We start from the raw sequence: 83,506 nt of genomic DNA, 5'->3' as shown, positions 1-83,506 counted from the left end.
TGTTAGGTTTACTCTTCTTGTGCCATCAATATTTGCCGCCATAATTTGCGGTGGATAACCTTTTGTATCCCACAGACCAACAAACTTAACAACATTAAAAAGTATTCTTTCGTTCGATAGCCATTGCGGACGAACTATACGTCGGTATTCTCCGTAATCAAAACCTGAAATAACCTTGTTTGATTTTCGGTTTATAATAGCCAGTTTGATTTCTGTGTCTTCTCGATAAGTAACGGCTAAATGTTTTCCATCTGGAGAAATGACTATTTCATTAAACTTATCGTGTTTAATAAGCTCTAATGAGTTTACTTTTGCCAAAGCTCCTGACGAAATTATAAAAAGAGCAATATAGATTAATTGAACTAAACCTTTCATTATATTTCCTTAAAAAAAAAGCCAGCAAATGACTTGCTGGCTTTATATATTTAGAAGTAATTATTAGAAGCTATATTTGAAGCTTGCGTAATAAGTACGACCTTGGATGCTGTATAAGCTAGAGTCAAAATCAGTGTCAGCTAAATCAGCAAAACGCGGCTCTTCGTTAGTTAAGTTACGAGCACCCACTGCTAATGTAAGTGCATCTGTAACATTATAACGGTAGTTTACATCAATATCTGTGTAAGAACTGATGTTATAACGCTTACCTGCACGTGCTTCATCACGACCAACATACTCACGCTTTTCTGCGTCATAAATATACTCTTCAAGCTGACTTGGGATGTACTTTAGCGTAACGTTTACACTATGGTCTTCATAGTCCCAACCTAGGTTAAGGTTTGCACGGTACTGAGGTAATCCGTCTAGACCGATAGCATCTAGTAAGAACTCATCACCTGTTGCTGCATCAGTCTCAAGCGTTTCGTAAGAAACAGTGTAAGACACCTGTAGGTTTTGACGGAAAGTACCGAATGCAGTTTCTTGATTCGCATTGATATTTAAGTCGATGTACTGTGCACGCATTTCACCTTCATTGATGTAAGAAGCAGTGAAGCGCTCAGGGATATCACCGACCACTTCTACACCAGTACCTGGCTTAAATGCAATACCATCCTCGTACTTGCTCCAGATATTCGCAGCACTTTCGTATGCAATCATATCTTCAAGTTCGATTAAGTTATAATCAAGTGTGAAGTTAATGCTGTCAGTCAGGTTACCAACGATACCAATGTTGAACTGGTCTGTCTTTTCTGGGTCAAGCTTGTCGTTACCAACAGTGTTTGTTTCGAACTGACCCCAACCAAGACCTGTCACATATACCCAAGGGAAGCCTTGTGAACGAGTGTATAAATCAGAGAATGTCGGTGCACGGAAACCTTTACCCCATGAACCACGTAATAGATAGTCATCATTCAGCGAATATGTCACACCGATTTGAGGTGATAAGTTACCGCCAAAGTCACTGTAGTCGTCATAACGAGCAGCTAGTGTAACGTCTAAACCATCAATCACTGGGAATAAGAATTCAGTCGCAACACTAGTTACTTGACGGTCACCGTTCGCTTCACCGCCAGCACTACCAATTACTGCTGAAGCATTACTTAGTGAATCAGCTTGCTTTCTGTAAGATGATTCAACACGTTCAAAGTAGAAGTAAGCACCGATATCACCGCCTTCTAATGAACCTAAAGAATCAATAGAGAAACCAGCATTATAAGCTGTATAATCTGTCTTGTTCCAAGTTGTGATTGTGTGTGCCATTAGCGCGATTGAACGCTCATCAGTTAGCGTACCTTCAGCAGCAAACTGCTCAGCAAACACCTGGTTAATGTAACCAGTACCGATTTCATTGATGCTCGCAACATTTCTGTGAACACCTACATCCCACTGACCCCAATCTTCGTAGCCAGTCAAGTAAGCATTAACGTCAAAGTTATTACCTAACGTTCTTGAGTCACGCGGACCGTTATCTGTGAAACGCCATGAAGCACGTGATGAAAGAATTGTTGAGCCTTCTGGTAAATCAATGTTATCAGCTGCTAGATCTGTGCCTGAAACATTAAAAGAACCCGCAGCTGGCGCGAAGCGACCATTTGAAGTGAAACGAGTTGCTAAGACATTTAGGTTGAAACTTAAATCATCAGTGATGTTATAAACACCACGAGCATAGATTGAAGAGTTTGTTAGATCCGTCGTTTCAGCCATAATATTGCTGTAGTTATAACCACACATTGTGCCAGGTTGCGAACCACCACGAGTTTGGATACCTACAAAATTATTGCTTGTATCACATTGGCTTTCGATACCACGCCATTCGATTCTGTCTCTAACACCGTCACCATCATCATCGATGAAATAACGAATGTTTCGACCTGACGGGCTGATACCTGTGTTATCTTCCCAAGTTTCACCAACGATCGACCTAGTGTAGTCACGGTCACGGCTATAAATAACTTCACGGTCTGAATGCTCAGCACTCATTACAAAGTTACCTTTATCAAAAGCTAGACCTAAAACGATTTGAGCAGAGTTTTCATCACCACCTTCTAGAGTAGGACGACCTGCTGATCCAGAGATTTGAACACCTTCAAAGTCTTTTTTAAGAATAACGTTGATTACACCACCGATTGCATCTGAACCGTAAACCGCTGATGCACCACTTGACATGATATCAATGCGCTCTACAGCTGCCATTGGTAAAGCATTAAGGTTTGCAGAACCACCACCAGCAGCTGGTGATGGTGCAACACGCTTACCGTTGATAAGTACTAGAGTACGATCAGCACCTAGGCCACGTAATGAGGCTGAAGCAACACCTTGTGTACCACCACCTTGACCTGAAGATTCAGCACTTGAACCGAACGAGTTAAACGTTGAGTCTCTTAATACGTCAGCAACTGATACTTCACCTGTTATTTCTAAATCTTCTGCAGTAATAACTGTGATTGGAGCAACACCTTCCATATCAACACGTTTGATACGAGAACCTGTAACTTCAATACGCTCTACTTTTTCCGCACTTTCTTCATCTGCAGCAAAAGTATTAGCTGAAAATGCAGCTGTAGAAGCTGCACCAAAAGCAATCGCTAAGCGAACTGCTTTTGAAACTTTAGTATTTAACATTTTATCTCCCTGGGACCACTTGTTAGTAGCTTTTATAATTTTTTGAGGGTTATCCCTCTTATAGGAAATTGCAACACATGCAATAAACTAGTTGCATACTAAACAACAGATAATATTCATGTCAATTAAAAATGTGACCAATTTGCAACACTAAATACACATTTTTGTACCAATTATAGGTTTTTGGCACTCAAAAAGCCTTTCAGTTGCTAAAAGTGAAACAAAGAAAAACCTATAGATGCACAAACAAAAATAACAGGTACATTTGATTTACATCAAAACAAATCAATAACATGCATTATTAATAATACGCTAACATTAAAATAATTTTTGTTGCTTACTAGCGAGTATTGGTTCGTTGAAATTGAATAGAAACATTTTAAGAATGGGCATAATTTGTTTTTGAATGTAATGCTCGTAATCAACTTGCTGAACGTCATGACAACTCAATACTGCAGTAGGGCCTGATTTAGAAATGTAATATTTAATAATCGTGCCTTTATTAAAGGTAATGTCAGCTGAATTTGGTAGAGTTTTCGCGGCTCTGACATGAGGAGGGATATTTTTAACATATTGCTCAAGTGGCTTACCTAAGCGTTTTTTGTAAATGAGTAAATGGTCATTTTTGCCACTAAGGATCTGTTCGATATATTTTTGGGCGACAGATTCTAAATCTCCTTCTGAGAATAACGTTTCAACTAACTCCTTTTGGAATGATTTTGCTATGTCAGTCCAATCACTTCTGACTGTTTCCATACCTTTAAATACCAGTTCAGAGTGACCATCCTTTTCTACTCTGCCCACGTAACGTTTTTTTGAACCGGTTTCTTGCCCACGGATAGTCGGCATAAAAAATGGGCTGTAATGCGTTTCGAATTCAATTTCTAAATGACTTTGAATGCCAAAACGTTCTTCGCATTCTAAAGACCAAGTTTGGTTGATTTTTCTTTGTAGCGCTTTGCCTATTTCATGACTTTGTTCACCAGTTAGCTCTTCGGGTAAGGCAACAAAAGTAGAATCAGTATCACCGTAGATAACTTCATATCCCCAACTTTCAAGCCATTTACGCGTTGTTTGCATAATTTGATGCCCACGCAAGGTAATGGAACTTGATAACCTTGGATCATAAAAACGACACCCTTTCGAGCCTAATACACCATATAAACTATTCATAATAATTTTGATAGCTTGCGACAACATGGCATCACCCTGCTCTTTGGCGTTTTGTCTTTTCTCTGACAATTGCTCTACCAATTTAGGCAAATGATGTGTTGATGTAGAAAAATACCCGCCATTGAAGCCTTCTAATGCATTCTCTTGGTTTTCTAAACCTTTAATAAGTCCTAGAGGATCTATAAAAAAAGTCCGAATGATGGATGGATATAGGCTTTTAAAATCGAGTACGAGTACATTTTTATAAAGGCCGGGTTTTGACTCCATGACATAACCGCCAGGGCTCTCAAAAGACACTCCATGCTCGGCTAAATTTGGCGCGATATAGCCACTTCGATGTAATAAAGGTAAGTATAAATTAATGAAAGCAGCCACTGAGCCGCCCATTTTTTCGAGCTCCAAACCTGTCATTTGCGTTCGGACAATGGCAAATTCTAGCAAGTTTAGCTTCTTGAAAATCGACAAGACAAGCATACAATCTTGCAAGTTATAGGCTGCTAAAGCGAGTTTATCTTCATTAAATTGCCTGATAATTTCAGACAAGCGGTTATCTTGTTGGATAAGTTTTTGCTCTCCTAAGATCTCGCTCGCCACATTAGCAAGGCTAAAACTCGGGAAGTGATATGTGGCATTTTTCATGGTATCAATGCCATCAATGACCACTCGGCCCGAAATCAAAACTCGAACATAGTTGCCTTTGTAAATATCTATCGAGGCATTATCACGCCCTAAACAAAGGTCGAGACCCAGTGCTTCTGCTCGCTCTGCTAAAACCACAAAATCAAACTCAATCACATTCCAGCCTACAATCACATCAGGATCTATGGCCTTCACTTGCTGCATTAAAACTTGTAGCAGTTCAATTTCGTCTTCAACCCAAATAATACTTTGCTCTGTTTGCTGAGGTGCCCCAATCATGATGACACTTTTATAGTGCTCGCTGAAAAGACCAACCGAAAAAAGTACCCCTTGTCCATCACACTCAATATCAAGTGACAGCATAGAAAGGTTTGGCTTGTAGTCTGGGTTTTCTTTTAACTTTGCATCCGTGATCTCGGTATAACCATTACGTTGCTTCACTTTTCCACTTACCCAAACACCGCCCTTTATGAACCGTTCCATTAAATAACGATCGCAATGACGAATATCATCTTCATACAAACGCATATGCTGAGAAAAGTACTGCTTTGCTTGAAATAGATGCTGATTAGAAGAAAAATAACAGGCTGCAACGGGCTCACCGTCGAAGTGCTTTAGTGAAAGTAGTTTTATGTCACATTGAAGTCCATGTTCATTGATTAGGCTTTTAGCTTGCGCTAAATCTGACTGGCGAATGAAAAAAACAGATTGCTGATCGGGTATAATTACCTTGGCTGGACCTTGTGGTGTCATAAGCCAATAACAAAGACACAACTTCCCCTGCTGATTAAATTGCTGGCGTGATAGTATAAAGCCTTCGTATACAGCTTGTGCCAAGATAAAACCCCATCTAAAATATCAAACACTGTAATTATATACATACCGTACTTTTTAGGCGACCTTCATGCTTTCAGATGCATTAAAAAAAACAATTCGAACAACACACACCAGCATTGCTGAAAGCTTAGACGGTTATAGACCAAGAAAAAGCCAAAACTATTTAGTCGCAGAAATCGCTAAAGTATTAGCTGGCGAATACCATAGATCACAAAAAATCTGTGTAATAGAAGCCGGAACTGGTACAGGTAAGTCTCTCGCCTACTGTTTAGGTGCCCTGCCCTTAGCATTAGCTAAAAAGAAGAAACTCGTCATCTCTACTGCAACTGTGGCCTTACAAGAGCAACTCATTGAAAAAGAATTACCTTTTTTTAAAGAGCACTCAGGGCTCGATTTTAAGTTCGATTTGGTCAAAGGCAGGCATAGATATATCTGTGTGCACAAATTAAATTCGGCACTAGACGAAGACATGATGCAAATGTCACTCGTACCTACATTGAGCTCGCCGCTATCTGAGCAAGAGAAAAGCTGCTTAGTTGCACTTCAAAATGCCTATCAGAACAAACAATGGCAAGGTGATAGAGATAGTTGGGCCGACACCATTCCCGATCGAGTATGGAACTTAATTGCATGCGATAAACATGCATGTCAAAGACAGATGAAGTCTCATCATTTATGTCCCTTTCATTTAGCACGACAAAAAATGGCGCAAATGGATGTGCTTGTTATTAACCATGCTCTATTACTTGCTGACTTAGAGCTTGGTGGCGGCAAAATCTTACCTGAGCCCGATGAGACCTTTTACGTCATTGATGAAGCGCACCATTTGCCTCACATCACTCGAGACTTTTCTTCCGCAGCGGCAACCATTAAAGGCACATTAGAATGGATTGAAAAACTTTTAAAGTTCAGCCAGAAGATGGCCAATGCCATTGTGTCTCAAAAAGCCATTGGCCAAAACTTTAAACTCAATGACGCTGCGAATGATGCGGCTAAAGATTTAAGGTCGGTCAGAGACCTACTAGATCAAGCTGATTTTAATTATAACGATGATGACACTTATCGATTCGAACACGGTATTGTGCCTGAGCAATTAACCATTAAAGCCAAAGACATCAGCGATGCAACACTCGATGCCTTAAGAGCGCTAAATAAAATGCATGATGCACTTACTTTAGATGTCAGTGATGGTGACGTGACTGCATTCTTAGCCGATCCACTTTTAGCCGAAAGTGGGCAGTACATCAACCGTCTTGAGCAATTACAAAAACTGTGGTTCAGCTACGCCAGTAAAGGTGACACTATTCCGCATGCTCGCTGGATAAAGCGACTTGAATATAAAAACCATCACGACCATTTGCTCTGCGACTGCCCTATTGAAGTGGGTTACTACTTAAAAGATAAACTTTGGCGCGAATGTGCAGGTGCAGTTTTATGTTCAGCCACGCTCAGTGCACTCGGTACATTTGACCATTTCGCAAAAGAAAGTGGGTTAAAAGGTGAAGAAGGCGTGCAATATATTAAAGCTAATTCACCGTTTGATTATCCCAAACAAGCGACACTACATATACCGACCACAGATAAAGAGCCTACTGATAAAGCATTCAGTGACTTTTTAGCCGATGCTTTGCCTAAGTATTTAGACAGAACTAAGGGTAATTTGGTGTTATTTGCCTCATATTGGCAGATGGAACATGTCGCGAAAAAAATGCGCCTGAAAAACTGGCAGATCCTAGTGCAAGGTGAATTTTCTCGTGATGCCCTACTGAAAAAACACAAATCTCGCATTGACTCTGGCCATGGCAGTATTTTATTTGGTACGCAAAGTTTGTCTGAAGGACTCGACTTACCTGGTGCTTATTTAGAAAATTTAGTCATAACTAAGATCCCTTTTGCTGTACCTACTTCCCCAATAGAAGAGGCACAAGCTGAGTTTGTTACAAGTAAAGGTGGTAATCCATTTTTATCAATCACTGTACCCGATGCCGCAAAGAAATTAGTACAAAGCTGTGGTAGACTGCTGAGAAAAGAAACCGATCAAGGAAAAATCACGCTCCTTGATAGGCGTTTGGTCAGTAAACGGTATGGTAAAGCCATGCTAGATACCCTCCCGCCATTTAAAAGACAAATAGATTATTAATGTTTGAATTTGCGCTCGACCCCATGACTTGGGGCTTATTGTGTTTGGTCGCTCTTATAGCAGGCTTTATTGATGCGGTAGCTGGCGGTGGTGGCATGTTAACTGTGCCAGCTCTTCTTACAGCAGGCTTACCACCGCACATGACGTTAGGTACCAATAAACTTGCTGCAAGCTTTGGCTCAATAACAGCTAGCATCACCTATTATAAAAAGAACTTATTTAATCCTAAGTTTTGGGCTGGCTCTATTCTAGCCACCGCAATAGGCGCACTACTCGGCACCTTATTGGTTGATCATCTTAGTATCGAGTTTTTAAACAAGTTACTGCCCGTTATCATCATTGCTGTAGCTTGCTACAGCCTATTTGGCAAATTTAGCACTGAGACCAGTCATCATTTACCGACCAAGACGTTACAACTAAAAATAAAACAGTGGTCACAAGGGTTAAGTTTAGGCTTTTTTGATGGTTTAGCAGGCCCCGGTACAGGCACTTTTTGGACTGCATCAAATAGCCTACTCTACAAAATGAGTTTATTGTTGAATTGCGGACTCGCCCGCTCAATGAACTTTGTATCTAATTTTATTTCGTTGATCACCTTTGTTGCCTTAGGTCATGTTAACTTTTTACTTGGCATTACCATGGGGCTATTCTTAATGGTAGGTGCGTGGATAGGCGCACACTCAGCAATCAAGTTCGGAAATAAACTAATAAAGCCCTTGTTTAACAGTGTCGTTATCGTGCTCGCTGGCAAGCTTATTTATGAGGCTTATTTTATATGAGTCAGGCCATTGTCAAATTACAGCAGCAAATTGAGCAACTTGCTCAGCATGCCCACCAATTTGATAAAGCAAAGTGGTTTGATAAAAACCGCTACATTCAAGCACAGCCGAGCTTATTTGCACACAGCGTGTTTGCAACAAAAAGCTTAAAACTTTGCGACTATGTAGATGAGATCAAAGAAGCATTTGCAAGGTTGCCGAGCCCTGAAAAACGCCATGCCTATGCATTTGCCCTCGAAAAATTAAGCACTCAAATAGAAGCTGTCATAAAGGTATTAAAATCGACGCCTGTTTGGGCCAAGGAAAATAAGTTTACTAAGCCTAAGAAAGCGAAAGTCTATAAGAAAGCAGTTAAGAAAATCATGCAAAGCTCTCATGAGCTGTACCAAGAGCTATCAAAAAACCACGAATTTGAGCGTCGTTTACAAGAGATGATCGATATTCGTAAACAACAGTTGTCATCGGCAAGTACTGCTGAAGCAAGTAAAATCAATCAAGAAATATTGGCACTGCATGCCCGACTTGGCCGATGTAGAAAAGCCATTTCCGCCACTGAAGATAAAATTCAACAAGTCGAAAAACAACAAAACCGCTAATGATTTTCTATCACCCTCTATACAGTGCCCTACAACTGCCTGAGAGGCACCGCTTTCCAATAAAGAAATACCAGAAACTTAAAAATACAATTCATGCAATGGGGTTTTCCGACCGAGTCTTTGAACCAAAGCCTGCTAGCTTAGCACAGGTCAAACTTTGCCATGATACTGATTATGTCGACGCATTTGTGAATGGCTTTTTATCTGAGAAAGCAATCAAAAAAATGGGCTTTCCATGGTCAACGGAGCTGGTTGAAAGAACTTTGCTTTCTGTTGGTGCAAGTATTGAAGCTTCAGAATACGCATTAAAACAAGGGCTTGGGTTAAACTTAGGAGGAGGCTACCATCATGCACAATTCGATCATGGTGCTGGCTTTTGTATTTTTAACGATCATGCCATAACCGCGCAACATCTGATCCAGCAAGACCTTGTTGAGCGCGTTGTGATCCTCGATTGCGATGTGCACCAAGGTGATGGCACTGCTGACATTTTACATGGCAACGACAACATCATTACCTGCTCTTTACACTGCGCTCAGAATTTCCCCCGAGCAAAAGCGCACTCAGATCTTGATTTCGAGCTCGAAAAAGGTTGTACAGACGAACAATACTTGCAAACACTAGAGCAAGCTTTAGATTTAATTAAGCGTGTCTATCGACCTGATATTATCATTTATAACGCCGGTGCTGATATATACCATAAAGATGAACTCGGTTTACTAGAAATCAGTTTAGAAGGTGTCTTAAAGCGGGATAAAAAAGTGATTTCATATTGTAAAAACAACGAAATCCCTTTATCGATTGGTCTTGGCGGTGGCTATCAACGTAATGAAGAACAATTGGTTGAAGTACACAAACAACTTTTACTCGCTGTGTTCGAAAACTATTGATTTTTGTTATAAACTCAAAAAGTAAAAAACATTAGGAAGGTGACATGAAACTACATGATGATGTGCACAATTATTATGAGAAAATCATGCTAGATCGCATCTTTGCGCGTAACCTACAAGATAAATATAATGATGATGTAATGGCTGACTTTTGCTGTACTGTACTTAATCAACTACCTGCAAGGTATATTCGCTTTGATGTAGACATGGCTTTTTATTTACCACAACACGAACGTATACAGATGGAACAGAAAGTTGATATTGCAATTAATGTTGCTATGACACAAGTGGCTAAAAGAGATTCAATGATCAGTGAGTAACTTTCAGAAATGAGTAGTAGTTTAGAAAATGCACCAACCCATGTGAAATTAGCAGTCGACTTAATAATGTTATTAGAACAGCATGACTTACCAGCCGAAGACGTAATTGCTGCACTAGAGATTGTAAAATCAGACTTTCAAAATAAATTAAACGATGAAGCTAGCTCAAACTAGCTTCATCTCACTTTACAAGGTGTTAGGCTATTTTTAAGGCTTCTGATTTCAGTTCTAATAGCCCGAGCTTATATTGTGCATAAAACTGACTATCGGCTTCTGATTGCTCTGGGCAAGTAAAATAGCAAATGTCATCTCTAAAAGGCTTAGTTTGCAGGTGTTTTCCATCTTCCCAATATAATACTGCATGTTTCACCAAGTCACCCATATAAGTGTGATCCCACTCATAATGACAAAAGCCATGGTGCGAAGACAAATAAGGCTCATACTTGTCTACTAAAGTGATATCAAGCAAACCATTTTTATAGGCAGCGAATACTTTCGCATCATATTCTGCTGTTTTTTTGTTTACAAAATAGGCAATATCTCTGCGAGGAGGTAATGCTTGTGGTAAACCAAACTTTTCACTCACACCCGAACATTCAACGACAATCCAAGAGACAAAATGTGCACCTATTTGATGGTCCCATTTCAATGCAACAAACATAATCATTCCTTATACAAATTTTGCCGTGATTGTATTTCTATCATAGAAATTTAAAAGCCTGAAAAGCCGAACGCTTGTTTCAAATCAAAAATTCTTAAGCAAATTTCATGAATAAGTTTTTTCAAAACGTTACAAGATATTACCAAACCTACGGTTTAACTGACTTCTAGGGAGATTCAACGAAATTAGGATTTTTATCTTTGCTAAATTATCCACATCTGCGCCACAATGTTATTGCTGATTACTTTTGGTGCCTTTGGACATTACCATAAACTTAACCCGTTCCTCTTTAAAGAACCCTGCTGCGGTCCTTGTCATTCTTACTTTAATCATTCTATTTGGCATCATCAGTATTTTTAAGTTACCCATTCAGCTTACTCCTGAAATTGAACAACCTCAGATCACAACTTTTTCTGGTTGGCGCCAAGCAGCCCCAGAAGAAATTGAATCCATGTTCATCGAGCCTCTAGAAAATGCCGTGAATCATACACCAGGCGCGCTTGAGGTAAATACCAATATTAACCAAGGTGGCGGTGCTATAAATCTGACTTTTGCGGTTGGCGCTGATATGCAACAAGCCATGCTTGATGTACTGACTAGTTTAAACCAAGCCCCCTCTTCCTTTAAATGCGATGGACCCTGTGGTTACTGCCGGAGGAAACGGTGGTCCCGGCTCAGGTGGTCCAACAGCAGCAAGTCTATTAGTTGTGCTTTTAAGCTTTGACTCTGAGCAACTTGAAATGGCGCAATATCAAAAGCAAATTGAAGACATTATTGAACCTAGGCTTGCGCGGATCTCTGGAATTTCTCGTGTCAATATGAACAGTGAGCGCCCTCGAGAGCTGCGTGTAATATACGACCCGCAAAAAGCAGCGGCATTTGGCATCAGTCTTGCGCAAATTCGTCGTACATTATCGACTGCCAATGATAGCTCTGGAGGCTTAGCTGATGCAGGGCGTCTACAATACACTGTAAGATTCACCGGGAAATACAATGTCGATAACTTAGCTAAACTACGAGTGGGCTATGTGGGTGAACGTCCCATTTATTTAGGCGATATCGCCAGTGTCGAAGATACAGTCACTGATCGCCGCTCTATGACATTAAAAAATGGTAAACCAGCTTATTACATCACGATTTCAAGAGCAAATGACGCCAATACTGTTGCTGTATTAGACGAAATAAATCACGCCATTAAAGAATTAAATGAAGGCGCTTTAAAAGAAGCTGGCCTTGCCATTGAACTAAGCTTCGATTCGTCGGTGCATATCAGAAATGCATTACAGCTGGTACAAGGTAATTTAGGCTTAGGGGTATTACTGGCTGTTTTTTAGAGGACTAAAACCCACTTTGATCATCGCAGCAACCATCCCTGTTTCACTGGTGGTTGCATTTTTAGCGCTTAACCTATTTGAGCGAAGTTTAAATGTTGTGTCATTAGCAGGTCTGGCATTTGCCGTGGGCTTAGTGCTTGATGCCGCAATTATCGTGCAAGAAAACATAGCTAGACTCACTGCTTCGGGCATGACTGCGAGCAAAGCAACTTTGAAAGGGGCCACGCACGTTGGAGGTGCTTTGTTTGCTGCCACTGCAACCAGTGTCGCTATATTTTTACCTATTATGTTTATGGCTGGTATTGAGGGTCAGCTATTTTCAGATCTCGCTTTAACCTTATCTATCGCTGTTATCTCGTCACTTATCTGTGCTATGACACTTATTCCTGTCGCAAATAGGCTTTGGCCTGATACAAAAATTAAACCAGATCCATATCAGGCCTATTGGCATAAAGTCACTCATTTCGTTGTTAAGTTAACCAATAGCAGGGTTAAACAACTTAGTTGGATAATTTCTTTATTAGGTGGCTCTATATTTATTACCTATGCTTTATTACCTCAAACAGATTTTATGCCTCGTTCCCCTACCGACGGTTTCTTTTATACCTTGCTGACACCTTCGGGTGGAAATATCTAATTTATGGAAGCCGAAATTGCATCACGAGTTAAAAAGCGTGTAATGCCATATTATGAAGGAGAAAATTGGCTGAAATTGAGCTGAAAGTCATTGAAGACCAATTAAAACGAGCGTTACTAAAAGCGCCATTTAGCGGTGTAGTGAGCGAAAGATATGAACGTGCTGGTAGCGAAATAAACCGTGCTCAGCCGCTTGTCAGTTTAATTGACATAAACAACCTTGAAGTGCGTTTGTATGTACCGGTTAAATATTTAAAATACTTAAGTCTAGGCAATGAATTACACTTAAGCGCTGGTCAACTAGATGACCCACAACAGGCACTTGCAACTGTAACCGCTGTGATCCCAGCAACTGATCCAAGAGCGCAATCCTTTGAAGTTAGTACAGACCTTTTAGAAAATGACGCACAAAACTGGGCTTCCGGGCAATTAGTCGATGTCGTGGCACCTTTTACTTCTAATACTGAGGAACTAATAGTTAATAGAGACGCTCTAATACTTACGCAACAAGGTGTGCATATCGTGAAAATTAAAGAGGATAATACCGCAGAGCATACAGCAGTCATTGTTGGTAAAGGCCAAGGCGAGCAAGTTGCAATTAAAGTAAAAGACAAAGGCGCCTTAAAAGTAGGTGACAGAATTGCGATAAGGGGTGCTGAAACCCTTACTCAAGGTCAAGAAGTAGAAATCCAACCTGCATTATAGAAACGTTTACTAGCCCGATGAGCAAGCCGCTAAGTCTTTTCTTAGCGCGCTTGTCTCATTTTTTAAGCTTTATCCAACTGAAAGAGCCATTTAAAATGACTCGTTCAAAAGGTTAGACAGTCAGCTAAATCAAACATCGTCCTCAATGTTATCTTTACCTTTTGTGCGTTCGATACTATCAAGCTTGTGGTGTATTGCCGATTTGATGAGCATATAACCACTAATTGGTGCTGTTAATAGTAAGAAAATCGAAATCAAGATCTCTTTAACGCTGATCCCCGCTTCAGATTGACTAAAAAACACTATTGCTGCTGTTAGTAAACAAGCCATACCTAGTGTTGTTGCTTTTGTCGGACCATGAAGACGCATGAAGAAGTCTGGCATTTTCACAAGGCCAATTGACCCCACCAATACGAATGAGCCGCCAATCAAAAGTAATATAGAAATAATCCACTCAGCCATCGTCCACCTACTCTATTATATCGCCACGTAGTAAAAACTTACATACAGCAACAGTACTTACAAAACCTAACATTGCTATTAACAGCGCTGCCTCAAAGTAAAGCTCAGTGCCCATGCTCAGACCATATAAAATAATCAGAGCAATACTATTAATGTACATGGTATCTAAAGCCAAGATTCGATCTGGCACTGACGGACCTTTCACTAATCGCCACAGATTTAATAGTAACGAAACGCCAATCATCGCAAATACAATTAGGATAACTGTCTCTAACATTCAAAGATCTCCTTTAAAGGTGCTTCGTAACGTTGTTTTATCGTGTTAATCAACTCTTGCTCATCTTTTAGGTTAAGCACATGAATGAGTAAATAACGCTGCTCAGGCTCTTCACCTTCTTTTAATGTCTCTTTCCAAGGGTAAACCTCAGCACTAACCGTACCTGGCGTCAGTGATACTGTGCTGGCTAGAATCGTAATCGGCATGGCCTGGTCAAGATCCAGAGGCACCTTAACAAAACCTGGGTTAAGCTTCTTCGTCGGCCCTAATATCAAAAGCGCGACTTGAATATTTGCTGTAATGATATCGTACAACACTAAAAATAGGTGTTTTAATGCCAGCCCGGGATGTAAGATCAGTGGCTGTTTCGTCCTAAATGGATTAGTCGCCAATGGGATCACTATCGCTAAAATTGAACCTAAGATCAGATGCCCAGGCGAAACACTGTTATTGAGTAACAGCCAAACACTAAATAGTAATAAACTTCTAAATGGCGTTGGTAGCCACTTAAATCTTGCTTCTGTACGCATTATTTCGCCTCCCCAAGTACCACAGAGATATTCGCTGAGAAGTCATGTAGTTGTTTTGCGGCTTCAATGGCATACTCAGACATATTACCAGCAAAGATAACCATCAATGGTGAGCCAAGTAATACAATTAACAGCGCAGATATCTGATATTTATGTGCCTTGACTGGCTCTGCATTGTCTTGCCCTTTGTTTTGGTGATGCCAAAACACTGTACTGCCGGCTTTTGAAATACCGACTAATAAAGCCAAGCTAGCTAATAAATAAAGCCCCCAGAATATAGCACCATATTCACTCTCGAATGTCGCTCTTAGTAGCCAAACTTTGCCAATAAAACCTGAAAGCGGCGGCATACCAATAACAGTAATTGCAGCGATAGCAAACGCCCCGCCAAGTAATATAGGTTGGGTGACAGGTCGGCCAATAGTGATGCGATCAGCGACTTTACCACGTTGAATCCCTATCATATCGGCAAGTAAGAATAATGCAGCCGTAACAAGTGTCGAATGAACTAGATAGAAAATAGCTGCAGCACTGGCTTCTTCTGTTTGCACAGCAACGAGCGCAACCAACGTACCCACAGATACTATCACTAAGTTAGCCACAAGTTTACGCATGTCTTTACTCGCCAAAACTCCAATGGCGCCCATCATAATAGTTGCCAAGGCTAACCACCACAGCCAACTCTGGGCCATATGGCTTAACTCTCCAGCTTCGTCACCAAAAATCAGTGTGTACACTCGCATCATCGAGTAAACACCCACCTTAGTCATAATTGCAAACAGCGCTGCAACGACCGGCATGGCGGTCGCATATGTGTTAGGCAACCATAAATGAAGCGGTAAAAGCGCGCCTTTAAGAGCAAATACAACAAGTAATAACAAGCCACCAATCTTTGCAAGGTAAACATCATCACCCTGTAAGTCTGTGAGCTTGTTTGCCATATCAGCCATGTTTAATGTGCCAAGTACACCATATAAAATACCTAGCGCAATTAAGAAAATGGCAGAGCCCACCAAGTTCATTATCACGTATTGTAACGCTGCTCGAGTATTATGCTTATCGCCGCCATGCATTAAAAGAGAATAAGATGCAATCAGTAAAACTTCAAAGAAAACAAATAGGTTGAATGCATCGCCCGTTAAGAATGCGCCATTTACACCCAACACTAAGAAATGCAATAAAGGATGATAAAAGCTGCCCTTCTCATCATCGCCTGCACACGCATACAATGCACAAGTAAGTCCAAGCAAAGAAGTAAGAGAAACCAGTAAAGTCGAAAGCGGATCAGCAAACAACACAATACCGAACGGTGCCTGCCAATCACCTATCGCATAAGTTGTGCTGCCCATTTCTTTTACTTGTAACAGCAGCAGCACCGATGCAAGCAAGGTGATAAAACTGAGTGCCACTGAAGAAAAGCGACGGATCTGCTTATTCTTACCACAAGGTGGCATTAATAAAATAACCCCTGCCAACATAGGAAGTAATATAGGCAGAGAAGTTAAATGTTGGATCATGCTTTGCCCTTGTTATTATTAGCCGGAACTTGACCATTAACATGGTCATTACCTAAATCTGCACGGCCTCTGATTGCTAAAATCACCACAAATGCGGTCATCGCGAAGCCAATTACAATCGCAGTTAACACTAAAGCTTGTGGTAAAGGATCTGCGTAATCTGAACTATATCCAAGTACAGCGGCTTTATTTAACGTTAAACGACCTGATGCGAATAAAAATAAATTCACCGCGTAAGACAGCATAGTTAGGCCTAATACCACAGGAAAAGTTCTTGAGCGCAAAATCAAGAACACGCCACATGCGACCAAAAGGCCCACGCAAGATGCATATAATATTTCCATTAGATGTTTACCTCTTCTTTCGGTGCATTGGCAGTTAATTTACCTAGACTTGCTAAAATCATCAGAGTTGCACCAACAACAGTGATATATACCCCGAGATCAAATACGAGGGCACTGGCAAGCTCAATCTGGCCAATCACAGGAAGGTCAAAGTAATCAAACCATGTTTTCAAGAACGGACGGTCAAATAACCAACTGCCTACACCTGTTGCAAGAGCAATTGCGATACCCGATGCAATAATTTTACGGTAGTTGATGGTTAAACGCTCTGCTATCCAGTTCGAGCCATGCGCAATGTACTGCAGAATAAAGGCAATCGCAGTGATAAGACCTGCAATGAAGCCGCCACCTGGTAAGTTATGGCCGCGAAGGAAAATATAAAAAGACACTAACAGCGCGAGAGGTAGTAGACTCTGTGAGATACTTGCAAGCAACAACGGATAGCGCTCTTTCGCCCAAGGGCGCCCTTCACTGTCAGAGCCTGGCATAAACAGAGGTAAGTTTACCAATAGCTTATAGATACCCAAAGCTGCAATACCGAGTACACAAATCTCACCTAGCGTGTCAAAACCACGAAAATCAACCAATATCACGTTAACCACGTTAGTACCACCACCGCCTGTTTTCGCGTTCGCTAAGAAGAAATCAGAAATACTGGTCAGTGGACGAGTGATAAGCGCATAACAAATACTACCAACGACGATACCAATTGTAGAGGCAATGCCTAAATCACGTAAAACACGCACGGAACTTGAAGCTTTAGGAGACTTTTGCGGTAAGAAAAATAGCGCCAGCATAAGTAAAATAATAGTCACTACTTCTACTGTTAGTTGAGTTAATGCTAAATCAGGGGCTGAAAAGCGTGTAAAGGCAATAGATACCATTAAGCCTACAACTGACAGCATAAGTAGAGAAATCATGCGCTGGCGATGCCAAATCACTGTCGCGATTGCAGCTATCATTAACAAACCTGCGCCAATACCATTGTGAACATCTACCGGTGTCAGAGGGTTGTCACCCGCCAATTGCGCCATCTCGAATAACGGCCAACCTGCTGCTAGTAAAACAATCACAAACATCAGCATTAAATAACGTTGTAAAGAGCCATTTTCAACGGCGGCAATTTTATTTTGGCTCCATTTAACTAATTTAGACACTGAGCCATCAAACATCTTTTTACCTGTCATTGGTGGTAGTGATGCTTGGAATTGGAATAAATACTTGCGCTGAGTATAAATTAAAATACCACCGGCAACGGCCAGCGCACTCATAAGCAATGGTAAATTAAAACCGTGCCAAAGAGAGATTTTATACTCAGGCACTTGCCCTGCAAGCACGGCATCTGCAGCCGTATAAATAATGTCATGAACAATGAAATTCGGGAACATTCCCACAATCAAACATAGGGCTACAAGTATCTCGATTGGAATACGCATGTATCTTGGTGCTTCATGTGGCTCTTTTGGTAAATCAATTGGATCGCCGTTGAAGAAAACATCATGGATAAATCGTGCTGAATAAGCCACTGAGAAAGCAGCAGCAATGGTTGCAAGCACAGGTACCAACCAAGACATTGAACCTAATAGCTGTTGATGCAGGGTTTCAGCAAAGAACATCTCTTTTGATAAGAAACCATTCAGTAACGGTACACCCGCCATAGACGCGGCAGCAACCATAGCGAGTGTTGCAGTATAAGGCATATATCGCCACATACCATTGAGCTTACGCATGTCTCGCGTACCCGACTCATGATCGATAATACCAGCTGCCATGAATAATGACGCTTTAAAAGTCGCATGGTTAATGATGTGGAAAATTGCCGCGACAGTTGCAAGCTCAGTATCCAAACCAAACAATAAGGTAATCAAACCTAAGTGGCTGATTGTAGAGTAAGCTAGCAGGCCTTTTAGGTCATGTTTGAACAGCGCAACATAAGCTGCAAATAGCAAAGTCGCTAAGCCGGTAAGACCCACTAAAATAAACCATAACTCTGTGCCCGCAAGCGCTGGGTAAAAACGTGCAAGTAAGAAAATACCTGCTTTTACCATGGTTGCACTATGTAAGTAAGCACTTACAGGCGTTGGTGCAGCCATCGCATGTGGCAACCAGAAATGGAATGGAAATTGTGCAGATTTGGTAAATGCACCTAATAAAACTAATACTAGCGTTGCTTCATATAAGTCGTGGGCTTGAATAAGCTCACGGCTTGCTAGGATGACATCGATATCATAGCTGCCAACAATATGGCCCAGCATTAACAAACCGGCAAGCAAAGCAAGACCACCACCACCAGTGATCGTTAGCGCCATACGCGCACCTTTACGTGCTTCTGACTTATCCCACCAATAGCTAATCAATAAGAATGAGCTAATACTGGTAAGCTCCCAAAATAACCATAACTGAAGCACGTTATTCGCCGTTACAATACCTAACATCGCCGTCATAAATAGCATCAGGTAAGCGAATAATTTCGGCATAGAATCTTTTTCACTCAGGTAATAACGGGCATAGAAGATAACCAACATGCCAATGCCTAAGATCATAAAAATAAATAACAGTGAGAGCCCGTCAAGTCGGAATGATAACTCTAGACCAAGTGCAGGCACCCAATTGATGCTTTCACGCAGTACTTCACCCGCAAAAACATCTGCCGCAGAGTTAATGACCAGTATTAAGGCAATAGCAGGCATTACGAGTGTTAAAGCGGTAGTTTGGTTACGCGTTAACTTGCCTGTTAAAGATGAAATAATACTGCCAAAGAAGGATAGCAAAGGTATCCAAAGCAAAGTCATATAATTAACCTTTTTTATTGTGCTGTCACAGAGATAAACAGTGCAACTAAACACTGATAGCCATGGATAGTTATGCATCTAATTGTGCATTTTCTCCATGCAAAACTGTTACAATTTATACTTTATTAGTGTTTGAGTTGTCTATAGTTTTAGGTTCTAGCCGGTTAAATTCTAGACGAAATTAACAAACAATTCAGATTAAATTATAAAATTAGATATAAGCAGACAGCTTAGTTAATATTAGTTTGTGTATTATTTGCCAGCTTTTGCTGCTCAATTAGCCAATCTTGTTGTACTTTTTTTTGCCAAAGCTGTCTATATTGTTCCGAAAGTGGCAGTTCTTGAAATTGCATCTTGCTCCATTTGAGCGCAGGTTTAAAAGCGTCAAGCTTACCATTTTGACAGGTCTTTGATTTTACCCAGCCTTGAGGCGCACTTTCAGCTGAACCAACAAACAAATTTGGCGCTTTTAATCCTTTTGAATTACACAACCAGTGCGCTTTTTGGCCATAGATGGCATATTCATCCTCAAAGCCACTAAAGTGCATTAATTCATGAACTAGAACGTCGTAATCACTTGTCAGAGTGAGCGTCATCTGTGTCCCTCTTACATTCGCAAGCCCACTTGTTGTCATGACAATTAAGAAGTCTGATTTAGGCAAATCTCGCATAACGTCACAAGTTGCAAACCCCTTAAATCCCTCTTCGCACATAAGTGCATTGCCGACATAATAAACCTCACTCAAACAAAAGCTATTTTGCTCTGGCTCTGGCTTTAGCAAGTACTTGTTTCGCAGAGCATTTAAATGTTGATATGCAGAAAAGCGATCGGCTAATAACAATACATTATTTTTACACTCTGTATTAAAAGCGACTTGTTCAGGTAACAATGCGATAGATAGCCCGTCTAATTGGGTCCCATTCAATTTATCAGGTGCGATGCCTTGCTGAACACCTAATACTGTCTCTAATCGCTCTGTTGGCTTTAGGTGCTTTGACAACCTCGTTAACTCTTCCCAGCGCTGCTTTAAAACGAGTAGATCAATCAATTCATTCAATCTTGTTTCGGGAATGTTGGTTGGCAAAGCCTGCCAGAGCAATCTTGTTTTATGAAACTCGCCCTCTCGAACCAAATGGAATAGCCAAGCTAAATTCACTTCAGGCTCATCTAAGAGGCGAAGTTTTTCTAGGGTAGTGATGGGTAAGTCGAATGGGTTTATATCGACAAAGTAATACGCTTGAGGAAAGCGCTCTAAAAAATGAGATTGTAAAAGTTTATCCGCAAGCATTGGGTGATCAACGCTGCTGTTAATCACCACAAGAAAGAAGCAAGACCAAAAATACTTAGCCAGCTTTAACACCGGCAAAAAGCTCTAGTTCCAATCGAGCATATTTATGCTCGACAAATTCAAATACATTTGTCGCTAGCGCAAGTTTAAAGAAGTCGACCGCCACAGCCTCTTTGCCTCTTGCTTGATATAGCTTTGCTAAGTAAAAATATGCTTCACAGAGTCGCTCAGCATATTGCTGCTGCCCTGCTACACCCTCTGTGATCTGGGCTAAAAACTGAGTTTCGCTTAGCTGACCCAAGTAAAGCTGTACAAGCTGAGTAGACCATTCATCTGGGTTAAGTGCTTGGCTATTTGCTTTCAGTTGTTCATAAGCGGTATTGGCATCTACTTTTGCTTGCGCTAAATATACCCACATAACACGATAAGCATCAGCTGGAGAGCGTGCTAAAAATACTTCTAAATCTTGGCTAGAAAGCTCTGCTCTACCACCATAATAAAGGGCTATACCACGATTAAGATAAGCGTATTGATGGTCTTCATCTAGTTCTAAAACTGCATCAAACATTTCATACGCCTTGCCGAAATCTTGCGCAAGTGTATGGTGGATGCCTAAAAAATTATATACAGAAGCTAGATCAGGCTTTAGCTGCACAGAACGATTAAAGTCAATACGCGCCAAGGTTGATAAACCAACGCTGTCATAGAGTCGACCTCTTCTCAGAAACAATTCTGCTTTTTGGTCATTATTAATTTCAGGAGAGAGCAACAGCTCCGAATAACGAGCAATTTCAATTTCATTTCTATAATTTGGCGCTAATGGGACACCTAAAGGTACATTAGCCACCGACTTAGCCGTTTGTTTCTCTGAGGTTGTTTGACAACCCGCTAAGGTCATCGCAACCACTGATGCGAGTAGAAATGATTTTAACTTCATTGGCTTCCTTTATGTGATATCAGCAAACTTGAACCGTCTTTATATGCTGACACTCGTAATAGCGATAAGTGCCATTAAAACATAAAAAAAGGGGCCTAACAGCCCCTTTTCATTGTTACATGAGAGAAAACAGATTATTCAGCTGGCTTTTCTTGCTCAGCGTCTGCTTTTTTCTCAACCGCTTCTTTGATGCTCAGACGAACACGGCCCTGACGGTCAACTTCAAGTACTTTAACTTTAACTTCTTGACCTACAGTTAGGTGATCAGACACGTTATTTACACGCTCTTCACTGATCTGAGAAATGTGTACTAGACCATCTTTACCCGGTAGTACGTTTACGAATGCACCAAAGTCAACGATACGTACAACTTTACCTGTGTAAAGCGTGCCAACTTCAAGCTCAGCCGTTAACGCTTCTACACGTGCAATTGCGTCTTTCGCACTTTGACCATCTGTAGCAGCAATCTTAACTGTACCGTCATCTTCGATTTCGATCGTTGTGCCAGTTTCTTCAGTAAGCTGACGAATTGTTGCACCACCTTTACCGATAACGTCTGCAATCTTCTTCGGTGGAATATTCATTGTGTAGATACGCGGTGCAAATTCAGACAGTTCTTCTGAAGGTGCAGCAATAGCTTGGTCCATCACACCAAGGATGTGTAAACGTGCCGCTTTTGCTTGCTTAAGTGCGATCTGCATGATTTCTTTTGTGATACCTTCAATCTTGATATCCATTTGAAGTGCAGTAACACCCGCGTTAGTACCTGCTACTTTAAAGTCCATATCACCTAAGTGATCTTCATCACCTAAGATGTCAGAAAGAACAACAAAGTCGTCGCCTTCTTTAACTAGACCCATTGCGATACCCGCAACAGAAGCTTTAACTGGTACACCCGCGTTCATAAGCGCTAGTGACGTACCACATACAGAAGCCATTGAAGATGAACCATTTGATTCAGTGATTTCTGATACGACACGGATTGAGTATGGGAATTCTTCAAGTGTAGGAAGAACTGCAGCTACACCACGCTTAGCTAGGTTACCATGGCCGATTTCACGACGCTTAGGCGAACCTACAAAACCAGTTTCACCTACACAGAATGGAGGGAAGTTGTAGTGCAGCATGAAGTGGTGCTTTTGAGTACCTGTTAGGTCATCAATTAGCTGTGAATCACGCTCAGTACCTAAAGTTGCAGTTACTAACGCCTGAGTTTCACCACGTGTGAAGATAGCAGAACCGTGCGTACGAGGTAGAACACCCGTCATTACGTCTAGTGCACGAACCATGTCTGGTTCACGACCATCGATACGCTTTTCACCCGCGATGATACGACCACGTACTGTCTTCTTCTCTAAAGAACCAAACAGCTTACCAACTTCTTGCTCATCTAAAGACTCATCTTCAGCAAGCTCTGCAGTTAGCTTTTCAACAACTTCTGCTTTAGCAGCAGAAAGCGCTTCTTTACGAGCCACTTTGTCAGTGATCAGGTAAGCAGCGCCAATTTTCTCTTCTGCGATTGCAGCGATTTTATCAGCAAGTGTTACGTTCTTTTCTGGTGCTGTCCAATCCCAAGCTGGTTTGCCAGCTTCTGCCTTGAACTCTTCAACAGCTTTGATAATAGCTTGTGCTTGTTCATGACCATAAACAACTGCACCTAACATTTCTTCTTCTGTCAGTACTTCAGCTTCTGATTCAACCATTAATACTGCGTTTTCAGTACCGGCTACAACTAGGTCTAGCTTGCTTGACTCAAGCTCAGTCAGCGTTGGGTTAAGTACGTATTGACCGTCAGTGAAACCTACACGAACTGCACCTAGTGGACCGTTGAATGGGATACCAGAAATAGCAAGTGCTGCTGATGTACCAATCATCGCAACCATATCAGGCTGGATGTCAGGGTTTACAGATACAACGGTTGCAATAACTTGTACTTCGTTTACGAAACCGTCTGGGAAAAGTGGACGAATTGGGCGGTCAATTAGACGAGCGATCAATGTTTCACCGTCGTTTGGACGACCTTCACGCTTTAAGAAACCACCTGGGATACGACCAGCAGCGTACATACGCTCTTGGTAGTTTACTGTTAGAGGGAAGAAGTCTTGACCTGGTGCCGCATCACGCTTACCAACAACCGTTACTAAAACTGAAGTGTCGCCAATGCTAGCTAGAACTGCACCGTCAGCTTGACGTGCAATTGCACCTGTTTCTAGGGTCACTGTATGTTGACCTAGTTGAAATTCTTTAATAATTGCTTGCACAATATTTTCCTTATTTAAAACAAAATAAAACGCCAACAATCACCAATTACAGTCTTAAACAGACTCAATAAGTCTGCTTAAGTACTACAATTGGCTAACGCGTCGGCGTTCACTCGGCAAAATTGCCAAGTGCGAGTAATTATACTTGTAGAATACCCACAAAAAAAGGGGCGATTAGGCCCCTTTTTTATCATTGGCTAAAAAGCCAACATAAACAAAAAGATTAGCGACGTAGGCCAAGCTCTTTGATTAGTGCAGAATAACGCTCAACACTCTTACCTTTTAGGTAGTCTAGAAGGTTACGACGTTGGCTAACTTTACGTAGAAGACCACGACGTGAGTGGAAATCATGCTTATGATTAGCGAAGTGACCTTGTAGCTTGTTGATGTCAGCAGTTAGAAGTGCAACTTGTACTTCTGGTGAACCAGTGTCGCCTTCTGCACGTGCGAATTTTGCTACGATTTCTGCTTTTTCTTGGTTGCTTAGTGACATAATAACTCCAAAATAAATTTAAATTGTGCTTTAGCCGATCACTAATTCAGCCAAAGCGGGAAGCGGCGCGTAGTTTATCAACATTCACACCTAAACTCTAGTATTTAATCTTGTTGACTTGAAAGTGCACGTTTTGCTTTAAGTAAGCCTTGATCATTACGCTCACCCACACCGGCAAATTGTCCATTGGCAACAACTTTAATTGGACCGTCTGGCAACTCACCACAACTTACCGTTTGACCGTGGCCAAATGCAATGCCTTGCGCTTCATCAATTTCAATACAAGGTAAATCAACGAGTGCGGTATCCATGGGTAACAGCAATTCGTCAAGATACGTACTTGCAGGTAAATCTTCTGCTTTCGCCTGATTAAGCTTTTCTTCAAGTTGCTCTAGTGACAGCATTTTATCACTTGGATAATGCCCCACTTTCGAACGATGAAGCATAATCACATGTGCACCACAGCCAAGCTTTTCACCTAAGTCGTCAACAATCGTGCGAATATAAGTGCCTTTCGACACATGCGCTGTCATTTGAATTTCTTCATTTTCCGCGTCATATTCGTCAAGTGTTAAACTGAACACATTGATCTTGCGACATTTTCGTGGCACTTCAATACCTTGTCTTGCATAAAAATACAAAGGCTTGCCTTCGTATTTCAGCGCTGAGTACATCGAAGGGTACTGATCTGATTCACCTAAAAAGCTAGCTACTTGCTCTTCAAGCATTTCTTGCGTCACTGCAACTGGACGTGTTTCGACTACTTCACCGTCAGAGTCTGAGGTGGTGGTACGCTCGCCGAGCTTAGCTCTAACAACGTACGTTTTATCAGTATCAAGTAAAAACTGGCTGAACTTAGTCGCTTCACCAAAACAAATTGGTAGCATACCTGTTGCAAGTGGGTCTAGTGCCCCTGTGTGACCTGCTTTTTGCGCAAAGTAAATTCCTTTAGCGCGCTGTAATGCTTTATTTGAAGAAATGCCTTCTGGCTTATGAAGAAGTAAAATGCCATCAACCGGGCGACCTTTAGATCGTCTCGCCATGCTAATTACTCTTCGCTTTCTTCCTCTGGGCCGCGCTTTGCATTGTCTTCACGGATCACAGAGTCAACTAAGTTAGAAATACGCATACCTTCAAGAAGAGATGTATCAACCACAAATCTCAACTCAGGCATAATGCGAGCGCGAATACGTTTACCTAAAATAGAACGAATATAACCCGTTGCATCATTCAGTATTTGTACGCTCTGTTTGGTTTTATCTTCATCACTGGTATTTAACACAGTCACGAAGATTTTCGCGTATGAAAGGTCTCTTGAAACTTCAACGGCAGACACCGTCACAAAACCTAAACGCGGATCTTTAATTTCTCTTTGTAAGATCACAGCGATTTCTTTTTGAATTTGCTGTGCAACTCTGTCAGTACGAGAAAATTCTCTCATCATCACCTACTTGTAACTTAAACCATTGATTTTACTTATGGTTTTATTCATATCTCTAATAGACGAATGGGGGCATATAAATGCCCCCATTTTTGTAATTCAGTATAGCAGTTGATTAAAGGCTACGCTGGATCTCTACAACCTCGAATACTTCGATTTGGTCGCCTACACGTACATCGTTGTAATTCTTAACACCGATACCACATTCCATACCGTTACGAACTTCATTTACGTCATCTTTGAAGCGACGTAGTGATTCAAGCTCACCTTCATAGATAACAACGTTATCACGAAGTACGCGGATTGGATTGTTACGTTTAACAACACCTTCAGTAACCATACAACCGGCAATTGCGCCAATCTTTGGTGACTTAAACACATCACGAACTTCAGCAAGACCAATGATTTCTTGCTTGAATTCAGGTGCAAGCATACCAGACATTGCTTGTTTAACTTCGTCGATTAAGTGGTAGATTACACTGTAATAACGTAAGTCTAGGCTTTCAGCTTCAATCACTTTACGAGCAGAAGCATCAGCACGTACGTTGAAGCCTACAACAATCGCGTTAGATGCTGCAGCAAGTGTTGCATCAGTTTCAGTGATACCACCAACACCTGTACCAACAATCTTCACTTTAACTTCATCTGTTGATAGTTTCACTAGTGCATCAGAAATTGCTTCAACTGAACCTTGAACGTCCGCTTTAAGTACCACATTAACTTCAGACACATCGCCTTCAGTCATGTTAGAGAACATATTCTCAAGCTTCGCTTTCTGCTGACGGGCAAGTTTAACATCACGGAACTTACCTTGACGATAAAGTGCTACTTCACGGGCTTTACGCTCATCTTTAACAACAGTCGCTTCATCACCTGCAGCTGGCACACCAGAAAGACCCAGAATCTCCACAGGAATTGAAGGGCCAGCTTGCTTGATGTCTTTACCATCTTCATCTTTCATTGCACGAACACGGCCGTACTCAAGACCACAAAGTACAATATCACCTTGCTTAAGCGTGCCTGACTGAACGAGAACAGAAGCAACAGGACCACGGCCTTTATCTAGACGAGACTCAATGACAACACCTGACGCCATACCGTCATGAACTGCTGTAAGTTCAAGAATTTCAGCCTGCATAAGAACAGCTTCAAGTAATTCATCAACACCTTGACCTGTTTTCGCTGAGATGTGAACGAACTGTACGTCACCGCCCCAGTCTTCAGGAATTACATCGTGCTGAGAAAGTTCGTTCTTAACACGATCTGGGTCAGCTGTTTCTTTATCGATTTTGTTTACAGCAACAATAAGTGGTACTTCAGCTGCTTTCGCGTGCTGTACCGCTTCGATTGTTTGTGGCATTACACCATCATCAGCTGCAACAACTAGGATTACAATATCAGTTGCTTTCGCACCACGAGCACGCATTGAAGTAAACGCTGCGTGACCTGGAGTATCTAGGAAAGTAACCATGCCGTTGTCAGTTTCAACGTGGTAAGCACCGATATGCTGGGTAATACCACCCGCTTCACCCGATACCACGTTCTTAGAACGAATGTAATCAAGTGTTGACGTTTTACCGTGGTCAACGTGACCCATAACCGTTACAACTGGCGCACGTGATTGTAGTTCAGCAGAACCTTCACAACGGTCATTTAACACTTTTTCTTCTAGCTCGTTCTCTTTAACAAGAACAACCTTGTGACCCATTTCTTCAGCAACAACTTGTGCTGTTTCTTGATCAAGTACTTGGTTAATAGTAACCATTTCACCCATCTTCATCATGGTTTTAACGACTTCAACGCCCTTAACCGCCATGCGAGATGCAAGCTCTGCAACTGTAATTGTTTCACTGATGCGAACTTCTTGTTTTACGTCTGCAACTGGCTTTTGGAAACCATGTTGTAAAGAAGTAGGTGCCTTCAGCTTGCCCTTACGGCCTCTTGCTGGTGCTTCAGCTTTTGCTGGACCTTTCTTCTTTTTCTTACGACGTGCACTCTTTTCTTCACGCGCATCTGACTCATCTTCTGCTTCACGAGCATAGGTTGATGTAGTCATGTGATGATCTGCTGTTTCTTCGCGCTTCTTGCGCTCTTCTTCTTCCTTTTTCCAGCGCGCTTCGTTTTCTTCAGCTAAACGACGTGCTTCTTCTGCTTGACGTTTTGCTTCTTCTTCAGCTTTTTTCAATGCTGCTTCTTCTGCTTCTTTCTGCAATCTTTCAGCCTCTAGACGATCTTTCTCTTGCTGTTCTGTATCCACTTGCTTGCTCTGCTGTTCTTTGGCTTTACGTTCAGCATCAGCTTTACGCTTTGCCTCTTCTTTAGCTTTGCGCTCTGCTTCCTCTTTTGCTTTACGCTCTGCTTCTTCTTTCGCCTTTTGTTCAGCTTCTTGCTGAGCTTTCAACTCAGCTTCTTTACGAGCAGCTTCCTCTTGCGCTAAACGCTCTTGCTCTTTTTGCTGTTCAACGGCGCTCTTCTTGACATAAGTGCGCTTTTTACGAACTTCAACTTGTACAGATTTCTCTTTACCTGTTGAACCTTTGACGCTTAAAGTGCTTTTGCTTTTACGCTGTAATGTCATACGCTCTGGGCCTTCAGCACCTTTACCACCGTGCTGCTTGCTCAAATGATCAAGTAATTGTGCTTTTTCAGCTTCAGTGACCATATCACCATTGCTTTTGCTGATCCCAGCATCACTTAATTGCTGCAACAGTTTATCAACAGATGTATCAATAGTTTCGGCCAGTTTTTCAATACTTACTTCTGCCATAGTGTGTGTTACCTCCGTTAATAAATTTTATGCGTCTTCACCAAACCAACAGATATTACGAGCAGCCATGATAAGTTCACCCGCTTGTTCTTCTGAAAGTTCAGTAATCTCTACTAATTCGTCAATACCTTGCTCTGCTAAATCTTCAAGTGTCACAACGCCTTTACTTGCCATTACAAATGCAAGGTGACGCTCTAACCCCTCTAGAGCAAGTAAGTCTTCAGCTGGCTCTGCGCCTTCAAGACTTTCTTCAGTTTTCAGAGCACTTGTTGTTAGTGCATCTTTCGCACGATTGCGTAGCTCTTCAACCGTGTCTTCATCAAGACCATCGATTTCTAAGAACTCAGCCGCGGGCACGTAAGCAACTTCTTCAAGTGAAGAGAAACCTTCGTTAATAAGTAAAGTTGCAAAGTCATCATCGATGTCTAAGTTTTCAGTAAATAAGTTGATCAGTTTATCAGATTCAGCCGCGTTCTTCGCTTCCATATCTTCTACTGTCATCACGTTTAGTTCCCAGCCCGTTAACTGACTAGCTAGACGGATGTTTTGACCGTTACGACCAATCGCTTGCGCAAGGTTATCTGCTTCTACTGCGATATCCATTGAACGTGAATCTTCATCCATTACAATTGATGCTACTTCCGCAGGTGCCATTGCATTGATAACAAACTGAGCAGGGTTATCATCGTAAAGCACGATATCAACACGCTCTCCACCAAGCTCTGTCGAAACAGCTTGCACACGCGCACCACGCATACCAACACATGCACCTACAGGGTCAATACGCTTATCATTTGACTTAACCGCAATCTTAGCACGTGAACCTGGGTCACGAGCTGCACCGCGAAGTTCAATCATTTCCTCGCCAATTTCAGGCACTTCAATGCGGAATAATTCCATTAGCATCTCAGGCTTAGAACGCGTTACAAATAATTGCGCACCACGTGCTTCTGGTTTAACTTCGTATAATAAGCCACGAACACGGTCACCCGGGCGGAAGCTTTCGCGAGGTAACATATCTTCGCGATAAATTACAGCTTCTGCGTTGTTACCTAAATCAATGACAATTGCATCGCGTGTTGCTTTCTTAACTACACCAGTAACAAGCTCACCTTGCTGATCTTTATAAGCTTCAACAACCAGCGCACGCTCTGCTTCACGTACTTTTTGTACGATTACTTGCTTCGCCATTTGCGTAGTAATACGATCAAATTTGATTGACTCAATTTGTTCTTCGACAAAATCACCTAGTCCAATGCTATCGTCATCATAACTTGCAGCTTCTAAAGTGATCTCAGAAAATGGGTTTTCTAATGAGCCATCTTCTTGTGGGTTTACAACCATCCAACGACGGAAAGTATCGTATTCACCCGTTTTACGGTCAATTGAAACACGAACGTCAATTTCACCTTCATGCTTTTTCTTTGTTGCCGTTGCTAATGCAAATTCTAACGCCTCAAAGATTTTTTCTCTAGGAACCGCTTTTTCATTTGAAACGGCTTCTGCTACTAAAAGTATTTCTTTTGCCATAATAATGCCTCGCTTGCCCTTGTCCTTCGCTCTAATTATTAAAATTTTGCGATGATGTTGGCACGTTCAATATTGCTAAGCATGATCATATGATCTTGCCCATCGATTTGGAGAGTGATCATGTCACCAGATACAGCAACTAAATCACCTTTAAAATTTCTTCTTCCATCTTGAGGAAGCTTGGTACGAACTCTTAATTCTTCACCTTGTGCTTGCTCATAATGAGCAGGCTTGAATAATGGTCTATCAACACCTGGTGAAGACACTTCAAGGTCGTATTCATTTGTAATCGGATCTTCAACGTCTAAAATCGCACTCACTTGGCGACTCACATCAGCACAGTTATCAACCGTGATGCCATTCTCATGTTCGATGTAAACACGTAGAGTTGAGTGTCTACCGGCTTGCACAAACTCTAGACCCAAAAGTTCGAATCCCAATGCTTCAACAGCAGGCTCTAGCATAGCTGTTAATTCTAGCTCGATTTTTGACACAAATATCCTCCATACAAACAAAAAAAGGGCAAAATGCCCAGAGTAATCATGTATCTTTAGCAAGCTTTAGATACAACAACGCCCCGGACCAAGCGGGGCGTCACACTAAATACAAAACTGTGCGGCCTGAGGCCTTGCTTGGTCACGATAGCGCTAAATACGAACGCTATAAACGCAAAACGCGCATTACAATGAATGCGCGCTACCAGAGTAAGAAAACATAACTATGTCATCTAAAATTGGTTGCGGGAGCCGGATTTGAACCGACGACCTTCGGGTTATGAGCCCGACGAGCTACCAGGCTGCTCCATCCCGCGCCAACGTGCAGCACTACTACTGCAAAAACAGGCTGTATTATAGGGAGTGTTCCATAAATAAGCAACCATAAAGCAAATAAATACGCCCTGATTTCTTTATTTATGAGTAAAAAACAGAAACTCCTGAATTTTTAACTCAAAAATTTTAAAGCACTCTATACTTTTTATTAAGCGCTTTGACGAGGCTATACCATCAATTTAAGTGGTATATATTAATGCAAATGGACGTGCCTAATGTTTATGAGGCACTCATTATGAGTTTATCCCCTTACCAATTTAAGTTGTTAACCACTTCGAGTGAAGATATCTGCAATGATTTTGAGCATTTCTTCACTTACTTTAATTTATTAGTTAAAAAGAAACTGCCCACTTTTATTCCTTGCTCGAATATTTTTGATCATAAACAATACATTTGCTCTCTTACTGAACATTTAACTTCTCAGCAGAGCATTTGGCTTTATATAGAGAAAAACCGAGATTATTTAAGCCGGCTTTTTCAAGACAGAGACCAAGTAAACCTGTTTAGAGAAGCATTCATGATGGCATTAAGCACAACTCTTAAATCTAAGTTTACACTCGCAGTGCACAAAGCTTGGCAAAGTATATTGTTTGTCTTTACTAATATGGTACAAACGCAAATCCATGGTTACAGTAATGTGATATCTATGCTGCAATATCGAAATAAGCATAGTATGACGTCTCAATTGAATGGAAAATTGCGTTCAGATCCGTAAACTGTAAGAAATTCGCTTATTAGGAACATAAATGAAAAAAGCATTATTTTTTGCAGGTATTTTTACCATATCTTTGACTGCCTGTGATGTTTTCGACAGTTCGAAAGCACGGATTGAACAGCAATACTTATCCGAAAATCAAGAATTAAAGGCTGCAATTGAAGCTATTCGAGAGCAAGGTTTACAAGCTGTTGCTGCATCAGCTGAAAAAGGCAGTGTCGCAGCCTGTGTTGCAACCAGCTTAGATGCTGATCCTATGGGTGCTTTGGTAGAAGTTGAGGGTGCGTTACAAGATAGTGCTGACTTAGCTGGGTTAGTCGATACAATCAATAACTTAACCGAACAAGAGCTTAGTTTAGAAACTATCGGTCAACTCCTTCAGCATGGAGCTGAAACCGTTGATTACCTTAAAACTTTACTCGGTGAATATGAGTTATCAGAATTACAAACTCAATTAACAAATTTACTTGAACAAGGCCAAAATAAAACGCAGGATGTCGGTCAGCATTTACGTGAACTGATTGAGCAATGCAAATAATTCCATTTTTAAAGCTTTTTTAATGCTTTAACTTTCCTCTATTGGGTACCCAAATTTTAAGGAAGACTGTTTGTCTTCCTTAAAATATTCTCCAACGACGCTTTTTAGACTTAATCTTATGTACCCAGTTCACTTCGATGGTGGTGACAGCCAAGGTATCTCTTTTTTGCTTAGAGATTAACTCATAGCTAATACTTTCTGTTGAGCCAAAATTCAGTGTATACATGAAAGTTTTAGTATTTGCCCAACACTGAAGGATTTTCTTCGTGCCACTTTCTCTTAAACAGTAGTCACCAATATCAGGTGCTGTGACAGCAAACTTCACATCGGTATAGCAGGTTCGCCCTTCATTCAACGCCACGCACTTGCTAGGCATGACGTTTAAGATCTCGGTTGGTCCTTCATCTTTTGTTTGTGCATAACTTATAGAAGTCACAAGCAACGAACAAAATGAGATCATCTTAAAATACATACTTCACTCCTGCAAAAAAGACACGAGCGTGCCTGGAGTGAACAATTGGGCTTTCTACAATATGAGATGAATAAATAAAACCAGATGCACCAGCACTAAAGACCCAATTTTCAGCTATTGGGTAATCTGCTTGTAGCTGTAAATAAAATGACGAGGTATTACTTACTACATATTCAGGCCTGAAAGCAGTCGCTTCATCTGCATCAATGCCATAATAATAATCAATAAAAGCAGATGAATAATAGTTTGCACCTATATTTAACCAAACATCCCAGTTTCGTAGCTCGAAGTTGCGAGTCGTATCAAAATGAAATAACCAGCCATCACTGTCTCCAAATACATCAAATACTAACTCTGTGACGGTTTGAAATTCTCCGTGATTGAAGTAGTAAGCAAACCCAAGAGAAAGATCATGCTCTCTCTCTTTGATACCTGCGAGTTCAGGAACTTGGTCTTCATTTTCATAATAGCCATTTTCATTAAACGGCTGCTGGTAGCTACCTAGAATGGCATCAATACCCCAACCTTCTTCAGTGACTAATTGGTATCCCAGATCTGAACCACCATAGAAGTCACCTGAGTGGGTGTTCAAATAAAAGTTTTTATATTCGATTTTTGCATCAATCAATAAGCCAGGCGCACTAAAATGAGACTTGGCCCCTACGAGTTGCGTCATGGTTGAATCGACCCAAAACGTGCCTAAGCTGAATTGCCATAGCAATTCGTCTTTTTCAAGATGTTCATCTGCGTGGCTTAAAGTAGAAAAGAAGCAAAAACAACATAGCAACAGAGTTGTTATTTTTTTCATTGTTTTTATTAAAGCTGTGTTTATTGTCATTCTTCCTTGCATGATAACGTAAGCTTGTGGTGTCCAACAATATGAAAATGATGTACTTACAATTTTACTCACTTTCCCAAATCATGAACAGCACTCAGCCAAAAAGAGTTGTAAACAAATGCAACAAGGCGCAACGACTATTTACAGTTAAAGTAATCTTTTAAAATAGCATAGTAAATTTGTTTCACCTGAATTAAATCAGCTATTGCAATACGCTCATTAACTTGATGTATGGTTGCGTTAGCTACTCCACACTCGATGACTTGAGTATGGCTATTTGAAAAAAAACGGCCATCCGATGTACCTCCGGCAGTGGTCAGTTTAGGGTATTGACCACAGGTGTCATAAATCGCCCGCTCGACTAAGGCTAAAAAGCAATTATTTTGTTTATGTCCAGTGTAATAAGACTCACAAGGCCTTTCCCACTCACACTGTATATATGCTTGGTTTTCAACTAATGCCTGTTCAACCTGCTTTATAATTGCCTTGCTATTATAATTATGACTATAACGGACATTAAAAGTAATCTCACAGTTGTCCGGAATAATATTGTCTACACTATTATTAACCTGTAGTCCAGTTATCTGTAACCCCGTTTTAGAACCACACTCATCCAACTTCCAAACAATGTTGGTCAGACTATTAATTATATTGCCACTAATGTGTGCCGCATTTACACTGTTTTCAGGGTATGCAACATGCCCAGCTTTTCCTTTTATGCGAATACGACCTGATAGCGCACCTCTGCGACCATTTTTTATGGTATCTCCAGCAATTATATCTGCGGTCGGTTCACCGACTAGACACGCATCCAGTACTATGTTGTTGTTCGACAGATATGCAGCGATTTCTTTACTACCATATTCAGCTTCCCCTTCTTCGTCGGAGGTAATTAACCAATACAAGCTGCCTACTTGAGGTGATGTTTGATTGAGCATTTTTTTGGTCGCGGATAGCATAGCTGCGATACCGCCTTTCATATCAGCAACGCCTCTTCCATAAATACAATCTTCCAATATTTCGCCTGAAAATGGACAAACCTTCCACCCATCAGAATTTGCAGGCACTACATCGACATGACCAATGAAGCCTAAGCTCGGCCCAGGACCAAATTGTTTTGCGGCAATTAAATTTTTAACGCCATTGACTTCCAAAACCTTTATGTCAAACCCAAGTTGACTCAGTTGTTCAGAAAGCCAACTTAAAGTACCTGCATCATCGGGGGTGATTGACTTAGCTCTGACCAAGGTTTGAAGAAAATCTATGACTTCAAGGTCCGTTTTGTTTTCAATAGCTGCACTAATCATAACGTTCGTTTATACACAAAATATTGAATGTTATTTAAACGTTTCAGTATTGCATTCGTGTGTCACTTTACTTGCAATTTTAAGTCTTTGGCGCATGTAAAAATTAATTTTGATACCCAAAAATTAATCTAAATCAAAGTTTCAAAAATTTCTGAAATAACCTGAAATAAAATTTGATCTAGAACAGTTTTCGTTTTCTAGACTGGCCTATAGTGGCTTCAAGAAAAAAATTACATACCTTGCAAAGGCATCAGGAGATGAAAATGAAAAAACTTGGCGCAGCTCTACTTACTACTCTTCTAGTAGCCGCCCCTTTAGCACAAGCTAAATTAAGCGTTAATGTTGGTCTTATTAATGTGAACCCTAGCAACACAGCTTCAGCTATTGATCAAAATAAAGCACTTGGATTAGTAGCAGATTCAAATACACAGCTGGGTATTACTTTCGATTATAAATACACTGATAACATTGTATTTGAATTAGTTGCAGCGACCCCATTTTCTCATACAGTAAATGGTGCAGGTGGTCTTGCTGGTGCTGAAATCGCTAAGGTTAAACACCTACCACCTACATTTTTAGCTCAGTATCACTTTTTTGATTCAACAGCAAAATTTCGCCCATTTGTTGGTGCAGGCCTAAACTATACGGCTTTCTTCAGTGAAGACCCAAGCGCAGCGCTTAAAGCAACACTGAAAACTGATGATGTAAAAGTTGAGCTTGATAACTCTTTCGGCATCGCACTTCAAGCTGGATTCAATTATGACATTGATGAAAAGTGGGGTGTCCATGGTATGGTATCAAAAATTGATATCAACACTGACGCAACAGTATATGCAAATGGTGCAAAAGCACTAACATCAGATGTTGAGCTTGACCCTGTCGTAGCTATGCTAGGTGTTAAGTACAAATTCTAAGTAAAAAAAACAGTTACTTTCTCGATCCCTAAGGCCACAATCAGTGGCCTTTTTTGTTATTGCTTTTCTTCGCCTCTAACATCGCTTTCCAATGTTCTATTTCTTCAGATAATACAGGAGCTGGACCCGAGTAATTTGCTGCCGCAAGCATATCTTCAACAGAGACAATACCTTGTTTACTTTTAAACACCCCCCTTACATAAGCTATCGCATGCAGGCCTCTCGCCGTTGTAAATTTTTGCTCTATGTAAAAATATTTATGGTCCCATCCGACTAACTGAGTGCTGACTTTAAATGATTCAAGCGGTTTAATATCTCGGATATAAGTAATGGCCGTTGCATTAACAATTGGAAACCATCGACGCTTCATCACGACCTTAAATAGGCCAATCTCTTCTGTCATCCAAGTTCGAGCTAAGTCCATAAAGGCAAGATATCGCGAATTGGTCAAGTGCATATTAATATCGCAGTCACTAGGCATTACTTTAAAATCTATGTCGCTAACATCCAGTAAGCCTTTGTATTCATTGTTTCTTTTAATCTTTAAAAGTAGCAGTATCAGCCTAAAATACAGGTTCATTTATGGTCCAACCAGTAAGTAAAAAATAAAGTTTAACATAAGCTTAGTTACTCACAATAAATTGTTGCTAAGCCGTATTTGCTCCACTAATCTTAAAAGATAACTATTCTCACAAGAAACTTAATATGAAATTATATCCTTTTGTGCTTACCTGCTTGCTCTTTTCTTCCTGTGTTTTTGCCAACTTTGATTTCGAGGGAAAAGGAAAAATCACTTACCCAACAGGCGTAGACAAAACCTTTGCATTTGGCTTTGCTTGGGATGAACAAAAGGAAACATTTCGAATAGGTGAAAAGACCTATAACATGTCCAGTTTGCCTGAGTCATATTCTATTGCCTTAACACTCAGTAAAGACGATGAAAAAGTATGGGTTCAAGAATTCAATACTGGTTTTATTTACAGTTTTGAATGGCAACTCGGTGAGCAAACAATAACATTAAAGAAAAAAAAATTTAATGTACCAGTGAAAGGTAACTATGTACTCTCTCTTAATAAAGTTGATTATTTTTTGGTTAAAAATAACGTCAGTATTCAGATTAAGTTTAACGAAAGAGGAATTGATAACATCAAAATAGATGGCGTGACAAAAGATATGGGCGCAAAAAAGTAGTCCCATATCTTAATGACTTAGCTGAATGACGCTAAACTTTTACGGTCTTTCTGTTTATGCCGTACTCTCTTAATTTATTTGCCACTGCGGTATGGCTTAAGCCCAGCCTTTTTGCAAGTTGTCTAGAGCTAGGATACGCTGGATAAAGCTTTCTCAATAAGGTAGCTTCAAATCGTTTAACCGCATGCTCTAAAGTGCCTTCAAAATCAGATTCCAAATATCCAAGTTCATGGGTGAATGTTGGTAATTGCATATGCTCAACACGAAGCTCTTTGTCATCCAGTAAAGAAACTGCGCGATACACTGCATTTTCAAGTTGTCTCACATTACCAGGCCAAGGGTATTGCTCTAAAAAGACTAAACAATCTGGCTCGAGCGTTGGTGCAGGCTGACCATTTTGCTGTGCGTACTTTTGAATAAAGTGCTCTGTGAGAGGACCAATATCAGCCTTTCTATCTCGAAGCGGTGCGATATCTAAAGTCAGTACATTAATACGGTAGTACAAGTCCTCTCTGAAAGATCCTTCTTGAACCATCGCTGGTAGGTCTTTCTGAGTCGCCGCAATGATCCTGACATTGACTTTGACTTCATTTTCATCGCCTACTTTTCTGAACGTGCCATCTTGCAAGAAACGAAGCAGTTTTGTCTGCAACTGGGTCGACATTTCGCCAACTTCATCTAAAAAGACAGTGCCGCCATCGGCTTGCTCTAATACGCCTCGTTTTGGTGCAGCATTCTCCTCAAAGCCTGCGTACCCAAATAACTCTGACTCTGCAACATCATCAGGTAAAGAAGCACATGACAGAGCGATGAAGGGTTTAATTGAACGATTTGATGCGTAGTGACATGCCCTAGCCAACAACTCTTTACCTGTGCCTGTCTCGCCCGTAATTAAGATTGGCGCATCTAGTTGGGACATTTTACGCGCTTCACGCACTACACGGCGCATCGCTGTGCTATTACTATGAATCGTAGCAAAACTTTCTTGTCCGTAACGCCTAAACGCACTGACTTGCTGGCCTAAACGGCTTTGCGATTTAATATTAATTACCGCGCCGGCAAGGATATCGCCATCTGGTTTTTGCGGCACAGTGATCGGTAAGATGTCAGCAATATAATCTTCACCACCCACTTCAACACGCGTGGTTTGCCCTAATACTTCTTTACCTTCTAGCCAACGTGTGAAGTTAAATCCTTTTAGAAGGTTATTAATATTCTCACCCAGCACATCGTCTAAGCTCAAACTGAGATCTTTACAAGCTGCGTCATTACAATGACGAACCCACCCTTTTGCATCGATGGATATCACACCATCAGGGAGCGCACTAAGCAAAGTATTGAGCTCATTATGCTCTCTCTCAGAAGGTAAGAAAGCAGTAGTACGCACATCTTCAACACCATCAATTAAGCGAATCTCAGGCATTATTTTCTGAAATTGTTCAAACTCGATAGGTGGGAAGCTGACATACATTTTGCAATTGACCGAATCGACCTCAATGCCCTTAAGGTCAACCTGATAATTTACCAATATATTCAAAACTTCTTGTGCAATTCCTATCCGATCGGCACACAGGATTTCAAGACGCATTCGTTCCTCAAACAGGGCTATACATGACACGGCGAAATGATACTCTAAGAATAGTCGTCAGACTAGAAAAATGTAAACATTATTGAACGTTTCACTATACTTATTCTTAATGTAAGCTATTTTAATAAATTGCTAAGTACACATATTAAATACAAATTTAACAATTGCATAAAGCTAAACAAATATTTTATAATACTAACGTCTGATATATGTGAGTTTTAAATGTCATTAACTAGCTACCCAAAAAAATTTGTAAACCTCTTTATAGCTTATTCGCTACTCATATTCATATCGGCGTGTTCAGTTGAAGACCCATATGAGACGGGCCCTTCTGAGCAACAGCAAGAAGAATCAGATGAACGTGATAAAGTCGTTGAAACTGTTATACCTTTCTCTTTAAAGGTAACAGATTCATCAGACACAACTATCACTAACTTAGATGTGAAAGTTGCAGGAAACTTATACCAAACGAATGCTCAAGGCATAGTACATCTAGATACACTAACTCTAGGTAATTACCCTGTTGAGATCATCCATCCCGATTATCATATTCTCTTGTCAACCATCAATATTTCTGAAGCTAACGACAGCGAAGTAATTGTTCTATCTAAAAAAACAGAAAATGAGATCAGTTTGATTTTCGCCGGTGACACTATGTTTGGCCGCCGCTTTATGGATCCAAATATCACAACCATGAATAACTCGGTGCCCGATTTACCAGATGCCTTAATTAATAAATCAAATGCATCAACCGCTGCAATTGAAATCACTCAACATGTAAAGCCACTCTTTCTAAATCAAGATTTTGCTTCTGTAAATTTAGAATCCCCAGTGCTCAATCAGCCAGTAAGTGTTCATCCAACAAAAGAGTTTTCTTTTTTCTCTCTACCTGAAACGTTAGAGGGTTTAAAGTCAATTGGCATCGACTATGTCGCGCTGGGTAACAACCACGTTTACGATTACCAATTAGATGGGCTAAATGACTCTCTAAAGTTTGTATCAGAGGCTGGGCTTCTTCACAGTGGTGCGGGTCTAAATAAAGTTGCCGCTTATGCCCCAGTATTTGAAAATGTTAAGGGAACGACCCTAGGTCTAGTGTCTGCCACTTCAATTAGAGGTGGTGATCACGCGGTGACCTATGTCGCAGACGAAGAAAAAGGTGGTGCAGCTGATTTATCTGATTCAAAGTCCTTAGCTGAAGCATTGCAGTTAAGCAAAGAAAATAGTGATTTCACCGTTATACAATTACACGGTGGTGATGAGTATTCTTATGCCCAAACAGACTATATTGAGAATCGCTATAACCTGATTTCTAAGCTCGAATCAAAGCCTGACTTAATGGTGACCCACCACCCTCACGTTGCGCAAGGCTTTGACGTCTTTAATAATGTACCAACTGTATTAGGACTTGGTAATTTTGTGTTTGATCAAAACCGATTAGAAACAGTTTTAGGCCTTGCTGTTGAAGTTCGAGTTAACAAAAACACTACCCCTAAAGTGAGCTCAGCAAGGGCCTACCCTATCTATATCGAAGAATATAAACCTCGCCTAATCTCTGGTGATCTAAGTAATTACTTAATAAAACGTGTTGCTGAATTCTCAAGTAATGTCTCAGTGATCCCTAGGCAAGGATATGCTGACGTTTTATTCTCTCAACAAATTGCCCCGACGCTATTAAATCAAGAAGTTATCGAACTTGAACCTGGTGAACATATTATAGATTTGCGCCAGCTGGCACCTAGCCATAGCTTTTTGAGCCAAATAACAACTGATGTTAAGGTCACTTCACTGATATTGGGCAGAGATTTATTAGTATTTGGTGATTTCGAAGACTGGGATAATGACGATACTCAGTTTGAAATAAATCACTGGGATCATTCTGATGAAGATATAATGCCATGTCTGACAGGTGCATACCGAGGCAATCAAGGATTATGCTTAACGAGAGACCAATTTGATAACTTTTCCCTAAGGGTACCGTTTAAGCAAACGGTGAGGGCTTTTCCACTCACTCCTGCGGATGACGTTAGTAAAGTCTTTCATAAACATACACTTTATGGGTATGCTAAAGGCATCAATGCAGGCAAATTAGAATTAGATTTAAGTATCTTAACTTCTGAGGACTCACTTATTTTCTCAGAGCAAACTTTACCGGTATTAGAAGGTGGGGAGTTTGATTGGCAGCCATTTAACATAGACTTCGAGTTACCAGATGACAGAAATGTATTGGGCCCGGAGAATTTACCGCCTAGAGGGATCCGTTTCGCGTTTATTCATTCACCTCCCCAAAATGGCAATGCTGAACTACAATTAGATGATATTGCTTTAATTTCTTGGCAGGATTCTATTGAATTAACGGATCGGTCGTGGCGTACTACTCATTTACATGGAAAATCATTTTTAAAAGTATCAACTGACAAGGCTGTTCGATTAAATTTAACCTTTAGTCAATTCTGATTGACCTTTAAGGAACGCTTGGTGTCGATAAAACAACAATTTTTCTTTGTACAAAGGCATAAAACATTTTGGCTGATCATTAGTTTGATTGGCTTTACCCTGTTGGCAGAACTAACTGGTTCACTGCAGCGCTTTAATGCACCTATTTTTAAATACTTTAGCCAAATTCAATCAGAAAAACACAGTGATGTTGTTGTCATTGAAGCTGATGCACTTATTTTTGAACATGACCAACTCGTCTATTCCTTACTTGCGCACAATCCAAAAGCAATTATTGTTGTTTCAGACTCGAAATTAACACATATACAAGATGAAAGGGTCTTTTACCCTCGTCCAGATAATAACTTGTGCCTTGCAGACCTAAAAGCATGGCTTGGTTATACGATTCAAATCAATCACCAAACACATAACCAATGTACCAGCCTATGGGCTGAGCTATTTCCAGAGCGTCGCCTAGATCATTCACCATTACTCAGCTTTGCACTAGATTTACATGCTCTGCCAAAATTTAATAGCAAACGAGTGCAAAGTGAAGACTTACTAGCTGGGCAAATCACCGATAAATTAGTGTTAATATCACAAACGAATCACAGTTTTGGTTTACCAATTCGGGCACCAAAACTCTCCGCTGAAGTAAACCCAATTTACCTTCATGCTTTTGTTGCCCATAACCTCATTGAAGGGTCGTTTATTTCACTTATCAGTAGCAAGCTATCTCTGACTATTCAGTTAGTCAGCATCATTTTACTGCTCGTTCTTTATCAAAAAATTGCCTTTAATATAGGTATTGTGGTTGCATCTATCCTTTCCGTAACCTGGCTAACCCTTTGTTATTTTGTTATGACAGGTATGCATATATTTTTACCTGCAGCCGAAGGTGTGATACTTAACTTTATCACCTTGTTTTGGGTATTTTTATCAGCAAAGTGGGTCGAAGAAGACAATCTAAAACGACTGATGAATAATATCAGACAAAAAATGTCTGGCCGTTATCTACCCAAATCTTTCACAGATCAAAGCACACCTTGGGACTCTATTATTCAATTGATTAACCAACAGTTGGCTTTAGATAAAAGTATCCTACTTGCTCGCCTAGAGGGAGATCACCGTTTATATGAAATAAGAGCCATTAACTGCCATCTTTCAGATATTCATGAGATGCGCAGGGACTATGAACGAGCGCCCTACTCAGATGCAATCAAGGCATTTGGTACCGTCAAAATTACGCGTCCCTTCTTTAAAGCACTGGAAGAAAGCGAATCACAGTACATAGTGCCTCTTATGTATGCTGGTGATATTCGTGGGTTCTGGGCGATGACCATTACTCCAGATGAGCGTTTTAACGAAGCTGCGTTTATTAAAAATGTCAATCGATTCGCCAATCAAGTGGGGGAGCTTTTGTTCCACTATCGTGTTTTCGAAACGCAAGGCAAAGCCGAAAGCAATGCGATTGCTCGTTTACTCACCTTAAATTTAGCCAAACCTCTGAGTCAGCAAATAAAGCACTCTATTAACGAGATGGAACAAAAACTGATAACCTTAGAGCATGTGTTTAATCAGATCCGTTCTGCGTCGGTGCTATTCAACTTATTCGGTCAAGTGGTGCAAACTAATCATGCGCTTGAACAGCTTGCAAAACAGCATCACCTGCCTATTTTCGAGATGACAGCACTCGATTTGCTATGTCAGGTCAGTGAGTTAGATCATGAAAATGCCAAAGGAAAACTGCGCTATTTAACTTTGCACAAAGGCGAAATTTATCTCCCAGTCAAATTGGCTGAACAGCAGTTTGTATTAAACGTACGTACCATTGAATCATCGGATGAAAAAAGTAGTGCAGGAGAGCCCTTTGAAGTAGGGGGGATTTTATTTGAGTTCATTAATCTCTCTGAACTGATGAGCCAAATGCCCCAAAATGAAGAACAAGCTGGTTTGCTGTCAGAAAACAGTGAAAAGCAAAAAAATAACACTGAGTCTGAGGCATCTAATTAATGGATTGGATGCTGAGTATTTTTCCGACAGGTAGTGGCTTAGGCCAATCGGTTATCACCACTGTTTGGGTAGGTATAGCTGTTGTCTGTTTCTTAAACCTTCGCTTTGGTTTCCCTTTAACAGGTCTGGTTGTGCCTGGCTACCTTGTGCCATTACTCATTGTTAGCCCTACTTCTGCCGCTGTTATCATAATTGAAGCGTTCGTCGTGTACTTCGTTATGCGAGTTACTGCCAAGACTATAATGGAGCGCTTCGGTTATGCTGAGATGTTTGGTCGAGACCGATTCTTTGCCATCATCTTGATCAGTATTCTAGTACGCGTGGTTATGGACACGTTATTTTGGCCTAGTGTCGCCAATGTACTAGGCAGTTGGGACATCACATTTGACTACTCGACACAACTGTATAGCTTAGGGTTAGTCATCATTGCCCTCACAGCGAACGTTATGTGGAACGGCGGTTTTCGATATGGAACTAAAGTTACTTTGATACAGCTTATCGTCACTTATGTCTTAGTGAGATATGCGTTAATGCCATTGACAAATTTCAGCATCGCCAATCTAGCCATTATGTATGAAGACGTGGCGGCCTCGATAATCGCTGCCCCAAAAGCTTATATTATTTTAGTAATTACGGCATTTATCGCTTCTCGAGCCAATTTAAAATACGGCTGGGAGTTTAACGGTATCATGCTACCTGCGTTACTGGCATTGCAACTTATGCAGCCGAGTAAGCTGTTGACCTCTTTTATTGAAACCGCCGTGATCTTGATCATCGGGACTTTACTTCTTCAATATACGCGCCTGAAAAACGCCAACTTTGAAGGCGCCCGTTTATTGCTATTTTTCTTTAATATTGGCTTTGCCTATAAACTCGCGCTTAACTATTTTATTACCAATTATTATCCGGCATTAAAGGTGACAGATACATTTGCCTTCGGGTATATGTTATCCACTCTATTGGCGTTAAAAATCTATCAAAAAAATGCCCTTGGATTAATCATTAGGGCAACGTTTCAAACCTCTGTTGTTGGAGGGTTTGTCGCTATTTTCATCGGCTTTGTAATCATGTTTGTTCCCTCTTTATTCATTGGCAACCAAATAAAGTCTTTACAAAGTTACGCTGAAATACAAGACCTCAGCCAACAGCTCAGTGAGTACAAAAGCTACTTGTATACCGACCAAAAAAACAAAGTAGAGATCAGTCAGTATCAGCAGACCCAAAATTTGCAAACCTTTAGAGCGGCCATCAGTATTCTAAACCGTGATAGACGCAATTTAGACAACATTAACAAAGCCTCTGAGTTGTTACTAAAGCTAGACTTTTCATTGCGTCTAGATGGAGAGTATATTTATATTCAAGATGCTAGAAAATATGCCATTAGAGGACTATTTGTCTTATCCAAACAAACCAACACAGGCTTATTGCTCTCTGTTCCTCACCCTTCTACAGAACGCCTAGCTACAGACTCCTCTGCACTGCTTATGGCACTCCTAAGAGCTGATGCACTGGCCTTAGGCACTCAAACAACCCCTACTTTTAGTGCCGATAATACCAGCCAACAAAGTAATTATTATTGGGCCTTTATTAATGCGCTTGAAACCGAAGACATAGTACAATTACGCTCTGTAAACGCACGTACTGCAGCCTTGTTAGAAACTGGCCCATATGGTGCAACAGGGCAATTTTGGATCTTCAATCGTATTCCAGCAGCGGTAAACCAATCTCTTCTCACCGAGCTATTAGGGTTTACGCAAAGCAATTTTGGCTTATTAAACAATCGAAGCCTACCAAACCCAAACTTTGAAGGAAGATTAATTGAAACCTTTATAGATACTTCTGCTTACACCTCGCTATTATCTAAAGTTGCTTTGAGCGACCAATTGTACCAGTCTCCAATTGCGCAAATTGAAACCAGTTTGGAAGAGGAAATAAGCGCTTTTATACCAAAGATCACAGCCAAAGGTAGCCAGCTATTTCAAAGTTTATCTGACAATGAAGCGGCACTTTGGGAATATGAAATTCTTCGTCCGTTATACACTTTATCTGACCAGCTTGCTGGGCAAGAAATAACAACGGATGTGCTTAACCAGCTGAATAAAATAAACAATATTTCTCGTATGGTTGGGTATCAATTAAGTTTACTCAATACCACAAACGGTCGATATATTCAGGTTTCACCTTTAAATGACTTACAGTATTATCAATTGGGTCAAGGTCTCTATTTCATTCATTTAGATCCTACTAATACGCTTAATATCCAAGTACCTCGTCCGTTGTATGAAAGTAATACCATACAGTTTGCAAGTCAGCTGTATCAAAAGAGTAATGCAAAACTCTTGTTAATCGCAGGAGCGCACCCTTTTGCCAGCGAAGAAGCGAATGTTATGGCCGCTGCTAATGTAAAAACCTTATTTAATATTGTGCATCAAAGTGCATTACGTCACTACCAGCAATCCGGCGTTTTAAACTTGCAAATACGTAGCCACAGTGCGCCATCACACATTCGCCCAAGTGCTTTAGCTTTTCAGTACACTGAGCCTCACCCGAGTCATAAGTTAAGTCTGAGTAAAGTACGTGAATCACTTAAAGAGCTAGGAGTTGAGCACCAAATTGTTTTAGGCCAAGCCGCAACAAGAGGACTCGAATTAGGTACCTCTCCTCAAACCGGATACCAGATATTTTCGCCTGCGAGTGAGCTCGCCACACTATGGCTTGCTTCCGATTTTAAGCAACACTTTTCAATATCGAACGAAGCACTGTTGCAACGACTATTAGCGGTATCGCAGCACCCAACTTTGAAATACACTAATATCGCAGCTCTATCTCCTAGTGACTGGCAAACAATTGAGACAACTCAATTAAAAGCCTTTAAGGATATTACCGAGTATTATGCGCTCTCTCAGCATTTGCCTTTTATTAAATCTCTATGTCAGCAACAAAATGCGTGTACCCTGCAGGCCACACAACTTTCTATGCCAAACGAACTCGCCTTATTGATCAAGCAAAATAATAAAATTGCACTTATTTACTTGCCTAAGAGGAATAAAGTCGTCGATTTGCAAAGGTTTACTCAAATGATGACAGGAGGACTTAATGTATTTAATTAAGTACCTGCTGACTTTACTTTTTAGGCTCAGTCTAATCTTATTGCTACTTTGGCTCGTGGTCCGAGGTTACTTTTGGATAGTGTCTGCAGAGCCTGTTGCGCTGCGCTCCGAAGATGAAACGCGCTCAACCGTGCATTGGTTACAACAAGATAAGGCGCTCACTTTTAACTTTTCCGCTGATAGAACTTATTCTATTCGTGTGCTTTCAAATGCAATTTTCTCTGAGCAACAGCAATTTGAAGAACCCGTAAACTATGCCATTGAATACACGCTTTTAGACAGTAAAGCGACCCCTCTCAGTACGCATGTTTATCATCATGCTTCAAAATTGGCCTTAGATAGTGAACAAAAGCAAGTAAAACAAATTATTGAAAATCGAGACACCTTGGCCGTTTCTTCTGGGCAGTCGTTTTTTATCAGCAATGAGCAACTTACTAATGCATCTGCAATTGCATTAAAACTGATCCCTGAAAATAATCAGCTGAGAGGGGTTGTTATTCGTTTACACGCAAAAACCCCTGTAAATCTCAACGACATCAACAGAGCTTGGCTTAGACAATCTACCGATTGGCGTGAACGCATGACCAATTACCACACCATAGGCAACAACGCGTTATCGAACCAAGAAATATTAAATGCCGTCACTTTTGAGTGGCAAAAATTAGCACCACAAGGGATCCCCGGTATCGATTTTACCGGCGACACCCTATACGAGACACTGCCCTATTACGTGTTAAGTTATGACTTTAGTGCGGAGCAATTAAACCTAGATAGCTTCTATACCGATAGCCAACTGAGTGCCTCATTCAGAAACTATCTAACTCAAGACTTATTTGTTTTTAAAGAGCAAAGCGACGCGACATTATTCGCAACTTGGTATGACATCAAACAGCTCAAAGCGCCTATACAGTTAAGTATCACCGCCACTGATACACCCAGTACTTATCGTATTTCAAGTGTTGAGCCCGGCCTGATTGTGGTTCAATCAGCCAAGCCTATGCTAACTAGATGGTTTGCTGAAAACGATACTCAATTTAATGCGTTACATAGCTACTTTTATAACATTGATGAGCATTTTAGCGCTGAATACCATGTTGCTAATGGCAGTGACATCAACTTTGAATTTAGAGGTCCTAAAGGCACGCCTGTTGATGTTACACTTTATGGTAACGATATTGAGTTAGAGCAATACCGTATATTTCTTCAAGGCGAAAAAAGCGACTTTGACAGGATCATAGACGAAACAACCATCCGACAGCCTGTTTTCAAATCTGAGCAATATTATGCTCGCTTATCTAACAAAGTGAATCGTATCAAGATTTCATCACCACAGACTGTACTCGCGAAATTGCAAGCCAGACAGTCCTCTTTTCATTATCAAACCGAACTATGCGAACAACTCTGTGAACCTGAGCTAGATGACTTTGCCGCTATAGGTGCCTGGTTTTCGCAAAAAGCGCAGAATGATTTTAATTTTACCGAACAAAAACGCATTACCAATGTGCGTTTGTTTGAAATACCGCCTACATTACCTAGTAATGAAGACATGGCAACCACCTACATGAGTCGGGATTTAATTCAAACCTTACCTCTATCAAATACATTTTTGGTCAATAGCCCAGATAAGTATTTTGCTAATTTGTTTTCTGAAGCAGATCCAACAGAGCATCAATTCAATCAGGTTTTTAATTTTGGACAATTATCACAGGCTAAAAGAAACAACCAACTTAGAGATAAGCGTCTTATTGAGATAAATAAAAAAGCCCCGTTTTTCAAAGAGCGCGCCCTCACAGATTTAACTGAGACTCAACTGCTATCTTTCAAAGGCCTTGAACATACTTTATTTGTTAACGAGGGCAGTGAGCGTCCTTGGCAAAAACAGCGTGGCTACTTTCTTAAAGCTGGCCAGACTTTAACTTTAAACTATTCAAACAAACCTGAATCGGTTGTTATTAAAGTGCTTAAAACCAAAGAGTTCAAAGATTTCGTGGTACTAAACACTCGCATTAGAGGTCGATTCAAAGACGGTTTAAGTCCTGAATACACAATTAAAAATAAACGTTTTGCATTGATGCCGGCACAATTAACCAAAGTCTATGCGCTGCATCCTGCAATTGCACAAGTGATCCCATACAACAGTGTCTCACTTGCGATAAACGATGATTTACAGACACTTAAAAGTATCACAATCACCGCCGAACAAGATATTTGGATCAGTGTGCTTGATGAACTTATGCAAGCCCCCTCTGAAGCGCAATGGAGGCAATATGAAAATGATTAAGCTGATTTTTGCCATCATAGTAAGTTGTAGTGTGACCGTCGCTTGTGCAGAGCCAAAATCAACACTAGAAAAACTGACGAAAGATGTATCGAATTGGTTTCAGTCTGCGAATAAGGCCAACTTAGATTCTTGGCAATATACGTTTAAAAATAACAGGCATCATTTGCAAGCTACCTCAACAGTAAATGGCGGCGGAGCGCTCATTTATCGATTAAATGCCAAAGCATGTATTATTTCTATTCCACATCGTTTCTTTGATACACACACCTATACAATAGGTGAGCAAATATATAATAAGCACTGCCAACTCATGTTAGCGAACACGCATCACAGACACAGTGACAGTTTGGATAAGCAGTCAATGGATTACTCTAAACGTCGGGATAATTTACATAACAGTGCCATTTTAGCCTTTCAGTCGATACATCCGAATACCAAAATCATACAGTTACATGGCTTTAATCAAAGCAAAAGAAAAAGCGATAATGGAAGGCAAGCCGATTTTATTATCAGTCAAGGCAGAAAAGGCAATGTCATTAAGCAGCAATTAACTCTATGCTTAAGTAAAATATCAAAAAATAGCTATTTCTACCCAGAATTGATACAAGAACTTGGCGGAACGAAGAACATACTACATAAACTTAACTTAGCACCGTTTTCGTTTATTCACATAGAGATAAGCAAGCCTATGCGAGAACGCTTAGTAAAAGAACAACATACAATGAGTCAATTTTCTGAATGCATAAACCAAGTTATTTAATTTTAATCGGTCTTTTATTTACCTGTCAGTTGTTTGCAGCGCCCGCACCGCTGCAAACTGCACCTGCGTGGGTAAAATCAGATTTAACACTTGGTCAGCCTAAAAGTCTAATTAGTATTAAAAAAAATCAATCGAAACGCCTGTACTTACCTGCCGCTCGCTGGCTAACTTTACCTGACGATATATTCAACAAAACCATGGTTTGGGTAGGTCAAACACAATATGCAATGCGCAAGCTCCACTCAAGTGAACTGATGTGTAAAGCGCATCGTTGCCAATTACCTGCATCACAATACAACCGACTTATTCAATTTGAAAATATCACTCAAGATTGGATAAATTTAGATATTGAACAAGGTCAGTTTCATTTTCATCGCGATCCTTTTCGCCGCGCTATAAAACTGCCTCTCAAAGCCACAAAATTAAGCCTTGCTCAAGATCACGAGTTTTACTATACGTTAGAGCCGAAGAAAAGCATGCGTTTATATTTCGCTGAGGCTAAAAAGCTCAAGCTTTCAGTTCGAAAGTGGATGTCAAACCTAAAGCAGGATAATAAAGTCTTTGTTGAAGTGAACGATCAACCTGTCAGTTTAGTGAATGTATCGAACGCGCATGCACGTGAATATCAAGATGAAAAAGTCAGCACTGTAAATACTGATTACTTCGCCGTGCCTAAAGGTAGTTACTTAAAAGTCACAGCTCAAGATCAAGCACTTATAAAACTAGAACAAATGCATCGCGGCATTTACGACCTTGATGCACTAGACAAACAAACTGAAGCACTGCTTAACCCTTATTGGACAGCAAACCTAGATGACGCCTTTGTAAAAGTTTACTCACAACAAGACGTATCTTCAATTAGTCACTTCTCAATTGCTGACGCGTCAGTGCTTGAACAGCGACGTTACCAAGATCTGGTGAGCACCATTTCAACACGAAGAAATGCGCAAGTTAGTAATCGTGGGTTACCTATAGAAAGTAACAATAGCACACAAAGGGTCGTGTCTGGTTTACGTGCTGCAAGCGAGCAACTCTATTCAGTGTCACAACACAAGGTACTCACCAGCCATCAACTAAAAGACACGCTAAGTTTTGATATCAGCCAGTTTCAGCGGATCAGAAACTCGTTATTTCTCTATGTTAAAGCTGAGCATAGCGGCCACCTAGTCGCTGAATACGACAATCAAAGGCACATTATTCAATTTTCACCAAGCCAAGCATTCAGCCGAATTGTGCTGCCTGTAAGCTTGCAATCACACTCTTTAAAACTATTCAGTGCCGATGAACAAATGGTAAGAATTGCCGTTGAAGTAGATGACTTATTGACCTTGCCAAACAACCCATTACTTTATTTAATGCAAGGAAAAGTAGCGGCCAAAAGCCCTACGCTAGCAACATTACTTGAGCAAAAAAACAATCTGCAGGCGCAGGCTTTCATCAATAGTCTGCCTCTCCCACTCGAGACATCTGTTAACAAAAGACCGCATGAAAACGACTACCAGTTAATCTCAAAAGCGATGAACTTAGCGTTGTCAGAACCGAGTATAGCTTTGCCCTTGCTGAAAGATTTAGTCAATAGCGAGATTGCCAGCATTGCACTCGATGCTTGGCGAATGCGCATTGATTTATTGACTGAGCTCGATAGAGTCTCGACAGCCAACGCCTACTTAGAAAGCTTGCTGCAATCCGAGCGTCCACTACTCAGTAATTATGCTGCACAGGCACTCTTTAGCCGCTACTTAGAAGCTAAACAGGTATATAAACTTCAAGGTTTATGTGCATACAAGTTTGATGTTTTAACTGGCTGCGACAGCTTGATGAGAGAATTCTTGTTAGCACAACAAAAAAACTTACAAGCACTGTGGTCACAGCATGATAATCATAATTTTACAGACACAGCTTTACATAGCTGGATGCAAAGCCGTATTGCACAATTAACCCCTTTAAAAGAGCCAACAACCTTTTCATTTGATATCAAACATTTTGGTGCCGTGAACTTGCAAGGTGATACATCTGATTACAATGCTTATACTTTGCAAACAGGTTCACCAATACAGCTTTATGCTAAGCAAGATTTAACATTACAGTTAAGAGTCAGAACACCTTACATCCACGATGGTACACAGCAACAACATTGGCTGCATTTAGATACAAACTCAACACAATCCATTTTACCTGTCTTTGCGGATGTCGCTTCAACGACACAAGTTCAGCGCAATGAACTTAAACTTTCTGTGGCCAGTGAAGCAGTTATCACGCTAAATAAAGGTGAACAACTGACTTTAAGTAGTGAGCAACAGCAATACTTGAGTTTACAGGTATTACCTGAACCACTTGAATATAAATCGCACTTAAGCTCCGACTCTGTAGCATTTTCTCTTAAGCAGCCATTTATTAGCCTGCTTCACCAGCCTGATATCGATATTAAAACGCTACTCATAAATGCGTTATATCGGTTAAGCCATGAGACTCTAAACAACTATGAGTTCAACTTGCTATTTGCCAAACTTGAATACGTAAAGCTATCCGATAGTTTAAACTCACTTAAGAGCCGTATTGAGCATTATGGGTCATGGCAACCGATTGAGCAGTACTTAAATTATTCAGGTACTCAACTCATTGACATGAATGCCATAACGCGACGCAGTTTTGCTGAGCAAATAAGCCGTCATACAAGCAAAAATTCAAACTTAGAAGGGCTATTAATTCGTCCAAATCACACTCTAAACTTAGACTTGAGAGAATTAGCAGGTCATAAAGTAAAACTCATTTTTGATTTCGCCGCTGCAGAGTTAGTCAAGACTAACTACGCCAATATTCTCGTTTCTACAAGCAAAAATAGTGTACTTTGGACCATAGAGAGTAATCACAATAGTGAGTTAGCATTAACAGATGCCGAGCTTGCAAATGGGCAAATCTCACTACGCTGGATGAACCCGTTTATTTCTCAACTGGTCAGTGTAAAAATTCAAACCTATCAACAAGGCCGCTGGCAAGATGCGAAGTTAGATACACGGCAACTATTTTATTTTGCAGAAGCTGAACAGCAAATAAGCGCAAAACTAAATTCAGATAGTTTAATAAAAATTGAGCGCCTTTCAGGCCAAGTCAGAGAAGAGCAAGTCGGTTTTTATCCTGCAGGAAAAATTAATGTTCAAGCAAAGACTTCACAGTTAGCACGCGTTTTTAAATGGCAACTCGACTTCAATCGAGCTAAAACCAGTTTTGCACCAACAATCGAGCCCTTAATCTTTGAAAAACCGATTTATTTTCATGAACCATCGAAAAAGCCATTTTATGAGGATATTTTATCTACTGATGAAAACCTTACTCATGTTGAAGGGCTCGTTAGATACAACCGAGCAGGTATCTTCGAAAGTGAACAAAGCCAGTCAGCTCGTCACTATACAGACTTTGGACTAAGGCTAAGAAATAAAGATAAGCAGCATTGGTATTTGTTAGAATCATTATTCACACTCGATAATCAAAATTACGAAACGCTTTCTATCAACGCACAACACAATTGGTTATCACAAGAAAGTCATTGGTTCAGTGAAGCTAGAATAAATAACCGTTGGCAAAACGATACGCCTATTAGCGAGAGCCATCTCAGCTCTAATATTAGTTTTAAAATTGGCGAAACTTGGCGTGACGACAACATTCATCGTCATCAATGGTGGTGGCAGCCATTTTATTACTACACTAGCATCACCGCAGATGAATATATTGCTGACAGACAAATGAGTCCGTCGATGTTTAGTTTTTATCGTGAAGATCATATGCATGGCTGGCGGGCGGCTTATCAATATCGCTATCAACCTTGGGTAGATAATCAGCTATCCGCTAGCGTTTCTTCAACGTCAAATGAAGATTGGTCGTCTTTTGACAGCCTAGGTTTTGATATTGAGCTACAGCAATATTACCAAGGGCATATTTTTACGCTCGCAGGCGCATCTCAATATAAATTTGCCGATCAACACAGGCCTAACAATACATGGCAATATTTAACCCAAATGAGTTGGCAAACCCTGTTTGACTTTTCAGACAATACAGCAGGGTGGATAAAACTGAGCTGGACACAGGATTGGTTTAGAAAAGACCACTCACTACGTTTAGAAATTAACCTAGGGAACTTGCAAAATACCGGGTTTGGGCCGTTTGCTCACGATGAAATTCTTTTTGAATCACTCCAATTGACGCACTTTTTAGAACAAGATATTTATGATCAATAATGAATTAAAGCAGCAACTTGAGTTAATTTTATTCGCCAATATCGAAGAGTTTTGGCTCAAGCTCTACCGTCATAAATATCAAAATCTGATCAATGAACTATTACAATGGCCGTTAATTAGAAATATTCCTGAAAATGAATCGCTTCAAGCTTGGTTGCAACTGCAATCCATCGCATTTTTAAGGCACAAAATTGAAAAGCTTAATGCGCATTCTCAAAAACTAGACGCGTCTTATCAGTTATTTGTCCAGCGTTTAGCAAAAGCAGAGATAAGCGCAGAAAAAGAGCTTCATATTCTGAGTTATGCACGAGAGCTCGGCGCCACTGAAGCCCAGTTAAAAGAAGATAAGCAGGCCTTATCACGCTGGTTTGATGATGGTGCAGTAATTGATCGTTATCAACGACAAGTTGCTGATACAGAACAAACTCTTAAATTTCTGATCAGCAAACTCGGCGCTCTAACTACATCTCATTTACGCGTTAATGAAGCTGAAATCTTAGAGAACTGGAAAAAGCTCGATCTTGAGCCCTTTTTTATGCAAATGCTGCAAAATAACCACAGTGTTCACATCAAGCATAGCCTTATTCGTGCTTTAGTGAATCAGGTAGCGGTCATCCATCAATGCCATGCCGCCCCTGAACTCAATGAGGCGCTAGCTGCCGAGTTAATTGAATTACTCGAAGAACCCAGTACCCCTTACCAAGCAGTGATTGATATTCTTGAGATTTTATATGTTCAGCGCCCTACTTTTATAAGAGCGCATATTTGGGCACTCATACAAGAAACCGTCATCGACTTTGCTGACAGACCTAAAAGTAATGACAGCTTATTTGTGCTTGCTGCGCTGCCACGGGTTATTGCCAAGCAACCTAAGCTTACCAGTAAAGAAATGGACTTATTAAATAGCCTAAGTGAACACCCGTACCCACGTGTAAGGCAAGCGTTAATTGAGCAATTAAATGTCATTGATTTCGAACAAGCAAGAGCACTGCTAGTCAGAAGGCTCGAAGAAGAAACCTGTGGCGCTGTTTTATTTACCTTGGTAAAACAATTTACACAACCACAATATGCCGAAGATGCCTTTATCTTTAAACTTTGGCAACAAGTGCTTCAAAGGCCACTGCCTTTTGAAGTAAAACGGCTAAATATTGAAAATAGTGCCCGTGTGATGCTCAATTTACAGCTGCAATCTGATAAGCCTGAACTGATTTTTCAGCAATTTATTCAAACGCTTAATATTGCACTCGACAAAGAGTCCCATATTGCATTAAAAAGACATATTACAAGAGCAAGAGAGCAATTAGTCAGCTTTAGTCAGCAAACGCTACTGGCAAATATCGAAGAGCAGCTTTCACAGACACAAAGTATTACACTCTCACGAGGCATTGATCGTCACACCCTAGGCCGAGCCTTGAGCTTTAAAGCACAACATGCAGAAGCATTTAGCGGCAAAGTCACAAAGCACCACTGGCATATAATACCTGGCTATCGACGAGGTCGACGCTTTTGGCGATTCTGGCATGAGTTCTTTAATCCAAGTACCGATAAACGCCAGAGCTTTAACCATACACAGACAAAAAAGCCCTCATCTGAGTTACATGTTGCCAGTTGTAGTGTCGCTGAAATTAGTGAAACCAACGTTCCTGGAGAGTCACTGTTTAACCTAACTGAGCACTCAGCAAGGCCACATTTACCGCTATTAGATTACCTCTTATCGGTGCTCAGCCAAGATAGAAGCAAAGAGCCCGCTTTTAGCTATACCCCAGACGGTATTTTAGAAATACATCGCCCTCTCACACTCATCAAACGAATTAAAGCATATTGGCACATATCAGTTCATTTTGAGCAGCTCGATAGCTTAAGAAAAGGCAGTGAATTAGAGCAAAAGAAGTTCATTTCAACCTTGAGAGAACTTGGTTTCGAAATCAAATTTAATGCATACGGGGATGTTCTTGGTGCGTCATTTCCTGTCGAGCAAAGTATTTCAAAACTCTATAGTAAAACCGCATTGACCCCTGTACTCCTTAATATCTGGTTTAGCTTTAAAGAGTACCTGTATTCCATTTATCAAAATTCAATTTCACAATTAATCTTTTTCGTCACTGGCTTTATGGCTTACTTTTGGGGTCGCCATATCCATGTCAGCAGGAAAATAAAACGTAACCGCAAAGCAATACCTGTCAGCATCGGCGGTTGGGGAACGCGAGGAAAGTCAGGTACTGAACGACTAAAAGCTGCACTATTCAGCAGTTTAGATTTACGTGTTATCGCCAAAACCACAGGGTGCGAAGCCATGATGATTTATGGTAAGAGCAGTGGAGAGCAGTACGAAGTGCCACTATTCAGACCTTTCGATAAGGCCAGCATATGGGAGCAAAGCGATGTACTCGATTTTGCCAGAAAAACCAAAGCAGATGTCTTTCTCTGGGAATGTATGGGCCTAACCCCAAGGTATGTCAGAATTTTACGCCGCTGGATGCAAGATAACTTTGCCACCATTACTAATGCTTACCCAGATCATGAAGATATTCTGGGCCCAACAGGCATTGATGTTGCCAAAGAAATGTCTGCATTTATAGGAAATAACACACAGGTCTTCACCGCTGAACAATCGATGATGCCAATTTTAAGTGATGCCGCAGATGCCAAACACACGACCCTAATTCAAACGCATTGGGGAGACGGCTATCAAATCACGCCTGATATTCGTGCTTTATACCCTTATGAGGAGCACCCTGATAACATCGCACTTGTGTGCAAAATGGCTCAGTATATTGGCATAGATAAAGACTATGTATACAAAGAAACGGCTGAGCGCATCGTGCCAGACATTGGTGTGTTACAACATTTTCAGTCGGCCCCTATTGGCGCTATCTCTCAATCTTTTGTGAATAGTATGTCGGCCAATGAGCGGCTTGCAACCGTCGAAAACTGGAAGCGTTTGGAGCTATTTGATTTAAACGACCAACCCCACATTCAAACCATTGCATTAATCAATAATCGCAATGACCGTATTGCTCGTTCCAAAGTATTCGCACAGATCTTAGCTGAAGATTTACGCTTCGACTACCTAATCGTGATAGGTACCAACGTGGACGGCTTCAATTCATATTTGCAGCATGCCATTGACGACCGTCTCGATACCTTACTGAAAAATAACGATGTAAACGACCTGAAGGCCTTTCTTAACCAGTTGAATGTACTTTATAACGCTCAGACTTGGCTTGAGAAAATTAATCACACATTAGACATACCACTACAAACAACGGATATAACCTCTTTAGAAACTTTGACAGCCGTGTTAAATGCTAGGTTGTTAAACGATCCAGACCATATACAAAAAATTGTCACTCAATATGAAAATTGGCAGATGGCTATTTCGTTGCTTGAAATAGATGATTTATCAAATCATTCAGAGTTATTAAAGGAAACAGTACAAAGTATTGTTGCAAGCAAAATAGTATTGGAAGAAAACGCTTATGTAAAACCAGATCAGCTAACAAGCCGTATCTCCAGCCTAGCGATGAAAAATCAACATCAACTCATCGTAGGTATGCAAAATATTAAAGGTGCAGGCCTCAACTATGTATACATGTGGCAGCAATGGCAAAAGATATATCATATCTGTGAAACCCTTAAGTCTTCGACCACCAAACAATCTGAGTTTAGAAAGCTACTTTTAAAACTTGCTCAACAACCTAAGTTCAGTGCTATTGAGATTGACTACTTAAAGCTAGCAATCGAAGACATTGCACACTCAGAACACGCGCAAAACGAATTTAGCCAAGCCGAAATTAAGTATATTCAAGAAAAAGTCGCTGCAGCTAAAATAGGCAGCAATCAAAATGACGAGCAACAGCCTAAGAGCAAGTTTAGAGGATTCTTTAATCAGGTTATCGAGTCATTTTTAGATGCTGGCGCTGCCGTTAAACGCAAAAAAACAGCACAACAGGTTTATCAAGATATTGCTGATCAACGTATCACAATAGAAAAGGCTATCTCGGTATTAGCCAACCTTAACAGAAGCCAAAAGCCGGGCTGGTTAACGTCAAAAAATGAGCAACAAGACATGTAATCTTCTTAACCGGTACCAACAGGTTTTATCTTATACAGTACTCGGTTTGTCTTGTCAGACTTCCCCTAAGGCCTAGCGCTGGGTATACTGCATCGTTGCAGTGCATATTTACGCAAAAATAATGCGAATGTACCTGTTTCAAGGTTTTACCAATTTCATTAAGGCAATGCGCATATTAACAATACATCGCTTTAATGAAATTGTTATTAGACGTTTGGCCAAACGTCACCCAAGCACTCAGTGCATAATTATAATTAGGCCACACAACACATTTTGATAATTTAGGAAGAAATATGAGCACATTACCTAAAGCAGGTGAGTTTTTAGGACACCCTAAGGGACTATTCCTGCTATTCGGCACAGAAATGTGGGAACGATTCGGTTACTACGGCATGCGTGCCATCTTAGTATTATATCTTGTTGCAATGACTCAAGACGGCGGCTTCGGCTGGAGCAACGCTGATGCATTGAGCCTATACGGTACATTTACCATGGCGGTTTATCTAACACCATTATTTGGTGGTTGGTTAGCCGACAACGTTTTAGGTCAACGTAAAGCTATCATCATTGGTGGTATCTTAATGGCTGCCGGCCACTTTACTATGGGTATTCCGCACTCAATTGTTAGTGGTATAGAAGAAAGTGTTTTCTATGTAGGTTTAACTTTACTGTGTATTGGTAATGGTTTATTCAAGCCTAACATCTCTACTATGGTAGGTGATTTATACCAAGAAGGTGATAAACGTCGTGACGGTGCTTTCACTATCTTCTATATGGGGATTAACTTAGGTGGTGCATTAGGTCCACTGATTGCGGGTTATGTTGCTGCAGTAGTTAACTGGCAGGCTGGCTTTATCGCAGCAGGTATCGGTATGGTTATTTCAGTTGTTATGCAGATGATCCTAAGTAAAAAATATCTAGGCGATATTGGTGTTGTCCCTTCTGCAAAGCTGTCTCAACAGCAGTCTGAATCAGGTCAAAAAGAACCTTTAACCAAAGTTGAAAAAGACCGTATTAAAGTTATTTTCACGATGAGTGTTTTCAGCATCATCTTCTGGATGGGCTTCGAGCAAGCTGGCGGTCTGATGAACTTATTTGCAAATGACTATACAGACCGTATGTTAATGGGCTTCGAAATTCCGGCTTCTTGGTTCCAATCTCTCAACTCAATTTTCATCATTATCTTCGCACCTATCGTAGCAATGATTTGGCTTAAGTTAGACCAGAAAGAACCTAACTCTCCGGTAAAATTTGCCATTGGTTTAGTTTTCTTAGCACTTGGCTTCTTTACTATGATGTTGGCACTAGCGACCGAAGGTGGTAATGGTGGCGCACTACAAATCAGCATGATTTGGCTAGTACTTTTCTATTTATTCCATACACTTGGTGAGCTTTGTTTATCACCAATCGGTCTTTCAATGGTAAGTAAGCTAGCACCACTACGTCTTGCTTCATTACTGATGGGCATCTGGTTCCTATGTACTGCTATTGCAAATAAAATTGCAGGTTTCGTAGGTTCTTTCTTAGGCGAGGGTGAAGCGGCGATGGAAAATGCAATGGGCATCTTCATCGGTCTAGGTGCTACAGCAATGATTTCAGCAGCACTTATGTACTTCTTAAGTGACCGTCTAGTTGACTGGATGCATGGCGCAGAGGGCAACCACGAACCACACACACAAGAGCATTATTTAAGTGAAGAGCTAGAAGTATCAGCTTCTAAGCAATAATTACCTTACAAAGAAAGCCGCTTATGCGGCTTTTTTTATGCCCCTTTATAAACTGTATTTATTTCTTTACACCCTCTCCTTTTAGATGCAGTTTAAGTGGTATTCTTTGAACATAAAAAGCCATTTTTTTTAAAAAAACCAAAACTAAAATAACAAATAAATATCAACACCTTACGCTTTTATTTTTTCAATATTTAAAATAGCAAATAGACGTCAATTTTTATTCGTACCCGCTTTTAAGTATTTCATTACCTATCGAAGTCGAAATGCAGCAGTGTCGTTATTAATGTGTGTTTTTAAATTTACAAATGCCCTCCTGACAATATCACTGCCCTATCTTCCCCTATTGCGATTTTTGATTAATGATTCGTTCCAACAACAAATCTAACAAGCAACCCAATTGTGCTTAATTGCGGAGTATGACAATGAGTGAAGTAAAAAACCCACTAGGTTTGGTTGGTATCGAATTTACTGAATACGCAACCCCAGATGCAGATTACATGGACAAAATCTTTGCTGATTTTGGTTTCTCTAAACTTAAAAAGTTTAAAGGCAAAGATATCGTTCATTACAACCAGAACGAGATCCACTTCCTACTAAACAACGAGCGCGGCGGTTTCTCTGCTGAGTTTGCTAAGTCACATGGTCCTGCGATTTGTTCAATGGGCTGGCGTGTAGAAGACGCTCAGAAAGCGTTTGATATTGCTGTAGAGCGTGGTGCAAAACCTGCGACAGATTCAGCAAACAAAGACCTACCATACCCTGCAATTTACGGTATCGGTGACAGCTTAATTTACTTCATCGACGTATTCGGTGATAAAGGTTCAATCTTTGAAAATGATTTTGAAGACTTAGCTGAGCAAAACATTGTTGAAGATAAAGGTTTCATCCGTATCGACCACCTAACAAACAATGTTTACAAAGGCACAATGGAAACTTGGGCTAACTTCTATAAAGGTGTATTCGGCTTTGAAGAAGTGCGTTACTTCGATATCAAAGGTCAAAAGACTGCTCTGCTTTCATACGCACTTAAGTCACCTTGTGGTACTTTCTCGATTCCAATCAACGAAGGTAAAGATGACAACAACAACCAGATCGACGAGTACTTAGACGAGTACAATGGTCCAGGTGTACAGCATCTTGCGTTCTTAACAAACGACCTTGTTGGTTCACTAGATAAGCTAGACAAAACAAACATCGCAACGCTTGATATCGTTGACCACTACTACGACACAATTTTCGATCGTGTTCCTTGGGTTGCTGAAGATAAGCAAAAAATCAAAGACCACCAAATCTTAGTAGATAGCCAAAGCGAAAACTGTTACTTACTACAGATTTTCACTAAGAACCTATTTGGCCCAATCTTCATTGAGATGATCCAACGTGTTGATGACGGTGGTTTCGGTGAAGGTAACTTCCAAGCGCTATTCGAATCAATCGAGCGTGACCAAGAGCGTCGTGGTGTTATCTAATTTTAGATAAGCTGAATAAATTAAAAGCAGCTGACGTTATAAACGTAGCTGCTTTTGTAGTTTTTAAAGCTAAGTCGTTTTTCAAGCTTGATTTACTTTATTGAATCTCCATATTTAGACTTAGCCAATTAATGCAAAAGGAAAGACCATGTCTTTTATTAATGAAACGCACGATATTAATTTAAAAAGTTGGGTAAGCAGCGCAAACGTTGCTGGTAATGACTTCCCAATCCAAAACCTACCATTCGCCTCTTTCCGTCGCAAAGGCGCATCTGAAGAGTTTCGCGGTGGTGTTGCTATCGGCAACCAAGTATTAGATTTAGCGGTAGTTGCGGCTGCTGGTATTTTCTCTGGCGAAGCACAAGAAGCTGTTGAAGCGGCTAATGCACCAGCACTTAACGAATTTATGGGCATGGGCAAAGCACATTGGTCTGCACTACGTTTAGCGCTTTCTAAAGCACTGCGTGAAGGTTCTGAGCATCAAGGTGCACTTGAGTCGGCTTTAGTTGCACAAGATGACGTTGAATATGCACTGCCTTGCCACATTGGTGATTACACAGACTTTTACACGTCAATCTATCACGCAACTGCAGTTGGTAGCTTATTCCGCCCAGATAACCCGCTTCTACCCAACTACAAATGGGTACCAATTGGTTATCACGGTCGTGCATCTTCTATTGATGTATCTGGTCAAAGCTTCCCACGTCCTAAAGGTCAAACTAAAGCGCCTGATGCAGATGTGCCATCATTTGGCCCAGCAAAACGTATGGACTACGAATTAGAGCTAGGTATATACCTTGGTAAAGGTAATGAACTTGGCGATGCAATTAGCATTGAAGATGCTGAAGATCACGTATTTGGTTTCTGTCTATTTAACGACTGGTCTGCACGTGACTTACAAGCATGGGAATACCAACCATTAGGTCCATTCCTTGCTAAAAACTTCGCATCTACGGTTTCACCTTGGATTGTAACAACTGAAGCGCTAGCGCCATACCGTACACAATGGCATCGTGATGAAAACGATCCTCAGCCACTAGAGTATCTAGAATCTTCACACAACCGTGAAGCGGGTGCTTTCGACATTCAAATGGATGTACTGCTAGAATCTGAGAAAATGCGTGCTGAAGGTGCAGCGCCTAGTAAACTATCTGAGTCTAGCTTTAAGCACAGCTACTGGACGGTTGCACAAATGGTGACACACCACACGGTAAACGGCTGTAACTTTATTCCTGGTGATATGCTAGGTTCTGGTACACAGTCTGGCCCTGAGCACGAAGAAGCTGGCTCAATGCTTGAGTTATCTCGTGGCGGCAAAGAAACCATCACACTGAACAACGGTGAAGAACGTAAGTTCTTAGAAGATGGTGACAAGGTTATCATGCGCGGTTGGTGTGAAGCCGACGGCTTTAACCGCATTGGTTTTGGCTCGGTTGAAGGCACTGTTTTACCTGCAAAATAAACTGCCAAAACTTAATAAAAAACACTATTTAAATCAAAGGTGTGCATAAAGCACACCTTTTTTTGTGTTTTTAAGCTGGATTTTTGCATAAATATTGTTAAGGTAGAGCGTTGTTAACAGGTTATTAAGAAATATGTTGAACAAGATCAGCCACCTAGCAAAAAGCGCATTTAAGCCAAAACAATTGTTACTTCGTCAGAATGGTGACGTGAGTATGTTTACCCTACCTAGCAGCCTGCAAGTAAGCTTGTTATGTGCCTCTGTAGGTGCAGTTTGCTGGGTCAGTGTCAGCTCTTATGGTTATGTACAACAACAAGAGCAAATACAAACTTTAGAAAAACAACGCCTGACGGCTGAATCAAACTGGCAGCTAGAAAAACAACAACTAGAACAAAAATTAGCCGAGCAAACAAAAACACTTCAAGATCTTTCGCAACAACAGAACTTATTAGAGGGCTTAGTTGAGGCTTTACCAGAAAGTGTCGCTACGCCAGCAACATCAGAACAGCATGTCACTGAAAACGATGGGTTTGAAGAACAGTCAAAAAACTTAGCCGATAAGCAAACATCATTACTCAACCACATCGAAAATAGAATCACCGCAAGAGCAAGCGAATTGCATACCCATTTAGATGAAATTGGTTTGGATAAGCAATTGGAACCATCACCAATTGCACAAGGTGGTCCTTACCATCAGTTAGACACACAACATATTTCTGCCGATTACTTAAGTGTGATTGATAAGCTGGTCGAACTTAACGAGCTTGAACAGATGATCACGTTACTGCCTGATAGCATGCCGGTAAAACAAGAAAAGTTTTATGTATCAAGTCAATTTGGTTATCGCAAAGATCCCATTACAGGTCGCAGAGCCATGCATAAAGGCGTTGATCTCGCAGGTTGGCATAAAACTGATATCCATGCCCCTGCAGCTGGGACTGTGACAAAAGCAGGTAAAAATGGCGGCTATGGTAAGTTTGTTGAAATTGAGCATGCCAATGGCTTAGTAACCCGTTTTGGTCATCTTCATACCATTAAAGTTAAGAAAGGCCAAAAAGTAGAAAAGTCTGATGTGATCGCTTTGATGGGAAGTACTGGCAGAAGTACAAGCACTCATTTACACTATGAAGTATTACAAAATGGTAAGCATATCAATCCGATAAAACTGGCTAAGGTACTTTCTCGTGTTCAATAAATTTAAAAATAACAGCAGCGCAAGGTTACCCGCATTAATTTCCCCTAACACCCATGTAACTGGAGAGATAGACTGTGATGGAGAATTACAAGTAGATGGCAAAGTAACTGGCGATTTAAAAGTATCAACACTCATCGTGGGTCAAAATGGCGAAGTGAACGGTAATATTACGGCTGAAAAAGTACAAGTGAAAGGCACGATCAACGGCAACATTGACGCTCAATCTGTGCACCTAGAAGTAACAGCGAAAGTGCATGGTGACGTTGCCCATGACACGCTAACTATAGACGCCGGTGCGCATTTAGAAGGCAAGCTTACTCACAAGCAAGCCCCCGACAATATCACCCCCATCAAAGAGCAGGCTAACGCTCAGTAATATACATAGTAATATCAGCATGAAATACTTTGATGTTATGCTGATCAAATACTTCTACTGGCACAATCAAGTCTTCTTTGTCTTGCCACACCCTCGGTGAGTCAATCTTTGCTTCTGCGGTTAAAACACCATCTGCCTTTTTTAGATATTGCACTGTCATACCTTTTGGGATCCAACGGTGAGTTTTAACAGGGACGGTTGCATCTGTCATGACACCTGCAACCAGCTCGGCAAGATTACACTGCGCAATGGCATGAATAGTACCAATGTGATTTTGAATCGAGCGGCGTTTCTTTATAACTGCAACGCATTTTCCCGCTTCTAGATGCGTAATAGTCGGTTTAATTGAACCAAAGTAAGGGGCCTTAATACATACAGCCTTACTAAACAGCCAATTACCGAATGGTAACCAACGAACACTTTTATAAATCCCCATTAATGATGCAGCCATGCTTTGCTCCAATTGTTATTCTCTTATCTTGATAAAACATAACTCATCAGACCAGTTTTCAGCAAGTTTAAATTGGCTATAACCACAATTAAAAAGCCATAAATAAAAATATATTATCGTTTCTCGGTATTAAGTCCTGTCGTTTTTATTTTAGAGCGATACAATACGCGCCCTTAATAAGGAGTGCGCATGTCTGATCCCCAAATTAACTCAAAACTCAGCGTTTTTATTCTCATTTTACTCGTTATTTTCTGTCCGCTTGGTATTGATTTATACCTACCTGCATTTCCAGCCATGCAGTCTGGCTTAGCAGTGAGCAATGCACACATTCAGCAAACCGTTGGCATTTATATGCTCACCGTCGGTTTAGGACAGCTTATTGCAGGGCCACTTGCCGATAAATATGGTAGAAGACCCATAGCTTTAGTTGGTATTTCTTTATTTGCACTCGGCGGCTTACTTTCAGCAAACACCCATGACTGGCATGTGATTATGGCTGCCCGAGCATTGCAGGGGTTTGGCGCATGTGCGACTTTTGTTACTGCTTTTGCCATTGTCAGAGATCAGTTTGGTCATAAAGGCAGTGGTAAAATGATCACCTACCTCAATGGTATCGTGTGCTTTATACCGGCATTGGCACCTATTTTCGGCGCTTGGTTAACCGTGCAATTTGGCTGGCAAAGTAACTTTATCTTTTTAGTTATCTTTGCAGTACTTGGCTTTATTTTACTGTTCTTTATATGTCCTGAAACGCGTCCAAAAGATACCATTTATTCGGGCCATATTTTAGATTTAAGGCGTTTTAAACCTATGCTTGTAAGCAGTGAATTTATGTTTAATGCCTCTATTACCATGGTCGCCATGTCAGCTATGTTGGTATTTGTCACTACAGCACCTGAGTGGGTGATGACTCAGCTGGGTAAAGATATTTCTGAGTTTACAATTTGGTTTACTGTAAATGCCATAATCAGTATTGCAGCCAGCTTTATCGCCCCTAAATACATTCAAAACGCACCTAAACAGAGCCTAATTTTTGGCTTAGCGCTGCTAACTCTTGGTGGCATACTCATGATGGCGCTTAGTACTATCGCTGAACCAGCTGTATTTATGCTGCCCATGTATATTGCCTCTATCGGCTTTGCATTTACATTAGGCTCTGCAGCAGGAAAAGCGCTTGGCGGCTTTGCACAACAAGCAGGCACGGCCTCTGCGCTCATTGGTGTGATGCAGATGTCTGGCGCTGCAGTGCTTGCTGTATTAACACAACAATTTAGTTTTAGTGCGCCTTTTCAAGTCGGTATTCACTTAGTCACTTGTCTAATTTATATCGGCCTTCTAAAGTCTTCAAAGACCCATCTATATTATTCTGCCGATAAAAGCTAATTTAATTATGACTTCAATCTTAAAAGTGTCATATCTATAAGACATACTTAACATATTACAGAAATAGCGCTTGCTGTAGTAATAGTTTCATTTATTTTACTAAGCAGAACAAGGTAGTACTTCAGCCTGTTCAAGCACTCAGACTGTAGTATTCTAACCAACCATTTTTAAGCGGGCTTCATGCCCGCTTTTGTTTACCCCTGTATATTTTATTCAAACCCGCTTATACTCTGCCCCACTCAATAATAACAATAATTTAAGTGCGATGCTCAATCCCGAATCTGTCATTTCTTTTTTAATTGCTAGTGCGGTTATCGCGGTGGCTCCAGGCCCTTCAAATGCATTCTTAATGGCACAAACATTTACCCATGGTCGTAAAGCCGGTATGCAAAGTGCGTTGGGTTTTGCGGCCGGTGGGGTTATTCATACTATTTTTGCTGTAATAGGACTGTCGGCTATTTTAAAAGCCTCTGAAACTGCCTATGCGACGGTGCAATACCTAGGCGCAGCCTATTTATGTTATTTGGGCTTTGTGACCCTTAAAGACACGTTTAAAAAGCAAATTGATTCTGAAGATAAACCTCATGTGAGTACTAAAAAGCAAGGTAATGTATTTGTACAAGCCATGATGACCGAAGTGCTCAATCCAAAAGTGGCGTTGTTCTTTATTGCTTTTATTCCGCAATTTGTCGACCCAACACTTTCTTCAACTACCTTGCAACTAGCGATCTTTGGTTTGCTTTACCCTATTTTGGCTTTCCCGATAGATTGTGCCTACATTTATAGCGGTGACAAAATCGCAGGCTACTTTAGGCAGCACCCAAGCGCACCAATTTGGATAGACCGTTTTTCGGGCTTTATTTTTATCGCCCTAGCGATTAACTTGTTACTCTAATTTATAAAAGAGAAATGAGTATGGAAACCAAGGTTGAGAAAATTCCTGCAAAAAAGCACATAGCACTGGTTGCTCACGATGGAAAGAAAGATGCACTAAAAGCCTGGTGTTTAGCCCATAGAAATACCCTTGAACGTCACACGCTCTCTGCCACAGGCACAACAGGTAATGTCATTGAGCTGGCAACTGGCCTTAGCGTCAATAAACTACTTAGTGGCCCTATGGGTGGCGATCAGCAGCTTGGGGCGAAAATAGCAGAGCATCAAATCCATATGCTGGTATTTTTTTGGGACCCTCTGGCTTCACAGCCGCACGATCCAGATGTTAAAGCACTGTTGCGTTTGGCTGCTGTGTGGAATATTCCTGTTGCATGTAATGAAGCAACCGCCGATATGCTGCTGCATTCATCTTTGATGAGTACTGAGTTTAGCCGCGCTTTACCCGATTACGACAAATACTTAGCAACGCGACTAAATACCTAACAAACTTTATAAATTCAAAAGTCTTTATCTAAACAACTTTTCAGCCCACTTAGTTAAACCGGCGGTGACGCTACCAAAGTTATCGCCGCTTAACATCTCAATATCACCCAGTCGTTGTTTTAGCGCTGCCTTTAATAGTGGCGATTGCGCACTACCGCCCGTTAGATAAATCACATCAGGTTGTGTTCCGGCCTCTTGAATGGCTTGTTCCGCCAAGGTGCAGATCTGCTCTAAACTGTTTTCTAAAGCATCAGCTAATTGTGCATTGGTGATCAGCTTAGCTAAATCTTTTCCAATAAAGCCCATATCACAGTGACTTTGCGAGTCACCACTTAATGCAATTTTCATTAATTCAGCTTGCCTAACTAAACGGTGCGATAGTTTGTTTTCTTGTACTTTAATCAAACGCTGTAGCCGTTCTGGCTGCTCTATCTCTCGAAGCATCGCGGTTAAATCGCGATGGTTTTTATCTGAGTAGAAGTCACTTTGCATTTGCAGGTCATTGATTTTACATGCCTGCCAAAACAATTGATTAGGCATAGGAAGGCCTGACTTAAACTTATCGTCACGCCCTAATAAATCTGTTAGTTCATGAAACGCTAATGCTATGTCTAAATCGTTACCACCAATACGCTTACCGGTATGCGATAAAAAGTCAGCATTACGGCAGGCATTGTCTCGAAAACTTGGTCCCATTTGCACAAACGAGCAATCAGATGTACCCCCACCGATATCGACCACCAGCACTTTTTTGTCCGTCGTGAGCCCAGATTCAAAATCAACACCCGCAGCCAAAGGCTCAAATAAGAACTCCACTTCTTTAAAGCCTGCGCGTTTTGCCGCTGCGGTTAGAATGCTAACCGCTTGTTGGTTGCTTTCTTCACCCCCAATGGCCTGAAAGTTTACCGGACGACCAATGACAGTGTGTGTCAGTTCATATCCCAATTGTTGTTCTGCACGCTGTTTGATTTGCATGATCATGGTGCTGGCAATGTCTTCAAAAAATGCGATTTGTTGTGGCTTTAAGCCCACAGCCCCAAAAAATGATTTTGGAGATTTAACGAAATAGCCATCTTCTGGAAAATCGATATACTCTTCTATGGCTGCCTGACCTATAGAAATACCGGTATCAGAAGACTCCAAGTCTAGGTCACGTTTAATAGCGGGTACAGCATTTAAAAGATGCGCCCTAGATTGTCTAAAAACCTCTACATCACCCTGATGTAAGTTATGTGCGACATAGTCTGAGATCAATGCGTTATGCTGTGCATATAAAGTCGAAGGTAAATAATGTTTGTTGTTTTCTAATTTAACGAGCGTCACTTGAGAGTCACGCATCACCCCCATCGCACAATTTGAACTACCGTAATCAAATCCAACTATCATCTCTAACCTCCGACACAAAAAAGGTCGCGCAGAGTATCACAGATAAAACTGAGTTTAAAATATTTCTCTCACCCTTAAAAATCGTGCAAAACGCGGCTTGTTATATTTTGTTTTATCTTGATAACGATAGGTGATCACAGTACCTATTTTGGGCGGTTTCGCTCTGAGTGCATCGGTAAGCCCCGAGCCTATTTTAAACTCAACGCCGTCGTCTAAATTACGCACGCGCAAAGCACCTATTTTGCCTTGATACTTACCTTTACCTTCGCTGTAGCCAATTACAACCGCTTCAGCGTCTGAATAGGGCTTATATTTTAATAGTTGTGGTGAACGCCCTACTAAATGTGAAGCGGTGGCTAAATGTAACATTACCCCCTCTCCGCCTTTTGCTACCACTTCATCAAAGTAATCATCTAATTGAGCTCTACTGGCAAAACTTTGCTGCTTAACAGCTTGAATATGAGGCTGCTTAAACAAAGTGACTAATTGCAGATACTCGTTATAGCGTTCAGCAAAACTCCCAGACGCTTTTGGCATATCAAAGATCATATATTTTACTTTACGCCAGTCCTCGTCATTGCCGTTCAGCTGTCTGGCAAGACCACTGACAAACTCAAATTGCCCATAGTCGACCCAAAGTTCTCCGTCTAGATAGGTGTTTGGCAACTTCTCTGTAAACCAAGCTGGTGCATAAATTAGGTTACCGCGTCGAGTTTTAAGTTTCGTGCCATCCCAAATGGCCCGCACACCATCATATTTTTCACTTACTAAATAGTGTGCGACTTGGTGGGTATCGTTGAATACAGAAGCTAATTGTGCGGGTGAGGTATTCGCCCAAGAAGCTGAGCTTAACAATAAAAAAGCTAAAAAATAGAAATAATACATACGCATGGCTCCTTATGCGCTGAAGTAAAATTAATAATGAGTAGACTTCCTAGCTGCACTCACTAACTGGAGTATTGATGACCTTTATATCGTCTCAAGATAAGTATTTTTTTGAATATACTCCCAAGCCTCAATAATATCATTGGCAATATAGCTGGCCTTGCTGTGATCTTGAGATTTAGAGTATTCATGAGGGATAACAACTGTCTGTACGCCCGCAGCTGTTGCACTTTGCAGTCCCGTTGTGCTGTCTTCTAAGGCAAATGCTTCCTGGGGCTTTATAGACAAGAGTTTAAGTGCCTTTAAATATGGTTCTGGATCGGGTTTTGGGTTAATTACATCATCTTTACATATCGTCGCACTGAACAAATCTAATAATCCGTAGTGCGCTAATACAGGAATCGCTTCGTTGCGCGTACTGCCCGTTACTAACACCAAAGTAAACTGCTGTTTAGCTGCATTGAGGAAAACTTTCACGCCTGCTAATAACCTTGGCTTTACCTGCTCAGACGTTAAAACAAACTGCTGATTTTTTTGCTCACATAACCACTGAGCTGAGACATCTAAATTATGCCGTTTCTTTATTACTGTTGCGGCTTGTAAGGTAGGGACACCCGCAAACTCTAAGCAAAAAGCTTGCTCTGTATAATGAATGTCAAAAGGAGATAAAACATGTTGCCAGCTGTCATAATGAACGACCTCAGAATCAACCAAAGTACCGTCAAAATCTATCAGTAATGCTCGCTTTTCCATGTTTCTCTCCTTGAATTAATCGTTTTTAGCTTATTGCTTTAAGCTCTCAGGTACTTCTGCTGTTGCTTCTTCACCTGATTCAACCTCTACAAGCGTATAGCCTCGAGGTTGGCGTACTACTTTTAAGATTGGCTTTTCAAACGCAGACTTTAAACGGTCTGTATCAGCTTGAAGCTCTTCAACTGTGAGGCCAAAAGGTGCAGCACCTGTTTCAGACCAATTTGTTACTTTACCATTTAAGTTATATTCAACTTCGTGAATTTGATAAAGCGCCGCTTCATCTTTAGTTGCTTCACAAAAAATAACACGGTAATTCCAAAATCCAGACATAATTTTTCTCTTACTTTCAATTTAGGGCAACTTTACCAGCTCATTTTATTAATACCAATCCTCAATGTGACTTATTTGAGAGTAATCGGCAAAAGGTTAAATACTATGTTTTCGAAATATAAAAAAACCCGCGAAAATGCGGGTTTTTACTAAAACGAATTTCTATTTCGAAATAAGATTAGAAGAAGCGTACTTTAAATTCAGCGCCAATGTAACGCTCTTCATTTAACATACCAGTATTGTTATTGAAGTCTACGCCACCAATAACCACTTGTTCGTCAAATAAGTTACGTACAAATACAGACGCTTCATATTCGTTGTCGCCAGCTAGCCATTGGTAACCTGCACGTACACCCGCTTCAAATAACGCTTCACCTTTAAACTCAACCGCTTCATATAAGAAGAAGTCAATTTCGCTACGGTAAGATACATCCGAGTAGACGAAGAAATCGCCACTTTCAAGTTCTTTGGTGTAACGAAGAGTCGCGTTCGCAATCCACTTTGGTGCATGTGGTAAACTGTTACCATCTAAAACCGCTAAACCATTCTCAACTTTGTTTGTTACTGTACACTGAGCACAAACTTGAACAGCTAAGTCTTTATCACTCAACTCAGTTTTGTTGTAGCTCAGGTTAAATGTTGCGTTTAACTCGTCAGTTAAAACCCACTCTGAGTCAAGCTCGATACCGTAACCTGTTGTCTTATCAGCATTGATCAGACGGTTAAAGTTAGCGTCGCCACCTACAGCTGTTAACTGTTGGTCATTCATCTGATAATAGAATACTGTCGCGTTAACACGGCCTTGACCATCTAAAACATCAGACTTGATACCCGCTTCAATTGAGTTAGTCGTTTCAGACTTGGCAACTGTTACTTCATCACCGAATAAGATACGCCCCTGAACACTCGGCGCACGGAAACCGTTAGCGATACGTGCGAATAGGTTAATATCATCAGTGTACTTATAAGTTGCACTTAAGTCCCAAGATACATGGCTGTCATCTGGGTTTGCAGAGCCTTCTTGAAAGTCTGTTGCGCCTGTAAATGGCACTGGTGTTTTCGTGCGCTTCGCGTAAAACTCTTTTTCATCGTTAGAGTAACGAATACCAGCTGTTACTTTTAGTTCATCAGATACTGTGTAATCAAATGAACCGAATAGTGCCCAAGCCGACGTACTTTGGTCTTGGATTGCATAGCCGTTTTGAAGGCCATAATTGTTTGCAGCTGCATCCCAAGCAAACGTATCAAAACTGAAGCTTTCGATAACTAAGTCTTCTTCGTATAAGAACACACCTACTTGATAGTTCATATCGCCAGAGAAGTTACTTGAAAGACGAAGCTCTTGAGTATATTGGTCATGCTCAGGGATCGCATCAGCCGTTTCTGAAGCAAATGGGATAACCCCTGGGCCCATTGCTGGTAAGAATGATGCACCGTAACCACCATCAACGTCTGCGCGAGAATAAATTTCAGCACTTTCCCAACCTGTGATAGACGTCACTGTGTGCTCTTTTAAATCCCATTCAAGTTTAAGGCTTAAACCTTGGGTATTAACCTGTTGAGTCGAACGTGAAGCGGCATCATGGTAAACAACATCATTGTCATACATAGGGTTGATGTTATTTGTGCCCTTTTCAATCAGGTTTGCACGGAATGCAATTGGACGACCATCAAGGTCGCGCTTGTGATAGTTTAAAAGACCGGTGAAGTCATCACCCTCATATAAAAATTGAACACGTGCTGCTTTTTCATTGTAACCACCAAGCGAATCTTCTTTTTCGAAGCCCGGTGCTTTTACGTCGATGTAATCTGGACGATCTTGAATAAGTAGAGAAACACGCGTTGAAAGTTTATCAGTAAGACCAGTACCTACTGCACCTTCAAAGTCTACAGAGCCTTTGCTGCCGTAAGACACTGCACCATAAGCATCGAACTCTTGGCTTGGCTTAACTGAATCAAACTTTACAAGACCTGCTGGCGTATTACGGCCAAACAGTGTGCCTTGTGGGCCTCTTAGTACTTCGATACGCTCGATATCAAATACAGGGAAACCTTTAAGAATAGGGTTTTCTTGGACTATTTCGTCTACAACTAATGAAACAGGCTGTGACGCGTTCAAGTCAAAATCGGTATTACCCAAACCACGAACATAAAAGCGCGGGAAAGTACGGCCGAATGATGATTCAACAGATAAACTTGGGATTTTTGCGTTCATGAAGCGAATATCCATACCCGCTGAGCTATATGCGTCTAATCCATCGCCTTGAAGGGCTGACACAGACACAGGTACTTCTTGCGCATTTTCAACACGTTTACGTGCTGTTACCTGAATAACTTCTAGCTGATTGCTTTTAGCTTCTTGCTCTTCAGCATGCGAGATGAATGAAGTACTTGCTACAGTAGAGAACAACGCTGCATTGACTAAAACTGCTAACGTAGATCTTTTGATTGCTTTCATGTTTGGGGTAAACCTTTTATAAGCACTCTATTGTTCAACGGTAAAATATGGGCGCCGTATCACATTGGCGTGATTAGTTCAATTTTTCGCCTATACTGAATGTACAATGCGGACCTTAGAGACGAGAGTGCAAAACGAATTCTAAGGCTGAATCTAACGGCATAATTATAACAGCAAATTTTAACTTTGCTTCAAATAACCCCAAAAAAGCCAAAAATAATAAATTTTATCTACAAGATTACCGATTTTAACAACTTTTATTTTACCACCAAAAACAACAAACAAGGACATTTGTCCTGTACCAGTGGTGGGGGACGTTAAATTTAACGCTTTATTTAGATAAGGGAGAGATTTAATATTTGTACAGTAAATAGACTAACTAAAGTGAAGGAGAAACTATTTTTAAAAAATCTGCTTTTCTGTTGTTTTCATCATAACGAATAACAGCAATGCCAGCTGTAGAAAAGATTGGCATATCACCTGGGCTCAGTTGATCGACCAAATAACTCACAATTGGCATGTGCGCTACTAAAAGCCAAGTATCAATCTCTGGGTTCAAACTCATTAAAGTTTCAAGGTAATCAATCGCAAATCGCGCATCACCGCTGGGAACGATATCTTTACACACTTCAAAATACTCTGCAGGGTTGTGCTTAACAACTTGCTCGGCTGTTTGCTGCGCTCTGATAAAAGGGCTAACGAGTATTGCCTTTGGCTGATAATGCGCTTTAATCCATAGCGCCATTTCACTCGCTTGGCTTACTCCACGTGGGGTCAGCGCTCTTGCGGCATCATCAGCTTGCATGGGCTCAGCTTCACCATGGCGCATAATTAAGATTGTTTTCATAAAACCTCAAACACTTAGAGTAATAATTTTCAGTAAAGCGGTAGCAACTTAGCTACTTTGTTCGCTATATTAAAACAAAACACATGACAATCCAAAGAACCTTAGCAGCGGTAAGTTAGTTCAAATTGGCCTCATCTCTTACTTTATATCGGCGGCAGACTCTTGAAAATTAGCAATAATGATAAACGCAGCTATCAAACTCTTACACTCGACAATGGTCTGAAAGTACTGCTTGTACAAGACCTAGATTCAAATAAATCTGCAGCATCACTGACCGTCAATGCTGGACACTTTGATGATCCTAGCGATCGCCAAGGTATGGCACATTTTATTGAACATATGTTATTTCTCGGTACTGAAGCCTACCCTGAACCCGGCTATTTTTCTCAATTCATTAATCAAGCTGGCGGGCATTGTAATGCATGGACTGGCACAGAACACAGTAGCTATTTCTTCGATTGTGATCATCAACAATTACATGCCGCATTAGACATTTTCAGCCAGTTCTTTATTGCTCCTTTGTTCGACAAGCTTCTAGCAGTGAGTGAGCGAAATGCGATAGATGCCGAATACAAAATGAAAACCAAAGATGATGGTCGACGCATTTATCAAGTACATAAAGAAACGGCAAACCCTCTTCATCCATTTGCAAAGTTTGCCGTTGGCAACCACCAAACATTAGAAGACAGAGACACCTGCATCTCAGACGAGCTGCATCAATTTTTCAGCACGCATTACCTTGCACAATGGATGACATTAGCTATTGCCGGACCTCAATCGTTGAATGAGTTAGCCGATATGGCTAGACAATATTTTTCTAAGGTGCCATCAAGTCAAAATAATAAACCCGCTATCAATGTGCCTCTCTACCGTAGCAATGACCTGGGAAAACTCATTCACATTACGCCTAAAAAGCAAATGCAGAAACTGATCGTAAGCTTTGCTATGCCTAATGTGCATAATCTGTATAAATCTAAGAGTTTAAGCTTTTTAGCTCACTTGATTGGCTTTGAAGGCGAAGGTTCACTGTACTCAATATTAAAAGCCCAAGGATGGATCAATGCGCTTTCAGCCGGTGGCGGCGTGAGTGGCAGTAATTATAAAGACTTTAATGTCAGCTTTGCCCTCACGGAACAAGGCATTGAATTTTACGAAGACATTATTGAAATGTTATTCGAATATATCGCACTTATCGAGCATAAGTTTGCCGACTTACCTGCACTCTATGCCGACAAACAAGCTTTATTAGAAATCGCCTTTGACAATCAAGAACCAAGTAAATTAGTGGAGTGGGTTAATGCGTTAAGCGTGAATATGCACCACTTCGATGAAGCGGATTATTTGTGCGGTGACTATGTCATGACAGGGTTCGAGCCTCAATTACACAAAAAACTTTGCCAATACTTGTCGGCGAAGAACATGCGAGTCGTTTTAATTCATCAAGATGTTGCGACTAATAGAAGAGCGCAGTGGTATAACACAGCTTATCTAGTTGAAGGTTTACCTGCGCACTGGCTTGAGACACTTGATAAAATAAAACACCCTCTTCCAGAAATGAAGCTGCCTAGCGTCAATCCTTATTTAAAAGCAAAACAAGTGTTACACACAAGCGCGTCGTCTTTTTCTATGCCAAAAAAGCTCGCTTTCAAAGAAGGGTTAAATTTCTGGTTTAAACAAGACACAGAATTCAAAGTCACAAAAGGACACATTTATATCGAGATAGATTCAAAAGTCGCGGTGAATTGTGTTAAGAATATGGCTCTCACACGGTTATTGGCAGATTTATTAATGGATAGTCTCGCTGAGCCCTTCTACTCGGCTGAACTTGCGGGCCTCAACTACCATATTACCTCTCATCAAGGTGGTTTGACGCTCAATACAGCTGGCCTCTCGGCAAACCAGCCTGAATTTGCAATAGAGTTACTTCACTATATTTTATCTCAAGATATTAGCCCTATTCGATTTGCAGAATATAAAAAACAACTATCGAGACATTGGCTTCAACATAATCATAATAAACCTGTGTCTGCGCTATTTAGCATACTAAGTGCACATCTAATGCCTTGGAATCCAGCACCGGAGGACTTAGCGCATAGTCTAAAAGGCATTACATTTAATGAGTTCAATGAATTTAGACGTGCATTTTTTAAAGCCGTACATATAAAAGCATTTATGTATGGTAATTGGCGGGAAAGTGATGCTGAAAATATGCTAAATAGCATCAAAGAGACCTTCAAAGAAAGTGAAATCTTAGAAGATTTAAAACGTCCCCTTATTAAACTTAAACAATACATGACGCATGCTTCTTTCAAAGAACAGGCTGAACATGGATTACTATATTATATTCAAGCAAAAACTTCAGGTGTTGATGAAAAAGTACAACTCATGCTCATTAATCAACTTGTACAGCATCTGTATTTTGATGAACTCAGAACCAAACAGCAATTAGGTTATTTAGTCGGTGCAGGTTACGCCCCTTTTAATACCCGTGCAGGGCTTGCGTTTTATGTGCAATCTCCAAATAACTCTAGCAAACAACTACTGCAAAGCCATGAAGAATTTATCAATATGTTCTTGAATAATTTGTCGAAATTAAGTTCAGATTCATTTTTAGAGGCTAAACAAGCTTTAGAGCTACAAATTGCAGAAAACGACAAAAACCTGAGACTAAGAGCTCAGCGGCTGTGGGTCGCGATCACCAATGAAGATCATAACTTTTCAATGCAATCTAGATTGCTAACAGCCCTTCAAACACTGACGAAAGATGTATTTATCAATAATGCTATCTCTTTGATAAGTAATAGAGACTCTCATGCAACGCTAACTTTCAACTGATAAGGCTCTGTTATCTACTTTACTCTCAGTTCAGCATAGATTAGATTAGGCGTTGTTCTGAGAAATAAACATCTATGATTAAAAATATAACAATAATGATGTTCATAGCGTTATTAAGCTCATTATTCAGCATGCCATTGATGGCATTTGAGTTTAATCAACAGAGCCTGGGAGCTAATATTTATTGGCTTGCTCCTGTGGGCTTAATGACATTATTCACCACCTATTTGCTATTCATAAACCGTAGGCTAAAGCGTTCACAGCAAGACTTGGTTATGTCTGAATTACGCTTAAAACGGACTGTTGAAGGCAGTGGTGATACGCTATGGGACTGGGACATCAGCTCAGGGGAAATCATTCGTATAAATGATAAATACATGGTATGCCAAGACCAGCCTGAAAAAAATGCACGCTTTTTACCCAACGCGCACCGCATACACCCCCAAGATCTCCCCCTAGTAGACAAATTACTTAAGCAACACTTTGCTGAGCAAACGGCCTTTTTTGAAGCCAGCTACCGTCTAAGAGATACCTTAGATCAATATCACTGGGTGTTAGATCGCGGTAAAATCATTGAAAAAGACGCCAATTTAAACCCAGTAAGAATGACAGGCACGGTACGTGATATTAGCCACCTAAAAAGTACCGAAGAGCGACTCAACTTATTTGCTAAATGTGTCGAATCACTGACTGATGCGATTGCCATTTATGACAAAAATTACCAGCTTGTAGATGTCAACCCTAGCTACTTAAAACTCTTTGGAGGGTTGAGGAGTCACTACCTCGGAAAGCAATTCAATCTTCCTGGATATGATGAAAAGTATATTCGTGAAATCAAAGCAAACCTAAAAGAGTCTGAACATTGGCAGGAAGAACTTAAGCTCAGGAACTTTAAGAATATCTTATTGCCAATCGAAGTCAGCATCGACGAAATAAAAAACAGTCATGGTCAGGTAACAAACTATGTTGTTATTTTCTCTGATCTAACCGAACGTAAGAAAGCAGAGTCGCAGCTACATAATCTCTCTAACAGAGACAGAACAACAGGTCTTCCGAATAGAAACTTATTTTTCACTAACTTAAAAAAATTAGCACAACAAGATGTTCATCATGCTCTGCTTGTCTTTGATTTAGACAACTTTAAAAAGATTAATGACTCACTGGGTCATCAACTCGGAGATAGTTTGCTTGCAAAACTGGCAATGCGCCTAAATAAACTAGCTCGCCAGCAAGACACCTTCTATCGCCTAGGTGGTGATGAATTCGCCTTGGTGATGACCGGCACGAATGACATTCACACCATTACCAAAACAGCTAAGCAATTTTTAGCAGCCATTGCAACACCATTTAAAATGGCCAATCATGAGCTAGTGATCACCTCTTCAGTCGGTATTGTGTTATTTCCTGAAGATGGTACAACCCCAGAAATATTACTTAAGAATGCAGATACAGCCATGTATCATGCAAAACAAAAAGGTAACCACTACTTATTCTTTAACGATTCAATGAATGAGCAAGCCGTTAAACGGTTACAAATAGAAAACCTAATGCGTTTTGGTTTGAAAGAAGATCATTTTGTCGTTTATTACCAGCCTAAAATGGACATCAAATCAGGGCTGCTTGTCGGCATGGAAGCGTTAGTCCGTTTTATTACCCCTAAAAAAGGCATTATAAGCCCTGGTGTGTTTATTCCTATTGCAGAAGAAACAGGACAAATTATTGATATTGGTGAGGTCGTGCTCGACAAGGCCTGTAAAGACGTGAAACGCTGGATAGACCAAGACTTATTTGACGGCCGTGTTGCCGTTAATTTATCGGCAAAACAATTTAGTTTGCCCGACCTTACCACGCGTATCGATATCATTTTACAGAAAAACCATTTACCTTCCTACTTTTTAGAGCTTGAGATCACTGAAGGAACAGTTATGGACGACCCACAAGAAGCCATTAATATCATGCGCTCACTCAGTGCCAGAGGTATTCACCTGGCGATTGATGACTTTGGGACTGGTTATTCATCTCTTGCTTATCTAAAGCAATTTCCTCTGAATACCTTAAAAGTCGATAAAGCTTTTGTCGACGATATGCACAATGAGCGAGGTCGGAATATGGTAGACTCGATTGTAACCATAGCTCAAAATCTAGATTTACATGTTGTGGCAGAAGGTGTTGAAAAAGCAGAACAATTGGCCATCTTAGAAGAGCTTAATTGCCAAACTGTGCAAGGATATTTTTATTCCAAGCCCCTTTCAGCTGAAGAGTTTACTGAGTTTTTAAAACAACAAAGAGTTGTGAAGAGTAAACAAGCTAAACCTGACTTAAAAGTGGTCAGTTAACTGCTCAGCTGACTTTACAACACGTGAGTTGCCCCATTTGCATGTTTCTTAAAATAGCCATTCTGTAATGTATTCTCAAAAACACCCAGCAAATCGGGCCAACCACTAAACTAAATGCAACCCAGCGCTTTGTCGGCATACCTAGACGAATAGTTTCGCAATAAATGGTCATTGCGCTTAAAAGCAAACAAAACATCAATAACATTAGCACCCCCCTAAAAATTGGCGAATTATACAGCAACCAGCATGAAATAAGCACAAAAAAACGTTTAATTGTTGCAAAATATTGCATTATTTCATTTAATACCAAGCCATAATTTCACTCTTGAAATGGTATTTTATTCATTTTTTCATAACTAACTGATTTATAGTTAGGTTAAGTGAAGTTTTAACTGGTCGTCATGGCGAGGTTTTAGCACGGTTTTTACGCACAAATTTTGTGAGTGTAAATAAAGGCGTTTATTGAATATTGCTCATCACTTTCGAGCAAACTGAGTTTACCAGCTTACCCAATTGTGTAAGTAAACTCAGTAAACAGACTAAAATGTTTTTCCTAAGATTATTGTCTTTACGAATTAAGTGCTAAACTCAAACCATGTGGTTTTAATTAATAGTTACTTCAAGGATAAGAGCTATGAATAAACAAAGCGTACATGATTATTTGCAAAGTAAACTAGGCACGTTTATTACGCAGCCTTTTTCGCAGGATAGCGATGTTTACAAAGTGCAACATAAGATGTTTGCCACCCTTTACGAAGGTAAAGAAGGTCAACTAGACGAAAACAATGAGCCTGTTTTTTGGTTAAACGTGAAGTGTGATCCTGACGAGGCATTAATACTTAGAGATAAGTACGAATCAATTTTGCCTGGTTATCACATGAACAAACGTCTGTGGAACACGATTGTCCTTGATGGCACGGTACCTGAAGACGAAATCAAAAAGTTTATCGACGACTCTTATCAGATAGTTGTTGATAACCTACCTACAGCTCAGAAAGAAGCCCTAGCGAACCTTTCATAACCTGAGTATACGTGTAATGGCCTCCCTCGTTATCTGACGAGGGCCATTCCACCTCCCTCTTCGTATGAAGACTACCAATATGAAAAAAAGTCGCTCTACTCACCAGTGGTGGTGATGCTCCAGACATGAATGCAGCTATTCGTGCAATTGTGCTCAACTGTGAATATAACAATTTATCTTGTTTTGGTTTTTACCATGGTTATAACGGCCTAATAGAAGACCATCTGCTTCCTTTATCTAGCCAATTAGTTAATGCCGAAATAAAGAATGGCGGCACCCTATTAAAAAGTGCACGTTGTCCTGCCATGATGACTGACACGGGTGTAAAGCAAGCATGTAATACACTATTAAAGCACGAAATTGACGCCCTAATCGTCATTGGGGGAGATAGTTCATTTCATGGCTTATTAGCAATTAAGGCCCACTGGCATGGTCAAGTTATTGGCTTACCTGGCACCATAGATAATGACCTTTATGACTGTGATAAAACCATAGGTTTTGCGACTGCGGTTAATACCGCAACGCAAGCAATAGATAAAATCCGAGATACCGCTAACGCATTTGATAGAGTATTCATTGTAGAAGTAATGGGTAGACAAAGTGGCCATATCGCCTTTAAAGTCGGCTTATCTTGTGGTGCTGAGAGCATTTTTTCATTCGAGAATTACAGCAATGAAAAACACGACATCATACTCGAAGACCTAATTGAGAAAATACAAAAACAACAGCTAAATCGCCATGCAAGTTATTTAATTGTACTAGCAGAGAACTTATGGCCTGGTGGTGCTAATGCCCTTCAAGAGCAATTAAAGTCTCAGGGGAACATTGAAAGTGCAATTTGTATTTTGGGTCATACGCAAAGAGGGGGAGATCCCGCCCTGAAGATAGAGCGTTTGCCACTCAACTTGGACTACAAGCTGTTAATGCCTTAATCAAGGGTGATGATAAGGTTATGCTTGGCTTGAGTGCATCGCAACTGACCAAAACAGACCTGAACAAAGCTGTTTCAATAAACAAACCTGTGAGCGATGAGCTAGTCAACGCCCACAAAGGTCCACTCACCCACTATTTAAAATAGGTCAGCATTAAGCCATAAGTGTAAAACAATACTTACTGCATACCCCAGTGCAATCACTGGGGTCCATTTAAGATGACCAAAGAAAGTATAATAGCCTCGAGCTTGTCCCATCAACGCCACACCTGCCGCTGAACCAATTGATAACAAGCTACCACCAACGCCTGCAGTCAAAGTAATTAATAACCATTGACCATGTGACATTTCAGGCTGCATTGTGAGTACAGCAAACATCACCGGAATGTTATCAATAACAGCCGAGATGACACCAAGAAACACATTCGCGGCGGTTGTTGACCAACCTCCGTAGAGTACTTCAGAGATGAAGCTCAAATAACCCAAGAACCCAAGTCCACCAACACACATCACAATGCCGTAAAAGAACAGTAATGTATCCCACTCCGCACGCGACACTTTGCTAAATACATCAAACGGCACGACACTGCCTAATCTAGCTAAACGCTCCTTGTCACCCTGTTGCTCTGCCAGTGCTTTTTTGCGAGCCAAAGACCCCGGTAAAGTCACTCTTAGGAAATAACCAAAAAACTGAAGATAACCTAGTCCCATCATCATGCCTAATACCGGAGGAAGGTGTAAGAAACTATGGCATGCAACTGCTGTTGCCACGGTAAATAAAAACAATGATAAGATGCGTAAGGCACCGCGTTTTAATTCAACTTCTTCATAAGCCGCAGTTGGTTGTTTATTCTCAACATAAAAACTCATAATAGCCGCAGGGACTAAGAAGTTTGCTAAAGAAGGTATAAATAAGACTAAGAACTCACCAAAGGTCACCATACCTGCTTGCCAAACCATCAAGGTCGTAATATCTCCAAACGGGCTGAATGCCCCACCAGCATTAGCTGCAATGACAATATTGATACAAGATATATTGATAAAGGGTTTATCACCTTCAGCCACTTTCATCACCACGGCACACATTAATAGCGCGGTAGTTAAGTTATCCGCAATGGGTGAAATAAAGAATGATAAAAAGCCCGTGATCCAAAATAGATTTTTATAGTTGAAGCCTTTGCGGATCATCCAAGCTCTTAAAGCATCAAAAACTCGGCGTTCTTCAAGGGCGTTGATATAGGTCATTGCTACCAATAAGAACAACATCAACTCTGCGAATTCGAGTAAATTATGTCTAAATGCTTCTTCGGTAACATGAGGGATATTTTCACTGACGTAAAAACTGCCAATGAGGATCCAGATTAAACCAGCGCCCACCAGTACAGGCTTTGACTTTCTCAAATGTAATTTTTCTTCCAACATAACTAAGGTATAAGCCAGAATAAAAATAGCGATGGCAGCAAAACCTACCGCAGAATTTGTTAAGTCTAAGTGAGCACCTGCTGCCCAAACTGAAGGAGTAAAGCTAGCTATCAAAGCTAATAGAAGTAGAAGTGTATAGCGCCGAAAGGACATGTTATTGCCTACTATGATAGTCAAAAGAGAGTATTTAAGTAGGCAATAAAATAGCACAACGGCAGTGATTACCAATTGTACAGAAGTCTATATTTACTATTTTTCCGCGGTTAGTTTTTCAATCGCTAAAATTAATACCAACCCAGTAATGGCAAGCGCAATACATAACAATGTCATTGGGTCTTGCCCATTTAATGTTGCAAATTCTGCAGGCGAAATATTTTGCTGCATGAGCGGCTTTTCAATGCCCTTTGAATTAGTATAAGTCGTCAGCACTTGTTTCCACGGCCAAAGTAGATTCAAAGAGCCAACTAAAAAGCCTGCCAATAATGCAAAAGTTAACTGCTCAAAGCGATTCAATAACCAAGCCAGAAAACGAGAAAAGACCATCAGGCCAACAACACAGCCCATCAAGAATAAGGCAATTAACGCAAATTGTTTTTCTGTCACGGCTGTCAGAACATGGCCGTACATTCCCAGTAGCAATAATATAAAGCTGCCCGATATACCTGGTAAGATCATCGCACATATGGCTATAGAGCCGGCAACAAAATAAAACCACCAACTCGGATTCGCTTCAGCAGGTGACATCGAGGTAATAGCATATGCGATTAGCGCGCCTAAGAGACAACTAGTCACTGTCTTTAGGTTCCAAGCTTTAACTTGCTTTGCAACATAGATAAAAGAGGCAATGATCAAGCCGAAGAAAAATGCCCAAACAAGCAGTTTATGATGTTCCAGTAAGTAAGTGATCAGTTTTGCTAAAGAAGCGGCACTTGTTAATAGGCCAGCGAAAAGCGTTACTAAGAAGGTCCCGTCTATATAGCGCCAAGTGGCTTTAATACCTTCTTTTTTAAGTAATAAAAGTGCATCTAAATTAACACTTTTTATGGCATTTAAGAGTCTGGTATAGATGCCAGTAATAAATGCTATCGTACCACCCGATACACCTGGCACAACATCAGCGGCCCCCATGCCAGCACCTTTCAAAAATAA

At 40.7% G+C, this 83,506-nt stretch carries 63 protein-coding genes, 1 tRNA gene and 2 pseudogenes (1 of these 66 only partly in view); 32 read left to right on the top strand and 34 right to left on the bottom strand.

Features of this window, described 5'->3' with window-relative positions:
- From ACGHEH_RS17345 to ACGHEH_RS17335, 3 genes and pseudogenes are all read right to left on the bottom strand, one after another.
- Positions 1 to 375: pseudogene (locus tag ACGHEH_RS17345) on the bottom strand (hypothetical protein); the annotation flags it as partial.
- Between the two features lie 63 nt (positions 376 to 438).
- Positions 439 to 3,060: a TonB-dependent receptor gene (locus ACGHEH_RS17340; RefSeq protein WP_390447833.1), complete on the bottom strand. Its 2,622-nt coding sequence runs from the start codon at positions 3,058 to 3,060 to the stop codon at positions 439 to 441.
- A 318-nt stretch (positions 3,061 to 3,378) separates the two neighbouring features.
- Entirely contained in the window at positions 3,379 to 5,709 is a 2,331-nt protein-coding gene (locus ACGHEH_RS17335; protein ID WP_390447831.1) for a DNA polymerase II, read from the bottom strand.
- Between the two features lie 67 nt (positions 5,710 to 5,776).
- Between ACGHEH_RS17335 and dinG the strand changes: the two genes are divergently transcribed.
- The 6 genes from dinG to rsmS are packed head-to-tail and all read left to right on the top strand — an operon-like array spanning position 5,777 to position 10,608.
- Positions 5,777 to 7,849: an ATP-dependent DNA helicase DinG gene (gene dinG / locus ACGHEH_RS17330; protein WP_390447829.1), complete on the top strand. Its 2,073-nt coding sequence runs from the start codon at positions 5,777 to 5,779 to the stop codon at positions 7,847 to 7,849.
- On the top strand, positions 7,849 to 8,628 hold the full coding sequence (locus ACGHEH_RS17325; protein WP_349287248.1) for a TSUP family transporter: 780 nt from the start codon (positions 7,849 to 7,851) through the stop codon (positions 8,626 to 8,628). Before dinG ends, ACGHEH_RS17325 begins: the two co-directional genes overlap by 1 nt.
- Positions 8,625 to 9,224: a primosomal replication protein gene (locus ACGHEH_RS17320; RefSeq protein ID WP_390447826.1), complete on the top strand. Its 600-nt coding sequence runs from the start codon at positions 8,625 to 8,627 to the stop codon at positions 9,222 to 9,224. Before ACGHEH_RS17325 ends, ACGHEH_RS17320 begins: the two co-directional genes overlap by 4 nt.
- The gene (locus tag ACGHEH_RS17315; protein ID WP_390447823.1) at positions 9,224 to 10,114 is read left to right on the top strand and encodes a histone deacetylase; all 891 of its coding nucleotides are present in this window, start codon (positions 9,224 to 9,226) and stop codon (positions 10,112 to 10,114) included. The genes ACGHEH_RS17320 and ACGHEH_RS17315 overlap by 1 nt, the downstream gene beginning before the upstream one ends.
- 44 nt (positions 10,115 to 10,158) lie before the next feature.
- A complete protein-coding gene (locus ACGHEH_RS17310) occupies positions 10,159 to 10,434 on the top strand; it encodes a late competence development ComFB family protein (RefSeq protein WP_390447820.1) in 276 nt (91 codons plus the stop codon).
- Between the two features lie 9 nt (positions 10,435 to 10,443).
- Positions 10,444 to 10,608 (top strand): pleiotropic regulatory protein RsmS, encoded by a 165-nt coding sequence (gene rsmS, locus ACGHEH_RS17305; RefSeq protein WP_390447817.1) that lies wholly within the window; start codon positions 10,444 to 10,446, stop codon positions 10,606 to 10,608.
- A 22-nt stretch (positions 10,609 to 10,630) separates the two neighbouring features.
- Here rsmS and ACGHEH_RS17300 read toward each other — a convergent pair whose 3' ends face one another.
- Positions 10,631 to 11,095: a hypothetical protein gene (locus tag ACGHEH_RS17300; protein WP_390447814.1), complete on the bottom strand. Its 465-nt coding sequence runs from the start codon at positions 11,093 to 11,095 to the stop codon at positions 10,631 to 10,633.
- Between the two features lie 256 nt (positions 11,096 to 11,351).
- On the opposite strand from ACGHEH_RS17300, the gene ACGHEH_RS17295 reads away from it, so the two are divergent.
- The 3 genes and pseudogenes from ACGHEH_RS17295 (at position 11,352) to ACGHEH_RS17285 (ending at position 13,770) form a co-directional block, all read left to right on the top strand.
- Positions 11,352 to 11,819, top strand: coding sequence for an efflux RND transporter permease subunit (locus ACGHEH_RS17295; RefSeq protein WP_390447811.1), 468 nt, complete (start codon positions 11,352 to 11,354; stop codon positions 11,817 to 11,819).
- Positions 11,728 to 13,066: pseudogene (locus tag ACGHEH_RS17290) on the top strand (efflux RND transporter permease subunit). The gene ACGHEH_RS17295 and the pseudogene ACGHEH_RS17290 overlap by 92 nt, the downstream one beginning before the upstream one ends.
- Positions 13,067 to 13,131: 65 nt before the next feature.
- Positions 13,132 to 13,770: an efflux RND transporter periplasmic adaptor subunit gene (locus tag ACGHEH_RS17285; protein WP_390447808.1), complete on the top strand. Its 639-nt coding sequence runs from the start codon at positions 13,132 to 13,134 to the stop codon at positions 13,768 to 13,770.
- Positions 13,771 to 13,899: 129 nt separating this feature from the next.
- Here ACGHEH_RS17285 and ACGHEH_RS17280 read toward each other — a convergent pair whose 3' ends face one another.
- The 16 genes from ACGHEH_RS17280 to ACGHEH_RS17205 form a co-directional block, all read right to left on the bottom strand.
- Positions 13,900 to 14,232, bottom strand: coding sequence for a Na+/H+ antiporter subunit G (locus tag ACGHEH_RS17280; protein ID WP_390447806.1), 333 nt, complete (start codon positions 14,230 to 14,232; stop codon positions 13,900 to 13,902).
- A 7-nt stretch (positions 14,233 to 14,239) separates the two neighbouring features.
- Positions 14,240 to 14,509: a K+/H+ antiporter subunit F gene (locus ACGHEH_RS17275; protein ID WP_390447804.1), complete on the bottom strand. Its 270-nt coding sequence runs from the start codon at positions 14,507 to 14,509 to the stop codon at positions 14,240 to 14,242.
- The gene (locus tag ACGHEH_RS17270; protein WP_390447801.1) at positions 14,503 to 15,039 is read right to left on the bottom strand and encodes a Na+/H+ antiporter subunit E; all 537 of its coding nucleotides are present in this window, start codon (positions 15,037 to 15,039) and stop codon (positions 14,503 to 14,505) included. Before ACGHEH_RS17270 ends, ACGHEH_RS17275 begins: the two co-directional genes overlap by 7 nt.
- Positions 15,039 to 16,556 (bottom strand): monovalent cation/H+ antiporter subunit D, encoded by a 1,518-nt coding sequence (locus ACGHEH_RS17265; protein ID WP_390447798.1) that lies wholly within the window; start codon positions 16,554 to 16,556, stop codon positions 15,039 to 15,041. Before ACGHEH_RS17265 ends, ACGHEH_RS17270 begins: the two co-directional genes overlap by 1 nt.
- A complete protein-coding gene (locus tag ACGHEH_RS17260; protein WP_390447796.1) occupies positions 16,553 to 16,900 on the bottom strand; it encodes a Na+/H+ antiporter subunit C in 348 nt (115 codons plus the stop codon). Before ACGHEH_RS17260 ends, ACGHEH_RS17265 begins: the two co-directional genes overlap by 4 nt.
- Entirely contained in the window at positions 16,900 to 19,692 is a 2,793-nt protein-coding gene (locus tag ACGHEH_RS17255) for a monovalent cation/H+ antiporter subunit A (RefSeq protein ID WP_390447794.1), read from the bottom strand. Before ACGHEH_RS17255 ends, ACGHEH_RS17260 begins: the two co-directional genes overlap by 1 nt.
- Before the next feature lie 230 nt (positions 19,693 to 19,922).
- Positions 19,923 to 21,059, bottom strand: a complete 1,137-nt coding sequence (locus tag ACGHEH_RS17250) for a hypothetical protein (RefSeq protein ID WP_390447792.1) — start codon at positions 21,057 to 21,059, stop codon at positions 19,923 to 19,925.
- Positions 21,037 to 21,918: a lipoprotein NlpI gene (gene nlpI, locus ACGHEH_RS17245; protein WP_390447790.1), complete on the bottom strand. Its 882-nt coding sequence runs from the start codon at positions 21,916 to 21,918 to the stop codon at positions 21,037 to 21,039. The genes ACGHEH_RS17250 and nlpI overlap by 23 nt, the downstream gene beginning before the upstream one ends.
- A gap of 134 nt (positions 21,919 to 22,052) precedes the next feature.
- Positions 22,053 to 24,179 carry a polyribonucleotide nucleotidyltransferase gene (gene pnp, locus ACGHEH_RS17240; RefSeq protein WP_390447788.1) on the bottom strand — a complete coding sequence of 709 codons (2,127 nt, stop codon included), beginning with the start codon at positions 24,177 to 24,179 and terminating at the stop codon, positions 22,053 to 22,055.
- 223 nt (positions 24,180 to 24,402) lie between these two features.
- Entirely contained in the window at positions 24,403 to 24,672 is a 270-nt protein-coding gene (gene rpsO / locus ACGHEH_RS17235; RefSeq protein WP_010385052.1) for a 30S ribosomal protein S15, read from the bottom strand.
- A 104-nt stretch (positions 24,673 to 24,776) separates the two neighbouring features.
- Positions 24,777 to 25,715 carry a tRNA pseudouridine(55) synthase TruB gene (gene truB, locus ACGHEH_RS17230; protein ID WP_390447784.1) on the bottom strand — a complete coding sequence of 313 codons (939 nt, stop codon included), beginning with the start codon at positions 25,713 to 25,715 and terminating at the stop codon, positions 24,777 to 24,779.
- Between the two features lie 5 nt (positions 25,716 to 25,720).
- A complete protein-coding gene (gene rbfA / locus ACGHEH_RS17225) occupies positions 25,721 to 26,113 on the bottom strand; it encodes a 30S ribosome-binding factor RbfA (protein WP_058029279.1) in 393 nt (130 codons plus the stop codon).
- Between the two features lie 115 nt (positions 26,114 to 26,228).
- Positions 26,229 to 28,880: a translation initiation factor IF-2 gene (infB, locus tag ACGHEH_RS17220; RefSeq protein ID WP_390447782.1), complete on the bottom strand. Its 2,652-nt coding sequence runs from the start codon at positions 28,878 to 28,880 to the stop codon at positions 26,229 to 26,231.
- Between the two features lie 27 nt (positions 28,881 to 28,907).
- Positions 28,908 to 30,410 (bottom strand): transcription termination factor NusA, encoded by a 1,503-nt coding sequence (nusA, locus tag ACGHEH_RS17215; RefSeq protein WP_390447779.1) that lies wholly within the window; start codon positions 30,408 to 30,410, stop codon positions 28,908 to 28,910.
- A gap of 38 nt (positions 30,411 to 30,448) precedes the next feature.
- Positions 30,449 to 30,904, bottom strand: coding sequence for a ribosome maturation factor RimP (gene rimP, locus ACGHEH_RS17210; RefSeq protein WP_390447777.1), 456 nt, complete (start codon positions 30,902 to 30,904; stop codon positions 30,449 to 30,451).
- A 240-nt stretch (positions 30,905 to 31,144) separates the two neighbouring features.
- Positions 31,145 to 31,221 (bottom strand) — tRNA-Met (locus ACGHEH_RS17205).
- 254 nt (positions 31,222 to 31,475) lie between these two features.
- Here ACGHEH_RS17205 and ACGHEH_RS17200 point away from each other — a divergent pair.
- Entirely contained in the window at positions 31,476 to 31,955 is a 480-nt protein-coding gene (locus ACGHEH_RS17200) for a hypothetical protein (RefSeq protein WP_390447775.1), read from the top strand.
- A gap of 31 nt (positions 31,956 to 31,986) precedes the next feature.
- Positions 31,987 to 32,493: a hypothetical protein gene (locus ACGHEH_RS17195; protein WP_390447772.1), complete on the top strand. Its 507-nt coding sequence runs from the start codon at positions 31,987 to 31,989 to the stop codon at positions 32,491 to 32,493.
- Between the two features lie 79 nt (positions 32,494 to 32,572).
- On the opposite strand, the gene ACGHEH_RS17190 is transcribed toward ACGHEH_RS17195, so the two are convergent.
- The 3 genes from ACGHEH_RS17190 to dapE all read right to left on the bottom strand — a co-directional run bounded on the left by ACGHEH_RS17190 (position 32,573) and on the right by dapE (position 35,110).
- Positions 32,573 to 32,965, bottom strand: a complete 393-nt coding sequence (locus ACGHEH_RS17190; RefSeq protein WP_390447769.1) for a DUF3019 domain-containing protein — start codon at positions 32,963 to 32,965, stop codon at positions 32,573 to 32,575.
- Complete coding sequence (locus ACGHEH_RS17185; RefSeq protein WP_390447767.1) at positions 32,955 to 33,773, bottom strand: MipA/OmpV family protein; 819 nt, start codon at positions 33,771 to 33,773, stop codon at positions 32,955 to 32,957. The genes ACGHEH_RS17190 and ACGHEH_RS17185 overlap by 11 nt, the downstream gene beginning before the upstream one ends.
- A 167-nt stretch (positions 33,774 to 33,940) precedes the next feature.
- Entirely contained in the window at positions 33,941 to 35,110 is a 1,170-nt protein-coding gene (gene dapE / locus ACGHEH_RS17180) for a succinyl-diaminopimelate desuccinylase (RefSeq protein ID WP_390447764.1), read from the bottom strand.
- Between the two features lie 263 nt (positions 35,111 to 35,373).
- Between dapE and ACGHEH_RS17175 the strand changes: the two genes are divergently transcribed.
- Positions 35,374 to 36,024, top strand: coding sequence for an OmpW family protein (locus ACGHEH_RS17175; protein WP_390447761.1), 651 nt, complete (start codon positions 35,374 to 35,376; stop codon positions 36,022 to 36,024).
- A gap of 40 nt (positions 36,025 to 36,064) precedes the next feature.
- On the opposite strand, the gene ACGHEH_RS17170 is transcribed toward ACGHEH_RS17175, so the two are convergent.
- A complete protein-coding gene (locus ACGHEH_RS17170) occupies positions 36,065 to 36,604 on the bottom strand; it encodes a thioesterase family protein (protein WP_390447758.1) in 540 nt (179 codons plus the stop codon).
- Between the two features lie 125 nt (positions 36,605 to 36,729).
- Between ACGHEH_RS17170 and ACGHEH_RS17165 the strand changes: the two genes are divergently transcribed.
- On the top strand, positions 36,730 to 37,215 hold the full coding sequence (locus tag ACGHEH_RS17165; protein ID WP_390447755.1) for a hypothetical protein: 486 nt from the start codon (positions 36,730 to 36,732) through the stop codon (positions 37,213 to 37,215).
- 31 nt (positions 37,216 to 37,246) lie between these two features.
- Here the strand turns inward: ACGHEH_RS17165 and tyrR are convergent, their stop codons facing one another.
- On the bottom strand, positions 37,247 to 38,803 hold the full coding sequence (gene tyrR / locus ACGHEH_RS17160; protein WP_390447752.1) for a transcriptional regulator TyrR: 1,557 nt from the start codon (positions 38,801 to 38,803) through the stop codon (positions 37,247 to 37,249).
- 222 nt (positions 38,804 to 39,025) lie between these two features.
- Between tyrR and ACGHEH_RS17155 the strand changes: the two genes are divergently transcribed.
- The 12 genes from ACGHEH_RS17155 (at position 39,026) to ACGHEH_RS17100 (ending at position 63,942) form a co-directional block, all read left to right on the top strand.
- Positions 39,026 to 41,260 (top strand): CapA family protein, encoded by a 2,235-nt coding sequence (locus ACGHEH_RS17155; protein WP_390447749.1) that lies wholly within the window; start codon positions 39,026 to 39,028, stop codon positions 41,258 to 41,260.
- Between the two features lie 21 nt (positions 41,261 to 41,281).
- Positions 41,282 to 43,252, top strand: a complete 1,971-nt coding sequence (locus ACGHEH_RS17150; protein WP_390447746.1) for a hypothetical protein — start codon at positions 41,282 to 41,284, stop codon at positions 43,250 to 43,252.
- Positions 43,252 to 46,362 (top strand): poly-gamma-glutamate biosynthesis protein PgsC/CapC, encoded by a 3,111-nt coding sequence (locus ACGHEH_RS17145; RefSeq protein WP_390447743.1) that lies wholly within the window; start codon positions 43,252 to 43,254, stop codon positions 46,360 to 46,362. The genes ACGHEH_RS17150 and ACGHEH_RS17145 overlap by 1 nt, the downstream gene beginning before the upstream one ends.
- Complete coding sequence (locus ACGHEH_RS17140; RefSeq protein WP_390447741.1) at positions 46,349 to 48,643, top strand: hypothetical protein; 2,295 nt, start codon at positions 46,349 to 46,351, stop codon at positions 48,641 to 48,643. The genes ACGHEH_RS17145 and ACGHEH_RS17140 overlap by 14 nt, the downstream gene beginning before the upstream one ends.
- On the top strand, positions 48,630 to 49,403 hold the full coding sequence (locus ACGHEH_RS17135; protein ID WP_390447738.1) for a hypothetical protein: 774 nt from the start codon (positions 48,630 to 48,632) through the stop codon (positions 49,401 to 49,403). The genes ACGHEH_RS17140 and ACGHEH_RS17135 overlap by 14 nt, the downstream gene beginning before the upstream one ends.
- Positions 49,382 to 53,635, top strand: coding sequence for a hypothetical protein (locus tag ACGHEH_RS17130; protein ID WP_390447736.1), 4,254 nt, complete (start codon positions 49,382 to 49,384; stop codon positions 53,633 to 53,635). The genes ACGHEH_RS17135 and ACGHEH_RS17130 overlap by 22 nt, the downstream gene beginning before the upstream one ends.
- A complete protein-coding gene (locus tag ACGHEH_RS17125) occupies positions 53,625 to 57,710 on the top strand; it encodes a poly-gamma-glutamate synthase PgsB (protein WP_390447733.1) in 4,086 nt (1,361 codons plus the stop codon). Before ACGHEH_RS17130 ends, ACGHEH_RS17125 begins: the two co-directional genes overlap by 11 nt.
- Before the next feature lie 293 nt (positions 57,711 to 58,003).
- Entirely contained in the window at positions 58,004 to 59,437 is a 1,434-nt protein-coding gene (locus tag ACGHEH_RS17120; protein ID WP_390447730.1) for a peptide MFS transporter, read from the top strand.
- Between the two features lie 425 nt (positions 59,438 to 59,862).
- The gene (gene hppD, locus ACGHEH_RS17115) at positions 59,863 to 60,909 is read left to right on the top strand and encodes a 4-hydroxyphenylpyruvate dioxygenase (RefSeq protein WP_130253968.1); all 1,047 of its coding nucleotides are present in this window, start codon (positions 59,863 to 59,865) and stop codon (positions 60,907 to 60,909) included.
- Positions 60,910 to 61,057: 148 nt separating this feature from the next.
- The gene (gene fahA / locus ACGHEH_RS17110; protein ID WP_390447726.1) at positions 61,058 to 62,371 is read left to right on the top strand and encodes a fumarylacetoacetase; all 1,314 of its coding nucleotides are present in this window, start codon (positions 61,058 to 61,060) and stop codon (positions 62,369 to 62,371) included.
- A gap of 133 nt (positions 62,372 to 62,504) precedes the next feature.
- Complete coding sequence (locus ACGHEH_RS17105; protein WP_390447724.1) at positions 62,505 to 63,566, top strand: M23 family metallopeptidase; 1,062 nt, start codon at positions 62,505 to 62,507, stop codon at positions 63,564 to 63,566.
- Positions 63,556 to 63,942, top strand: a complete 387-nt coding sequence (locus tag ACGHEH_RS17100; RefSeq protein ID WP_390447721.1) for a polymer-forming cytoskeletal protein — start codon at positions 63,556 to 63,558, stop codon at positions 63,940 to 63,942. The genes ACGHEH_RS17105 and ACGHEH_RS17100 overlap by 11 nt, the downstream gene beginning before the upstream one ends.
- On the opposite strand, the gene ACGHEH_RS17095 is transcribed toward ACGHEH_RS17100, so the two are convergent.
- Positions 63,929 to 64,393: a hotdog fold domain-containing protein gene (locus ACGHEH_RS17095; RefSeq protein WP_390447718.1), complete on the bottom strand. Its 465-nt coding sequence runs from the start codon at positions 64,391 to 64,393 to the stop codon at positions 63,929 to 63,931. The genes ACGHEH_RS17100 and ACGHEH_RS17095 overlap by 14 nt on opposite strands.
- A 189-nt stretch (positions 64,394 to 64,582) precedes the next feature.
- Between ACGHEH_RS17095 and ACGHEH_RS17090 the strand changes: the two genes are divergently transcribed.
- The 3 genes from ACGHEH_RS17090 (at position 64,583) to ACGHEH_RS17080 (ending at position 67,153) form a co-directional block, all read left to right on the top strand.
- Positions 64,583 to 65,776, top strand: a complete 1,194-nt coding sequence (locus ACGHEH_RS17090) for a multidrug effflux MFS transporter (protein WP_390447715.1) — start codon at positions 64,583 to 64,585, stop codon at positions 65,774 to 65,776.
- 265 nt (positions 65,777 to 66,041) lie between these two features.
- On the top strand, positions 66,042 to 66,671 hold the full coding sequence (locus ACGHEH_RS17085) for a LysE family translocator (protein ID WP_390447712.1): 630 nt from the start codon (positions 66,042 to 66,044) through the stop codon (positions 66,669 to 66,671).
- 20 nt (positions 66,672 to 66,691) lie between these two features.
- Positions 66,692 to 67,153, top strand: a complete 462-nt coding sequence (locus tag ACGHEH_RS17080; protein WP_390447710.1) for a methylglyoxal synthase — start codon at positions 66,692 to 66,694, stop codon at positions 67,151 to 67,153.
- Positions 67,154 to 67,177: 24 nt separating this feature from the next.
- Here ACGHEH_RS17080 and yegD read toward each other — a convergent pair whose 3' ends face one another.
- The 6 genes from yegD to sixA form a co-directional block, all read right to left on the bottom strand.
- Complete coding sequence (yegD, locus tag ACGHEH_RS17075; protein WP_390447707.1) at positions 67,178 to 68,539, bottom strand: molecular chaperone; 1,362 nt, start codon at positions 68,537 to 68,539, stop codon at positions 67,178 to 67,180.
- Between the two features lie 54 nt (positions 68,540 to 68,593).
- Positions 68,594 to 69,430 (bottom strand): DNA ligase, encoded by an 837-nt coding sequence (locus ACGHEH_RS17070; RefSeq protein WP_390447704.1) that lies wholly within the window; start codon positions 69,428 to 69,430, stop codon positions 68,594 to 68,596.
- Positions 69,431 to 69,508: 78 nt separating this feature from the next.
- Positions 69,509 to 70,177 carry an HAD family hydrolase gene (locus ACGHEH_RS17065; RefSeq protein ID WP_390447700.1) on the bottom strand — a complete coding sequence of 223 codons (669 nt, stop codon included), beginning with the start codon at positions 70,175 to 70,177 and terminating at the stop codon, positions 69,509 to 69,511.
- Between the two features lie 30 nt (positions 70,178 to 70,207).
- Positions 70,208 to 70,507 (bottom strand): hypothetical protein, encoded by a 300-nt coding sequence (locus ACGHEH_RS17060; protein WP_390447698.1) that lies wholly within the window; start codon positions 70,505 to 70,507, stop codon positions 70,208 to 70,210.
- 178 nt (positions 70,508 to 70,685) lie between these two features.
- Entirely contained in the window at positions 70,686 to 72,965 is a 2,280-nt protein-coding gene (locus ACGHEH_RS17055) for a TonB-dependent receptor (RefSeq protein WP_390447696.1), read from the bottom strand.
- 379 nt (positions 72,966 to 73,344) lie between these two features.
- A complete protein-coding gene (gene sixA, locus ACGHEH_RS17050) occupies positions 73,345 to 73,812 on the bottom strand; it encodes a phosphohistidine phosphatase SixA (protein WP_390447694.1) in 468 nt (155 codons plus the stop codon).
- 162 nt (positions 73,813 to 73,974) lie between these two features.
- On the opposite strand from sixA, the gene ACGHEH_RS17045 reads away from it, so the two are divergent.
- The 4 genes from ACGHEH_RS17045 (at position 73,975) to ACGHEH_RS17030 (ending at position 80,936) form a co-directional block, all read left to right on the top strand.
- Entirely contained in the window at positions 73,975 to 76,647 is a 2,673-nt protein-coding gene (locus ACGHEH_RS17045; RefSeq protein WP_390447692.1) for an insulinase family protein, read from the top strand.
- A 74-nt stretch (positions 76,648 to 76,721) separates the two neighbouring features.
- Positions 76,722 to 78,983 carry a putative bifunctional diguanylate cyclase/phosphodiesterase gene (locus ACGHEH_RS17040; protein WP_390447690.1) on the top strand — a complete coding sequence of 754 codons (2,262 nt, stop codon included), beginning with the start codon at positions 76,722 to 76,724 and terminating at the stop codon, positions 78,981 to 78,983.
- A gap of 634 nt (positions 78,984 to 79,617) precedes the next feature.
- Positions 79,618 to 80,004 (top strand): MmcQ/YjbR family DNA-binding protein, encoded by a 387-nt coding sequence (locus ACGHEH_RS17035; protein ID WP_390447687.1) that lies wholly within the window; start codon positions 79,618 to 79,620, stop codon positions 80,002 to 80,004.
- A 125-nt stretch (positions 80,005 to 80,129) separates the two neighbouring features.
- A complete protein-coding gene (locus ACGHEH_RS17030; protein ID WP_390447684.1) occupies positions 80,130 to 80,936 on the top strand; it encodes a 6-phosphofructokinase in 807 nt (268 codons plus the stop codon).
- Between the two features lie 137 nt (positions 80,937 to 81,073).
- Here the strand turns inward: ACGHEH_RS17030 and nhaD are convergent, their stop codons facing one another.
- Positions 81,074 to 82,510 carry a sodium:proton antiporter NhaD gene (gene nhaD, locus ACGHEH_RS17025; RefSeq protein WP_390447682.1) on the bottom strand — a complete coding sequence of 479 codons (1,437 nt, stop codon included), beginning with the start codon at positions 82,508 to 82,510 and terminating at the stop codon, positions 81,074 to 81,076.
- A 96-nt stretch (positions 82,511 to 82,606) separates the two neighbouring features.
- Positions 82,607 to 83,506, bottom strand: partial view of a DUF368 domain-containing protein gene (locus ACGHEH_RS17020; protein ID WP_390447679.1) — the 3' portion only. Its footprint extends 36 nt past the window's final position; only the last 900 of its 936 coding nucleotides appear in the window; its start codon lies beyond the right edge, outside the window; its stop codon occupies positions 82,607 to 82,609.

Origin of the sequence: Pseudoalteromonas sp. MTN2-4 (genome assembly GCF_042848605.1) — a bacterium.
Taxonomy (GTDB): Bacteria; Pseudomonadota; Gammaproteobacteria; order Enterobacterales; family Alteromonadaceae; genus Pseudoalteromonas.
The sequence above is the reverse complement of the archived record's forward strand: the minus strand, read 5'-3'. Positions and strand labels throughout refer to the sequence as shown.

Bases quoted from the DNA above. Each gene is read 5' to 3' on its own strand.
- ACGHEH_RS17340 (WP_390447833.1), bottom strand. From the start codon at position 3,060: ATGTTAAATACTAAAGTTTCAAAAGCAGTTCGCTTAGCGATTGCTTTT.
- dinG (WP_390447829.1), top strand. From the start codon at position 5,777: ATGCTTTCAGATGCATTAAAAAAAACAATTCGAACAACACACACCAGC.
- ACGHEH_RS17325 (WP_349287248.1), top strand. From the start codon at position 7,849: ATGTTTGAATTTGCGCTCGACCCCATGACTTGGGGCTTATTGTGTTTG.
- ACGHEH_RS17320 (WP_390447826.1), top strand. From the start codon at position 8,625: ATGAGTCAGGCCATTGTCAAATTACAGCAGCAAATTGAGCAACTTGCT.
- ACGHEH_RS17315 (WP_390447823.1), top strand. From the start codon at position 9,224: ATGATTTTCTATCACCCTCTATACAGTGCCCTACAACTGCCTGAGAGG.
- ACGHEH_RS17310 (WP_390447820.1), top strand. From the start codon at position 10,159: ATGAAACTACATGATGATGTGCACAATTATTATGAGAAAATCATGCTA.
- rsmS (WP_390447817.1), top strand. From the start codon at position 10,444: ATGAGTAGTAGTTTAGAAAATGCACCAACCCATGTGAAATTAGCAGTC.
- ACGHEH_RS17300 (WP_390447814.1), bottom strand. From the start codon at position 11,095: ATGTTTGTTGCATTGAAATGGGACCATCAAATAGGTGCACATTTTGTC.
- ACGHEH_RS17280 (WP_390447806.1), bottom strand. From the start codon at position 14,232: ATGGCTGAGTGGATTATTTCTATATTACTTTTGATTGGCGGCTCATTC.
- ACGHEH_RS17275 (WP_390447804.1), bottom strand. From the start codon at position 14,509: ATGTTAGAGACAGTTATCCTAATTGTATTTGCGATGATTGGCGTTTCG.
- ACGHEH_RS17270 (WP_390447801.1), bottom strand. From the start codon at position 15,039: ATGCGTACAGAAGCAAGATTTAAGTGGCTACCAACGCCATTTAGAAGT.
- ACGHEH_RS17265 (WP_390447798.1), bottom strand. From the start codon at position 16,556: ATGATCCAACATTTAACTTCTCTGCCTATATTACTTCCTATGTTGGCA.
- ACGHEH_RS17260 (WP_390447796.1), bottom strand. From the start codon at position 16,900: ATGGAAATATTATATGCATCTTGCGTGGGCCTTTTGGTCGCATGTGGC.
- ACGHEH_RS17255 (WP_390447794.1), bottom strand. From the start codon at position 19,692: ATGACTTTGCTTTGGATACCTTTGCTATCCTTCTTTGGCAGTATTATT.
- nlpI (WP_390447790.1), bottom strand. From the start codon at position 21,918: ATGAAGTTAAAATCATTTCTACTCGCATCAGTGGTTGCGATGACCTTA.
- rpsO (WP_010385052.1), bottom strand. From the start codon at position 24,672: ATGTCACTAAGCAACCAAGAAAAAGCAGAAATCGTAGCAAAATTCGCA.
- truB (WP_390447784.1), bottom strand. From the start codon at position 25,715: ATGGCGAGACGATCTAAAGGTCGCCCGGTTGATGGCATTTTACTTCTT.
- rbfA (WP_058029279.1), bottom strand. From the start codon at position 26,113: ATGAGAGAATTTTCTCGTACTGACAGAGTTGCACAGCAAATTCAAAAA.
- infB (WP_390447782.1), bottom strand. From the start codon at position 28,880: ATGGCAGAAGTAAGTATTGAAAAACTGGCCGAAACTATTGATACATCT.
- nusA (WP_390447779.1), bottom strand. From the start codon at position 30,410: ATGGCAAAAGAAATACTTTTAGTAGCAGAAGCCGTTTCAAATGAAAAA.
- ACGHEH_RS17200 (WP_390447775.1), top strand. From the start codon at position 31,476: ATGAGTTTATCCCCTTACCAATTTAAGTTGTTAACCACTTCGAGTGAA.
- ACGHEH_RS17195 (WP_390447772.1), top strand. From the start codon at position 31,987: ATGAAAAAAGCATTATTTTTTGCAGGTATTTTTACCATATCTTTGACT.
- ACGHEH_RS17190 (WP_390447769.1), bottom strand. From the start codon at position 32,965: ATGTATTTTAAGATGATCTCATTTTGTTCGTTGCTTGTGACTTCTATA.
- ACGHEH_RS17185 (WP_390447767.1), bottom strand. From the start codon at position 33,773: ATGAAAAAAATAACAACTCTGTTGCTATGTTGTTTTTGCTTCTTTTCT.
- dapE (WP_390447764.1), bottom strand. From the start codon at position 35,110: ATGATTAGTGCAGCTATTGAAAACAAAACGGACCTTGAAGTCATAGAT.
- ACGHEH_RS17175 (WP_390447761.1), top strand. From the start codon at position 35,374: ATGAAAAAACTTGGCGCAGCTCTACTTACTACTCTTCTAGTAGCCGCC.
- ACGHEH_RS17170 (WP_390447758.1), bottom strand. From the start codon at position 36,604: ATGAACCTGTATTTTAGGCTGATACTGCTACTTTTAAAGATTAAAAGA.
- ACGHEH_RS17165 (WP_390447755.1), top strand. From the start codon at position 36,730: ATGAAATTATATCCTTTTGTGCTTACCTGCTTGCTCTTTTCTTCCTGT.
- tyrR (WP_390447752.1), bottom strand. From the start codon at position 38,803: ATGCGTCTTGAAATCCTGTGTGCCGATCGGATAGGAATTGCACAAGAA.
- ACGHEH_RS17155 (WP_390447749.1), top strand. From the start codon at position 39,026: ATGTCATTAACTAGCTACCCAAAAAAATTTGTAAACCTCTTTATAGCT.
- ACGHEH_RS17145 (WP_390447743.1), top strand. From the start codon at position 43,252: ATGGATTGGATGCTGAGTATTTTTCCGACAGGTAGTGGCTTAGGCCAA.
- ACGHEH_RS17140 (WP_390447741.1), top strand. From the start codon at position 46,349: ATGTATTTAATTAAGTACCTGCTGACTTTACTTTTTAGGCTCAGTCTA.
- ACGHEH_RS17135 (WP_390447738.1), top strand. From the start codon at position 48,630: ATGAAAATGATTAAGCTGATTTTTGCCATCATAGTAAGTTGTAGTGTG.
- ACGHEH_RS17130 (WP_390447736.1), top strand. From the start codon at position 49,382: ATGCATAAACCAAGTTATTTAATTTTAATCGGTCTTTTATTTACCTGT.
- ACGHEH_RS17125 (WP_390447733.1), top strand. From the start codon at position 53,625: ATGATCAATAATGAATTAAAGCAGCAACTTGAGTTAATTTTATTCGCC.
- ACGHEH_RS17120 (WP_390447730.1), top strand. From the start codon at position 58,004: ATGAGCACATTACCTAAAGCAGGTGAGTTTTTAGGACACCCTAAGGGA.
- hppD (WP_130253968.1), top strand. From the start codon at position 59,863: ATGAGTGAAGTAAAAAACCCACTAGGTTTGGTTGGTATCGAATTTACT.
- fahA (WP_390447726.1), top strand. From the start codon at position 61,058: ATGTCTTTTATTAATGAAACGCACGATATTAATTTAAAAAGTTGGGTA.
- ACGHEH_RS17105 (WP_390447724.1), top strand. From the start codon at position 62,505: ATGTTGAACAAGATCAGCCACCTAGCAAAAAGCGCATTTAAGCCAAAA.
- ACGHEH_RS17095 (WP_390447718.1), bottom strand. From the start codon at position 64,393: ATGGCTGCATCATTAATGGGGATTTATAAAAGTGTTCGTTGGTTACCA.
- ACGHEH_RS17090 (WP_390447715.1), top strand. From the start codon at position 64,583: ATGTCTGATCCCCAAATTAACTCAAAACTCAGCGTTTTTATTCTCATT.
- ACGHEH_RS17085 (WP_390447712.1), top strand. From the start codon at position 66,042: ATGCTCAATCCCGAATCTGTCATTTCTTTTTTAATTGCTAGTGCGGTT.
- ACGHEH_RS17080 (WP_390447710.1), top strand. From the start codon at position 66,692: ATGGAAACCAAGGTTGAGAAAATTCCTGCAAAAAAGCACATAGCACTG.
- yegD (WP_390447707.1), bottom strand. From the start codon at position 68,539: ATGATAGTTGGATTTGATTACGGTAGTTCAAATTGTGCGATGGGGGTG.
- ACGHEH_RS17070 (WP_390447704.1), bottom strand. From the start codon at position 69,430: ATGCGTATGTATTATTTCTATTTTTTAGCTTTTTTATTGTTAAGCTCA.
- ACGHEH_RS17065 (WP_390447700.1), bottom strand. From the start codon at position 70,177: ATGGAAAAGCGAGCATTACTGATAGATTTTGACGGTACTTTGGTTGAT.
- ACGHEH_RS17060 (WP_390447698.1), bottom strand. From the start codon at position 70,507: ATGTCTGGATTTTGGAATTACCGTGTTATTTTTTGTGAAGCAACTAAA.
- ACGHEH_RS17055 (WP_390447696.1), bottom strand. From the start codon at position 72,965: ATGAAAGCAATCAAAAGATCTACGTTAGCAGTTTTAGTCAATGCAGCG.
- sixA (WP_390447694.1), bottom strand. From the start codon at position 73,812: ATGAAAACAATCTTAATTATGCGCCATGGTGAAGCTGAGCCCATGCAA.
- ACGHEH_RS17040 (WP_390447690.1), top strand. From the start codon at position 76,722: ATGATTAAAAATATAACAATAATGATGTTCATAGCGTTATTAAGCTCA.
- ACGHEH_RS17035 (WP_390447687.1), top strand. From the start codon at position 79,618: ATGAATAAACAAAGCGTACATGATTATTTGCAAAGTAAACTAGGCACG.
- ACGHEH_RS17030 (WP_390447684.1), top strand. From the start codon at position 80,130: ATGAATGCAGCTATTCGTGCAATTGTGCTCAACTGTGAATATAACAAT.
- nhaD (WP_390447682.1), bottom strand. From the start codon at position 82,510: ATGTCCTTTCGGCGCTATACACTTCTACTTCTATTAGCTTTGATAGCT.